Source organism: Tsukamurella sp. 8F (assembly GCF_029167375.1).
In the GTDB taxonomy this organism is placed as follows: Bacteria; Actinomycetota; Actinomycetes; order Mycobacteriales; family Mycobacteriaceae; genus Tsukamurella.
In genome coordinates this window covers 1-113823 of sequence record NZ_JARFTP010000011.1, presented here as the reverse complement: position 1 = coordinate 113823, position 113823 = coordinate 1, and the positions used below count along the sequence as shown (strand labels likewise).

The window sequence follows — 113823 nt, the reverse complement described above, 5'->3', positions numbered from 1 at the left end:
GCACTCCGCGCGAAGGCGAAGGCGAGCTTCAAGGCGAACGAGGGCGTCAACCTGACGTACCTGCCGTTCATCGCGAAGGCCGTTGTCGAGGCGCTGAAGCTGCACCCCAACGTGAACGCATCGATCGACGAGGCGGCCAAGGAGATCACCTACCACGGCGTCGTCAACCTCGGCATCGCAGTCGACACGGAGCAGGGCCTGTTGTCGCCGGTTATCAAGAATGCCGAGGATCTGAGCCTGGCCGGGCTGGCCCGCGCCATCTCCGACCTCGCCGACCGCACGCGCAACAACGGCCTCAAGCCCGACGAGTTGTCGGGCGGCACGTTCACCATCACCAACATCGGCAGCCAGGGTGCGCTGTTCGACACCCCGATCCTGGTCCCGCCGCAGGCCGCGATGCTGGGCACCGGCGCGATCGTCAAGCGCCCGGTCGTGGTGACCGACTCGGCCGGCACCGAGTCCATCGGTATCCACTCGATGTCGTTCCTGCCGCTGACCTACGATCACCGCCTGGTCGACGGCGCCGACGCCGGCAGGTTCCTCACCACGATCAAGCATCGTCTCGAAGAGGGCGCGTTCGAGGCCGATCTGGGCCTGTAAGTGGCTGATCGGTCGATCGCGATCGCGGGCTCGTCGGGGCTCATCGGCACTGCTGTGTCGGAGGCCCTGACGGCCCGCGGCGATGCGGTGGTCCGGCTCGTCCGGTACGACTCACCGTCGGGCACGGGGAAGAGCATCCGATGGGACCCCGAGGGTCCCGAGCGCCCGGACCTGACGGGCTTCGATGCCGTGATCGACTTCTGCGGCGCGCCCATCGCCGGTCAGCGGTGGACGGGCGCGGTCAAGCAGGAGCTGCGGGATTCGCGACTCGCGCCCACGCTGGCACTCGCGGACGCCGTCGCCGCCGCCCGCGTCCCGGTATTCCTGAACGCCAGCGCGGTCGGCTTCTACGGGGACGCCGGCGAGGGCGTGTGTATCGATTCGGGTGTCGACGCGACGCCCAACGGTGACGGCTTCCTCGCCGAGCTCTGCCTGGACTGGGAAGAGGCCACTGCCGCCGCATCAGATGCCGGCACACGCGTCGCGAAGCTGCGCTTCGGCCACGTGCTCTCCGCGAGCGGCGGCCTGCTCCCCCCGATGCGCAGACTCCATAGGTTCGCGCTCGGCGGCCGCATCGGCAGCGGTCACCAGTACCTGCCGTGGATCGCGATCGACGACGCGGCACGCGCGGTCCTGCACGTCCTGGACGGGAACCTGTCCGGCCCCATCAACGTCACCGGGCCCGACCCCGTGCGGCAGGCGGCGTTCAGCGACGCGCTGGCACGCTTCGTCGGGCGGCCGGCACCGTGGGTCGTGCCCCGAACCGTCGTGCGGCTGGCCGCCGGTGAGATAGCCGACGAAGGCCTGCTCGCCTCACAGCGCGCCGTGCCGAAAGCATTGCGCGACGACGGTTTCCACTTCGCGTACCCGCGACTCGACGCCGCCCTCGCCGCCGCGTTCGACGCGCCGTACGGCCGGGCGTAACGTCGCTACCATGACTCGCTCCGCCCGCGCCGACTCCCGCCCACTCGAGGTGCGCGACCTCGGCACCGTCGACTATCGGGAGACCTGGGACCTGCAGCACCGGCTTGCGGGCCGTCGTGCCGACCAAGAGATCGGTGACACGCTGCTCCTGCTCGAGCACCCGTCCACGTTCACGGCGGGACGGCGCACCGAGCCCGCCGACCTCCCCTCCGACGGCAGTCCCGTCGTCGAGGTGGATCGCGGCGGCAAGATCACGTGGCACGGTCCGGGGCAACTGGTCGGCTATCCCATCGTGCAACTCGCGTCGCCGATCGACGTCGTCGACTACGTGCGCCGCATCGAGCAGGCCCTCATCGAAGTGTGCCGGGGATACGGGCTGGAAGCGGGCCGAGTCGAGGGGCGGTCCGGCGTGTGGCTGCCCGCGGGCGGTGGTCGCCCCGAGCGGAAGGTCGCGGCGATCGGTATCCGCGTCACGCGCGGCGTGACCATGCACGGGTTCTCCCTCAACTGCGACAACAGCTTCGCGGGATTCGACGCGATCATCCCATGCGGCCTACGCGACGTGGGCGTCGCCTCCATCTCGGAGGAATCAGGTCGGGAGGTCACCGTCGCGGATGTGCGCGACGCAGTGATCGACGCCGTCCAAAGGTCTCTCGACGGCGACCTCCCCGTCACCGAGGCCGACATCCGGACCGCGCCGCCCACGATCCCGTCCGGGATCTTCACACCGGTGGCGCCATGACCGAGCGCATCTCGTCCTACGACCGCCACGGACTGACCTTCGACGTCCGGGACAGCGGACCACTCGACGGGCCCGTCGCCGTTCTGCTGCACGGCTTTCCACAGACATCGACATCGTGGGCCGCTGTATCGGCGCACCTGAACGAGCGCGGGGTCCGCACCATCGCCCCGGATCAGCGCGGCTACTCCCCCGGCGCGCGTCCGAAAGGCCGGTACAGCTACCGCGGCAGCGAACTCGCCGCCGACGTCGTCGCGCTGCTGCGGCAACTCGGCCGCCCCGTGCACCTCGTGGGCCACGACTGGGGTTCGGCGGTCGCCTGGTCGGTCGCGGGTGGGAACCCCGACCTCCTCGCGTCGCTGACCGCCGTCTCGGTGCCACACCCCGCGGCGTTCCTGCGCTCGATGCTGCGCTCGAGCCAGGCGCTGCACTCGTGGTACATGGCGGCCTTTCAGATACCGCTGTTGCCCGAACTCTCGGCCCGCCGGCGCCCTGAGGTCTTCGACGCCATGCTCCGCCACTCGCGGATGACCGACGAGCACATCGCGACCACCCGGCGGGAGATCGTCGACTCGGGTGCGCTCCCCTTCGCGATCAACTGGTACCGCGGCATGCCGTTCGCAGGACCGGCCTCGCTCGCGAACCGCATCCAGGTACCGACCACGATGGTGTGGAGCGATGGCGACGAGTTCATAACCCGCCGGAGCATCGAGCTGACCGCGGACTACGTATCCGGTCCGTACAAGCTGGATGTGCTTCCAGGCGTTAGCCATTGGATTCCCGAGGAGAAGCCGGCGGAGCTCGCCGACGCCGTCTGCAATCGGATCGAACGCGGCGCCTAAGGCACTCCTCACCTCGCTGTGCGGTACCGCCGGATGATCTGATCATGCATCAGCCGGCGCATTTGCGGCCGGCCCGTGCTCGTCACTCGCCCGCGGCGAAGGCCCACGTATGCGCCCATAGCTCCAAGGGCCCCAGAGCCAACAACAGCGACTTCCCGTGCACCGTGAGGCGGTAGACCCCATCGTCGGTCTGGGTGACGATATGCGCCTCCGAGAGTTCGCTGAGCCGCTGCGACAGCGTGCTCGACGAGATGCCCTCGATCGCGGACCTCAGATTCGAGAATCGAACCGACCCGAAGCGCATCTCCCAGATGATCCGCAAGGTCCACCGCCGCCCGAGCAGGTCGAAGGCGGCCATCAGCGGCCGGCCCGTCTCCGACCCGCGTACGCGCCGACCGGGCAGCGGGATCCGGCCCTCATCGGAATCATCCATGTGACTTACACCACCTCGCAGCCTCTGGTCGGACAACATCACGCACCCTACGGTGTTGTGCCGCCGAGCGTCGCGCACTAGCGTCCGATCAAACCGATTCTAGTTCGAATTCTGGACCGAGGGCGCAACAGCAGCGCCGCTCACGGGCGTTCCGGGCTTCGATCGATGTACGACCGGAGGCCCACATGACCGAACGCCACTCGACCACTTCCGACGCATGAGGTCCGCCTGGAGCCGGTTCAGGCACTGGACCGTCCGATACGCGGCCTGGGTCCTGCTGTTCTGGGTCGCCGTCGCCGGAGTGCTGAACGTCGCTGTGCCGCAATTGGAGCAGACCGTGCACAAGCACTCGGCTCCCTTCATCCCCGGCGATCTACCGGGCGTGGCCGGACTGAGAGCGATGGCCACGGAATTCGGCACCGCACCGTCGACCGCCCAGGGCAACGTCGTGCTGGCCTCGGACAGCGGGATCGGTCCACAGCAGCAGCGCTACTACGCCGAACTGGTGAAGCGACTGCAGGCGGACACCGACCACGTCGCGTACCTGCTCGACGCGTACGGCCGCCCGGCCGCCCGGGACGTCGCGCTCAGCCCCGACGGCAAGGCCGTGAACCTGGTAGTCGCCGAGGTGGGCGACGTCGGGTCGACCCGCGCACAGGAGAGCACGGACGCGATCCGGGAGACGATCGCCGATATCCGTCCTCCGGCCGGAACCACCGTCCAATTCACCGGTGTCGCACCGACTCTCTCCGACCTCTTCACCGCGATGGATTCGTCGCTCCTGGTGATCACCGCGGTGTCGGTCGTGCTGATCTCCGCCCTGCTGCTCCTCACCTACCGGTCGATCGGCGCCGCGCTCGTGCCGCTGCTGACCATCGGCATCTCCCTCGGGGTCTCACGGCCCATCGTGTCGCTGCTGGGCGAGCATCAGATGATCCCCGTGTCCAACTTCTCCATTGCGATCATGACGGCGATGGTGCTCGGCGCCTCGACCGACTACGCGATCTTCGCGGTCGCAGGGTTCCACGAGGGCCGCCGTCGCGGCCTGCCGGCCGACGAGTCGGCTGTGGCCGCGTCGCAACGCGTCACCCGCATCATCGTGGCGTCCGCGCTCACCATCGCCGCAGCCAGCGGCGCGATGATCTTCTGCAAGGTCGGGATCTTCGTCACTGCGGGCATGCCTACGGCCATCTCGATCGCGGTCTCCTGCCTCGTCGCCCTGACGGTGCCCACCGCGCTTCTGCGGCTGCTCGGCGCGCGGGGGTGGGTCGAACCGCACCGCAGCACCGAGCGACGGTGGCGGCGGACCGGCGCGTGGGTGATGCGGCGCGCCGCGCCGCTGTCGGCGGTCGCACTCGTACTCCTCGTCGCATCCGCGGCGATCCTGCCCACAATGGTCGTCGGCTTCGATGAGAACCGTATGCAGTTGCGCGCCACAGACTCTCGCAACGGATACGAGACCGTCACGAGGCACTGGGGCGTGAACGAGGCCGCGCCGGAGTTCCTGCTGGTCCGCGCCGACCACGACATGCGCAACACCCGCGACCTCGCCGCGCTCGAGGCCGTTGCGATCGGCGTGAACAACCTGGACGAGGTGGCGTACGTCCGGTCCATCACCCGCCCCGAGGGGAAGCCGATCGCGGAGTCCGCCGTGGGCTACCAGACCCGCCGCGTCGCCGACGGACTCGGCGATGCGCACAAGCAGGTCGCCGAAGCATCGCCCCAGCTGAAGGCGCTCGCCGCGGGTGTCGACCGGCTCGACGCCGGTGCTGCCGATGCCGCGCAGCGCGTCCCCGCTCTCGTCGACGGGACCCAGCGGGTCGTGGGTCTCGCTACCGGCGTTCTCGACACCCTCGAGTCGGCGCAGCGGGCGCTCGCCACCGCGAGCGACGGCACCGTCACCATCGATCAGGCGACGACGATGTTGCGCACCGCGGTCTCGTCGCTCACCACGGCCGCCGACGCCGTACGTGCCGCGCAGGAGCGTCAGGCCTCGTCGGTGGCCGGATTGACGACGGTGTTCGGGCCGCTCCTGCGCGGCGGGACGTGCGCAGCCGGCATCGATTGCGCAGCTGCCCGCAGAGCGTTCGCCGACCTCGACCGAGCCACCGGCGGGACTGCTGCGCAGGCGATCCGCGCCGCCACGGAGGCCGGCGTACTGCCCGCCGGAACGGGGGCGCGGGCATCGTCGGCACTCACCCAGGCGGACGACGCGCTGACCCGCATGCAGACCCTGCTCGCCGGACTCGACGGCCTGTCTCCCGCGCAGACCAAGAGCCGGCTGGCGCAACTCACGTCCGGCGTCTCCGAGCTCTCCACCGGACTGCAGGCGCTGTCGGGCGGGCTGGGCCAGGTCAAGACCGGCACCGACCAGGTCGTAGCCATGACGGCCCGACTGCAGGCAGGCCTCGGCACCGCGACCGACTACCTGGATGGGATGTCGAAGGCCACCACCGACGGGCCCGGACGCGGCTTCTACCTGCCGGAGCAGGGACTGCGTTCGGACCGCTTCGTCGACGGGGCGCGGGTGCTGATGTCGCCCGATGGACGGACGGCGCGGATGCTCGTGGTGTGGGCCGTGAATCCGTACTCGGCGCAGGCCCTGGACGCCTCGTCGAAGATCCCCGCGGCGGCGCGCGCTGCGGCGCAGGGCACCGTGCTCTCGAATGCGAGGTTCGACGGCTTCGGCCTCGCGTCGATATCCGCCCAGATGCGGGCCCAGGTTCTACGCGACTTCCGGCTCTTCGGTCTCGTCGCGGTGATCGGCGTGTTCCTGGTGTTGGTGGTGCTACTGCGCTCGCTGGTGGCGCCAGCCCTCATGGTCGCCACCGTGGTGCTGTCGTTCGCGGCGGCGGCCGGAGCCAGTGTCCTGCTGTGGCAGCACATCCTGGGTATCGACGTCGACTGGTCGGTGCTGCCGATCTCCTTCATGGCCCTGGTGGCAGTGGGAGCGGATTACTCGATGCTGTTCGCGGACCGGATACGCGAGGAGGCGGCGGGTAATTCGACGGTGCGCGGGGTGCTGCGCGCCTTCGGGTCGACCGGCAGCGTGATCACCACAGCGGGAATCGTGTTCGCGATAACCATGTTCGCTCTCATGTCCGGCAGCGTGATCAACCTGCTGCAGATCGGCTCCACGATCGGAATCGGTCTGCTGCTGGACATCGCCGTCGTGCGCACGATCTTCGTCCCCGCCGCGATGACCATGCTCGGCGAGCGCATGTGGTGGCCGTCGCGCGCAGAGTGACACCGATGCGGGGCGGAGTGACGGATTCGGGGCAAAGCGTAGGATCGAGCGGGTGAGTACCCCTCCAGTCTCGTCCGGCAACACCCCGTCCGGATCCCCCTCGGAGCACCCCCGCAAGCTGCTGCGGCTCGAGGTCCGCAACGCGCAGACTCCGATCGAGCGCAAGCCGAGTTGGATCCGCACCCGCGCCAAGATGGGCCCCGAGTTCACCGAACTCAAGGGGCTGGTGAAGCGTGAGGGCCTGCACACCGTGTGCGAGGAGGCCGGTTGTCCCAACATCTACGAGTGCTGGGAGGACCGGGAAGCCACGTTCCTGATCGGCGGCGAGCAGTGCACACGACGCTGCGATTTCTGCCAGATCGATACGGGCAAGCCCGCGCCGCTGGACCGTGACGAGCCGCGCCGCGTCGCCGAGAGCGTCCAGGCGATGGGGCTGCGCTACTCCACCATCACCGGCGTCGCCCGCGACGACCTACCCGACGAGGGCGCCTGGTTGTACGCGGAGACCGTGCGCCAGATCCACAAGCTGAATCCGAATACGGGCGTCGAGAACCTGATCCCGGACTTCCACGCGAAGCCCGACCTGCTGGACGAGGTCTTCGACGCACGCCCGGAGGTGTTGGCGCACAACCTGGAGACCGTTCCCCGCATCTTCAAGCGGATCCGGCCGGCGTTCCGGTACGACCGGTCGCTCGACGTGATCCGACAGGCCCGTGCGTTCGGGCTGGTCACCAAGTCAAACCTGATACTCGGGATGGGCGAGACCCCTGACGAGGTGACCGCGGCTATGCGCGACCTGCACGACGCGGGCTGCGACATCATCACCATCACGCAGTACCTGCGGCCGTCGCCACGGCACCACCCTGTCGAGCGCTGGGTCAAGCCCGAGGAATTCGTCGAGCACACCGCCGCCGCCGAGGAGATCGGATTCGCAGGCGTCATGGCCGGTCCCCTGGTCCGCTCCTCCTACCGCGCGGGCCGCCTGTACGCCAAGGCGATGGCGCATCACGGCCGTGAACTGCCCGAGGCGATGCTCCACCTGACCGAAGAGGGCAGCGCCGCACAGGAGGCCACGTCGGTCCTCCAACGGATGGCGTGACGGCACACCCGGGGCGAGGCACTGGCGGAGCCGATTAGTCTGTAGGAATGGCACGGAGCAACGATCCCGCCGCCGATCGGGCCAAGGCGGCCAAGGCGGAGGCGAAGAAGGCGCGCAAGACCGCGTCCCGCGAGCGCTGGAAGCAGATGTGGCAGGCCTTCCAGATGCAGCGCAAGGAGGACAAGGCTCTCCTCCCGCTGATGGCAGCGGTGTTCGTCGGCACCATCGTCGTTGCGATCCTGATCGGGCTGCTGATCAGCAAGTGGTGGCTGTTCCTCATCGTGGGCGTACTGCTGGGTGCGCTTCTGGCGTTCATCCTGTTCACTCGCCGGCTCGAGCGCAGCGTCTACACGAAGAACGAGGATCAGCTCGGCGCAGCCGGATGGGCTCTGGACAACATGCGCGGCTCGTGGCGAGTCACCCAGGGTGTCGCGACCACGACCCATGCCGATGCGGTGCACCGCGTGATCGGCCGACCGGGCATCATCCTGGTCGCCGAGGGCGACGCCGGTCGCGTCAGAGGCCTTCTCGCGCAGGAGAAGAAGCGCGTCGCCCGGCTGGTCGGCGACACGCCGATCTACGAGTTCACGGTCGGCAAGGGCGAGGGCCAGGTCCCGCTGCGCAAGCTGCAGCGGACCCTGCAGAAGCTGCCCTCGAACATCTCGGGCGACCGGATGGACTCGCTCGAGGGCCGGTTGTCGGCGCTCGGTTCCCGCTCCGGTGCGCAGCTGCCCCGCGGCCCGCTGCCCCAGGGCGCCAAGATGCGGTCGATGCAGCGCACCGTCCGCCGCCGCTCCGGAAGGTAGCGACCGACGCGAAACCCGCGGGCGCGCCGACCTCGCCCCTAGCGTGCGCGGATCAAGACCGTGCCCGTAGCGCGGTCGTGCATGCCGCGGCCGTCGCCGTCCTGCAGCAGCGGCGGTACCAAGAACACGATGAACAGGCCCCGAGCCAGTGCTCGGATCAGCCCGACCCGCAACCCGGCGCCCTCTACCCGTGCCACGCGGATGCCGGTGAAGTACTGCCCGGGGCTGAAGCCGAAGAGGGTCACCGACACCACCCCGACCACGTACCAGAGCGCGAGCGTGGCCAGGCTGAACGAATTCGAGCCGTACCCCACGACCGCGGCTGCGATGAGGCCGCACGGCACCCAATCGACGAACAGCGCTAGCACGCGCTGGCCGGCCGATGCCACGGAACCCACCCCACGCTCCGGCAGACCGACCCCCGCGCCCTTGTAGGCCCCGTGCGCATCGGGGGGCAGCGCCGCCGAGGCGCCGGACAGCCAGGAACCGGTAGTGCGACCCATACCAGACAGGGTACGTCCACCCGCACTTCGCGGGTGTTCCGGTGCAGGTCGGGGCCCATGTCCGGACGCGTAACACCGATGAAACATTGCGTTAGTTCTCGGGCAACACCATGTCCATAACGTCTCCGACGTAATCTCGGGGGCGAGCCGAGCGCTCGCTGCACCGAACGAAGAAGGAGCGAATCCCAAGGTGTTCACCACAAAAGAAGAACTGCTCGATTACCTCGCGAAGGAGAACGTCGAGTACGTCGATATCCGCTTCTGCGACCTGCCCGGGGTCATGCAGCACTTCTCGATCCCGGCCGAAGCGTTCGACGAGAGCGTCTTCGAGGACGGCCTCGCGTTCGACGGTTCCTCGGTCCGCGGCTTCCAGTCGATCGACGAGTCGGACATGATGCTCCTCCCGGACATCACCACCGCGCGCATCGACCCGTTCCGCGCCGCCAAGACGCTGAACGTCTCCTTCTTCGTCCACGACCCGTTCACGCGTGAGGCCTACAGCCGCGACCCGCGTAACATCGCGCGCAAGGCCGAGGAGTACCTGAAGAGCACCGGCATCGCCGACACCTGCTTCTTCGGCGCAGAGGCCGAGTTCTACATCTTCGACTCCATCTCCTACGACTCGCGGATCAACGGCTCGTTCTACGAGATCGACTCGATCTCCGGCTCGTGGAACACGGGCCGTGCGGTCGAGGAGGACGGCTCCCCCAACCTCGGCTACAAGGTCCGCAACAAGGGCGGCTACTTCCCCGTCGCGCCCTACGACCACTACGTCGACCTGCGCGACAAGATCTCGACCAACCTGCAGAACGCCGGCTTCACGCTCGAGCGCGGCCACCACGAGGTCGGCACCGCCGGCCAGGCCGAGATCAACTACAAGTTCGACACGCTGCTGCACGCGGCCGACGACGTCCAGCTCTTCAAGTACATCGTCAAGAACACCGCGTGGCAGGAAGGCAAGACCGTCACGTTCATGCCGAAGCCGCTGTTCGGTGACAACGGCTCGGGCATGCACGCGCACCAGTCGCTCTGGAAGGACGGCAAGCCGCTGTTCTACGACGAGGCCGGCTACGGCGGACTGTCGGACGTGGCGCGCCACTACATCGGCGGCATCCTGCACCACGCCCCTTCGCTACTCGCGTTCACCAACCCCACGATCAACTCGTACAAGCGGCTCGTGCCGGGCTATGAGGCACCGATCAACCTGGTGTACAGCCAGCGCAACCGCTCCGCATGCGTGCGCATCCCGATCACGGGCAACAACCCGAAGGCCAAGCGCATCGAATTCCGCTGCCCCGACTCCTCGGGCAACCCGTACCTGGCGTTCGCGGCGATGATGATGGCCGGCCTGGACGGCGTGAAGAACAAGATCGAGCCGCACGCCCCCGTCGACAAGGACCTCTACGAGCTCCCGCCGGAAGAGGCCAAGGGGATCCCGCAGGCGCCCACCTCCCTGCCTGCCGTCATCGACCGGCTCGAAGAGGATCACGAATACCTCACGGCGGGCGGCGTCTTCACCGAGGACCTCATCGAGACCTGGATCAACCTCAAGCGCGACAACGAGATCGCTCCGGTCAACCTGCGGCCGCACCCCTACGAGTTCGAGCTGTACTACGACGTGTGAGTCGTAGCCGCTGACGAGCCCGGCCCGCGCAGTGATCTTCGGATCGCTGCGCGGGTCGTTCGCCGTCTCAGGGGTGACCGTGCCGTGCAACCTCGGCGCGGAATGCCGCCGCGCCCGTGCCGGCGGTGCCCAGCACCACTCGGCGGACGAACGCTCCTACGTCCGCACCGGTGGTCCCCTCGGGCAGCGCCCCGGCGATCTCGTCGATCTCCGCTGGGGTCAAACCGAGCCCCACCGTGCGCCGCGCCAGTATCGCTGCAAGCGCGGCAGTAGATGGGTGACCGACATCGATGACGCTGTCGAACCTCGCCGCCCGGGTAGCGGCGCGGTCGAGCGACTTCGCATCGTTGGTGGTCGCGAGCGTGAGCACCTCGGCCGCCTGGTCCATGCCGTCGAGCACGGACAGCAGGTCGGAGAGGGCACCGTCGCCCCCGGCCCCCCGCCGCCCGACGACGAGGTCCACGTCGTCGAGCACCACGACGCACGGTCCCAGCTCGGCAGCCGCGGCATAGACGGGACCGAGCCCGCAGGCGATGCCGTCGGCACTCGCCACGATCACGGTGAAGTCTCCCACCAGCTCGTTCGCGACCGCCCGTGTGACCGCGGTCTTCCCCACGCCGGGCGGACCGCACAGCAGGACGCCACGGGAAACGCGGAATCCGAGTCGCCGCAGCTCCGCGGCGCCGCTCGTCACCGCGCGGACCGAGAGATCGATCTCGTCCCACACCGCGTCCTCGACGACGACGTCGGATCGCACGCCTCGGAGTTCGAACGGCTCCAACGCTAGACCGCGACGAACCATCTGAAGCGCCTTGCCGCGCAACGGGTTGAGCTCGCGCGCAGCGACGACGATGTCACGACGCACATGCACCGTCGATTCGAGATCTTCTGTGCGGGTTACGATCCCGACGATAATGTCCCCACACCCGTCGGTTGTGCACCGCAACACGACGGGTGCACCAGAGAGTGTGTGGGCAGGGAAGGCGAACGACGCAGTCTGCGGGATGCGGGCGTCGCCGGCCACCGCCCACGACGGTGGCGCGTCCCCGGTGCCCGGGCCCACCTCCGGGTCGTAGCGGTCTAGAAAGCTCATGACGGCGAGTGCGGTCGCCGTCGAGGTGGCCGCCGTGGTGATGAGTTGGACGACGGTGTGGCATTCCTGCGGCTCGCCCAGTGCGACCTCGGCGAACGTCCGTGCTGTGCGGCGGGTGGGCGTCGTGATCGTGTCGCCGAGCAGCGTGCGGACGACCTCGACCGCTCGCATCACATCCTGGCTCTCTCCTGTCATATCGATGGGCACCGGCCGACCGTACGCGCGCCGCATCGCCGGTCTCCACCGAATTTCGGGCACAACGGTAGGTTGGCCGGGTGAACAAGAGACTGGCACTGATCCCCGTCACCGTCGCCGCAGCGGCGGCACTGGCCGCGTGCGGCTCGTCATCGACGAAAGCAGCACCGTCCGACACCGATGCCGCGGCCGGCTCGTCGGGCTGCCCGACCGCGGCCCCGGCCGCCGATGTGAAGCCCGAGTGGACGGTGACCGGGAAGACGGGGTCTGCCGAGGTCACCGGCTCCACCGACACCGCCGCACCCAAGGTCACCGTGAAGGGCCCCTTCACCGTTGCCGAGACCCAGGTGCATACGCTGAAGACGGGTACGGGTGCGGTCGTGGGCGCGAACGCATCGGTGTCGGTCTGCTACATGGGCGTCAACGGCCGCGACGGCAACGTATTCGATAGCGCCTACCAGCGTGGCGCGCCCGCCGACTTCTCGCTGAACGGCGTGGTGCCCGGTTTCAGCAAGGCGATCGCCGGCCAGAAGGTGGGCTCCACGGTAGCGGTGGCGATGGTTCCCGCCGACGGCTACCCGCAGGGCCAGCCCGACGCCGGCATCCAGCCCACCGACACCCTGATCTTCGCCATCAAGATCCTCTCCGCGAACAGCTGACCCGATGGCCGCGTCGGGATAGAGACGCTGCGGCGCCTCAACGAGCGGCACCCTTGGAGCCACAACGACCACTTCCAGGGGTGGATCCTGCGTCGTCTCCCCGGGCGCCGCGCTCGCGCGCTCGACGTCGGCTGCGGGCGTGGCGGGCTTGCTGCGCGACTCGCACGTGAGTTCTCCAGCGTCGACGCCGCCGACAGCGATGCGTCGATGCGCGCCGCCACAGCCGAGCGCTGTGCGGGCCTCGACGTCCGGGTCATCGACGGATTCGATGCCGCCGCAGGATCTTACGATGTGATCACGATGATCGCGTCGCTACACCATCTCGACCTCGACGCCACCCTTCGGCGCTGCCACGAGTTGCTGGCCCCCGGCGGACGGTTGCTGGTCGCGGGTCTCGTGCGCCCCGAGTCGGCGCGCGATTACGCGTGGTTTGCGATCTGCGCGGCGACCAATCCCGTCATCGGCTTCGCAAAGCACCCACGTCCGTGTCGAGGACCGGCGCCCGCCGTACTTTTCCCGGTGCGCGATCCCGACGAGTCGTATGCGCAGATCCGACAGACCGCTCGGGGGTTGCTCCCGGGCGCTCGCATGCACCGCCGCCTCGGTTTCCGGTACACGCTTGAGTGGCACAGGCCGTGAGCTAGAGCAGCCGCCGACGGGGGTACAGCTCGGCGGCGAGCGCGGCCTTCGCGGCGACGTTGCGCTCCCGGTCCACGGCGGAGAAGCCGCCCGCCGTCGGGCGCGGAGGCACCGCCGGCTCCCCGTCCCCGCCGACGACGGTCCACTTCGAGCCCGCCGCAGTGAGTGACGCGTGCTTGGTGGCGTAGTAGTCGGGCTTCGGAACGATCGCGACACCCGAATCGCCTGCGGCCGCGGCCACGAGGTGCGGGTGGAAGCGCGTGCCGAGCCACGTCCGGCCCGCGCCTACCGGCATACCGAGTCTCCACACGTCGAGGAACGGCACCACGGTCGCACCAGCGAGACGATCTCCCAGCAGCTCGGGCACCTCGTAGTCCCGCCCAGGAATACCCTCCACGACGGTCACCTGATCGCCTGGCACCTCCCACGCATCCAGGGTGTCCCGGACGAATCCGGCCAGGGCGGCGACACCGTCGGCCCCTGCATAACGGAAATCGCCCACCAGGTCGGCCTGAACGCACAACGCGACGCCATCGAGCGGGCCCGCGTGGCGTTCCTGGCACGGCACGGCGACATCGGGCACGGCGAGCCACACGTCATCGCCCGTACAGCGGGCACCGGGCACACCCGCGAGCACCTCGAGTGACGCGGCGTCACGTACGTCGAAGAGCTCGAAAGCAGATGCCGCCGTGAGGAATGCGTCGCCGCGCGCCCCCAGAAAAACGGGTGTTAGCCCGTGACCGGTAGCGACCACGCGCGCCCCGGTGGAACGCGCGACCGCCGCAGCCCCGGTGACCAGCGAGACCTGCCCGGGCCACAGTGCGTTGAGGTATCCCCCGCCCACGAGGTGCACCGTCGAAGCCCGCCGCAGCAGGTCGACGCCCTCGGCCAGCCGGGGCGCCCCGCCCAGGCGGGACGCGGAGTCCGCTACCCACTCCCACGGGGGGACCCCGACATCGTCGGGTAGGTCCCGGTCGGCGTAGATCGTCAGCTGCCACAATGTGTCCACGAAGAGGACTCGCGGGTGGTCGTCCTGGAAGTACAGGCACGCCTGGCCGGGTGAGTGGCAGTCCACGACGACGGTGGCGTGCGGCCGCACCTGTGCCAGGTATCTCAGCCAGGTGCGGACGATGAGCTCGTCGCCGTAGTTGGGGTGCCCCGCAGGCGCGACGAGGTAGATGATCTCGTCTCGTCCCGTCCTCTCGCGCCAGCGCTGAGTCGCGTCGTGCGCCATCCGCTGCCCCGCGCCGCGGGCACGCTGCCCAGCCACGCGGGCCCGGCCCGCCACGTCTGCCTTCTGCACCCGGTCAGGCTACCGGGTGGACCTGACGGGTCAGCCCAGCGAGACCCGCGCGATCAGAGCCCGATGGTCGGAACCGGGCATCGAGTACGAGCGCAGCGACGCGACGTTCGCCGACCGTACGAGCACGTGGTCGAGCGCCAGCACAGGCGGGAACCAGCGATCGGTGGGGTACGTAGGAAGCCAGCGTCCGCCGATGGCCTCGGCAGCGTCTGTATAGCCGGCTGCGCCGCCCTGGCCGGGCTCGCCGGCGCTGAGGAACCGACGGAACTGCTTGTTGTCCCAGGTCGAGTTGAAGTCACCCATCGCGATGGTTGCCCGGCCGGCCGGGACCTGCGCCAGAGTATCGCGCGCACGGGCGATCTCGGCGTTCCAGTCCTTCGCGTGTGGGTACGGGGGTACGAGGTGGAGTCCGTACAGCTGCACGGGGCCGCCTCCCGGCACGATGGTCACCGCTGACAGGTTCGCGAGGGTGTATCCCTGCATAGCGACCGTCGACTCGACGGGGAAGCGGCTGTAGACGCCTGTGCCGTCCGCGTCCTTGGCGGGTTGGGTGAACGAATACGAGAGAGTCCCGCGGATAGCGGAGTCGCCGATCTGCGTCTCCGCCGAGTCCGTGAGCTCCGACACGGTGAGGACGTCGACGTGGTTGTCCTCCACCAACTTCGCGAGTGCCGAGATGTCCGCGCGCCCCCGGTCGATGTTCGCCTGCATCACAGTCAGTACGACACCGCGGTCCGCCGCCGGCGCGCCGAGGATCATCGGCAGCTGGATCAGTACACAACACGCCGTGGTGAGCACACCGACGAAGATCCCGAACCACCTGCGCAGGAACACACAGACGATCACGCCGAGCAGAGGTGCCACGACCAGCGGCTGCGCGAACGCGGTAAGCGCGATCAGGTACTGCGAGGTGGATGGCACGAAATGCAACACGGCCGTCGCAACGCCGATCAGGATCAGCAGCGCCGCAAGCAGGGTGAGCAATATCCGTACAGCCGTCCGCATGGGCGTCATTGTGCCCGCGGCCCGGGCACGTACGGCTCCGCGACGCGCGCCGCCGGCCGGACCGCTACCGAACCGATACCTACCGGCACCCGACCGGTTCGCGGGCGCTGACTCACTCGCCCCAGAACACGCGGTCCACGACTCCGCGAGCACGGCGGGTCGTCCGCAGGTAGTCCTCTAGGAAGTCGAGCGCGCTGCCCTCGCGCACACCGGCCACATAGGCGATGTTCGACAGCACCGCACCGGGCCCCGGAAGCTGATCGACGCGCTTGCCGCGCACCAGGAACAGCGCATTGCGGGCCCTCGTCGCGGTGAGCCACGCGTCCCGCAGCAAGGCCACATCCGACTCGCCCAGCACCTCGTTGGCGCCGATCGCCTCGAGCGATTCGAGCGTCGACGTGTTCTGCAGTGCAGGAACAGCACCCGCGTGCAGTAGCTGTAGCAACTGCACGGTCCACTCGACGTCGGAGAGGCCGCCTCGCCCCAGCTTCGTATGGGTCGCCGGGTCGGCACCGCGCGGTAGCCGCTCGGAGTCGACGCGCGCTTTGATGCGGCGCAGCTCCCGCACCGTGTCCTTCGAGACACCGCCCTCCGGGTAACGGATCGGGTCGACTGCGTGCAGGAATTCGAGCCCGAGGTCCTCGTCGCCGGCCACCGTCGTCGCCCGCAGCAGCGCCTGAACCTCCCACGGCTGCGCCCACTTGTCGTAGTAACGCTTGTAGCCGGCGAGCGTGCGGACCACGGGACCGTTGCGGCCCTCGGGCCGCAGACCGGTATCGACCTCCAGCCCGGGATCCACCGAAGGTGCCCCGAGCCGCTTGCGTACCGCGTCCGCGATCTGGTTGGCCCACTTCGACGCCGCGGGCTCGTCGTCGGGGTCATCGGACAGCGGGTCGCACACGAACAGCACGTCGGCGTCGGAGCCGTACCCGATCTCGTTGCCGCCGAGCCGCCCCATACCGATGACGGCGATCCGGGCAGGCGCCGCGTCGCCCTTGCCCGCCGCGGCGCGTTCGGATACCGAATGCGAGATCTCCGCTACCAGAGCGGCGTTCAGAGCAGCCGACCACACCGAGGAGAGCGCCGTGCAGACCTCGGGCACGTCCAGCATCCCCAGCACGTCGGCCGAGGCGATGCGCGCGATCTCAGCACGGCGCATGGCACGCGCGACAGCGATCGCCTTGTCCGGGTTGGCAGCTCGACTCACAGCCGCGAGCATGCCGTTGTACACCTCGCGCGGCGAGGCCTCGATGAGTTTGGGTCCGCTAGCACCGTCGGCGTACAGACGTATGACGTCCGGGGAGCGCTGCAGCAGCTCTGCGACGAACGTGGACGAGCCCAGCACCGTCATCAGCCGCTGCGCGACCACGGACTCGTCGCGCAGCACACGCAGGTACCATTCGACGTTCTCGAGGGCTTCGGACAGCTTTCGATAGTTGAGCAGCCCCGCATCAGGGCTTGGTGTCTCGCTGAGCCATTCGAGGAGCGTCGGCAGGAGGATGGTCTGGATCCGGCCCTTGCGGGACGAGTCCGCCATCGACTTCAGATGCTGCAGAGCATGGTCCGCCTGATCGAAGCCCAGGGCCTTGAGCCGCATCACGATCGACTGGTCGGACAGCCGCACCTCGTCGGCGTCGAGCTGGGCTATGGACTCGAGCAGCGGACGGTAGAACAGCTTGGTATGCAGGCGCCGCACGCGTGTCGACTGACGCCGCAGCTCGCCACGCAACACGCCCGCGGCGTCACGCTCACCGTCCGGGCGGACGTGCGCCGCACGGGCCAGACGGCGCCAGGCCTCGTCATCGTCGAACGGCGGTAGCGTGTGCGTTCGCTTGAGCCGCTCGAGCTGCAGGCGGTGCTCGAGCAGTCGCAGGAACTTATACGAGGCAGTGAAATTAGCGCCGTCGTCACGGCCCACGTACCCGCCGTCGGTGAGCGCGGCCAGTGCGGCGACGGTGCTGCGCACCCGCAGCTTCTCGTCCGTGCGCCCGTGCACCAATTGCAGCAACTGCACCGCGAACTCGACGTCGCGCAGGCTGCCGCGGCCCAGCTTGAGCTCGCGCTCGCGCAGCTCGGCCGGTACGTTCTCCTCGACCCGGCGGCGCATCTGCTGCACCTCGGGAACGAAGTCGTCGCGCTCGGCCGCCTCCCACACCATGGGATCGAGCGCATCGAGATACTCGGCTCCGAGCGCCATGTCGCCCGTGCACGGGCGAGCCTTGAGGAGTGCCTGGAACTCCCACGTCTTGGCCCACCTCTTGTAATAGGCGACATGGGACTCCAGGGTCCGCGTGAGGCTGCCGTTCTTGCCCTCCGGACGCAATGCGGCGTCCACGTCGAAGAACGCCATCGAGCCCAGCCGCATCATCTCGCCGGCCAGTCGCGCACTCGGCCCGTCGGCGGGCTCCGCCACGAATACCACGTCGACGTCGGATACGTAGTTCAGCTCGCGCGCACCGCATTTCCCCATAGCGATCACAGCGAGCCGCCCGGGAACGTCCCCCTCGGGGTAGAGCGTCGCGACGGCGACGGCGAGTGCCGCGGTGAGGGCCGCGTCGGCCAGGTCGGCCAGGTACTCGCCCACCTCGACGAACGGCACGTACGGCTCGTTCTCGACGGTGTCCGCGAGGTCGCGTGCGGCGAGGACCATCACCAGGTTCCGATAGGCACTGCGCAGAGCGGGCACCGCGGACGGGCCCGGGGTCGCGGCCCGGTACAGCAGATCGTCATCGGTCCGACCCGGAACTTTCTCTGCACCAACAGATTCCAGCATCTTCGCGATCAACTCGTCGCGCCTGGCGAGAGGTCCACGCGCGGCGAGCAGTCGCCAGTTCCCGGGCTCCGCTACGAGGTGGTCGCCGAGCGCCTCGGAACCTCCGAGCATGCCGAAGAGCCTGCCACGCAACGTCGTATCGCTGCGGATGGCGGAGTCGAGCTCGGCCCAGTCCGCGCCGAGCGCCTCACGGAGCCGTACGAGGGTCTTGAGCGTCACATCGGCGTCGGCTGCGCGCGAGAGCGCCCACAGCACGTCGACCGTGTCCGGGGACGCCCAGCCCAGAGACTCGAGGTTCGCCTGTGCGGAGTCGTCGAAGAGGCCGAGCCGCCCGACGCCGGGGACGCGGGAACGTTGGGTGTCTGGGTTCACTGCGAGTCCCCGGTCAGACCGTGAGGTAGCGCTTCAGCTCGAACGGGGTCACCACCGACTGGTAGTCGTTCCACTCGGACCACTTGTTGCGCAAGAAGTATTCGAATACGTGCTCCCCCAGGGCCTCAGCAACGAGCTCGCTCTTCTCCATGAGGCGCAGCGCGTCGTCGAGACTGGACGGCAGATCGCGGTAGCCGAGGGAACGGCGCTCTCGGGCCGTCATCCGCCAGACGTTGTCCTCAGCGGCGTCGGGCAGGTCGTAACCGCCGGAGATACCGGCGAGGCCGGCGGCGGCGAGTACCGCGAACGCGAGGTACGGGTTGCATGCGGAGTCCGGCGAACGCACCTCGATACGCCGCGACGACGCCTTGTTCGGCGTGTACAGGGGCACACGCACCATCGCCGAGCGGTTGGCGGCGCCCCACGTGGCGGCGGTCGGCGCCTCGTCACCCGCGACGAGCCGCTTGTACGAGTTGACCCACTGGTTCGTGACGGCCGAGATCTCGGGCGCGTGGTGCAGGATGCCGGCGATGAAGGCCTTACCCGTCACGGACAGCTGCAACTCGTCGTCCGGGTCGTGGAAGGCGTTGTGGTCGCCCTCGAACAGGCTCATGTGCGTGTGCATCGCGGACCCGGCGTGACCCGTGAACGGCTTGGGCATGAACGAGGCGCGCACGCCCTGCGCCATCGCGACCTCCTTGACGAGGTAGCGGAACGTCATCACGTTGTCCGCCATCGACAGGGCATCCGCGTAGCGCAGGTCGATCTCCTGCTGGCCGGGCGCCGCCTCGTGGTGGCTGAACTCGACCGAGATGCCCATCGACTCGAGCGCGTCGATCGCGTCCCGGCGGAAGGTCGGCGCCGTGTCGTGCACGGCTTGGTCGAAGTAGCCGCCGTGGTCCGCGGGCACCGGCTCACTACCGTCGGTCGGCAGGTCTTTCAACAGGAAGAACTCGATCTCGGGGTGCACGTAGCAGCTGAAACCGAGGTCGGCTGCCTTGTTCAGCTGTCGCCGCAGAACATGCCGCGAATCGGCCCACGACGGCGTGCCGTCCGGCATCGCGATGTCACAGAACATCCGGCACGAATAGGGCTCGTGCGCGGAGCCGAGCCATGGCAGCACCTGGAATGTGGACGGGTCCGGCTTGGCGACCGTGTCCGCCTCGTAGACCCGGGAGAAGCCTTCGATGGACGATCCGTCGAAGCCGATCCCCTCGGCGAACGCGCCTTCGAGCTCGGCGGGCGCGATCGCCACAGACTTGAGGAAGCCGAGGACGTCGGTGAACCAGAGCCGCACGAAGCGGATGTCCCGTTCCTCGATCGTGCGAAGGACGAACTCCTGCTGCCGATCCATGCCGATGACCCTATTCTCCGCGCTGTTACTTCCGTGTTAACGCCGCGTCCCGGACGGTCAGCCCCCGCACTTCAACCCCTCTGCAGGCACAGTCAGCGAGGTCAGGTAGCGGGTCACCGCACCGTCCAGGCAGGCGTTGCCCTCGAAGGTAGCAGTGTGCTGGCTGCCGTCGAATGTGATCAGCTCGGCGCCCAGCTGCTTCGCCAGACTCACCCCGTTGGCGTACGGGGTGGCCGGGTCGTGCGTTGTGGACACGACCACCGTCTTAGGCAGGCTGGGCGCCGCCTTCACCACGTGCCGTGACAGCGTGTTCTTAACGGGCCAGTAGGCGCAGGCGGTCTTGGCCGCGTGGCCGGTCCCGCGGCCGTCGTCGTTGAACGGCGCCGCCTTCCGGATGTCGGTGTCCTTCCGGCCGAGCTTCGCCGGATCGGTATCGGCTGTGTTGTCCATGCAACTGATCGCGGTGAACGCGTCCATCATGCCGCTGTAGTGGCCCGAGTCGTCCCGACTCATGTACAGGTCGGCGAGCTTCTGCATGAGCGCGCCGTTGCCGGCCTTGATATTCAGCAGCGCGCGGGAGAGCGCGTTCCACAGCTTGGGCGAGTACATCGCCTGGATCGTTCCCGTCGACGCGTCCGAGTAGCTCAGCGGTCGTCCCTGCGATGCCGGTACCTGCTTGTCGATCAGCGGCCGCACGATCTTGTGGTACTCGTCGACGGCCTTGGACGGGTCGGTGCCCAGCGGGCACTCCGAGTGCTTCGCGCAGTCCTTGGCGTAATCGTCGAACACGGTCTGGAAACCCGCCATCTGGCGGATGTCGGACACGTCCGGGTCCTCGGACGGGTCCACGGCACCGTCGAGCACCATGGCGCGCACGCGGCCCGGGAACCGCTCGGCGTACATCGCGCCGATGAAGGTGCCGTAGCTGAACCCCGCGTAGCTGAGCTTGCTGTCGCCGAGCACCGAGCGGAGGACGTCGAGGTCACGGACCGTGTCGGCCGTGCCGACATGAGCCAGGAACTCCTTGCCCATCTTCTTCTCGCACAGCTCCGCCTCGGCCTTGTTGAAGGCCTCCTGCTTGGAGATGCCGGCCGGGGTGTTGTCCTGGGTCAGGTTCGATTCGCGGTTCTTGTCGACCTGAGCGTCGCTGTAGCACCGGATGGTCGGAGTGGACGCCCCGACGCCCCTCGGGTCCCAGCCGACCATGTCGAAGGTCTTGTTGACTGCGAGGTTCGAGTAGTCGCCCGACTGGCCGAGCACCATCTGGACGCCGGAGCCACCGGGCCCGCCCGGATTCATCAGCAGGGAGCCCTGCTTCTCGCCGCTCGCGAGGAGCTTGACGACGGCGAGCTTCGCATCGCCCGCCGCGGGATCGTCGTAGTCGATCGGCACGGTCACCGACCCGCACTCGACACTCCCCGGGTCGAACTTGGAGACGTCGTCGGTCTTCGCGAACGACGCACACGACCCCCACTCCACCTTCTGGGTGTAATACCGCTCGAGCGCCGGCGACGGCGCCCCGCCGCCCGGCTTCGGTGCGGGCGTGCTCGATTTCGTGGGGCCGGCGAGCTTGTCGTCCGACCGGGACGGCGAGCCCGGGATCGTGGTCGCGCATGCGGCGGTGAGCGCGACGACGGTGACGGCCACCGCGAGCCGCATGGGCCGACCGGCCGGACGGGGGACGCTGGTTCGCATTGCGCCGATGATGCCACGCTCTCCTGACAGCACAGGTGAGGCGCGCTGCGGGCGGGCCGGTGAGGCGCGCTACGGCGGATCCCGAGGAGCGACCTCCCGGGCTGTTCACATAGGGTTGTCGGCATGACGCCACTACGTGTCGCGGCGTGCCAGATCAACCCCGTCGTGGGCGATCTGGACGCCAACGTCCGCCGGATCACGGCCGCTGCACGCGATGCCGCACAGCGCGGTGCACAGGTAGCCGTGTTCGGCGAGATGGCGCTCACCGGTTACCCCGTGGAAGACCTGTTGCTACGTCGCTCGTTCGCGATCGACTCGCGCGACGCGGTGCGCAGCCTGGCCGAATCCCTCGACGCAGCGGGCTGCGGCGATCTCATCGTGGTGGTCGGTTACCTGGACCGCGACTCCGACTTCCCGCCGGCGGACGGCGTGTACGACCCGCGTCCGGGGGCGCGCAACAGCGCCGGGGTATTGCACGGCGGCCGGCTCGTCGCGCGGTACGACAAGCACTTCCTGCCCAACTACGGCGTGTTCGACGAGGACCGCTGGTTCGTCCCTGGGGAGCGGCTCGTCGCCCTCGACGTCGATGGTGTGCGGCTCGGCATCGTCATCTGCGAGGACCTGTGGTGGCCGGACGGTCCCGTCGCAGGTCTTGGCGCCCTCGGCGTCGACGCCGTGCTGTGCCTGAACGCCAGCCCGTTCCAGGTCGGCAAACCCGCCGAGCGTCGCCGCGTGACCGGGCACCGCGTCGCGGAGGGCGGGGCGCCCGTCGTGTACGTGAACCTCGTGGGCGGACAGGACGAACTGGTCTTCGACGGTGACTCCTTCACGCTCGACGCCGGCGGCCAGACCGGCGCAGCGCCGCAGTTCCTCGAGGCCACCTACTTCACCGATGTGCCGCCGCTGGGACGCCGGCGGTCGGACAGCGCGGCGGGCTGGCTGGTCGAGACGCACGCGCTGCCCGCGCGGCCGGCCCCGTCGTCGGCGGCACCCCAGGTCGACCCCACGAAGCTGGACGAGGAGGCCCAGGTGTGGGCCGCGCTCGTGACCGGCACGCGGGACTACGTGCACAAGGTCGGGGCGCGGTCGGTGGCGCTGGGGCTGTCCGGGGGCATCGACTCCGCGCTGGTCGCGGCCATCGCCGCGGATGCGCTCGGTGCGGACAACGTGTACTGCGTGTCGATGCCGTCGAAGTACTCGAGCGAGCACTCCAAGGGCGACGCGGCGGAGCTCGCGCAGCGCGTCGGCCTGCACTACCGTGTCGAGCCGATCGAGGACATGGTGCGCGTGTTCGTGGACCAGCTGCACTTGACGGGCCTGGCAGAGGAGAACATCCAGGCCCGCTGCCGCGGCATGACGCTGATGGCGATCTCCAATGCCGAGGGCCACCTCGTACTCGCGACAGGCAACAAAAGCGAGCTGGCCGTGGGCTACTCGACGATCTACGGCGATGCCGTGGGTGCGTTCGCCCCGATTCGAGACGTCGAGAAGTCCCGTGTCTGGGCGCTGTCGCGTTGGCGCAACAAGGTGGCGCTCGAGCGCGGCGAGACCCCGCCCATCCCCGAGAACTCCATCAGCAAGGAGCCCTCAGCGGAGCTGCGCCCCGGACAGAAGGACAGCGACTCGCTCCCCGACTACGAGGTCCTCGACGACGTCCTGCGGCGCTACGTCGAACAGGATCAGGGCGTGGCCGAGATCAGCGAGGCCGGCTACGAGCCGGATCTGATCCGCAAGGTCGCGCGCCTCGTGGACCGAGCCGAGTACAAGCGTCGGCAGTATCCCCTCGGGCCCAAGGTCACACCGAAGGCCTTCGGGCGCGACCGACGGATGCCCGTCACCAACCGCTGGCACGACCAGACCTGAGCCCGACGAGGGAGTGGAGAGATGACCGAGAGCCCGGTGTACGGCGGAGGCGATCAGGCCGAGGCACCCCGCCGAAAGAAGGTCCGCATCCACCACTTGGCCGAGATGCGCGGCCGCGGTGAGCGTTTCGCGATGCTGACCAGCTACGACTACCTGACGGCGCAGACCTTCGACGCCGCCGGGGTGCCGGTGCTTCTGATCGGCGACAGCGCCGCGAACGTGGTGTTCGGCCACGACTCGACGCTGCCCGTCGGCGTCGACGTGCTGGCGCCGCTCGTGTCGGCCGTCCGGCGCGGCGCAGCGCATGCGCTCGTGGTCGCGGACCTGCCGTTCGGCTCGTACGAGAAATCGCCGGAGCAGGCATTCGATGCCGCTTCGACGATGATGAAGGCGGGAGCCGAGGCGGTGAAGATCGAAGGTGGCGTGCACATGGCACCGACCATCGAATTCCTCACGGCACGCGGCATTCCCGTCATGGCGCACATCGGTTTCACACCGCAGTCGGTGAACACGCTCGGTGGCAACCGCGTGCAGGGCAGAGGCGACTCCGCGCAACGGATCCTCGCGGACGCGCGGGCCGTCGACGACGCGGGCGCGTTCTCCGTCGTCCTCGAGATGGTCCCGGCCGACGTCGCCAAGCGGGTGACCGAGTCCGGCTCGATCCCCACCATCGGGATCGGCGCGGGCCTCGACTGCGACGGCCAGGTGCTGGTCTGGCAGGACATGGCGGGCCTATCCCGCGGACGCGTCGCAAGATTCGTCAAACGGTACGCCGACGTCGGCGATCAGCTGGAGCGTGCCGCAGCCCAGTACGTCGCCGACGTCGCGTCGGGCGCGTTTCCCGGAGAGGAGCACTCGTTCTGATGGCCGAGATCCGCGAGTTCTATCCCGAGATCGAGCCGTACTCCAGCGAACTGCTGGACGTGGGCGGCGGCCAACTACTCCACGTCGAGTGCAGCGGCAATCCAGACGGTAAGCCCGCCGTCTTCGTGCACGGAGGGCCGGGCGGCGGCACGTCCCCCGCGGTGCGACGCTTCTTCGACCCCGCCGCATATCGCATCGTCGTCTTCGACCAGCGCGGGTGTGGGCAGTCGCAGCCGCACATCGCCGACGCCGAAGGCGGCCCAGAGGACACTATCGAGGCTCGCCTGCGCGTCAACACGACGCAGCACCTGATCGCGGACATGGAGCGGATCCGCGAGTACCTGGGCATCGAGCGCTGGCTCGTGTTCGGCGGCTCGTGGGGGTCGACGCTCTCGCTCGCGTACGCCGAGGCCTATCCCGAGCGGGTGACCGAGCTCGTGTTGCGCGGCATATTCCTATTGCGGCGCAGCGAGATCGACTGGTACTACAACGACGGGGCGTCGCACGTCTATCCCGACGAGTGGGAGAACTACCTCGCCCCGCTGGCCCCGGCCGATCGCGTCCCGGGGGCCGACAAGGTCGCTGCGTACGACCGGCTGCTGCGTTCGGCGGACCCCGATGTCGCGACGGCCGCAGCGATCGCGTGGACCACGTGGGAGAAGTCGACCAGCTACCTGATCAACACCCCCGACAAGGCTGCCGGCTCAGACGACGCGCGCTACGCGCTGGCGTTCGCGCGGATCGAGAACCACTACTTCATGAATCACGGCTTCCTGCATGAGGCACAGCTGCTGCGAGACGTCGACCGGATACGGCACATCCCGGGCGTGATCGTGCAGGGCCGCTACGACGTGGTGTGTCCCGCGCGCAGCGCATGGGACCTGCACCGGGCCTGGCCGGAGGCGGACCTGCACATCATCCCGGACGCCGGCCACGCGTCGTTCGAGCCCGGAATCCGCTCCGCGCTCATCGAGGCCACCGACCGCTTCCGGACTACCTGAGGGCCCGCCGTGGGTGAGCAGCTCGAGATCGAGACGAAATACGAGGTCGACGATGCAGTCGCGGCGCCCGACCTCACGAACGTGCCCGGGGTGGCCTCGACATCGACCGACGAGGTCTTCCACCTCAACGCGACCTACTTCGACACCGAGGCCCTGGACCTCGCCAGCCGTCGGATCACGTTGCGGCGCAGGCTCGGCGGCAAGGACGACGGCTGGCACCTGAAGCTACCCGCGGGAGACGAACGCCGCGAGGTCACCGTCCCCCTCCTCGCAGAGGACGGCTCCTTGCTGGGCGCAGACGACGTGCCCGCGGAGCTCGCGACCCGGGTTCTCGTGTACACCCGCCTGCGTCCCCTCGTGCCGATCGCGATCGTCGAGAACGAGCGGCACACGACATACGCGCACGCACCCGACGGCGAGGCGCTCGGCGAGCTCGCCGACGACCACGTGCACACCATCTCGCTGCTGCCCGGCGGGGACGAGAAGACGTGGCGGGAGTGGGAGTTCGAAGTACCCGACACCGACGGTGGCCGCGCCACCGCCGTCGCGGTCGGCAGGGCTTTGAAGGCTGCAGGGGCGCATGAGGCGCACAGCGCCTCGAAGCTGGCTCGGGCGATCGACTCCGAACCGGAGGCGCCGGCACCGTCGCTTCCTCGGAAGGCCAAGGCGAGCAGAGCACCCGCGTCCCGGCTGCTGGTCGCGGCGCTCGCGCGGTCGCGAGACCGTCTGCTCACGCACGACCCGCTGGTGCGCGCCCGCGCCGACGACGCCGTCCACCAGATGCGAGTCGCGACCCGACAGCTACGTAGCATCCTCAGCGAGTACGGCGCGTACTTCGCCGGTCCCTCCCCCGCCGCCCTGTCGACCGAGCTGCGTTCACTCGCAGTCGTATTGGGCGGGGTACGGGACGCCGAGGTACTCGTGCAGCGGTTCACCGGGCTGGCGCAGGTCGAGCCTTCCCTGTCGGGCGCTGCCACGCTGCTGGCCGACCGGCAGGCCGCCCAGGAGGTGGCCGCATGGGATCGTGTCGACGCCTATCTGACGAGCGACCGGTATTTCGCGCTGCTCGACGCGGTGGACGCCACCATCGACGACCCGCCCACGACGAAGCGTGCGGCGAAGGCGGCGGAGGACACCGTTGTGCCGCTGCTGCGCAAGCGCATCCGCACCTTCGCGAAGGACGCGACACACGTGCTCACCGCGCCTGGCGCCACCGACCGCGACGTGCACGCGGTACGCAAGCGCGCCAAGAAGCTTCGCTACGCGGCTGCCGTACCCGAGCCGGCCCTGGACAAGCAGGCGCGGCAGTCGCTCACCGGACTCGCCGCCGTGCAGCAGCGGCTCGGCGAATTCCAGGACGCGCACATCGCGCGGGATGCCATCGCGGCCGTCGACATCGCATCGCTGGACGCCGCGACGGCTTTCGAACTCGGACGCCTCGACGCGATCGAGGAGCGACGCACCGTCGACGCCCGCGCCGCACTACCCGGGCTGCTGCGTCGGCTGCGCTGACTCCACCATCTCGTGTTACGAGAGTTCTCAGAGATCGAGAACACCCTGGGCGATCGCCGTGGTCACGGCGGCCGTTCGGTCCGTGACCTCGAGTTTGGCGAAGATCCGGAGCAGGTGGGTCTTGACGGTGGCGTGACTGATGTAGAGTCGGCGCCCGATCTCAGGATTCGAGCATCCCTGGGCGACCAGACGGAGGACCTCGACCTCCCTGTCAGACAGGCGTGGTCGCGCCGAGCGCCCGATCCTTCCGACCACGTGGCGAGCGATAGCCGGAGACAGGATGGTCTCGCCGCGGGCCGCGGCACGCACGGCGTCGATCAGCTCCGTACGGGTCGCGTCCTTGAGGAGGTATCCGGCAGCGCCGGCCTCGACGGCACGGAGTATGTCGGCGTCGCGATCGTACGTCGTGACGACGATGATTCTCGGCCGTCGTCGACCGGCGAGGATCCGCGCGATGGCCCCGACGCCGTCGAGCGCGCCAGGCATCCGCAGATCCATCAGCACCACATCAGGCTCGAGCGACTCGGCCTGCGCAACCGCCTCCTCCCCGGAGCCCGCCTCGCCGACTGCCGCGAGGTCTGGTTCGACCTCGATCATTCCGCGGAGCCCCTCACGGACCATAGGGTGATCGTCGACGAGTAGCACCGTGATCACGACGGCACCCGTACGTCCACCGTCGTACCCGCGCCGGGGCCGCTGCTCACGGCGAGACCTCCGCCCACGCCCTCGATCCTGGCGCGCATGTTCCCCAGACCGAATCCAAGATCGTCCGCTGCGCAGTCGAACCCGACACCGTCATCGGCGACGGACATGCACACCTGGCCGTCTTCCGACGACAGCGTGACCGTGACAGACGATGCGTGGGCGTGCTTGCGGATGTTCGCGAACGCCTCCTGCGCGACGCGGAGGAGAACCACCTCGTGGGCCGTCGTCGACTCCGCCGCTTGCGGCGGGCGGACCACCGTCACCGACACACCCGTCTCGTCGGCGAGTCGCGTCGCCAGCCTCTCGACGGCGTCGGAGACGGACGCGGTGGTAAGCGCTGCCGGAGTCAGGACAGTGACCATCGCTCGCGCCTCCGCCAGATTCTCCCGAGCCGTGTCACCGATCAGGTCGACGTGCCGGCGCGCCTTGTCGGGCGCGGCGTCCATCTCGGCAGAAATCGCCTGGGCGAGAGCGACGATACTCGTGAACCCCTGCGCCAGCGTGTCGTGGATCTCGCGCGCGAGGCGCTCGCGCTCGGCCGCGGCTCCGGCGGCCCGGGACATGCGAGCGGCGTCCGCCCGGCTGGTCTCGAGTTCAGCGAGTAGCGCCGCCTGCTCGTCGTTGTGCCGGTTGACGGTGACGACCGCGATGCCGATGATGGGCGAGCTCACCAGCGCGAGAACGGTGATCGTCGCAGCGATGACGAACTTCTCCGAGTGGACTCCCGCCCAGAAGAGAGCGATCGCGGTGGGGATTACATTGACGACGGTGGTAGCCGCCACCGCCGGGCGCACCGGCAGGGCGCGGAACAGCACCGGATACATGACGAGCATGGCCGCAACCGACGGGCCCGCAAAGAACACGGCGATGCCGAACAGCACCACGATCACCGCGGCATACCCGCCGCGCACGACAGCCGCCTGGGAACGGCCGTCGCGGAACACCGTCGCGCACACCGCGATCGCCGTGATCGCACCCGTGGCAGCCCACGGCGTGCCGGGGAACCTGTCGTCCAGCATCCACACGCCCGCCACGGCCGCAGCACAGCCCCCGAGCACGTACGCGTCCCAGAGCGAGAGGGAGACGCGGTCGGCCATGTCGCGATCCTAACTCTGCTCGGACGAGATCCAGTTGCCGTGGAACCCGTTGGGTACCCGGGCGGGAAGGTGAACGGTGGCGACCTGATCGAGTGTCTGGGCATCGACGATCTGGAGAGAACTGCGGTCTTCGGCACGGTCGTACACGAAGCCCATCAGCACGCCGTCGTCCTCACCGGAGTCGGGAGCGTTCGGGACGAACACGAACTCGCCCGGCTCGCGGTCGCTGCCGAAATGCTTCACCTGCGTCGCACCGTCGCCGTCGTGTTTGACCAGCACCTCGGGCGCGCCGAGTGCGTCCTCACGGCGACCGTACCCGATCGTATAACCGTACCGGTGGGCGCGACCGACCGTGCGCTCGTCGACGCGTGGGAAGTCCTGCGGACGGTCGTCTAGCCCCTCGCGCCTGACGGTGCCAGCGCTCAGGTCCACGATCCATCGCTCGAAGGCGGGCAGGCCGACCATCGGATTCGAGTCTCCGTCGTACGCCTTCGGGAAGCGCGACAGCTCGAGGGTTATCCGTACGCCGTCGTCGTGAGCATTGAGCGTGTGGTAGATGAAGCAGGGATCGATATCGAACTCGCGAACGTCGGTGGGCCCGCCGTCCCGCGGCATCACCAGCAGCTTCGCCTGATGCGTGGGATCCCACCGATACGGCAGCCCGATGTCCGGCTGCATCATGCCCGATGCTCGGCCCACTGCAGAGATGATAGGGCCGGGGGCCGGATGGCGGGAGACCCAGTCGGTCAGCTCGTAGCCGAGGCGACGGGCCAACCGGGAGCGGCCTGCCACCGCCAGATCCATCACGACCGGTAGGTCATAGATCACTACGTACCGTTCCGTCAACGAGAAGTCGTGGATCATCACGTTGCGCCGCAGGGGGATGTCGACGCGCCGGCACACTCGTCCGTCCACTCCGGTCACGGTGTACCGCACCAGGTTTCCCCACATCGGGCTGTACGAGACCGCGTGCAGCTCGCCGGTCTCCGGGTCGCGCTTGGGATGACCGCTATAGCCGCCGCGCAGCGTCCCGCCGAAGTCGCACGGACCCACGGTGTCGAGGTCCTCCGTCAGCTCATAGGGACTAACGCCGAATTCCGCGATCGCCAGCGTCCTGCCAGCCTGCGCGAGGACGTTGGTGTTGGACGCGAAATCGATCCCAGCGCCCGCCGGCCCGCGCCGCCGAGGCTCCCCCAGCCGTCGGCAAACGTCCGCGGACCGTACCCACCGGTTGCGGTACCACTGCGCACGGCCATCGCTGATCCGGATACCATGCACCATTCCAGACCCCATGAACCATTCGTAGCGCGCGGGGTCGGCAGTACCCACGGGATTAGGACCGATCCGCAGGTACCGCCCGTCTAGATGTGGCGGGATCGCACCTGCCACCGACAGGTCGGTAGCCGTGACCTCCTCCTGCACCGGGGCGTAATTGCCTTGCAGGAAAGGGTGTCCGGTTGGTTCGTTGGATGCCTCGATCGTCCTCATGCATGGATCGTCGCGCTGCCGGCACCGATGTCGCGACGTACGTACGGTCGACTGCTCTGTCCACCGATCGATGGACAGAGCTGCGGGTTACAGGCCCGCGAGCGGTGCCAGGCCCGCCGCAATCGGGGCGGCGGTGTAGGAGGTGTGGACGGACGACTTGGCGTCGTCCATCGAGCCGGTCCAGTCACAGATGCCGTCGCCGGCGTTGCACCAGCTCAGAGTGTGGGCGCCGATCGGCACCGGAAGTGCCTGCGGCAGCGCGCCTCCGATCGGGACGGCGCGAGCGAGTCCCTGGCCCCCGCTCGCCGATCCTCCCGAACGCGCGGTGTCGCCGGGCCGGCGATCCGGGTCGGCGATGAGGGCGGCGGCGGCTATCTGCTTGCCGTTGGCGGTGCGCTGCAGCGCCCGATGCGCGGCTGCGGCGCCCTGCGAGTACCCGACCACCACGATCTTGGTGGACGGGCAGCCGCGCGCGACGATCCCTATGTCGCCCTGCGTGTTCCGCGCCCCGGTCTCCATCGACTGCAAGAACGGGCCGACCGTCTCCACGGTCTGCGGCACGGGCAGCGCCGGGTAGCGCACGGCCCGGGTAGCGACGGTCTTGCCCTTGGCCCTGGCGCGCTGTGCCAGGTCGGACACGACGTTCGACACGAGCGTTCCCATTCCACCCGCCTCGGCCCCCTCGCCGGAGCCGGCGACGCCGATGAACGTGTAATCGGCGCATGACGGGGCCGCGACTGCGGCTCCGACCCCGGTCAGCCCGGATCCGACCAGCACGGGCACTGCAACGAGAGCGGTCAGAGCTGAGGCACGGTTCATGAGCGCCAACCTACCGTGAATGCGCGGGGCCCGTGCGACGCTTCGGACCACCTCAGGCCGGGTACGCGAACGACACCTTGCGCGTGTCCGGATCGGCGGTTGCGAGGCGCACCTGCACCGCCTGGCCCTCCGGCGGGTCGCCCTCGCACTTGGCGATCACGGCGGGATCCTCGACGAACACCTGCTCGCCGCGCATCACCACGGCGTCGAACGTCTCCCCCACGCGCGCCGCGAGTACGACCGCCTCGGTGAGGTCGATGCAGGCGCGCTCCACCTTGCCGCTCAGCGCGTCCGTCGCCTTCATGACCTCCGCCATGTCCGACAGCGCGGACCGCGCCCAGTCCGGGACCTTCGCGCCGGAGCACAGTGCGAGGCACACCTCCGTCGAGAAGCGGTCTGCGAGTCTGCGCAAGGGCGCCGTCACATGCGCGTAGGGGGCGCCGACCCCCGCGTGCAGAGGCTGCTCGGGCGCCGCGCCATCGAACGGGGCGTACCCGGCGCCCCTCAGCAGGGTGACTGCGTCCGCCATCGCCGCCAGGCCGTGTGGTGTGGTCACGTCGAGGCCGTCCAGGAAGTCGCCGACACCGACGGTGGCCGGCCACTCCAAGCCGAGCGCCGCCGCGCCGCGCCGGAGATCCGCCACGGCATCGTCGGGCGCGGGCGGGAGCGTACGCAGCAGGCCGACCCCACCATCGAGCATGATGTGCGCCGCGCACATGCCCGTGAGCAGGGATATCTGCGCATTCCAGCCGTCCGCCTGGGTCCGCGGCTCCACCCGCAGCCGCCACCCGTCGTCGGACCGCACCGCCTCTTGCGCGGGCAGGCGCAGATCGATGGCGCCGCGTGACCGACCCCACGCCGCACGCAGTCGGCCGACATCGGGCAGCGCCGCGATGGACGGGTGCAACCGCCCGGCGTCGGCGTCCGCCTGCACACCCGCGTAGTCGAGCCTTGCCGTCGAGCGGACGAACGCACGATCGACACGCGCCGACGTCACCTCACCGTCCGCATCCAGCCGGATCTGCCACAGCGCGGCGGGCCGGCGTTGGTCAGGAAGGAGCGAGCCCGCGCCCTCGGACAGCGACCGCGGGTGCAGCGGCACGGAACCGTCCGGCAGGTAGACGGTCTGGCCGCGCCTCCGAGTCTCGGTGTCGAGCTGCCCGCCAGGAGTGACGAGAGCGGCGACATCGGCGATCGCGTAATGCACGAGGTAGCCGTCACCCTCGCGGGCGAGGTGCATGGCCTGATCGAGGTCCATGGATCCGGGAGGGTCGATCGTGACCAGCGGGATGTCGGTGCGGTCGGCGCGGCCCTCGGCACACCGATCGACGGCCCGGTCGGCCTCGGCCTGAGCCTCCGCGCCGAATGCCTCGGTCAGCTCGAACTCGGAGCGCACGGCCTGGAAGTCGACGTCAGTCATGTCCGCATCCTGGCATGTCAGGCCTCGTTGAGCGGCACGACGCACATGGGCGCCGCGGTGCGGACTCCGTCCGGGTCGTCCTGTACCAGCCAGACGTCGAGTCGGTCGCCGTCGCGTCGACGCAACAGGCGGGGCGCGTCCTCGAGCGTCAGCGGCGAATCGTGTTCGACGATGCCCCGCAGCGGCAGACGTGCACGCAGGTCCGGATGCCCGTCGAGCGCGTGCTCGAGCGCCGTCCAGTACACGGCGTTGTTGACGTGCTCGAAGAAGTCGATGTCCGTGCTGCGCAGGGTGAACGGCACCTCCTCGGCATCCGGATGCGGCGTCGGGTCGAGCAGTCGCTTCCATCGCAGGACACCCGGGGCGGCCGCGGCGCCGAAACGTTCGAGGAACTCGTCGGACATGCGCGACGGCGTACCGGTCTCGGTGTTGAAGTTGATCCAGAACGCCTCGGTCTCGACGTGGGTCCCGGTCTCGCCGCGCAGATCGATACGCACATCGCTCCAGCGAGTACCGATCCGGGACGCCCACCGCTCGAGTGTGATGGTCTCCGGCCACGCCCCATGCGCGTGGATATCGATGATGGTGCGGCGCGCTATCCACGTCTTGTGCGATTCGTGGAAGCCGGCGGCGATGAGGTGGTCCATCCCGGTGTCCTGCAGGAATCGGGCGACGCCGTCGAACTTGATGCCTTGGTCCGGGCGTACCGCGTCGGCCCGCACTGTGCGGGTCGTGCGGAACACTGCGCGGTTCTCGCGCAGCGCGGGGTCGGCGGGCGGCGGGTCCAGTGGCTGTCCGATCACGTCAGCCATACAAGCACACGCAGGCGTCGCACCGGATCGTCCGCCACGGGTCGCGCCATCGCGTATCGCACTATGCCCCGCATGGGAGAGCGTTCCGGTCGCTATGCGGGCATACCCGCTGCCGCTGAGACGGCGTCCAGCTCCGCGTGTTCGTCCCGGTAGGCGCGTCCGCCCCCGTTGAGGCCGAACAGGCGTTTGCTCCACAGCAGCCACACCACGGCGGCGATGTTGATCGCAAGAGCGACCAGCTTGAACACGGTGACCTTCTCCGTCAGCTCGTAGATCTCCAGCGGAAGGAAGACGCTCGTCGCGACCACCGCGAAGTATTCACCCCACCGGTGTCCCAGCCACAGACCAACGGCCTCGATCAGTTCGATCAGCGCATACGCGGCGAGCCCCAACGCCACCCACGTCAGCGCCGTGGAGGACAGCGAGAACGCCTTGTCGATCTCGTGCACCAACTTGCTGCTGTCCGGGTTCCAGCCGAACTGATCCGCGAGCGGTCGCAGCAGCGGCAGGTCCTTCTCGAATGCGGCCTGGAGGTGCACACGCGCATCACGCACCCGGAACACGCCGAACGCGAGCAGCGCGAACAGGACAGTGCGGACGATCCGCTCCAGCGCCAGCAGACGGGTGATGAAACGGTCGCGAATGGCCTTGCCGCGCAGCACTGTCGGTGGAGGCCCCGTGTGCGTCGGCTGGCCTACGACGAAGCCGTCACAGCGCAGACACCGCCACGCCTCACCGTGGGCGGTATCGGTGTGCAGCCGCTTCCGCACTTCCGGGTCGTCCGGCGCGTAGGTGACATGGCCGTGAAGTCCGCACGCACGCAGCGCAATATCCATCCGGCGACGGTAGCGGGCCCCGGCTTGGGACTCGCTGAGCGCAGGTCAGTCGGACGTGCGCCGAGTGTAGGCACGCAGCGCGAAGGGAGCGAACACGAGTGTGAGGATGATCGCCCAGATCACCGTGGCGAGCACCGGGTGATGCAGCGGAAGCTGCGCACCGGCCGCCGCATGCGGACCATTCCCCCACAGCTGGCGCAGCGACTGAACCAACGCCGACAGCGGATTCCACTCGGCTATGACACGCAGCCACGACGGCATCGGCCCGGTCGGCACGAACGAGTTGGCGACGAACGTGATCGGGAAGAGGAGCGCGAACATGAACCCGTTGACCGCTTCCACCGAGCGCAGCCAGGAGCCGATCAGGATGCCGAACCAGATCATCCCGAATCCGAACAGCAGGATCAGCGCGAACGCGAGGATCGCCTCTGGCACCGATGTGCGGATGCGCCAGCCGATCGCCAGCCCCGTCACCGCCATGACGACGATACCGATGGACGAGTGCAGCAGGCTTGCGATGGAGCGCCCGATGAGCACCGACGACCGCTTGATCGGCAGCGACCGGAATCTGTCGATGATGCCCTTGTCGAGATCGTTGTTGATGCCGGTCGCGACGATGAACGCTGTGAACACGATCGTCTGCCCCATGATGCCGGGCAGCAGGAACTCCTTGTAGTTCGCGCCGCCCGTATTGGTGATCGACGCGCCGAACACGAACGCGAACAGCACCACGAACATGATCGGCTGGATCGTGACGTCCGACAGCATCTCGGGCATCCGCTTCGTGTGGATGAGATTGCGCCGAACCATGATCCAGGACTGCTGCAGCAGCGACGTCGGATGGGTGTCCACCTGTGTCATCCCTGTACCTCCTCTTTCTCGGGCTCCGCCTCGGCCCGGCGGCCGGTCAGGGAGAGGAACACGTCGTCGAGGCTGGGCCGCGCGAGCCCGAGATCGTCGATCTCGATGCCGGTCTCGTCGAGCAGCCCCGCCACGCGGTTCAGGTCCGCAAGCCCGCCGGCCGGCATGGTGAGCTGTCGGGCGCCGGGCTCGACGAAGACCTCGGCGCCTCCGGACCGCAGCAGCTCCTCCGCACGTCCGAGATCCATGGCGTGCGAGACGGTGAGCACCAGGCTCGCCGCACCCGCACGCTCCTTGAGCTGCAGCGGCGTGCCGTGCTCGATCACGCGTCCGTGGTCGACGACCACGATGTCGTCGGCGAGCTGGTCCGCCTCTTCCAGGTATTGCGTGGTGAGCAGCAGAGTCGTGCCGCCGCGGACCAGATCCCGCAGGACGTCCCAGAGTTCGTTACGACTGCGCGGGTCGAGACCCGTGGTGGGCTCGTCCAGGAACAGGACAGGCGGCGCCGTGAGCAGGCTGACGGCCAGGTCGAGGCGCCGGCGCATGCCGCCCGAGTACGCCTTCACCTGCTTATCGGCCGCATCGGTCAGGGCGAACTGCTCGAGCAGTTCGTCGCTGCGCCGAGCCAACTGCTTGCGCCGGATGCCGTACAGGCCGCCGATCATCGCGAGATTCTCACGGCCCGTGAGGATCTCGTCCACAGTGGCCGCCTGCCCAGTGAGCCCCATGCTACGCCGCACCTGCTCCGGTGACTCCCGCACGTCATATCCCGCGATGCGCGCCGTACCGGACGTAGGCAGCGAGAGCGTCGTCATCATGCGCACCGTCGTGGTCTTGCCCGCACCATTGGGACCGAGCAGGCCCAGTACAGTCCCGCGGGGCACGGTGAAGCTGACGTCGTCCACTGCCGTGAAGTCACCGAATCGCTTCACCAGACCGATCGCTTCGATCGCCGAATCACTATGGGCATCAGCAGCTTCCACCTGATGAACACCGGCTGAGGAATTCATGTCGCCGACACTAGACCCACCCACCGACACCTTTCCACGCGATTTACCGAACACGCGCTCCCCGCCCTGCGGCACGCGCATACGCCTCGGTCACCAGCGGCGCGATCACGCCTTCTGTCGGGCACGTGACCGACACCCATGCGGCATTCGCGTACACCGGGTGCGGAACGACGGAATCGTCTGCCGCGTAATCCCATTCGCCGTCGTGTTCAGAGTGCTCGACGGGTGGATACCCGACGATCTCGGCGAACCGCGCCCTTCCTACATCGACGTTCACCCGGAAGCGTCCCGCGCCGAGACGCGACGAGGCGTCGCCCGGGTAGTCCTTCGTCACCACTGTCGCGAAAGGCATCCGCCCACCGCCGACGAACGCGAAGGCATCGCCCTGGGCGATCTCCGGCGCATCTGATCCCGGACCGGGGATCTGAACGTCCACGCCCGGCAACGCCCGCAGCAACTCCACCACGTCGTCGAATACCATCTACACCCCGTCTCGTACAGTGTTCGAGTCTGTCTCTCGAACACTGTACGACACCGGCCGGGCGCGCCGCTAGACTCCCGCCATGGCCAGGGACCACCTCACGCGCGGCCAGATCATCGCCGCGACCATCGAGCTGCTCGACTCCCACGGCGTCGAGGCGTTCAGCATCCGGCGCCTGGGAGCACGACTGGGCGCCGGGGCGACCAGCATCTACTGGCACGTCCCGAGTCGTGACGAACTCCTGCAGCTCGCAGGCGACGAGATCTTCTCCGAGGTGGACCTCGTCCCCGCCGTCGACGGCGACTGGCGCACTCCGCTCGAGGCATACGCCAGATCCCTGCGCGAGACGATGCTGCGGCACCCCTGGATGCCCGCCGAACTGGCGTCCTCCCCCACGTACGGGCCGCGGATCGCGTCGGTCACCGTGCACCTGCGCACAGTGTGCACCCAGGCCGGGCTGGACGCGGACCAGTGGGCGGAGACCACGACCCTCATCCACTCGTACGTCCACGGATTCGCCGGCGCCGAGGCCGCGTGGGCGACCACCGTGGTCAAGTCGGGCCGCACCGAAGAGGAGCTCATGGCGGAGTGGATGAACACCGTCCGCGGCCGGAACGAAGGCGCGCTCGACGCGGTCCCCGAGCTCGAGGGCGCGGCCGCCATGGGCCTCGACGAGCGTCGGAGCCGGCTCGAGAAGAGCTTCGAGTTCGGGCTGCAGACCATCCTCGACGGCCTGGCTGCGAGGCTGCCGGAGGTGGGCGGACGAGCTGACGTGTAAGCCGGATCCTGTCCCGGCCGGAGCCGGGGGCGGCCATCCATCTGGACACACCGTCGCCGGGTGCCTCGAGCGGTCCACCCGCACGCTCGGGCGAGCAGCCCTCGTGCACGTGCGCAGCGGCACCGTCGGCCCGCAAGCCGCTGGTGCCGCATTCGACCTTGCTCCGGGTGGGGTTTACCGAGCCGCGCCGGTCACCCGGCGCGCTGGTGCGCTCTTACCGCACCGTTTCACCCTTACCGGCTCGCGCCGGCGGTCTGTTCTCTGTGGCACTTTCCCGCGGGTCGCCCCGGGTTGCCGTTAGCAACCACCCTGCCCTGTGGAGTCCGGACTTTCCTCGACGCGGGCTGCGCTGGTGAGCCAGCCGTTCCCGATCGCCGCGGCCGCCCGGTCAGCTCGTCCGCGCGCTACAGACTAGTCGAGCGCGCGCCGAGCATCTCAATCCCGCAGCTCGGGGGTCCGGTTCACCAGCCGGACCGAGGCCACCCCGTCCGGGTAGAACTCGGCGATCGACACCGATGCAAGATCCAGGTGCATCCGGTAGAGCACCTCGGGCCTACCGCCCAAGGCGATCCGCAGGATGGTCTTGATGGGAGTGACGTGGGAGACCACCAGAACGGTGCGGCCGGCATGATCCGCCAGCAGTTCGTCGCGCGCCCGCGCCACGCGCATCAGCACGTCGTCGAAGCTCTCTCCGCCCGGAGCCGGCACCGACGGATCCGAGAGCCACCGCGAGTGCAGTTCGGGGTCGCGCTCCCGTGCCTCGGAGAAGCTCAGCCCCTCCCACTCGCCGAAGTCGGTCTCGATGAGTTCGTCGGCCACGGCGACGTCGAGACCGCGCGGATCCGCGACCGCTGCGGCCGTCTCCCGGGCACGGGCGAGCGGCGACGTCACGACCACGTCGATGTTCACGCCCGCCAGGTCTGCGGCGGCCGCAGCCGCCTGGGCGCGACCGGTCTCGGTGAGGACCGGATCACCGTGCCCCGTGTACAGGCGGCCGACGGAAGCCTCGGTCTGCCCGTGCCGGAGCAGGATCAGCCGCGTGGGAGCGTGCGCGGAGACCGTCCAGCCGCCGCGCTGATCCCCCGGCGTCACAGGCCGGACTCGTTGGTACGCACCAGGATCGCGCCGCACTCGTCGCAATGGATCACAGACTCCGGCGCAGCCTTGCCGACGCGGTCGAGGAAGCCGCGGTCGAGCTCGAGGCGACAGGCACCGCATCGTCGAGCACGAAGCAGGCCCGCGCCCACGCCCGAGGCACTGCGACGCCGCTCGTACTCCGAGTAGAGATCGCCCGGCAGCTGCCCGACCAGGTCCTCACGCTGACCGGCGGTGCGGCGGCGCGCGACCTCGACGTCTTTGAGCGACTCCTCGCGTCGACGCTGAACCGTCTCGATCTTCTCGCGCGTCGCGTTGACCGCCGCCTCCGCACGCTGCTGGTCCAGCTGTACCGCCTCGCGCTTCTCCATGAGCTCGAGCAGGTCGTCCTCGAGCGCGGTCTGGCGGCGCTCCAGGCTGCCCAGTTCGTGTTCGAGCTCCCGTAGCTGCTTCGCCCCCACCGTGCCCGCCTGCAGCAGCGCGCGGTCCTTCTCCTCGCGCAGCCGGGTCTGGTCGACCTCATGCTCCAACTTCTTGATGTCTCGGTCGAAGTCCTCCACGACGATCGACACCTTCACGGACTCGTCGTGCTCCGCGGCCGCGGCCTTCTCGAGCTCAGCGATCTCGACGTCCTCGGGGAGGTGGCGGAGCCGGTGTGCCAGCCGGGCGATCTCGGCGTCCACGTCTGCGAGGTCGAGGAGCTGGCGCTGCGCGGCGGGGTCGGCGTTCATTCGGCCAACCTTACCGACGCGCCGCCCGGTGGCCACCTCCCATCCGTATACCCCTCCGCGGAAGGCCGCGCCGCCGGGGCAGCTACCGGGGCCGTACCCCGAACGGGTCGGTCGATTCGACGTACACGTCCACGGCCGGCTCGGGGCCGAGCAGCTCTGCGACCGCCGCGCACCACGGGAACTCTGTACCCCAGTGCCCGGCGTCGACGACGGGGCACCCGCCGGCGCGCAGATGCTCGTCGGCGGGATGGTGCCTCAGGTCGCCGGTCACGTACGCGTCGACAGGCAGGCGGCGGACCGCCCCCAGCAGCGAGTCGCCCGCTCCTCCACAGACTGCCACCGTCCGCACCTGCGCATCCGCGGGACCGGCAGCCCGCGCGGCGACGCCCAAGGTCTTCCCCACCGCTGCGGTGAACTCGGTGAGGGACAGGGGCGATTCCAGCGTCCCGATCCTCCCCAACCCCCATTCACGCTCCCGCGCGGCCAGTTCCACCACGTCGAACGCCGGCTCCTCGTACGGATGCGCCTCCCACAGCGCGGCGACGACCGATTCCCGCAACGAACGCGACGCGACGAACTCGAGACGCTGCTCAGCGACGGTCTCCGGTACACCGACCTCGCCGATCGCGGGGCGGGCGCCCGCGCCCGGCAGGAACTGGCCGGTGCCGTCGACCCGCCATGCGCATTCCGAATAGTCGCCGACACGGCCGGCGCCCGCGGCGAACACGGCCGCCAGGACCGCATCCGCCGAGCCCACGGGGACCTTGACATTCCACCCGTCGAGCGGCTCGGCGTCACCGAGGTATTCGATCGGCCCGGTGATGTTGAGGCCCAGCGCCGAGGCGAGGGCGTCGTTGACGCCGCCACGCGCGCGGTCGGCGTTGGTGTGCGCCGTGAAGAGGGCGCAGCCGCCCGCTATCAGCCGATGGATGAGCGCCCCCTTCGGCGTCGAGGCGGCCACCGTATCGACGCCGCGCAGCAGCAGCGGGTGGTGCGCGACGATGAGCTGGGCGCCGGAGCGCAGCGCCTCGTCGACGACACCGGCCGTGACGTCCACGCAGACGAGCACCCGTGTGACCTCGACGGCCGGGTCCCCGCAGACCAGGCCCACGCTGTCCCAGTCCTCCGCCAGACGGGGCGGATAGGCAGCGTCCAACACGGCGATGACGTCCTTCAGCAACACGTGGTAGAGGATAGATACGTGAGTGACGGTGATCTGGACCTGCATGTGACATTCGTCTGCACGGGCAACATCTGCCGGTCGCCCATCGCGCGCATCGTGTACGAGCGCGCGCTGGACGACGCCGGCCTCGCGGACCGCGTTCGGGTGACGAGCGCGGGAACGGGCGGGTGGCACGCCGGCGATCCCGCCGACTCGCGTGCCCGCGAGGTGCTGGCCCGGCACGGCTACCCCACCGCGCACACCGCCGCCGAGGTCGGCGACAGCCACCTGTCCGCAGACCTCGTCGTGGCCCTGAGCTCGTCGCATCTAGCCGATCTCACGGCGTTGGGGGTACCGCAGGACCGGCTGGTCCTACTACGCTCCTTCGACCCCGCCGCCCCCGTGCACGACACTCCCGATCCGTACTACGGCGACCTCGACGACTTCGAGACCACCCTGCGGCAGGTAGAGGGCTCCATGCCCGGGCTCGTCGAATGGACGAGGAACCGCCTTGGCTGACCGGACCCTGGGACAGTGGGTGCGGGTGATCCTGCAGCCACGCTGGATCGCGCTGGCGGTCTTCGTCGTGCTCTTCTCGGCGCTCTGCTGGTCGGTCCTCGCACCCTGGCAACTGGGCAAGAACACCACCACGAGCGCCCGTAACCAGCGGATCGCCAACTCCGTCAACGCCGATCCCGTGCCCGCCGCGCAACTGCTGAACGGCAAGACCACACTTCCGACCGACCTCGAATGGCACAAGGTCACCGTGTCCGGTACCTATCAGAACGACAAACAGGTACTGGCCCGGCTACGCAACTGGGACGGCGACCCCGCCTACGAGGTCCTCACCCCGTTCGTCGCGTCCGACGGCCACAGTTATCTGGTGGACCGCGGCTTCGTGAAGACGGCGTCGGGCGGTTCCGTGCCCACGTTCGATCCGGCGCCGTCGGGCAACGTCACGCTGGTGGCGCGCCTGCGGCAGGCCGAGACCACCACCCGCCAGCCGATCGAGGACGGCGGGTACCGGCAGGTCTTCGCGATCGATCCCGCCGCCGTCGGCCGAACCGTGGGGACGACGTTCGCGCCGGGCTACCTCGGGCTCACCGACAAGCAACCGGGCGGGCTCGGTACCGTGCCGCTACCCCAACTCGACGCTGGGCCGTACCTGTCGTACGGGCTGCAGTGGCTCGCGTTCGGCGTCATGGCGCCGATCGCCCTGGGCTACTTCGTATTCAGCGAGGTGCGTCGTCGCCGCGAGGAGCGCGCGGTGCTCGCGGCCGCCACCCCGACGGAGCCGGAGAAGGTGGTCACGCCCGAGGAGGCACGCGCCGCCCGGCTCGCCGACCGCTACGGGCGAAAGGGCTGACCACCGCGAGCGCTGCCAGCGCTGCCAGTTCTGTGGCGAGCGACAGCCGCGCCGCCCGCCGCAGATCCGACGGTGCCGGGGCGCGCCCTTCGCCGAGCTCCGGACGCATCTCGACGCCGTGCCGATACTGCGTACGCCCCCCGAGCCGCAGCCCGAGCGCGCCGGCCGCGCTCGCCTCGGCGACGCCCGCGTTCGGACTGGGGTGTTTGCGCGCATCCCGCCGCCACGCGCGCCACGCCGACGACGGTGCCCCGCCCACCACCGGCGCCACGGCGACCGTGAGGAACCCGGCCAGACGCGCGGGCACGTAATTGGCGAGATCATCCAGACGAGCTGACGCCCAACCGAATTCGCGGTAACGGTCGTTGCGATAGCCGACCATCGCGTCGAGTGTGTTGATCGCCCGGTACACAAGCAGCCCGGGTAGGCCGAGCACCGCGCCCCAGAAGAGGGGCGCCACCGCCGCATCGGAGGTGTTCTCGGCGACCGACTCGAGCGCCGCACGAGCGAGGCCGGCCTCATCGAGCACCGACGGGTCGCGGCCGCACAGGGAAGGCAGGAGATCCCGGGCACCGTCGACGTCGCCGTTTGAAAGCCGACTGCCCAGGTCGGCTCCCACGGCGCGCAGGCCCGCGCCGCCCAGGGCCACCCAGGCACCGGCCGCCGTCGCACCGGGAACCCTGCGGAAGGCGTACCCCACCGCCGCGACCCCTCCGATCAGAGCCGCCGTGTACACGACGCCTGCGGCTTTCGAATCCCGGTACAGCACGGTCTCGAGGCGGGCGGCGATCGCCCCGAATCCCGCGACGGGGTGGTACCTGCGTGGGTCGCCGAACATCTCGTCGGCCGCCACGCCGGCCGCCAGCTCCAGCACCTTCATCGAGCCCACGTTAGCGATCGATCAGGCAGGCTCGCTCGGTCGACCGCCACCGTGGCGCCCGGCCGTCGCCGATCGGAGCCGAAAGGCCGCTGCTTGCGAGAACGTGACCGCCCGCGGGCGTAACATCCACGCAAGGGGGACTTCGATGGCTATTTCACACGCTCTGCTCATTGCCGGCGGAGCACTCGTGGGCGCCACGCTGTACCTGCTGGTCTTGCCGTGGTCGCGACGCATATCCTTCGGGCGACCGTTACGCGGAACGGCGCAGATCGGCCTGGTGACGGCGACCGCAACGTTGGTTCTGGCGAACATCGTCGGGCCGAGTGTCGTGCCGGAGTATGGCTGGGTTGACCCCATCGCGATCGCACTGGCCGCCACGGTCGCCCTCGCGATCCCCCTGCATGTCGGGATAGCGCGCTCGGAGCGGCGGAATTCACCGCCGCCGTGGCGTGCGTTCGTCGTCATCGGCCTCACCCTCCTCACCGGCTGGGTAGTGCTCGGTCTGCTGGACAAGACCATCCGGGTGATCAGGGGATACGGCGTGGTAGACGATCGGGGGCAGCTCCGCGTAGAGGTGTCGGGCACGAGTCTGACGACTACGGTGCTCGACGACGAAACCATCCCGCTCCTCGCGATCCTCCTCGCTCTGCTCGCTGTCGTCGCCGGGATCGCGGTCGTGCGAGCAGCGACACTCGCTCCCGACGCACATGGCTTCCGGGGCTATGCGATGCTCGTGTGCGCTGGTGCCGGTGCTCACATAATCGGCGCAGTGGCTTTCGACGCGTATCGCCCCGTGGGCGTTGTCCGACTGATCTCCGCCGCGCAGCGGACAGGCGACGCGGATCTCGCCCGCCTCGCGGTCCCCCTCAGTCAGATCCTCGCGTTCGGCGTGCTCGGCTTCCTCGGCACCACCGCACTGCTCGTCGCAGTGTCTATCGGCTCGTCCGACGGTGCCGATGGCCGCAGACCACCTCGATCCCTGGTTCGCAGGGCACCCGCATGACGGTCTTCCTCGCCCTCGCGCGCCTATTCGTCCCGGTGATCGCCGTGGTGGAGCTCGCGTGTGTCTCTCTGCCGCGCTCCCGCAGGATGACGTTCGGACAGCCGCTTCGAGGCCTCGCGCAGGGGAGCCTGATACTCGGTGTCGCGGTGCTGCTCGTCGGATGGCTCATCGGGCTGGCTATCGAGCACTGGGTCCTACAGGGCTTCTCATCGAGCGGGGCGGTAGCCCTCGCGCTCGCTGTCGCGGTGGCGGTCGGCATCCCGGTCCTCTCTTCGACCGCCGACAAGGAGAGGAACGGTCTCGCGCGGACGATGCGAGCCCAGTATTCGTTACGGAACTGGATATTCGCCTCGACCATGTTGGCAGTGTTGGTTCTGGTGTTCACCTCAGCCGTAATGCTTATCGAGCCGATCACGGAGCACAGCACGCGCGACGCACGCGGACTGCTGCACATCGACTCGCTCGGCCCGGAGTCGGCGCTACCCATGCCGGGCATGACAGACGTCTACGTGGTGGTATGGGCGCTGATAGTCGTCCTCTGTCTCGCCTGGGCCGTCGCCTCGCGGACGGCGATCGTCGGCCGCGACTTCCGCTTCTACGCGTTGCTGATGTGCGGGGCCGCCGCCGCTCTGCTGATCGGCGAGTTGGCACATCACGCAGATCGCGTTGCCGACGTCCGGCGGATCGCCGCGGCTGGTCAGGCCACGACGGACCAGCGCGATCTGGGCAGTCTCATCACCGCGTACCAATTCATCGCGGCCCTCACCCCACTGGTGTGGATCGGATCCGCTGGCCTGCTCATCGGCGCGGTGATCTGCCTGACCCGCGGTGCAGACGGGCCGACTACCAATCCTGTGGTGCGCGCGGAGGGACTCGAACCCCCGACAACCGGTGTGTAAGACCGGGACTCTAACCAACTGAGCTACACGCGCGGACCGGATGAGGTTAGCGCAGCCAACGCGTCTTCCCAAAGCTGCTGGTCTCTGGGTAGCCCCGGCTCGTTCATCTCCGAAAATCGCACGACGCCCTCACGGTCGATGACGAAGGTGCCGCGGTTGGGGTACCCCTTCTTGTCGTTGAGCACGCCGTACCTCCGGGCCACCTCACCGTGCGGCCAGAAATCGGAGAGCACAGGGAACAGATAGCCCTGCGAGCCGGACCACACCTTGTGGGTGGGCGGCGGTCCTACCGATACGGCCAGGATCGCGGACGACTCGTTCTCGAACGCCGGCAGGTTGTCGCGGACCTGCCCGAGTTCGTTCTCGCAGGTCCCCGTGAACGCGAGCGGGAAGAAGACCAGCAGCACGTTCTTCCGGCCGCGGTAGTCCGCGAGTCGTACGGGCTGGTTGTTCTGATTGCGCAGCGTGAAATCGGGCGCGACCACGCCTAGCGGCAGCGGCCCCGCCTCATCCGAGGTCACTATCGCCGGGGTCCCGACTTCGGCTGCACCAGGCGCGAGCCGATCCAGGGACCCAAGTTGGTGGACGAGGTCTGCATGAGCCCCGCAGTGGGCGCGGCCTCGGCGATATCGCTCGGCTGGACGTGACCGGGACGCCCGGTCTTGGGGCTGAGGACCCACACGCAGCCGTCCTCGGACAGGGGGCCGATGACGTCCATCAGCGTGTCGACGAGGTCCCCGTCGTCGTCGCGCCACCAAAGCAGCACGACGTCCACCACCTCGTCGGTGTCCTCGTCGAGCATCTCCGCGTCGATGAGATCCTCGATCTCGGCCCGCAAGTCGTCGTCGGTGTCCTCATCCCAGCCGATCTCCTGCACCACATCACCCGGGCGCAGGCCCATCTTCTGGGCGTTGGACCCATTCGTGGACACCGGTTGCTGCCTCCTTATAACGGCGCTTTCTTACGTGTCGGACGGTGCTGACGATACAGACCGCCGGGCTATAGCAGACCCCGGCCACGCGATCCACGCAACTCTTAGGCGACGTCATGTTCCGATCCCAACCCGCGAACTTCCTCGCGAGTAGCAACAGACGTGGGGCAGGATGGGACCGGGATCACCCTTCCCGCACGCAGTCGTGCCCAAACAACCTTATGAGGAGCACTGTCCGTGACCGAGTCACCCAGCGCCACACCCGGCGCCGCAACACCGAAGGACTCAAGCGAGCGCGTCCGCGTCATCCGCGAAGGTGTCGCCTCGTATCTGCCGGACATCGATCCCGAGGAGACCGGCGAGTGGCTCGAGTCGTTCGATGACCTCCTCGAGAGGTCCGGGCCTGCTCGCGCGCGCTACCTCATGCTGCGCATGCTCGAGAGGGCCAGCGACAAGCGGGTCTCCCTTCCGTCGTTGACGTCGACGGACTACGTCAACACCATCCCCACCGATCTCGAACCGTGGTTCCCCGGCGACGAGGAGGTCGAACGCCGCTACCGCGCCTGGATCCGCTGGAACGCGGCCGTCATGGTCACCCGGGCGCAGCGTCCCGGCGTCGGCGTCGGCGGCCATATCTCCACGTACGCGTCGTCCGCCTCGCTGTACGAGGTCGGCTTCAACCATTTCTTCCGCGGCAAGGACCACCCGGGCGGGGGCGACCAGGTCTACATCCAGGGCCACGCCTCCCCCGGCATCTACGCGCGTGCCTTCCTCGAGGGCCGCATCTCCGAAGAGCGCATGGACGGCTTCCGGCAGGAGCAGTCGCACCTCGCCGACGGCGGCGGGCTCCCGTCGTACCCGCACCCCCGGCTCATGAAGGACTTCTGGGAGTTCCCGACCGTATCCATGGGTCTGGGCCCGATGGGCGCGATCTTCCAGGCCCGGTTCAACCACTACCTGCATGACCGCGGTATCAAGGACACATCCGACCAGCACGTCTGGGCCTTCCTCGGCGACGGCGAGATGGACGAGCCGGAGTCGCGCGGCCAGATCCAGATCGCAGCCACCGAGGGCCTCGACAACCTCACGTTCGTGGTCAACTGCAACCTGCAGCGGCTGGACGGCCCGGTCCGGGGCAACGGCAAGATCATCCAGGAGCTCGAGTCGTTCTTCCGGGGCGCCGGCTGGAACGTCATCAAGGTCATCTGGAGCCGGGACTGGGACGACCTGCTGCACAAGGACCGCGACGGCGCGCTGGTCAACATCATGAACAGCACGCCCGACGGCGACTACCAGACCTTCAAGGCCAACGACGGCGCGTTCGTCCGCGAGCACTTCTTCGGCCGCGACCCGCGGACCAAGGAACTCGTCAAGGACATGACCGACGAGCAGATCTGGGGTCTGCGGCGTGGCGGCCACGACTACCGCAAGATCTACGCGGCGTACAAGGCGGCCATGGAGCACAAGGGCCAGCCGACGGTCATCCTGGCGTTCACCATCAAGGGCTACAGCCTCGGCTCGCATTTCGAGGGTCGCAACGCCACCCACCAGATGAAGAAGCTGACGCTCGACGACCTGAAAAGCTTCCGCGACCACCTGCGCATCCCGATCTCCGACGCCGAGCTCGAGAAGGATCCATATCTTCCCCCGTACTACAACCCGGGGGCGGAGTCCAAGGAGATCCAGTACCTGCAGGACCGCCGCAAGCAACTCGGCGGCTTCGTACCGTCCCGCCGCACCAAGGCCAAGGCTTTGCCGACCCCCGACATCTCGACCCTGGACGTCATGCGCAAGGGCTCGGGCAAGCAGCAGGTGGCGACGACGATGGCGCTCGTCCGCATCTTCAAGGAACTGCTGCGCGACGAGACCATCGGCCCGCGCATCGTGCCCGTCATCCCCGACGAGGCCCGCACGTTCGGCATGGACTCGTGGTTCCCGTCGCTGAAGATCTACAACCGCCTCGGCCAGCTGTACACGGCGGTCGACGCGCAGCTCATGCTCGCGTACAAGGAGAGTCCCGTCGGACAGATCCTGCACGAGGGCATCAACGAGGCCGGCTCGACCGCCTCGTTCACCGCGGTCGGCACGTCGTACGCCACACACGACGAACCGATGATCCCGCTGTACATCTTCTACTCGATGTTCGGCTATCAGCGCACGGGCGACGGCCTGTGGGCTGCGGGCGACCAGATGGCGCGCGGCTTCGTCATCGGCGCGACCGCCGGCCGCACCACGCTGACCGGCGAGGGCCTGCAGCACGCCGACGGCCACAGCCACGTGCTCGCCTCGACCAACCCCGCGACGGTCGCCTACGACCCGGCCTTCGCCTACGAGCTGGCGTACATCATCATCGACGGCCTGCGGCGGATGTACGGAGAGGCACCAGAGGACGTCTATTACTACATCACCGTCTACAACGAGCCCATCCATCAGCCGGCCGAGCCGGAGGGTCTCGACGTCGAGGCTCTTCTCAAGGGCCTCTACCTGTTCCGCAAGGGCACCGACCAGCACGAGCGCAAAGCCAACATCCTGGTATCGGGCGTCACGATGCCCGACGCGCTCGTAGCGCAGGAACTGCTCGCCGACGAATGGGGCGTATCCGCCTCGGTTTACTCGGCGACCAGTTGGGTGGAGTTGCAGCGTGACGGCATCGCCGCGGAGCGCGACGCCCTACGGGACCCGTCCGCCCCGGCGCGCGTGCCGCACGTGACCAAGGTGCTCGCCGACGCCCAGGGCCCGACGGTGGCGGTATCGGACTTCATGCGCGGGACACAGGACCTGATCCGCGCATGGGTCCCGGGCACGTATGTCACGCTCGGCACCGACGGGTTCGGGTTCTCGGACACCCGCCCGGCCGCACGGCGCTTCTTCAACGTCGACGCCCAGTCGATCGTGGTCGCGGTCCTGCTCGGCCTCGCTCGTGACGGAGAACTGGACTTCTCGGTCGCGGCCGAGGCGGCGAAGAAATACCGGATCGACGACGTGCTCGCCGCTCCGGAGCAGACGTCGGACCCCGGCGTAGCGTAGGGGGCTATGACCGACACCGGCTCGTTTCCGAGGCCCGGGAAGACGGACCGCGCCTTCGCGCGGAACCGGCCCGAGCCGCGGGAGGTGCTGCCCGAGTCACTGCTGAACCGTATTCGGCAGTACTCGGGCAGGGTCTCCACCGATGCGGTCCACTCGATGGCGGAGCAACTGCCGTACTTCGAGACACTGGAGGCGAGCCAGCGCGCGTCGATCCAGCTGGTCGTGCAGACCGCGGTCGTCAACTTCGTCGAGTGGATTCAGGACCCTGAGGGCAGCGTCGGCTTCACCGTGGAGGCGTTCCAGTCCGTCCCGCAGGACCTGGCGCGACGGGTGTCGCTGTTGCAGACCGTCGAGATGGTCCGTGTGGCCATGGAGTTCTTCGAGAAATGGCTGCCGCTACTCGCTCGCAACGAGGAGCAGCTGGTCGCGCTGACCGAGGCCGTCCTGCGCTACGGGCGGGAGATCGGGTTCGCGGCGGCCTCTATATACGCGTCGGCGGCCGAGGCTCGCGGCGCGTGGGACTCTCGGATGGAGGCCCTCGTCGTCGACGCGGTGGTGCGCGGTGACACCGGCGCGAACCTGCTGTCCCGAGCGGCCGCCCTGAACTGGGACCCCCAGGCGCGGGCCACCGTCATCGTCGGGAATCCCCCGCCGGACCAGAACGTGTCGGTCGCCGGGTCGATCCACGACACGGCCCGCTCGCATCAGCGGGCGGCTCTGGCGGTCGTGCAGGGGACGAAGCTGGTGGTCATCGTGTCCGGCCCCGTGTCCACGCACGACGTCTTCGCCGAGGCCCTCATGGGGCATTTCTCCGACGGCCCCGTCGTCATCGGGCACACCACCCCCACCCTCGAGGACGCGCACGCCTCGGCGGTCGAGGCGATCGCCGGCGTCAATGCGGTCGCGGGGTGGCCGGGGGCGCCGCGGCCCGTGCACAGCTGGGAGCTCCTGCCCGAGCGCGCGCTCATCGGGGACCGGCACGCGAGCCGCACCCTGTACGAGTTCCTCGTGAAGCCACTGCAGGACGCGGGCTCGGCCCTGTCCGACACCCTCGACGCCTATCTCGACTCCGGCGGCGCGGTCGAGTCCTGCGCCCGGGAGCTGTACGTCCACCCGAACACCGTTCGGTACCGCCTTAAGAAGATCGCAGAGATCACTGGGAGAGACCCTCAGAACCCTCGCGACGCCTTCGTCCTACGGGTCGCGGCGACGATCGGGCGACTGTCGGACGCGAACCCGGAGCGCTTCACTCAGATAACACCTCCACCCTCAGTCACAAATTCGCTGACAGACGTCGATGTTCTGTAAGCAGATTGCAGTACGGTAAAGGCACGGACACGAACCGGGGCGGTTTTGTGGGAACCCCACAAAATGCCGTTGCAAGGTTCTCAGCCTGCGACACCACCGCCATCCGCCGGAAGCGTGTTTCCTTGTAGTCGTGATTGCATTGCTTGCTCCCGGACAGGGATCCCAGAAGCCCGGCATGCTGACCGCGTGGCTGGATCAGCCGGCGGCCGCCGAGCGTCTGCGCGCCTGGTCGGACATCGCGGACCTCGACCTCGTGCGTCTCGGCACGACCGCCGAGGCCGACGAGATCACCGACACGGCCGTCACCCAGCCCCTGGTCGTCGCTGCTGCGCTGCTCGCCTTCGAGGCGATGGGCGACACCGCGTCGCATCCCTCGGACACCGTGGTCGCGGGCCACTCCGTCGGCGAGCTGGCCGCAGCCGCCGTCGCGGGAGTCATCTCCGCCGATGACGCCGTGCGCCTCGCCGCGATCCGCGGCCGCGCCATGGCCGAGGCCTGCCGCCTGGTCCCGACCTCGATGACCGCCGTCCTCGGCGGCGACGAGGCCGATGTGCTCGCCACGCTCGAGTCCTTCGATCTGGTTCCCGCGAACCGCAACGCCAAGGGCCAGATCGTCGCCGCCGGCGCCGTCGAGAACCTCGCGAAGCTCGCCGACAACGCGCCCGAGAAGGCGCGCCTGCGCCCGCTCGCCGTGGCCGGTGCGTTCCACACCGAGTTCATGGACCCCGCTCGGGAGGCCGTCGCGGCAGCAGCCGCGTCGATCACCCCGCGCGACCCGCAACTCACGCTGCTGTCGAACCGCGACGGTCTGCCCGTCTCGACGGGCGAGGCCGCACTGAAGCAGATCGTCGACCAGGTCACCCGGCCTGTCCGCTGGGACCTGTGCACCGATACGATGCGCGAGTCCGGCGTGTCGATGATCGTCGAGCTGCCGCCGGCCGGCACCCTCGTGGGCATCGCGAAGCGCGAGCTCAAGGGCGTCCCGCAGACCGCGATCAAGCAGCCCGGTGACATCGCCGAGCTCATGGCCGTCCCGGCCAACTAGACCAGAACCGCTCGACCCGGCCGATACACCGTCGGCCGGGACACGCAAGACTCCCGGGCCTCAAGCGAGTCGCGGGCAAACCAATGAGAAGGGAACCACAGCAGTGGCAACCAGCCAGGAAGAGATCGTCGCCGCCATCGCCGAGATCATCGAAGAGGTCACCGGTATCGAGCCCTCCGAGGTGACCCCCGACAAGGCGTTCATCGACGACCTCGACATCGACTCGCTCTCCATGGTCGAGATCGCTGTGCAGCTCGAGGACAAGTACGGCGTCAAGGTGCCGGACGAGGACCTCGCGGGCCTGAAGACCGTCGGCGACGCCGTCGCTTACATCCAGAAGCTCGAGGCGGAGAACTCCGAGGTCGCCGCCGAGCTCAAGGCCAAGTACGAGGCCGAGAAGGGCAAGTAGACCATGGTGGCAGACCTGAGGAACTTCTCGACGCTCGGCGGGCAATTCCCCAGCGTCGTCGTTACCGCGGTCGAACTCACCACGTCGATCGGTGTCGACACCGACTCCACCTGGGAGGCCCTGCTCGCCGGCAAGAGCGGCATCCGGCCGCTCGAAGGTGAGTTCATCGGCGTCGACATCCCCGATCTGCCGGTCCGCTTCGGCGGACAGCTGCTGGAGGATCCTTCGAGCGAGGTTCCCGAACGCCCCGACCGTCAGTACGCGGGGGACATCGCCAAGCAGCACGTATCCAAGCGCCGTATGTCCTACGTCGAGCAGGTCTCGCACGTGATGACGAAGCGGATCTGGGACAAGGCCGGTCGGCCCGACGTGGACGCGACCCGCCTCGCGGCGGTCGTCGGCACCGGACTCGGCGGTGGCGAGACGATGGTCCAGGCCGTCGACGCGTTGCGCGACCACGGGGTCCGTAAGGTGTCGCCGTTCGCGGTCCAGATGTCCATGCCGAACGGCCCGGCCGCCGTCGCAGCCCTGGAGATCGGTGCCCGCGGCGGAGCCATCGCTCCCGTCTCCGCGTGCTCGACCGGCAACGAGGCGATCGCCCACGCGTGGCGGCAGATCGTGCTCGGCGACGCCGATATCGCGGTGTGCGGCGGCATCGAGGGCCGGATCGACAGCCCGGTCATCGCACCGTTCGCCATGATGCGAGCGCTGTCGACGCGCAACGACGATCCCCAGGCCGCCTCGCGTCCGTTCGACAAGGACCGAGACGGTTTCGTCTTCGGCGAGGCCGAGGCCCTGATGATCATCGAGACCGAGGAGCACGCCCTGGCACGCGGCGCCAAGCCGCTGGCCCGGCTGCTGGGCGCCGGCATCACGTCGGACGCGTTCCATATGGTCCAGACCGACGTCGAGGGTCGGGGAGCGGCGCGCGCGATGAATCGTGCCGTTCAGCTCGCCGGGCTCACCGCCAAGGACATCGACCTCATCAACGCCCACGCCACCGCGACGCCGATCGGCGACGTCGCCGAGGCCAAGGCCATCAATGCGGTGGTCGGGACCGACGCAGCGATCTACGCGCCCAAGGGCGCGCTGGGTCACTCGATCGGTGCCGTGGGTGCGCTCGAGGCCGCGCTGACAGTGCTGGCCGTCCGCGACGGCGTCATCCCGCCGACTCTGAACCTGGAGAACCAGGATCCGGAGATCGACCTCGACGTCGTGCACGGGGAACCGCGCAAGGCCGACATCCAGTACGCGCTGAACAACTCGTTCGGCTTCGGCGGCCACAACGTGGCCCTCGCGTTCGGTCGCTACTGACCGTCGGTTCGAAGCCCTCGAAGAGACCGCCCTCGGAGAACACTCCGGGGGCGGTTTCATTTATCCGCATCAACTCGCGAGTCGAGTAGCCGTCTACTCGTGCCGTCTCTCCCCCGCACCCGCAGACTCGTCCGTGACGAAACCGACGGGAAGGGGCTCCGTAGTGAAGCTCGACTGGACGTCCTTCGTCGCGAGCGCGATCGCCACGGCCGCGGTGGTACCTCTCGCGACGGTCATCGTCAGCAACACGGCGGCCGCACGGGACGACGAGCCCCAGAGCGCTACACCGACGTTCGCTATCACGACCTCGAGCAGCCGCACGGGGACGCGCGGCACCGCCCATGCCGTAGCAACCCACCGCATGTCCACGGACGACGAGCCCGCCTCGCGCACTGATGCTGCGGGACGCACCGTCTGGGGCCCCTGACGTGCGCGGGTCGCCCCTAGCCCGCGGCCCGCGCACTTCCCCCGCTAGGCGGATACGGCGAAGGGGCCGTCCCGGGTGTATCCGGGACGGCCCCTTCGCCGTACGTCCTCGCCGCGCCGCGGTCGGTGTCAGCCCACCGCCTGCGACAGCCAGGTCACCTCGGCGCCCTGGCCACCGCGCCGGAAGGGTTCCAGCGCCTCGTCCCAGGCGGTGCCGAGTACCGAGTCGAGGGCCGACTGCAGCCCCTCGCCGCCGTACTCCTGCATGAGCGCCCGCAGCTGCGTCTCGCCGATCACGGTGTCTCCGGACGCCGACATCGAGCCCCGCCACAGCCCCAGACCGGGGGCGTAACAGAACCGCTCACCGTCGACCCCCTCAGAGGGGTCCTCGGTGACCTCGAACCGCAGCGAGGTCCACTCGCGCAGTGTGTTCGCCATGCGTGCGCCGGAACCGACCGGACCAACCCAATCGACTACGGCACGCTGCATGCCGGTGACGGCCTCTTGCGCCGTCCACTTCAGGTTCGCTCGGGCGTCAAGGGTCGTCGACAGTGCCCACTCAACGTGCGGGCACAGTGCAGAAGGTGACGCGTGGATCCAGACGACTCCCGTCGTCACCTCTGCGAACTGACTCAGCTGTTGCATGAGTTGCCACCTTCTCTGTTTCGACGAGGACGTCTTCCCCAAGCGCCTCTTCGAAACCAGCGATGACCTGCAACGGCCTTATCACATCTATGTAGTTATGAAGCCATTGTGCACCATGGTGCGCGTGTTGCGCTAGTTGTGCGTCGCCGTGTCCCCAATCGGTTCGAGATCGGCCCGGGTCAGCGGCCTTGGATGAGGCCGCCGTTGAAGTCGCTCCACAGCGGCTTGGCCCATGCTCCGAACGGCCTATCGGTCAACACGACGGCGCTCATGGACAGCCCCGGATCCATCCACAGGAACGTTCCCGCCTGCCCGAAGTGCCCGACGGTGCCGGGCGAGTTGGCGACCGCCGTCCAGTGCGGCCGCTTGCTCCCCTTGACCTCGAAACCGAGCCCCCATGTGTTGTCTCTGAACTTTCCGTAGCCCGGGACGAACCCGGGGATACCCGGGAACTCGACCTCGCAAGCCCCGTCGACGGTGGATGAGGCGAGCAGGCGCGGCGCAGCCACCTCGCGCGCGAAGGCGACCAGGTCGCGCACCGTGGAGCGCGCACCGTGCCCGGCCGGCCCGGCGAGCTCGGTGCCCCGCATGGCCAGCGGTTCGAAGACGGCCTCGCGCAGGTAGTCCGGGAACGGGATCGACGTCTCGGCGGCGACGAGCTCCGCAAGCAGCTCATAGCCCCGGGAGCTGTAGATACGCTGCGAACCGGGAGGCGCCTCCACGTGGTCGCTGTCGAAGGCCAGCCCGGACGCGTGTGCCAGCAGATGGCGGACGGTAGCCCCCGGCGGCCCGGCATGCTGATCGAGCGCGATCGCCTCCTCCTCGACGGCCACGAGCACGCCGTACGCCACGAGAAGCTTTGTCACGGAGGCGAGCTCGTAGACGCGGTCGACGTCTCCGACCGTCTCGACGGTGTCGGCCGCGAGATCGAGCAGTGCGCCCGCGGCGTTGTCGACGGGCCACTCCGTCAGGTCCTGAAGAGCCATCATCCCTCCGTTCCGATGCGCATCGAAGCCTACCGACGGTGCCCGACAGCTTTCACATCACTGCCTTGCAGAAGACTTCGTTCCCCTCAGTTCATTGATGTTCGCCTAGACACGTACCGGCACAACGGATTTCCGATCATGCAAACACATTGATTCTTCAACAGAACGCACGGGATCGGCATACGCTCAGAGTTTCAAGCGGCGCTTCTGCGCCGCAGGGACCTCCATCGCTTAAGGAGCAGGTCATGAGTGGTACCCACAAGCGCGCCTCCATGCAGATCACTCGCCGACGGGCAGCCACAGCGGCGGGTGCCATCGCCGCAACCGCCGCCATCGGGGTCGCGACGCCCGGTACCGCGCAAGCCGCGGGACCCGACTACACGCAGGTGATCACAGACCTGCACACCGCGCTGGACAACTCGATGCAGGCGTCGAACAACGTCAGCACTGCCTTCAACAGCTTCTGGAATCCCGTCGCGAGCCAGACCGGCGGCGTACTGCCCACCTTCGGTTCGGGGTACACGGAGGCCGACCTGCTGGATATCCAGAGTCTCGGCACCACCCTGAACCAGATCGCGAACATCCTTGATGTACCGAGCGGAATAAGCACCGTCCCTGGAATTCCCGCGAATGCTGTGACCGACACGCTGGGTGGCTTGACCGGGAACCTCGACACCGTGAGTGATGCGTTGGGCGGTGTCGCAGACGTCTTGAACGTGCTGTCGCCTGTAAGCGATGCGATCGGCGATCTGAACGCCGTCATCGACAACGTCGACACACTGACGGGTGGTCTGGTCTCCCTGCCTGCACTCCCCGGCCTGGCGGACCTGCTCGGCGACCTCGGCATCGTCGCAACCAACAGCCAGCTGACCCAGTCGGTGGACTGGGGCCTGCTGGGCATCAGCGGTAAGTCCCTGATCGACAACCTGTTCATCCAGGTTCAGAGCATCAGCGCGAGCGGGCTCGTCGGTGCGTTGGGCGACACTCTGACCGACGAACTCAACAACATCGACATCGCGGGGGTCCCAGTCACAGGTATCGGCGGAATCATCAGTGGTGCGCTCGGCGACGTCTCCGACGTGGTCGGCGACAGCGGTCTCGATTTCTCGACGCCGACGCTCACTGCCTGGGCCCCGACGGCTACCGGTCATTACACACTTCCGCTGGGTGGCACCCTGGGTTGGCTCGCCACGATGCCCGTCCTCGACGTCGGCCCGATCACGACGCCGATCCCCGGCGTCGCACTCTCCACGTCCGACACCGTCGTCGCACTGCCGGTGTGGGCCTACGGGATCACCGCACCGGCAAACCTGTTCACGTACGGGACCATTGGCACCAGCGGCCTCGTCCTGCCGACCGCCACGGGCGTCTCCACCGTCGGCGGGACATCGATCACGAATTTCGGCCTCCCGCTCGCGGGCTTCAATCTCCTGACGGCGACCACCGGTCAGACGTCGTACTACGGCACCAACGGCTTCCAGTCCAATAGCGGCGCATCGGTCGCGACGATCACTGCGGGAGGTCTGACGATCCCGGTCGAGTACTCGATGGGCTCGATCAACGCGGGCACTACCGGTTTCGGGTTCACGTTGCCGTCGCTGTTCGGCGTCGGGCTCATCCCGTCTATCCAGATCGGCACCGCTCCCGGGCAGACATCCGACGACGGTCTCGTGCAGGCATCGATCATCAACTCCCTCGTCAGTGTCGGGACCGTCACCTCCTCCCCCGCGACAAATCTCGCGCAGATCCTCGGTCTGGACGGCGGTTTCGGCACCGCCGAGCAGGCCCTCGGGAGCGTCTACACACCCGTCGCGTCGGCGGTCGGCGGGCCGATCACCAACTACCTCGACGACAACGTCGGCACCTGGGTCGACACCGCGGCCGGCACGGCGGCGTCGGCGAGCGGCACTGTCGCGGATCAGACCGCGAATCTCCCGACGGCCTCGCAGTCGGCCGCGGCGGCCGTCGCCCCGGCGGGTGCCCACACGTCCGCGAAGGCGATCACGCCTACCGCCACAGGCTCAGGCGCCGATGAGTCCGGCAGTTCGATCTCCTCCGTCAACGGACAGGCGAGCGCCGCCGGCGATTCCGGCGGCCAGGGCACGAGTAGCAGCGGCAGCGGAACCAGCGATGGAGCCACCGGCAACACAGGTGGCGGTAGGGCGACGTCGCCCGCGAAGTCCGCCGGAGAAGCGGTGCAGAACGCGACCAAGGAGGTCGGTTCGGCGGTGAAGGGCGCCGTCGACGGTGTGTCCTCGGCTGTGGGCTCGGCATCGCACGCGACCGGCGATGCCGCGGGCGCGGCGGGTGCGAGCGGTTCGTCGAACGCGGAAGGTTCGGCGGGCTCGGCGAATTCACATGCCGCAGAGGCAGGATCAAGCGCAGGCGCAGGCGGCACCATCCACTAGCACCGCGGCGGTGTCAGACCCGCGGCGCGGTGCGGCGGGTCCACTTCCGCCCGTTCCACCACCGGACTGCCGCGTCGTTATCGGGGTCCGGGTACCAGCCCGCCGGTGCGATGGGTGGCGGCGCCGAGGTCGGAGCCGACAGGGTCGTGCCCTTCAGCCTCGCGCCCGCGACTCGGGCCGCCTTCGCCGTCGGCGCGACTGCCGCAGCGATGCGACCACCCTCGTCGTCGCCGGAGCGCCGGCGCTGAGCACCCGACCGGATCGTGGGCGCGACCGTGACCCGCACGAGCCCCACCTGCTTGGAGGTCCGCAACCGCTTCATAGTTTCAGTCTGCGACGGGGCCGACAGTCGCGGGCAGTGATCGGCGAATCCGCGTCAGGCACGGCCGCGGTGCCGCGCTTTCGCCTTGGCACGGGCGAGCTCTCGCCGACGGGCACCGTCGGCCTCCCGTCGGATCTTGGACTCGCGCTTCCGCGCGGTGGCACCGGACTCGATCGCGAGCCGCATCGCCTCCTGCGCCGCGGTGCTGACGGGAGGCCGGCCCGTCTCCTTTGCCACCTGCCTCGCCAGCCGCTTGGGATTCGGTCTGCGTGGACGCTCGGCGCCACCCGCATCTACGGGTGGGGAACAGTGCGCGACGGCAGACAGGCGACCGTACTCATGCAGGGCGAATTCGTACAGTTCGGGAGCGGTCGGCTCGGAACCGAAGACGTGGCGGGCGGTTCGTAACTCGCCGTCGTGGGTCACCTCGAGCAGCCCCACCCAGAACTGGCCGTCGAAGTACACAGTGAACGTGTCGGAATCCATCTCTACCTCCAGGTATGCGTGAGCAACCCGGCAGCATCTGGACTCTTCGACGGCGAAGTGACGAGCGCGCCCGAGCCTGGATCCGCGAATGGATCATCGGGTCACGCCATCCGGACTTCCTCCGGACCGTGCAGTTCGTGCAACCAGTGAACTCTCCGAACGTAAGCCCGCACGCACAGTCGGGACAACCTCTTTCGACGAACGCGCCGCCGCGCAGCCCGTACCCCCGCCCCGTACGTGGCCCGATGGTGCGGCCAGCGGACGTGGTCATGTACTCTCACCTGCGGTGATCATCGTTGCCCGGCAACCGGGGACGGTGATTCGGGGCAGTAGCTCAGTCGGTTAGAGCCGCGGACTCATAATCCGCTGGTCGCGGGTTCGAGCCCCGCCTGCCCCACAGACTTGCGTGGTCGGAAGCTGATCTCCAATGTGCCGGACGACTTCCGCACCCGCACGTCGAAGCCGCACGGCGGGAGTAGGTTCCATACATGTCTTGGCGGGGACGCGCGTGGTTGGGATCGGGTGTGCTCGTGTACGCCGGTCGCGTCGGCGTGACCACTGAACACGTACATGCAGCCCACCAGCTCGCCTTCACCGTGGGCGAGGTGTCGACGCTTCGCGCCGAGGTCGGAGGGGCATCTGTCGGGCCCGCCTGCCATCTCGTCGTACCCGGCGGCGTGCGTCACAAACTTCTTCCTACCGATTCGGCAACCGCAGCGGTGAGCATCTACGTGGATGTGGACACGACGATAGGCATCGAGATCCGCGAACGCGTGCGCGCTCATCCTCCACTCCGTTGGTGGGATGCATGCCGGGACATCACCGCATCGTGGCCGCTGGGCACGCACTCGGATGCGGCAGTGCTCGAGTTGGTCAAGCATCTGCAGGAATGGCAACGCAGTTCGACCGACCTGCACCTCTACGTCCGTCAGGCACTCGATGCCGTCTCACGCGACTTGGGCGGCAAGGTCACCCTCGGGCATGTATCCGATCAGATAGGCGTTTCCAGCTCGCACTTGAGCCGACTGTGGCGCGCTGACCTCGGACTGTCCTTCACTAGCTGGGTGCGTTGGGAACGCCTACGTGAAGCTGGCCGGGCCGTCCGAGACGGCGCAACGATCACCGATGCAGCGCACCGTGCCGGGTTCGCGGACGGCGCACACGCCTCCCGAGTCTGTCGTCAGATGTTCGGCCTGTCGCCATTGGAGCTGACCGCCGGCATCACTGTGATCTGATCGATCCGTTCAAGCCCTCGAGGCGTGTCGCCACGAACGATCGAAGCATGATCAAGACAACGCTCAGATATTCCTACGCACCTCTGATGCTCCTCGGTATCAACGGTCTGGCGATCTGGCTGGCCTCCGCTGGTGTTCACAAGATCGCCTTGCTCGGGGTCGTACTGGTAGCCGTCGCAATCTCCTTCGCGGTCGAGCGGGCCATCCCGTATCGGCCGGAGTGGAACCACTCCCACGAGGACTCGCTACGTGACGCGATACATGTCTTCGTGAACGAGTCACTGATTCTCCTCAGCGTGGCGGCCATTCCCGTCCTCGCGGCGCTGCGCGGCCGGCACACGTGGTGGCCGGCGGATCAGCCGTTCTGGGTGCAGGTACTGATTTCGGTCCTGGCCGCGGACATGGGTATCACCCTGGTACACATGGCCAGCCATCGTTTCGCGTGGATGTGGCGACTGCATGCGGTCCACCACAGCGTGACCCGTTGTTACGGGCTCAACGGCCTGATGAAACACCCCGTGCACCAGACCCTCGAGATGCTCGGCGGAGTCGCGCCTCTGATCGTCGTGGGCATACCCGTCCCTGTCGCGTCCGCGCTCGCGGTCTGTGTCGCGGTGCAATTACTGATGCAGCACTCGAACGCCGACTATCGAGTGGGCCTGCTCGGACGCGTCCTCGCACTCAACGCGGGGCATCGCTTCCACCACATCAAGTTCGCTGGGGCAGGGGATGTGAACTTCGGCCTGTTCACCCTGATCTGGGACCACCTCGCGGGAACCTACGACTTCGACCCCGACCGCAGATTCACCACCGGCGACTTGGGAATGGCTGCGAAGCCCGACTACCCCACCGGGTATATCGCGCAGATGAAGACTCCCTTCACCGCGCGCGGCGCGTGCGGCCCTATCCAACAGCTGCCCCGGCGGCGGCTCGGTGAGCGATCAGTACGACGCGAACGCCCCGGTCCCACCGTCGGGTGAGCCACGCAGGCTCAGCGTTCGGCTTCTGTGCGGACCCTGGAGAGCCAATCGGCGATCAATGCCTCGGTGACGGCGGGGTTTTCGAGATGGACGTTGTGTCCCGCGGAGTCGAGCACGACGAAGGTCGCCCGGGGATAGTGCTCGACCGTGGACCACGTGTCCCGGTAGCCGACGGTCGCGTCCTGGCGCCCGGTGACGAACAGCGTGGGAATAGCAAGGGGTTCAGCGTCTTCCGGCTCCGAACCGAGGGCGTACCGCGATCGGATCCTCTCCACCGCGTGCTCGTCGGCGGCCTCCAGGCCGGGCCACACGTGCTCGACGAACGCCCGGGCTCCGTCGGGTGACTGCACCACCGCCATCTCGACGTAGTCTTGTGCGGCGCCGTTCTCAGCAGCGATCGCTACGGCGTCGTCGTCGCGGCGCAGCACCGTGTGATCCGGCAGCGTGCGCCGAGCGTGGTCGGCCACGACGGCACCCGCGATCGTCGCCAACCCGAGAACCTGATCCCGCAGACGCTCAGCGACGGCGCGGGCGACCATTCCGCCGAAAGAATTGCCCACCAGGGCGAACGGCGCTGCCCCCAGTCGGGCGTCGATCTCGACGACGACCGCGTCGACGATGTCGTCGGTACTCGCGACGTCGTCGACGGGAGTCCTGCCCATCCCTGGAAGGTCGAGGTAGAGGCGACGCCAGCCACCCGCCCGCTCGAATACGCCGTCGAGCGGCAGCAGTATTCGGTGATCGACGGGGAAGCCGTGCAGGAACACGACCGGCGTCCCGGTCCCTCGCTCTACGACATACACGTTCACCGACGATATGCCCCTCGCCGGCGCCCGGCCAGTCGACGAACAGCGGCCTCGGTCAGACGAGATCGAGGCGCTTCGCCATGTCAGAGACGAAGACGCCTGCGGGGTCGACCGACCGACGGACCGCGATCCACTCGTCCACGCGCGGATACATGAGTCGGAACGAGTGTGCCGACAAGCACGAGTCCTTCGCCGTGTACAACCGACCGCCCATGTCGAGTACGCGGCGGTCGAGGTCGGCGATGAGGCGGTCCAGGCCACGGCGGATCGCGAAGTCGAAGGTCGCGGTCATCCCTGGCATCGGGAAGGACAGCGGCGCCCGATTGCCCTCACCGAACATCTTGAGCACGTTGACGAAGCTGGCGTGCGGCGACGCCGCCACCGCCTCGAGCAGAGGCGCGAAATCGTCGAGTTGCGAAGGCGGGACCACGAACTGGTACTGCAGGAAGCCTCTGCGACCGTAGAAGCGATTCCACTCCCCCATGAAGTCCAGGGGATGGAGGAAGTCGGTGATGTTGAGGACCTTGCCGGTGAAATCCGAGCCGGTCCGCGCGTAACCGGCGCTCATCAGCCCGAAGGTCAGGCGGTTACCGAGGCCACTCGGGAAGATGTCCGGCACGGTGAACAACCTGGGCGCGTCGAATGCGAGCGGACTCCGGCGCAACTTCGCGGGCAGCTCGTCGAGGGTTGCGAGCCTCCCGCGGGTGAAGTAGCCGCGGCCGAGCCCACGGCCGCGCGACACCGCGTCGAACCATCCGGCACTGTAATCGGCGGCCTCGCCCCAGCCGTCGCGATGCAGGGAGACCGTCTCGTCGACATCGCCCGTCACCACCCCGTCCGCGAGGAAGTACGCGGTCTCGGTCCGCTGCAGGCGAAGTCGCGCGCGAAGCACTATGCCCGTGAGTCCGAGTCCGGCCACGGTAGCCCAGTAGAGTTCCCCACCGGGATCGTCGGGCGTCCCACCGGGAGCCAGCGTGCGCACGCTGCCGTCCGCCAGCAGGAGATCGAGGTCGACGACCTGGTCGCCGAAGCTACCCGTGCTGTGGTGACTCTTACCGTGGATGTCATGCGCTATCGCCCCGCCGACGGTCACCTGCCGCGTACCGGGCAGCACCGGCAGCCACAGCCCCAAAGGCAGCGCGGCCCGCATCAGCGCGTCGAGGCTCACGCCCGCGTCGACGTCCGCGACCAGCTCATCGCCATCGATGCGGTGGATCCGGTTCAACGGCGTCATGTCCACTGTGAGGCCCGCACGGTTCTGCCCGGACTCGTTGTAGGAGCGCCCGAGGCCACGCGCGATCACTCCCCCGCCGCGGCCGTCTGCGGCGTCGTCGGCCGCTCGCGACACCGCACGTGCGATCACCTCGACGTCCGGGGTCGAGAGCACTTCGCCGCGTACTCGATTCGTGCGCGACCATCCGCTCAACACACGCGTGTCTGTAGCCACATCATCGACAGCCATGGCGGCGACGGTACGTAGCAAGGCTGAGAATTCCCGTCACAGGAATCTCGTAATCGGCGGTACTCTTCGACCATGAAGACCGGGACCGCCTGCGGGCACTCATGGAGGGAACGCCCGGCGGCCGCGTGACCCGCGGCCCCCCGCGTCGATGAGCCGACGTCACATCTCATCGACCGAAAGGACCTTCATGCCGGCACGTTTCAATCACACGATCATCGCCGCGACAGACCGCGAGGAGTCGGCGCGCTTCTACATCGATCTGCTCGAAGCGAGCCCCGCACCCTCGTGGGGCGTATTCACCAACATCACCCTCGCCGACGGCGTGCTCCTCCAGTTCGCCGAGCCGCCGACGGACATACAGATGCAGCACTACGCGTTCCTGGTGGATGACGGCCTCTTCGACCGCGCCCACGCGCTCGTTACCGAACGTGGTCTCGACTACGCCGCGGACCCGTTCTGGCAGCGACCGGGAACGATCAACAACGAGCACGGCGGACGCGGGTTCTACCTGTACGACCCAGCCGGCCACGGGATCGAACTGCTCACCAGCCCCTACCTCTAGGCGTGCGCCCGCGTGCTTCTAGGTGTGCGCCTCCGCGGGCCGGCGGGTAGGCCGCGCCGCGCTGTAGTGCCCAGGCACCCGACAGTGCACGTGAGGTGTCTGCCAGATGCGATTGCCGTCCTCCTCGATGTAGGGGCGGCGCATGATCAGCAGCTGGCCGCACACCGGGCAGGGATCCGTGGTCTGCGTCTCTACGTACATACCCTGACCGTACGCCGAATTCCGACACGTTGTGATCCCCGTCACCTAATCGCGATGCGATGTGTGTAGCGTGAATCACGTCAACGCGGGAACCCGATGAAACGGACAGCCGCATAGGCGAGCGGAGGCGACATGCTGGACCACTACGACGTCCACGGCAAGAATTTCACCTTCGGGATCAGGCCCACCGAACAGCGGGAACCGCAACGGCGCCTGCGCGCGTTCGGGATGGCGCTACTCAACGCGGCAGCGGACCTCGACGCAATGGTGTGCGGTGCGCGTTACGCGGCTGAGGCCTCGGACGCCGAGCACGCACGCGACGCCTGCGGCTGAGGCGTCTGCAATGATCGGGGCGTGACGGACGAGATCGAGCCGACCGCCCCCGATGGGGTCACGGCCCCGCCAGGCGCGGGCCAGTCCCCCGGACCGGTGCGGTCCGCAATCACCGGAGGCCTGCGCGGCATCCGGGCCCTCAACCACAGCCAGTCCGCAGTCGGGTTCGTGCGCTCCGCGCGAGAGCACCTGCCCGGCGGCCCCAAGAAGGACCTGTTCCGTCCCGAGTCGGAGTCGACTGCTCGCCTCAACGCGCTCCTCGACCGCATCGCCGGGGACGAGGCGACGGTGACCCGGGAGCTCGGCGACATCGCCACCTCGACCTGGCAGGCCCTACTGTCTCGGCGCGACCGGGACTACCTGCCGCCGCAGCCGGTAACGATCCTGTTCACCGACCTGGTGAGCTTCTCGTCATGGGCACTGCACCGTAGCGACGACGAGATCGTGCAACTGTTGGGAGCGGTGAACCGTACGACGCGCGATGTCATCGGCCGACACGGCGGCGTCGTGGTGAAGACGATGGGAGACGGGGCGATGGCCGCCTTCGACGGCGACACCGCCATCGAGGCGACGTTCGAGACCATCGAGGCGGTCGGGCAGATCGCCGTAGCGGAGGGCTACCAACCGATTCTGCGCGCAGGGCTCCACACCGGCACCCCGCGACGCGTGAAGGGCGATCTGATCGGCGTCGACGTCAACATCGCAGCGCGTGTGGCCGAGACCGCGAACGGCGGCCAGGTACTTGCGTCCGAGACGGTGTTCAACATCGCCGATCGCGAGCGCTACCAGCTACGGCCGCGCCGGTTCAAGGCGAAAGGCGCGCCGCGCCACCTGCACGTCTACCAGGTGAAGCCTCGGTATTAGTCGATCTGGATGCCGCGTATGACCGTCGCAGTGGCCCGCTGGAACGAGGGATCGCTTGCGTCGGTGGTCTGCAGCGTCACTACGACGGCGTAAGCATCCGCGCCGCGCGGCACCGCCACGACCAGAGCCTTCGCGGGACGCGCGGGGTCGCTACCGCGCGCCGCCGCGGTGTAGGAGACCACCGCGCTGGGAAAGCCGCACGTGGTGCCGCGACTGATGGAAGGCTCGGCCGTCGCGATCGGGCGGACCGCCGCCACCTCGTCGGAGATCACCGTGCGAAGGGCGTTCGACTTGCCCGCGCGCCCGACGGTCACGACGGCGTTCGGCGCAAACGTGCCGCGCTGAGCGGGCTTCGCGACGGCGAGCCGCACATCCTTCGAGTCGAGGTTGCGGACGCGGTGCCAGCCCTTGGGCACAGGGAGCTTGACCTCGGGTTCGGCGGGATTCAGCCTGTTGGCGGTCTCCACGGTCGGCGCCGGCGCGCACGGTGCGGCGGCAGCCTGCGGCAACACAGTGGGCCCGGCGATCGTTGCGCTCGCGGTCGCTGCGACGGTGACCGCAGCGACGAGCGAGGCGAGCATGGCGGGGTTTGCCGGGTAGCGGCAGGCTGCTGCTAGGTGCATGGACGCAAGCGTAATTTGCAGATAGCAAAGATTCAATATTTGCAATTCGCGATGCGAGTCACAATCCGACAACGGATCCGCTGCGGTCGGTCAGGTCGTACGCCAGCGCGCGATCCTCTCGTGGTGTTCGGGCGCCTGATGCGCGAGCGGCTGCATCGACGCCGCGAGAGCGAGGACCGAGTCCAGCGGCGCGAGACGGGACTCCGCGAGCAGTCGCTTGGCCATGCGCAACGTGTGCCCCGGGTTCTTCGCGATCCGGTCTGCGAGGCCGTGCGCCTCGGCGAGCAGATCCTCGTGTGGAACCACGCGGCCGACCATCCCCCATTCATGCGCGGTCCGTGCGTCGACGCGGTCACCCGTGAAAGTCATCTCGGCCGCCCGCTCGTACCCGACGGCGCGTGGTAGGAACCAGGTGCCACCATCACCGGGAATGAGGCCGATCTGCACGAAACTCTCTGCGAAGTAGGCCTTCTCGGACGCCACCCGCATGTCGCACATCATTGCCAGGTCGCACCCCGCTCCGATCGCGGCCCCGTTCACCGCGGCGATCGCCGGCACCTCGAGCCGCAGCATGGCACGCGGAATCCGCTGGATCCCAGCGGAGTACGCGTGCCGCTGGTCTACACCTTCGAGGCCGAACATCCCTGCACGGTCCGCCATCTCGCGCACGTTCCCGCCCGAGGAGAAGATCTTTCCTACACCCGTGAGGATCACCGCGCAGATCATCGGGTCCGCATTGGCGGCCTCGACCGCGCGTTCGAACGCCTCGATCACGTCGAGACCGGTGATCGCGTTCCCCACCTCGGGCAGGTTCAGTGTCCACGTCTGGACGGCGCCGTCGGTGCTGATATCGAGCGGGCCGCTGAGGTCGGGCGAGGCGTCCATTGCTCGGACACTACAGGCGCGCGATCACCGCGAATGCGCGATTCTCCGCCTCGACCCCCGTGTCACCTATGAATGCCGCGAGCCTATCCCGGACCGCCACACGCGATTCGGGCGGGAGCGTCAGGTGCACTGAGTAGGTCGACGCCATGTCCACCCACTCGGCCGCGGTGTAGCGGAGCGGCACGACCTCCTCTCGCACCTCGTACGCGAAACCCTCGCGTCGGAGCAGATCGAACACCTCACGCGCGGCTGACGCCCTTCCCGGAGTGGGCGCCCTCCGCGGGCGGTCGGAGTGGGCGTTGGCCGCATCGTCGAGGGCCGTCTGCGACGGTGCCGTAGGCACGATCCGGTTCCACACCAGTGCCAGCCGACCACGCGGAGCGAGGAGCCCGTGCACCTTCCGGATCGCGCCCCGCGGCTCGAGAGCCGTCGAGCAATCGCACCGGGTAGGTGGGGCGTGTCCGATCGTATTCCGTTGCCGCAGAGCCGAACGACTCCGCGGGGTCGCGATCGGTCCAGGGTCCGGATTCTCCGACATATGTCCAGGGTGCCAGGTCGGGCCCGAGCGGAGTTCTGCCTCGGCAGGCCTGTGAGCTGTTGCCGGGCAAGGGCGCTCACGCCACAGGCGACCGGTCCGAACGGGCGCGCCCCGACAGGACCAGGACACACTGGAAGAGGCTCTCGCCCGACGCGCTGCCATCGTCGTCGTGGACGATGCCTCGAAGGACCCGCTCGGCGACGGCGCGGTCGGGGCGGTACTCGAATCCGAGCGTGTGCGCGACGTCCCAGGTGTGCACGACCGTGTCGCGCAGCAGCCGCTCGTAGCGTGCCTCCGCGTCCGGCCCGGCGGCGTCGAAGATGCGGACGACCCGGCGCACCGCGTCGCGATACGCGCCGTCGAGCCCGAGCCAGGCGCACGAGGCGAACGGTGCGCCGCGTGCCGCCCGGAGAGCTCTAGCACGCTCATCTTCTGTCGACTCTTCTTCTCCCACAACCGCTTCGAGCACACCATCGACCGCGGTGAGGTACAGCTCGGCCAGGGTGCCGCCGGTACCGGCGACCGGGCGACCCAGGTCGCCCGGAGTGGCCTCGGAGAGGTAGGCGGCGAGGTCCTCGGCAAGTAGGTGCAGAGTGGATGCGTCCATGTTCGCGACCTCCGGGGAGACGATTCGGTGTAATCGTCTACCACGGTAGATGATCTAGGAGGGGTTGTCCATGTCCGACGACGGTCCGGCCGGCGAAAGGGACCTCGCCGCACTGCTCGCCGACGTGTTCCCGAGTCTGATCGGGATGGAGGAGCCGATCCTCGCGGACGCCGGTCTGTCGATGTGGGAGTACGCGATCATGACGGTGCTCGACCAGGACGACGCCGTCTCGCAGGTCGAGCTCTCACGCCGCTCACACCGAGATCCCACCCGCCTGGGTCGTCACCTCGACGACCTCGGCGCCCGCGGGCTCGTCACGCGCACACGCGCGCAGGACGGGCGGCAGCGCACCGTCGGACTCACCGACGAGGGCAGAGTCCTGCACCGCGACACCAAACGCCGGATCCGGGCGGCCGAGGACGAATACCTGGGCGACAGGCTCTCCGCGGCCGACGGTGCCTTGCTCCGCGATCTGCTTCGGCGCCTGGCGGAGAGCTAGGCGTCCATCGACGGCTGTGCCCTGCGCCATGTCACCGCGTCGCGAGACAGGCGCTCGCGGGCCGTGCCGGGAACCGCAGGACGACCTGCACGCGCGGCGACGCCGAACGCCGTCATGGACGTCACCTCCCACTCGCGCGGCACCTCGAACTCCCGCGTGATCGCGTCCCGGTCGAAAGCGCGGAACTGGTGCGCGCCCAACCCCATCCACAACCCCTGGACCGTCATATGCGCCACCGCCTGGCCGAGGTCGTAGTGGGAGAACTCCGAGTACTCCCAGTCGGTGCCCTCCACCCGCAGTCGCGCTATGTTCACCACGATCAGCGACGCATCCGCGGCCCACCCGGCGGAGCTACCCGCAAGATGGCGAACGATCCGGCGATGAACGGCGTCCCCGCGCCTGCCGACCACGAACATCCAAGGCTGCGAATTGCCCGCCGACGGCGCGAACCGCGCGGCGTCCAGCAACACGTCCACCTGGGCGTCCGTCAGCTCGTGTCCCGGTTCGAAAGCGGTGGGACTGAATCGCCGCAGCAGGGCCGCGTGCACCGCGGGGGCGCCCGGCACGTCACAGGTGGTCACTCGACCATTGTGTCGCAACGGGATCCGCCGTGGCAGACGCCCCTACTCTCCGACCCTGCCATCGACGGCTTCGCGGAGCAGGTCGGCGTGACCGTTGTGCCGCGCGTACTCCTCGATCATGTGCAGGAGGACATACCGCACGGAGTAGCGCTCGCCGCCGTACTCGACGGTGTGGTCGAGTTCGGGAAGGCGCGTGAGAACGTCGCGGGAGGCGTCGCATGCGGCGCCCCACCGACCGAACGCCTCGACCACGTCAGCAGACTCCACCCGGAAGTCCTCATCTACGTCCCCCTCCCACACGGCGCGGGCATCCGCACCGTCGAGGGCGACGACGAACCAACTCGACTCCACGGCGGCCATGTGACGAACCAGCCCCAGGAGTGTCAACCCGGAGGTCGGCACGGCACGCTGCTTCAGCTGATCCTCGGCGAGCCCTCCGCACTTCATGGCGAGTGTCGCGCGCTGGTAGTCGAGGAATGCGAGCAGTGACGCACGCTCACCTGCGTCCTGTGGCGGATGGATCCGCGAGTCCTCGGCCATGTGCGCCATACTCGCAGACCGCCAGTCGAAACAGGCGAACGTATGCCGCGTGGATACGGCGGTCGGGTTGCGCGGAACTCAATCCAGGTCGGTGCGGGGTGAGTACACCGTGGTGTCCGCGTCGATCTCGCGGAGGGTCCGCATCTTGTCATCGGGGCTGAGCGACTCGGAGAGCTTACGTCGGCTGACCTCGATGGCCTTCTTCGTGGCCGGGCTGGTCGCGATCGCGCGCGCAGTGCGGTTGATCTGCTCGTAGCGACGGCGTCCGGCCTTGGTTCCCAGGACGTAACCGGCGCCTGCGGCCAGAACGAGACGAATCATGGCGCCGATCCTACCCGGACCGCACCGTGCCACTACGAGCGTGGTTTTCGACGATCCCGTGGACTTGTAACGAATTCCGGGGGTCCGCGATAACACCTCCGAACCACGTCCCCTTGGAAGATTAGGAACGTCCATGAACACCAAGAAGTTCGGCGCCGCGGCGCTGGCGACCGTGGCCATCGCCGCAACCGTCGCCGGCTGTGGCAAGTCGTCGACCGACGAGAAGCCTGTCTCCTTCTCGCCTGTGGTCGGCGACAACTTCACAGGCAACGTCAGCGCACCGCAGACCGGCGGTGTCCCGGTGCCGCCTTCGGGTGTCACGATGATCGGCGACGCAGTCGCCGCGCAGGCGGTCGCCAACAACGGCCTCCAGCAGGGCACGATCACCTCCACCTCGAACAACACGACCGTCTACTACCCGGCCGGTCCGAGCGTTCCGGGTCTCGCGATCCCCGCGGCCCAGAGGCAGGCTCCCCCGGCGCCGATGCAGCGCCCCGGGAACCAGCGCCCGTGGGGCTACACCGACGACGTCGTGAGCGTCTACCGCCAGATCTGCACCACCGGCACGTGGCGCACCTACCATGCGCCCGTCGAGATCCAGGCACAGAGCTGCTGGACCGTCTACGGCCGCCAGCTCGGCGTCAGGCCCTGGTACCCCGGCGACCGCGACCGCCCCTGGGAGCACGCCAACTACCCACGCCCCTGGTGGGACCGCGGCTGGCACCCCGACACCCCCGTCATGTGGGTCTACCCGCCCGACTGGCACCGCCCCAAGCCCCAGCCCATCATCAACGTCTCCATCACCATCAACATAAACGGCAACCCACAGGCCAAGCCCGACCCCCGCGACCGCGTGCCCTACTACCCGATCTGGGGCGTCACCCCGGGCGCCGCAGTCGAGGTCAAGGGCCAGGCATACGTCGCCCCGCCGCTACTGCCCTACTTCACGGTGTCGGCCTCGGCCGGCGTCTACACCCCGCCGGTCTTCCCGGGCGTGGTCCTGCCGCCGATGAACCCGCATGCTCGTGACGGTGGCTCGACCGCCCTGCCGGGCCAGCAGGTGGTCGGCAACGTGAACACCAACGCGAATATCACCACGCCGATCTTCGTGACCGGGCTGGGTTCGGGCGCCAAGCTGGGCACCAGCGCCAACCCGACAGCAGTCGAGATGGCCGGCGGCGCGAACGCGTCCGGTGTCGCAGGCCTGCCCGGCGTCAACGCCGGCAGTGGCCTATCCGCGAGCGCCACCGCCGGTCGCGGCGGTGTGGGAGGCGGCGCCGGTGCATCCGGCGGCGCGAAGGCTCCGGGTGCAGGCGCCGAGGCCGGCGCCGGTGCGTCGGCGGGTGCCGGCCACGGCGGTGTCGGTGGCGGCGCAGGCGGCGCGGGCGAAGCGACTGTGCCGGGCGGCTCCGCCGGTGGCGGTGCAGGCGGCGGCGCGACCGCGACGCAACCGACTCGCGAGCGTCCGACCGCGCCCCAGGCCCCGGAGACGACGCAGGCCCCCAAGACCACCCAGGCGCCTGAGACCACTCAGGCCCCGGTGACCACGACCACCAAGGCCTCCGGTGGCGCGGTCGGTGGCGGTGCCGAGGCGAACGGCGGCGCTCAGGCCGGTTCGGGCGGCGCCGGCGGCCACGTCAGCGGCTCGGGCGGCGGCAAGGTCTGCCTACCGACTCAGCCGAACTGCCACCAGTAGCGTAGCCGCGTAGATCCCCTCGGGGAGGCCCGTTCGGCTCCGGTCCGCCAGGTCCTGAAATGACCTCTGACCAGCCGATTGGTCTCCCCGAGAGGGGATACGCTAGAGTCTTCTCTCGGTTGATCCCCCATAGCTCAATTGGCAGAGCATTCGACTGTTAATCGAAGGGTTGCTGGTTCGAGTCCAGCTGGGGGAGCCACGGAAACCGCCTGGCGACAGGCGGTTTCGCTGTTTCCAACCCTGTTCCGCCTAGAACTCCGCCTCCCCGTTGGCCTGCTCGTTGAGGCTGCGGTAGTACGCCTCCAGGGCTACCAGATCGCCGAAGAGCCGGTTGTAGTCCTGGTCCGAGTTGGGCGACATCCGTCGCAGCTTGGATTTCAGGTCCGCGATCTGGACCCCCACCCAAGCGGCCTGCACACGCGCGAGGGTGCCCTGCACGAACCGGGGCATGGCATCCTCGCCCACCGGGAGTGCCTCGACCGCGAGCTCCGACACGAGGCGCTCGAGTACACCGCCATCGACGTGCCTCCCCACGGTGTCCACCCATTCCGCGCCGCCGAGACCCGCGGCCGTGCCGCCCGCGTTCTCGATAGCGATGCGGACGGCGACGTAGGCCGGGTGCGTGAAGCAATCGGTCGTGAGCGCGTCGAACACCGGCCCGGCCATGGCCGGGACCTGCAACGCGGACTTGAGCGCCTCGCGCTGCGCCCACAAGGCCGGATCGTGCGGGTCCGGCCGCGGGGGGCCCGACGGTGCCTGATTCCCCGCCGACGCGAGCCCACCCACGCCCGACGGTGGCGCGCCGGGCACCTCGGTGGGCCCCCAGGCGCCCGCCGAGCCCCGGTCGTCGCGACGCTGGGAGATCGGCCGCCCGCCGACGTCGCGCCCCGGGCCACGCGAGTCGACCCGCGCCGACGGCGCGCCACCCGACCGCCTGTTCCGGGCCGCCTCCTCACGGACGCGCCGCAGTACCTGCGGCACCTCCTCCCAGCCGACCCACCCGGCCAACTGGCGGGCGTACTCGTCCCTCAGCGCGACATCCTTGATCCTGGCGACCACGGGCACCGTCCGACGCAGGGCATGCACGCGCCCCTCGGCGGTGTCCAGGTCGAACTCGCCCAGCAGTGCCTTGACCGCGAACTCGAACATGGGGATCCGGCGGGCGATCAGGTCCCGTACCGCGCCCTCGCCGCGCTGCTGTCGCAACTCGCATGGATCCATGCCGTCGGGGGCCACGGCGACGAACGTCTGCCCCGCGACCTTCTGCTCACCGTCGAACGCCTTCAGGGCGGCGGCCTTACCGGCCTCGTCGCCGTCGAAGGTATAGATGATCTCGCCGCGGAAGTAGCTGTCGTCCATCATGAGTCGGCGCACCAGAGCTAGATGGTCGTCACCGAAGGCCGTACCGCACGACGCGACCGCCGTCTCGACACCTGACGCGTGCATCGCCATGACATCGGTATAGCCCTCCACGACCACCACCTGGTGCCCGCGCGCGATGTGCTTCTTCGCCTGGTCGACGCCGAACAAGACCTGAGACTTCTTGTACAGCATGGTCTCCGGCGTGTTCATGTACTTGCCGAGGTTGTCGTCGTCGTACAGCTTGCGCGCGCCGAACCCGATCACCTCGCCGGCCAGGTTGCGGATGGGCCACAACAGCCGGCGGTGGAAGCGGTCGATCGGCCCGCGCTGTCCCATCCGGGACAGGCCTGCGGCCTCCAACTCCTTGAATTCGAAACCTTGGCGCAGCAGGGCTTTCGTCATCGTGTCCCAGCCCGACGGCGCGTACCCGCACCCGTACAGCTGGGCGGCCGCCGCGTCGAAGTCCCTGTCCGCGAGGTACTTCCGCGCCGCCTCCGCGTCCGGGGACTGGAGCTGTTCAGCGTAGAAGCGCTGCGCGGCCGCGTTCGCGGCGACCAGCCGCATGCGGGTGCCGCGATCGACGTGCGGACCGGGGGCACCGCCCTCGAAGTTGATGGTGTAGCCCACCCGGTCGGCCAGCTGCTGCACGGCCTCCACGAACGGGATGTGCTCGTACTTCTGCAGGAACGAGATGACGTCGCCACCCTCGCCACACCCGAAGCAGTGGAAGTAGCCGTGGCTCGGCCGGACATGGAACGACGGCGTGTTCTCACTGTGGAACGGGCAGAGCCCCTTCATCGATCCCGGGCCCGCGGGGCGCAGTGTGACGTAGTCGCCGACGATCTCCTCGATGCGCGCGCGGTCGCGGATCTCCGCGATGTCACGCTCCGGGATTCTGCCGACCACGGGTTGGAGTCTACTGACGGATGGTGGGAGCACCCGCGGAGCCCGCGACAGCAGCGTCGAGGCGCTCCAGGCGTGACTCGGTCATGGAAGCGATCTGGTCGATGATCACCCGCAGCCGGGCGTCGTCGTCTGGTGCAGCCTCGAACTGCGGCGCGAAGAGCCGGTCCAGAGCCCCCGGGGCGCCCGCGAGCAGCGCGTCGGCGACGCGATGGATACGCTCGCGCTGGCGGACCTGAGTCTCCCGATGCGCGTCGCTCGTGTAGATGTAGTGCAGTGCCACGGTCTTCAGGAGCACGACCTCTGCCTTCACGCGCGGCGGCACCACCAGGTCGGCCTGGTATCGATTGACGGGCCGCTCCCCCACCTCCGCGCGCGTACCCTCCGTGGCTGCCGAAGCGAACCGGCCGACCAGCTCGCTGGTCATCCGCTTGAGCGCGACGGAGCCCGCGAGCCCGCCGTCGTACTTGGATGCCTCCACCACGATCTCGAGGCCCGCGATGCGCTCGGCTGCAGCCTCCAGCTCGGCGGCCTCGACGCCCCTGAACTCCCGCGCGCCGAAGCCCGCCAGATCCTGCGCCTCGCCGCGCGCCGACAAGGCCCGAAGGTCGATACGCCCCGCGATGACGCCGTCCTCCACGTCGTGGACCGAGTACGCCACATCGTCGGACCAGTCCATGACCTGGGATTCGAGGCACTGCCGGGCACCATGCGGGCCGTGCTCACCGCCCCGCACCCAGTCGAGGACGGCAGCATCGTCGTCGTACACGCCGAACTTGCCGCCGGGACTCCGGCGCAGCCACGGATACTTCGTGGTCGCGTCGAGCGCGGCCCGCGTCAGGTTGAGACCGACGGAGCGCCCCTCCGTGTCCAGTACCTTGGGCTCGAGCCGGGTGAGGATACGCAGATTCTGGGCATTACCCTCGAATCCGCCTATGTGGGTGCAGATCTCGTCGAGAGCGCGCTCACCGTTGTGACCGTACGGCGGGTGGCCTATGTCATGCGCGAGGCCCGCCAGATCAACGAGATCGGGGTCGGCGCCCAGGCCGATCGCGATGCCTCGGCCGATCTGGCTGACCTCCAACGAATGGGTCAGGCGGGTCCGCGGGGTGTCACCCTCGCGCGGGCCCACGACCTGTGTCTTGTCGGCCAGACGGCGCAACGCGGCGCTGTGCAGCACGCGCGCGCGGTCGCGCGCGAACTGAGAGCTGTGTCCCTCCCAGCGAGGCGCGACCCAGCGCGGATCGTCGAACAGGCCCCACTCCGGCTCACCCACCAGGGCGGCCGTCTTCGGCGACTCGACCACGCGCCGCTCGACGTCGGCGGGGCCGTACGCCGCGACGAAGTCCGACACCCCGCGGCTACTCCGTCACCCAGCCGCGGCCGTATGCGAAATCGGTGAAGCGCTGCCGAACAGCGATGATCTGGCCCGCGGTCAGGTCGTCCGACGAGTCCAACAGCAGCTCGGTGATCTCATCGAGGAATGCCTGCATGTCCATCGCGCCCTCGCCGCCGCGCGGACGGTGTTCGCGGCGGCCGTGGTCCCGGCCGCCTCGGTCGCCGTGGTCACGGCCGCCGCGATCGTGCCGCTCCCGCTTCGGCGCGCCCCCGGCGGGCGCGCCCTCGACCGCCACGTTGACCGCCTTCTTGCCCTTCTCCGCGTCGATCACGTCGAAGGTGACCGCCACATCGGGCCGCAGCAACGCCTCGTCGAAGTCGATGTCGTTGACGTGCAGGAACACGTCGTCGCCGCCGGCCTCCGGGGAGAGGAAACCGAAGCCGCGCTGCGAGTCGAAGTAGACCACCTTGCCGTTCACCATGGTTCGTAGTATCCCACGCCCGCCCAGCACCGCGGGACCAAGCACCGTCGCGCACCGCGGAACCGTAGACCGCTCGGGTATTTTGCAGGCATGACCATCAGCCGGATCGCTCTCGCCGCGCTCGCCGCGTGCGGGCTCGTGGCCGCCACGGCGGCCTGCTCCACGCCGAACACCGACTCGTCGACCGTCGTCCAGGTCGAGGGGAAGAAGCTCGACGGTGCCGAGTTCCAGAACGCGGGCTGCAACCGTGCGGGGAACAACGTGACCGTGGGCTCGGGCAGCGTCCAGCACTTCAAGGGCGTGTTCGCGAACATCACCGACGGCAACCCGCCCACCGTCAACACGCTCGGGATCATGGTCGGCGGCAACCCGGTCACCGTGACGAACGCGCTCGGAGTGAAGCTCGGATCCGCGAAGGTGACCAAGAGCGGCGACCGCTACAGCATCTCCGGAACCGCGCAGGGAGTCACGGGCAGCAAGTCGTTCTCCATAGAGATCACCTGCAAGTAGAGCCCACGCTCAGCAGCCGACGAGGCGTGCGGCGAGGTACTCGTGCACCGTCGTCAGCGGGACGCGCTCCTGCGCCATCGTGTCCCGCTCACGCACGGTCACGGCGTCGTCGTCCAGCGTGTCGAAGTCCACGGTGATGCAGAACGGCGTGCCGATCTCGTCCTGGCGGCGGTAGCGCTTGCCGATGCCCTGCGCATCGTCGAATTCGACGTTCCAGTACTGCCGCAGCTTCGCCGCGAGTTCACGTGCCTTGGGCGAGAGCTTCTCGTCGCGGGACAGTGGAAGCACCGCGACCTTGACCGGCGCCAGGCGCCGGTCGAGCTTGAGCACGACGCGAGTGTCGGTGCCGCCGTTCGCCTTCGGGACCTCCTCCTCGGTGTAGGCGTCGACGAGGAAGGCCATGAACGAACGGGTCAGGCCGGCCGCGGGCTCGATCACGTACGGTGTGTACCGCTCACCCGACTGCTGGTCGAAGTACTCGAGCGCTTCTCCCGAATGCTCGGTGTGCGTGCCGAGGTCGAAGTCCGTGCGGTTGGCGACGCCCTCGAGCTCACCGAACTCGCTGCCGGTGAACCCGAAGCGGTACTCGATGTCGACGGTGCGCTTGCTGTAGTGACTGAGCTTCTCGGCCGGATGCTCGTACAAACGCAGGTTCTCGGGGTCGATGCCCAGGTCGACGTACCACTGGAAGCGGGTGTCGATCCAGTACTGATGCCACTCCTCGTCGTCGCCCGGCTTGACGAAGAACTCCATCTCCATCTGCTCGAATTCGCGCGTGCGGAAGATGAAGTTGCCAGGCGTGATCTCGTTGCGGAAGCTCTTACCGATCTGGCCGATGCCGAAGGGCGGCTTCTTGCGCGCCGTGGTCATCACGTTCTTGAAGTTGACGAAGATGCCCTGCGCGGTCTCGGGGCGCAGATAGTGCAGGCCGTCCTCGGACTCGATGGGACCGAGGTACGTCTTCAGCATCATGTTGAAGTCGCGGGGCTCCGTCCACCGCCCCTTGGTGCCGCAGTCGGGACAGACGATCTCCGTCATCGGGACGTCGTCGGGCTCGATCGTCTCGCCCTTGGCCGCCTTCTTCTCGGCGTACGCCTCCTGCAGGTGGTCCTGGCGGTGCCGCTTGTGGCAGTTCAGGCATTCGACGAGCGGGTCGTTGAACACGGCCACGTGGCCGGACGCGACCCACACCTGGCGCGGCAGGATCACGGAGCTGTCGAGACCCACGACGTCGTCGCGGCCGGTGACCATGCTGCGCCACCACTGGCGCTTGATGTTGTCCTTCAACTCCGCACCGAGGGGGCCGTAGTCCCAGGCGGACTTCGTACCTCCGTAGATCTCACCGCTCGGGTAGACGAGCCCCCTGCGCTTGCACAGGTTGGCGACGGTCTCCACTCTTGTTGCTTTGGCCACGGCGAGATTCTTCTTCTCTTCTTCGGGGGGCTTGGGACGGCCCTGACTCTACAGACCGCCCGACCGCCGAACTCCGTCGCGGCTTGACATAGCGATAGGTGCATATGAAAATCGTTACCGACAGATGGAGGTTTCCCATTCCCACCGAACTCGCACCGATCCCCGTCGCCGAGTGCCCCGTCGACCCCGACTGCACCGTCCCGGTCGGCTCCGAATGCGCCGCCGACGCCGCGACGCGCGATGTCCCCGATCCCACCGGCGACGAGCTGATCGCCGCTGGCGACCTGCTGCGTGCACTCGCAGCGCCGGTCCGTATCTCGATCGTGTTGGCGCTCATGCGATCCGAACAGTGCGTGCACCAGCTCGTAAGCGAGCTGGGCGTCACGCAGCCGCTGGTGTCCCAGCACCTGCGGGTGCTCAAGACCGCGGGAGTCGTGAAAGGCGAGCGCAACGGACGCGAGATCACCTATCGCCTCGTCGACGCGCACCTGGCCCACATCGTCCTCGACGCTGTGGCGCACGCGAGCGAGCACTCGTGACGGGCACCGAGCGCGCGAAGTCGACCGGCGTCCGCGCGACCAAGCAGCGCGGCGCGATCGAGCAGGTCCTGGCGTCGGTCGCGGAGTTCAAGTCCGCCCAAGAGTTGCATGAGCAGCTACGCGCATCGGGTGAGTCGATCGGCCTCACGACGGTGTATCGGAACCTGCAGGCCATGGCCGACGCCGGCGCCGTGGACACACTCCGCACCGACACCGGCGAGGCCCTGTTCCGCCGCTGCTCCGGCGAGCACCACCATCATCTGGTGTGCCGCGAGTGCGGGCTCACCGTCGAGGTCACCGACCGCGATGTCGAGACATGGTCCGCGAAGACCGCTGCGGCGCACGGCTTCACGGACGTCACGCACACCCTGGAGATCTTCGGTCGTTGCACCGCCTGCGCGCGCGGCTAGCCCTGTTCGAGCTGGCGCCGCAGCGTGGTGTCGATGTATTTCACGGCCTGCACCGCGAACGGCTCGAGCAGCTTACCGAGCATCTTGCCCGCGATACCGCCGGGCAGGTCGTACGTGAAGTCCACCGACAAACGCGTCTGACCGTCATCGGTGGGCGCGAACTCCCATCGCGAGTTGGTCGAGAAGCCCTCGATCGAGGTCAGGGTCACGAGCTCGTCCTGCTCGAACTCGGTGACCTTCACGACCGAGTCGAGCGTCTTCGGACCAACCTTGACCGCCGAATCGTAGACCGCCCCGAGACCGTGATCCAGCTCACCTTTGGGGACGAATCGAGTGATGCCGAAGAACCAGTTCGGGACCGTGCGGTAGTCCGAGACGTACTCGAACGCGTCGTGGACCGACGTGCGGGCGACGGCGGTGTGGGAAACAGTCGGCATGTCAGTCGGCCTCGATCTCGTGCAGCTGCTTGCGGATGAGCTTTCCGGTGGGGTTGCGGGGCAACTCGTCGACGAAGACCACGTCGCGTGGCACCTTGTACCGAGCGAGGTTCTCGCGCACGTGCTCCCGGACGGCGTCCCGGTCCAGCCCGGATCCGTCCGTGCGTACGACGAGCGCCCGCAGCCGGGCCCCGAACTCGGGATCCTCGACGCCGATCACCGCGACATCGAGCACCTCCGGGTGCGCCGCCAACAGGTTCTCGACCTCGAGCGGGTAGACGTTCTCACCGCCCGAGACGATCATGTCGTCGTCGCGCCCGTCGATGAACAGCAGCCCCTCGGCGTCGAAGTGGCCCATGTCGCCACTGGACATGTAACCGTCGAGCACCTCTTTGGTACGGCCGTCGGTGTACCCCTCGAACGCCGCGCCGGCCCGCACGAACACACGCCCCTTGGTCTCGGGCTCGGTGATGCGGTGGCCGTCGGCGTCGAACAGCGCCACGTGACTCGTGATCGGAGGGCGGCCGACGGTGCCGGGGGCCCGGCGCAGCTCGTCGGGCTTGGCGACAGCGGCGACCGCGACCTCCGTCGACCCGTACAGGTTGTAGAGCACGTCGCCGAAGGTGTCCTGCACGCGTTCGGCCAGCTCGGGAGCGAGTGCCGAACCGGCGACGACGATGCCGTTCAGCGACGACGTGTCGTACCGGCCGATGGTCTCGGGCCCGAGCGCCAGGATCCGCGACAGCATCGTCGGCACTGCGACCAGCAGCTCCACGCGGTGCTCGTCGATCAACCGAAGGGTGTTCTCCGGGTCGAAGCGACGCATCGTGACGGTCTCGTTGCCCATCGATGTCGCGACGGTCCACAGGGCGAAGCCCGTGGCGTGGAACAGCGGGGACGCGACGGCCACGGTGCTGTGCGTCGGGATGGGCAGCCGGTCCAGGAACACCGCGCTCGTCGTCGGGTCCACCTTGGTGCGCGGGGCTCCCTTGGGCAGCCCCGTCGTCCCGGACGTGAGGATGATGAAGCCACCGGCCTTCGCCGGTGTCGGGGGCGGGGTCGCCGCGCCGCGCTCGATCAGCTCCTCGATGGTGACGCTGCCCTCGGGCAGCTCGTCGCCCTCGTCGACCCACGTCAGGAAACGCGGCATATCGGCAGGCAAGGCATCGAGCAGGCCTACGAACTCGCTGTCGTGCAGCATCGCCTGCACGCGCTCGCGCTTCGCGACCTCGCCGAACTGAGGCTTGGCGAAGCCTGTGTTCATCATCGCCAGGCGCAGGCCCGCCTTGCCCGCGGCGGCGATCGTGAGCACCAGGCCGCGGTGGTCGCGCGCCAGCATGCCGACGACGTCGCCCTCCTTCAGTCCACTCGCGAGAAGCGCGTTCGCGAGGCGGTCGGAGGCATCGTCGAGCTCCCGGAAGGTGAAGGTGCCGCGCTCGTCGGTGACGGCGGGCGAGTCCGGCCACTGCTCGGCCGACTTCTTGATCATCGTCGTGGCCGGCCCGATCGTCCGGTTCCCCTTCACCGCGCGCAGCACCCGCGCGGGGTTGCGCAGGTCGATGAAGCCACTGGTCTGTAGAAGGAGGTAGGCCCGTGCCGTCTCGACGGCGTCGCCCACGGTGCGGGACACCCGGGCGGGCAGAAGATCCGTGATCTCCAACGTGTAGTCCTCGTCTCTAGTACCGACGCGGCCCGGGCGGGCGGCGTCGGTTGGGTCGGGCAGCAGCAACCGGAGGGTGAGCGGGCACTGCTTTACGTACCGGTGGCTCGGATGCTACTTGACGGTAAGAAGACGTGGACTCCAGGCTGCGCGTTGGGATCAGCGCCGAACGACTCGGGAAACGGACCGGCGCTCGGGAACTCAGCCCCGTACTGCGCGCTCTAGGAACGGGCCGATCGCCAGCACGATCTCGCGTGCCGAGTCCGCCGGCTCGCCCAGCTGCAGCGTGAGGTGACTGAACACGAGCCGGACCAGTGTCGACGCAGCAACCGCGGCCTCGGCGCGCTCCGGCATCGCCCAGCTGTTCACCAGGACATCGGCGAGTTCCACTGCGGCGTGGTGCAGTGCGGGCGTGCCGTCGACAGTGACTGTTGCCAGCAGGTCGCGGTGCGGGTTGGGCCCGACGATCCCCCGCACCAGCGGATCCTCGAAGCCGATCGTGAAGACGTCCGCGAGTGCCGCCTGCATCGCGCCGGCGATATCGCCCGGATGCTCATCGAGCCGATGCTCGACCACCAGCAGTAGCCCATCGATGAACCGGGTGACGTACGCGATCGCGAGGCCCTGCCGGTTACCGAACTCGTTGTACAGCGTCTGCCGGCTCACGCCCGCCTGCCGGGCCACGGCCGCCATCGTCACCTGCGACCATTCGTGGTCGGCAAGGAACAGCGCGACCGCATCCAGGGCGGCGTCTGCGGTACCGGAGCGCGTCTGCCGCGTGGGTCGCGGCCGGCGCTCCGGCGCGATACTCATGACTGCGGCGCGGGCACGACCCGCGCTCCGAGCTCCTGCCGGGCGGCGGTGAGGCCGCGGGCGTCATCGAGGGCGACGGCACCGACCAGTTCTCCCCCGCGCATGCAGCGCGCCACGAACTTCCCCTCGTCGACCGATCCGGCGATGTCGATCTCGCAGTCCGACGACGGCCAGCCGGCGAACTGGACGAGCACCCCGAACTGCTTGGACCAACCCCACGGGACCGTCGGCGCCGGAAGGCCGCCGAGGATCGCCTTCGCGGCCGCGCCTCCCTGATCCTGCGCTGCGGTCCAGTTCTCGGCGCGGTACTGGCCGCCGAACAGCGGATGCGGTAGCGAGGCGGCGTCGCCCGCCGCGTACACGTCGGGTAGGTCGGTGCGGAACCGGTCGTCGACGACGATACCGTTATCCGTTGCGGCGCCGAGCTTCTCGGCCAGCACGGTATCGGGCACGGTGCCCACGGCGACTACTAGGAGGTCCGAGCGCAGTGAGCGGTCCCCGACGGTGACTGTCACACCGTCGGTGTCCACGACCACATCGTCGGGCGCCCGACCGAGCAGGAGATCGACGCCGTGGTCGCGCTGCAGCTTGGCGAGACGTTCCCCGAGGACGGGCGGGACGACGCGGGCCAGCGGCAGTGCGGCTGCTTCGACGATAGTTGCCTGTACACCCAGAGCCTCTGCGGCTGAGGCGATCTCGGATCCGATCAGTCCGGATCCGAGGATCGTGACGGCATCCGACCCCGCGAGCCGGTCGCGAAGCGCAACGGCGTCTTCGTGGTCGCGGAGATAGGCGACCCGGTCACCGGGTGGAAGGTCTGGAAGATGCCGTGAGCGACTGCCTGTGGTGAGCAGGAGGGTGTCGTACTCGAGTGTCGTGCCGTCCGAGAGGGCGACGGTGTGCGCCGCCGGATCGCCGCCGTCGACGGTGACCCCGGTGCGGAGCGTCACGTCCTGCTCGGCCCAGTGGGCGTCGGGCTTGATCAGCGCCTTCTCGATCGGCATTGCGGCCGTGAGAATCTCCTTGGACAGGACCGGACGGCGGTATGGCAGGAGCGGTTCGCGCCCGACGACGGTGATGCCGCCGCGGTAGCCCTCCTTGCGGAGCGCCAGAGCGGCGCCAGCACCCGCGACTCCGGTCCCGACGATCACGACACCCGCGGTCATCCCCGATCCACCTCTACCATCTCGAAGTCCGATTTGGCCGCCCCACAGTCGGGGCAGGACCAGTCGTCGGGGATGTCGTCCCAGCGGGTGCCAGGCTCGATACCGTCCTCCGGCCAGCCCTCGGCCTCGTCGTACTCGAAGCCGCACTGCATGCAACGATACAGCTTGTACGCGGTGGTGGTGCTGTTGGACATGATGCCTCCCTTGAGGATTCGTGGTCTGTGATTCAGGTTGGTTCAGGCGGTCCTCAGACCGGCTCGAAGTCGATCTTGTCGCGGACCCCGCAGTCCGGGCAGTTCCACTCGTCCGGGATCTGCGACCATGCGGTACCGGCGGGCCATCCCTCCCGGGGAGCTCCCTGGTCCTCGTCGTAGACGAAGTCGCAGACCGGGCATTTGAATGCGCTCATGCGGCCTTCTCTCCTGTCACTCCGTACTTCGCGAACACCTTGTCGCGGACGCGGGGCTGGATGTTCACCTTCGTGATGTCACCGTTGTAGTGCTCCAGCACACGGTGGTCCATGATCTTGCGCCACAGGGGCGGGAAGTAGGTCACGCCGATCAAGGTCGCGTAGCCCTGGGGCAGCGACGGCGCCTCCTCGAACGACCTCAGGGTCTGGTACCGGCGCGTGGGGTTCGCATGGTGGTCACTGTGGCGCTGCAGGTGGTACAGGAAGACGTTGGTGATGATGCGGTCCGAGTTCCACGAATGGCGCGGTGCGCAGCGCTCGTAGCGGCCCGAAGCGGTCTTCTGGCGCAGCAGGCCGTAGTGCTCCAGGTAGTTCACGGACTCCAGCAGGCTGAATCCGTAGATGCCCTGGATGATGAGGAACGGCAGGACCTCCCAGCCGAAGCCGATGGTGAGCGCGCCGAACAGGACGACGGTCATGAGCCAGGCGTTGAGCACGTCGTTCTTCAGGGTCCACGGGCTCTTGCCGAGGCGGTGCAGACGGGTCTTCTCGAGCTGCCACGAGGACTTGAGGCTGCCCCAGACGCTGCGCGGCAGGAACTCCCAGAAGGTCTCGCCGAAGCGGCCGCTCGCCGGATCCTCGGGGGTGGCGACACGGACGTGGTGACCGCGGTTGTGCTCGATGAAGAAGTGGCCGTACATGGCGGGCGCCAAGGTGAGCTTGGCGATCCAGCGCTCGTTCTCGGGCTTCTTATGCCCGAGCTCGTGGCCGGTGTTGATGCCGATGCCGGCGACGACGCCCAGGCTCAAGGTCAGGCCGATCTTGCTGATCAGGCTGAGTCCGCCGCCGTGGGAGTAGATCCCGCCCAGCCAGGTGAGGTCATCCGCGGTGAGGAAGTAGCACATGGCCACCAGCGAGGCGAGCTGGAAGGGCAGGAAGATGTAGGTCAGCCAGCGGTAGTACATCGACTCCTCCAGCGCCTCCATCACCTCTTCGGGCGGATTCTCACCGTCGTCGCCCGCCCTGATGTCGACGATCGGGAGGATCACGTAGAGGAGTAGCGGGCCGATCCACCACAACACCGGAGCGAGGTACATCAGCGGCGTGTGCCCGAGACCGAGCAGCCACATCAGCGCCACTGCGTAGAACAGCGCGGTGGGGACGAACAGGCCCCACAACCACATCCGCTTCTTGTGATCGACCCAGACGGCAGGATTGCCGTCCGCATCGATGTACTGCAGTCCCTTCACGGTGAACTCCTTTGTCTTCCGAGGGCTGACCGGCTAGCCGGCTTGTGACAGGCGCCACGTTGATGAGACCAGTATTGGACAGATTGATGCCAAGTGTCAAGAGGAAATTTGACATTGTTCGTTGATCTGTAAATACGCGCCGCGTAATCATGCTGCGGAGCGCCATGCCGCCGGCGTCGCAGGCGAGCCGCATCGATCGGGCGTAACCTCGACGGACCGGACGGATACCCCGGAACGCCCGCCGTCGCGCCGGCGGCCCGAGCCTCGGCAAGGAGGTTCCCCATGTCCTCACACGACGTTCACGTCATCGAGTCGGTCATCGGCGAGCCCGAGGTCGTCGAGGACTCGCGGGCCTGGCAGGACATCAAGGAGGCTGCCACGGCGATCCAGGCATGGCAGGCCCCCGACGGTTCGGTCCCCGACCCAGCGGAGCACGCCGACGCCCGCGCCCAGATCCGGCGCATGGTGCGTGCCGTGCAGGTCCTGACACCGTCGTTCCCCCACGACGACGACTACCTCGCCGCCCTCGTGGACGACCTCGAACGCTGGTCGGCGGAAGCCTTCGGTGTGCCGGACTTCTCCGCCTCGCTCGCCGCTTTCGCGCCGCAGCACCAGCGCGTGGACCGGCTGCGCCATCTCGTCGTATTCCCGATGTACACGCAGAACGGTTCGCCGGACAGGCGGCTGGAGGCACTGATAGTGGAGGTGATCTGGCCGGACTTCGTGGCCCGGCTCGAGGCGGCGGCCTACGCGAATCCTCAGTTCGTGAGCCTGCGGCTGATCGACTTCACGGCGGGTTACGACAGCAACTCGGCGGTGCTGTTCCCGGAGACGGTGTCGGCGGCGGCCGCTCCGCCAGCGACCTGGGGGGCGATCTTCTCGGACCGGGAGGCGGCGCGGTACCGCCGTGTGGTGCGGGCGGCAGCGGAATCCACCAGGCTCGAACTTCCCGATGCCGCGGCGCGGATGCTCGACGATCAGGGGCTCACCGAGCGGACCTTCGCGATGTGGGACATCATCCACGATCGCACCCACATGCGCGGGGACCTGCCGTTCGATCCGTTCATGATCCGGCAGCGCATGCCCTACTTCCTCTACGCGCTGGAGGAGCTGCGATGTGATCTCACCGCGTTCCGCGAGGCGGCGGCCGTACGCCGTCGGCTCGCGGCGTTGCCGGTTCCGGACGCGGTCGATCTCGCGACCGTCGAGCACGCGCGGATGGTGCAGTATGCCGTGGTCTTCGACCGGATCTTCCGGTTCGCCATCACGGGGACGCGCGTGCGCAACTACGACGCGCTCGGTGGCCAGCTGGTGTTCGCGTGGCTGCACCAGCACGGCGTCCTGCATTGGACCGACACCGCGCTGCGATTCGACTGGTCGGGTGTTCCTGGAGCGATGGCGGCGCTCGGCGAAGCGATCGACGGGCTCTACTGGCGCTCGATCGACCGGCCCAAGGCGGCGCACTGGCTCGACGCGTACGACCTGCTCCGATCGGTTCTCACGCCGCACCCGGCATCGCGCTGGGCGCGTGGCCTTCCGGACGAAGTGCTGTCGGGGCCCCCGCGGGGCTTCACCGACGCCGTGCTGGACGACGAGTTCCCGCTGTCGATGTTCTACGAGGCGCTCGAACGCCGGATGCGACCGGTTATCGCGTCCACGGCAGGTATCCGAGGGACGGCCGCATGACCAGGGTCGTCGATCTCGGCACGGGACTGCACGATCCCGCGCTACGCGGATTCGCCTCCGACAACTACGCCGGCGTGCACCCCGAGGTACTGGCGGCGATCGCCACTGCGAACGGCGGCCACGAGGTCGCATACGGCGAGGACGCGTACACAGCGCGCCTGAACGAGGTGCTCGCCGCCCGGTTCGGGGGCCCGGTGTCCGTGTTCCCGGTCTTCAACGGCACAGGAGCGAACGTCACTGCGCTGCAGTCGATGCTGCCGCGGTGGGGCGCGGTCGTCGCCGCGGAATCGGCGCATATCAACGTCGACGAGCAGGGCGCTCCGGAACGCGTCGGCGGGATCAAGCTGCTGACCGTCCCCTGCCCCGACGGCAAGCTGACACCCGAACTCATCGACCGCCAGGCGTGGGGCTGGGGCGACCAGCACCGGGCCCAGCCGCTCGCGATCTCCCTCGCGCAGTCGACGGAGGTCGGCACCGTCTACTCCCGCGACGAGCTCGCCGCCGTCTGCGCGCACGCCCATGCACTCGGCATGCGTGTCCACGTCGACGGGGCCCGGATCGCGAACGCGGCTGCAGCCCTTGGAGTCTCACTTCAAGCGATGACCAGGGACGTGGGCGTCGACGTGCTGAGCCTGGGCGGGACGAAGAACGGTGCTCTGGCCGCCGAGGCGATAGTGGTCCTCGACCCCGCAGCCTCCGAGGGACTCACGTATCTGCGGAAGGCGAACATGCAGCTGGCATCGAAGATGCGATTCGTGTCGGCGCAGTTACTCGCCCTCTACGGAGGCGACCTGTTCCTGCGCAACGCCGCTCACGCCAACGCCATGGCAGCACGCCTACGCGCCGGGATCGAGCAGCGGCAGGCGGACGGGTCCATCACGGGCGTCTCGTTCAGCCAGGCGACCGACGTGAACGCGGTCTTCGCGACGCTACCCCCCGGCGTCGCCGACCGCCTCAGGGGGTCGTTCCGCTTCTACGACTGGGACGCTGCGCGCGGCGAGGTCCGCTGGATGTGCGGTTTCGACACGACGGAGGAGGACGTCGACGCCTTCGTCGAGGCGATCGCCCGCGAGACCCCCTGACCCCTGATCGTGGGCCCGCGCCTCCGGCGAGCACGCGAGCAGAGACTCAACCGGCAGCGGCGGCGAGCAGCTGCCAACGGCGGTGCCGATGCCGGAACATCAGCTCGATGAACAGCCGCACCGGCCAGCCGCGCGCGCCGTCCTCGATCTCGATCTCGTCCGTGTACTTACAGCGCCCGCCCGGCAGTGGTGCGAAAGTGAGGCGGTGGTTCCAGGTGTGCACGGGGCCGCCCCGCTCGTTGGTGTAGATCTCGTCCGGCGCGAGTCGCACGACGCGGATGGTGTGGCGCCAGGCCGGGATGCCGAACAGTGATATCCGTGCCGAGGCCTCGGTACCCTCCTCGATGACCTCCGGTTCGTCCACCTCCTCGGCGAGGCCCACGACCGGAGCCAGGACGAAGCGCATCGTCGCGGGACGCAACGCGAGCTCCCGCGCACGCTCGACCGGGAGCGGAAGCACCGTGGTTAGGGTCACCTTAGTCACGGGCCGACGGTACGCCCGCAACGCCGTCGCGGCAAGAGGGGCGGAGCCTCATGCGGCAATCCGGTCAGCCGACCAACCTGTTGCGTGCATCGAATCCCTGTGCCAGGACGAACAATACGAATTCGCGCAGCGGCTCGCCGTCGAGCGTGCCCGCGGGAAAGGAGTAGTGCAGTACCAGGTCCGCCGACACGTCGCGCTCGATCAGCTTGAGCGTCCCGAACTGCACGCGCTCCCGCGAGGACTCGACGTCGCCGCGCAGTTCGTCGGTGAGCGGCAGGTCCCACGCGATCACCTGGGTCAGGGAGTACACCTCGAGACCGGGTGCGAGTTCGAAGGCCTGCACAGACCCCGGCGTGTCGCCGAACTCGATCATCACCGCCGACTGTGCGTCGCGGCGCACCGTCATCGTCGCAGCGAGTGCATCCTCCAGTCGCGTGCGATGCTGCTCGAGCACGTCCCCCGCGGTCACGACTTCACCCCGCCGAAACGGCGGTCCCGCCGGGCGAATTCGAGGCAGGCGGCCCACAGGTCGCGGCGGTCGAAGTCCGGAAAGAGGGTCTTCTGGAAGACGAACTCCGCGTAGGCGCTCTGCCAGATCAGGAAGTTGGAGCTGCGCAGTTCCCCCGACGGCCGCAGGAACATGTCGACATCCGGCATGTCGGGCTCATCGAGGTAGCGCGCGAACGTCTTCTCGCTCACCTTCTCGGGGTCCAGCTGTCCAGCAGCGGCGAGCCGCGCGATCTCCCTTGCGGCGTCGGCGATCTCGGCGCGCCCCCCGTAGTTGACACACATGGTCAGGGTCATGACGGTGTTGTCCCGGGTCAATTCCTCGGCGACCTCGAGCTCCTTGATCACGCTGCGCCACAGGCGCGGTCGGCGTCCGGCCCAGCGGACACGGACACCCATCTCGTTCATCTCGTCGCGGCGGCGGCGGATCACGTCGCGGTTGAATCCCATGAGGAAGCGCACCTCCTCGGGACTCCGCGCCCAGTTCTCCGTCGAGAAGGCATACGCCGAGAGGTGACTCACGCCCATCTCTATGCAGCCGCATACGGTGTCCATCAGCACCGCCTCGCCACGCTCGTGCCCCGCGGTCCGTGGCAACCCGCGCTCCTGCGCCCAGCGGCCGTTGCCGTCCATCACCAGCGCGATGTGCTTCGGCACCAGTTCGGCGGGGATCTCGGGAGGCGTCGCACCCGACGGGTGCGGATCGGGCGGGCGGATCGTCTTCTGCTGGGCCGCGGCGCCTCGTCCCACTCGCTGTGCTCCCGGCGCCGGCGCCGTGCTCCTACCCCGCCGCAGACCCGGCACCGTCGACCTCCCTCGTGCGCTCGCGGAGCGCGCTGTGCGGCGCGTGCCGCTCGATCATCGGCAGCGACCTCAGCTGCCGTCCCACGTGCCACTGTAGGTGGGCCGCAGCGAGGCCACTCGCCTGCCCGCGCACCCGGCTCGTGGTGGTCTCTGCGAACACCCAGTCACCACGGGCGAGCGCCGTCATCAGGTCCAGCACCCCCGGCGCGGGGACCGCCGCACCAGGCGGGCGGCAGTGCACGCACACCGCCCCTCCGACCGCGACGTGGAACGCCCGGAGCACACCCTCGCCGCCGCAGCGTGCGCACAGTGTCAGCGACGGGGCCCATCCGGCGACGTCCATCGCGCGCAGTAGATAAGAGATCAGGACCAGCTCGCGATCGCGGCCGCCGGACGCGATCGCCCGCAGTGCTCCGACGGTGAGCCGGTGCAGCTCAGGCACGGGCACCCGCTCCTCGCCCGCCAGCCGCTCGGCGGTCTCGATGACCGCGCAGGCCGTGGTGTACTTCCCGTAATCGCGAGCCAGGTCACCCGAGTACGCCGCGATGGAGTGCACCTGCGTGATGGTGTCCAGATTGCGCCCCGGGTACAGCTGCAGGTCGACGTGCGCGAACAACTCGAGACTCGCGCCGAACTTCGACCGCGTGCGGCGCACACCCTTCGCGACCGCCCGGACCAGGCCGTTCTCGCGGGTCAACAGCGTGAGGATGTAGTCGGCCTCGCCCAGCTTGTGTTGGCGCAGCACGACAGCGCTGTCCCGGTACGACCTCATGAGGATCTATTCTCCCACTCCGCCGGCACTCCGCCTCACCGCCGCGCCGCACAGGTCGGGCCGGTCGCCTAGAACCCCAGGCGGCCGAGTTGCTTGGGGTCGCGCTGCCAGTCCTTCGCGACCTTGACGTGCAGGGAGAGGAAGATCTTGCGGCCCAACAGCTTCTCGATCTCCTGGCGTGCGTTGGTGCCGACCTCCTTGAGACGGCCGCCGCCCTTGCCGATGACGATCGCCTTCTGCGAAGGCCGCTCCACATAGAGCAGGGCATGCACCTCGAGCGTCGGCGGCCGGCCCGCCTTCTCCTGGGCGTCCGTCCGATCCCGTTCGATGACCTCTTCGATGACGACGGCGAGCGAGTGCGGCAGCTCGTCGCGCACGCCCTCCAGCGCGGCCTCGCGGATGAGCTCGGCCATCATCGTGTCGTCGTCGGTGTCGGTGATCTCGTCGTCGGGATAGAACGCCGGGCCGGGCTGCATGCGGCTGCCGAGCAGTTGGACGAGGTCCTCGACCTGCGCGCCGGACCGAGCAGACACGGGGATCACGTCGGCGTCGGACCCGAGGAACTCGGACACCGCGAGCAGTTGCTCGGCGACCTGCTGCTTGCCGACCTTGTCGATCTTGGTCACGACCCCGAGCAGCGGCGTCTTGGGCGCCATGTGCCGCACCTGCTCGAGGATGTACCGGTCACCGGGGCCGATCCGCTCGTCGGCGGGGATCGTCAGACAGATCACGTCGACCTCGGAATACGTGTCGCGCACGAGATCGTTGAGCCGCTGGCCCAGCAGGGTCCGCGGGCGGTGCAGTCCGGGGGTGTCGACGAGCACGAGCTGCAGGTCCGGGCGGTTGACCATGCCCCGAATAGTCGACCGCGTGGTCTGCGGGCGGGAACTCGTGATCGCCACCTTCGTGCCGACCATCGCGTTGGTGAGCGTCGACTTCCCGGTATTCGGGCGGCCGACGAAACACACGAAGCCCGAACGGAACTCGGTCATGAGGTCGACTCCGTGCCGCTCCGGTCCAGCAGGTGCACGACGACGCCCGCGCTCACCTCGCGGGCCGCATCGACACCCGGATCGGCGGCACCGTCGGCGCCCACCACGACGGCCGCTTCGAACCCCTCCGCGCCGGACCCGACCGCGGTCGCCACCGCCACCTGCAGGCCCGTCAGCTTCAGGGCTGCGAGAGCGACGGGGGCACCGGCGTAGGTGCGGCCGTCGAGATCCCGCACAGCGGCACCGTGCGCCGTGCCCGCCCGACCCATCGCACCGCGCGCCAGCGTCACCAGCTTGGCGTCCTCGTCGGACAGCTCCACACTCATCTGGACTCCTCCTCCTGCCGGGCCGTGGCCGTGGCCTCGCGGTCGGCCACCGATGCCGGGTCCTCGTCGCCGGGCTCGGCCTCGCGCCGCACGACCACCGTACTGATGCGCATCCGCCCCCGGCGGTCGGTGCCGCCCTCGGCTGTGAGGTGCAGGCCGTGTGTCGTCACCTCGGCACCGGGTAGCGGCACGCGGCCGAGCGCCAGACCCAGCAACCCACCGACGGTGTCCACCTCGTCCTCCTCGATCTCGAGACCGAACAGCTCACCCAGGTCGCCCAGGTCGAGGCGCGCGGAAACGCGGTAGTCGCCGTCGCCGATATCCTCGACCGGTGCGATCTCACCGGCGTCGTACTCGTCGGTGATCTCTCCCACGATCTCCTCGAGCACATCCTCGATGGTGACCAGCCCCGCGATCGAGCCGTACTCGTTGACCAGGACGGCCATGTGGTTGTTGGTGCGCTGCATGTCCCGCAGAAGCGCGTCGACGGGTTTGGAGTCGGGGACGAAGCGCGCCTGCCGCGCCATGCTGCCGACCGTGATCGTCCCGACCTCCGCGGACTCGGGCAGTGCCACGAGGTCCTTCAGGTACACGACACCGACGACGTCGTCAGCGTTCTCCCCGATCACGGGCATACGAGAGTGTCCGGACCGGACAGCGAGCCGGATCGCCTGCCGCACGGACTTGTCGGCCTCGATCCACACCATCTCCGGGCGCGGCACCATGACCTCACGCGCAGCGGTATCGCCGAGCTCGAACACGGACTGGATCATGCGGCGCTCGCCCGCGTCGACGACGCCCGTGCCCTGCGCCAGGTCGACCAGCTCGCGCAGCTCGACCTCGGACGCGAACGGGCCGTTGCGGAATCCGCGCCCCGGCGTCACGGCATTGCCGAGCAGGATGAGCAGCCGCGTGACGGGCCCCATCAGCACCGAGACGCCCTGCATCAGAAGCGCCGTCGCACAGCCCAGGGTGTACGCGTGCTGCCGCCCCAGAGTGCGTGGGCCGACGCCGATGAACACGTAGCTGATGACGATCATCGCCGCTGCAGTGACCGCGACGGTCGCGGGCATCGGCAGGTGCGGCTCGAGACCCGCGAACACCGCCACGGTTGCGACGATCTCGCAGAACGTGCGCAGGAGAACCGCGAGGTTGACGAACAGCGGCCGGTTCACGAGCAGGCGGCGCAGGCGCTTCGCGCCCGGGCGTCCCTGCTCGACCAGGTCGTCGACTCGCGCGATCGAGACGGTGACGAGGGCGGCGTCGACCGCCGCGAACAGACCGCCGAACAGGACGAGGAACAGCACGGCCGCGATCGCCAGCACGGGGCCGAGGAGTGTGGAGCTCACCGGCGCGTCAGTCCCGCCGTCCCAGGAAACCCGTGCGGCCGAGCAACTTCTCGTCCCGCGCGGCCATCCGCTGCTTACGGGCCCTGTCCTGGCGGGTCGCGTAGAAGTCGGCGACGATGCGGTCCTGCAATGCGAACATCTCGCGCTCCTCGTCGGGTTCGGCGTGATCGAATCCGAGGAGGTGCAGCACGCCGTGCACGGTGAGGACGTTGAGCTCGTGCTCCGTCGCATGACCGGCGGACTCGGCCTGATCCGCCGCGAACTGCGGGCACAACACGATGTCGCCGAGCGTCGCAGGGCCGGGGTCGACGGCATCCGGGCGCCCGCCGGGCGTCAGTTCGTCCATCGGGAAGCTCATCACGTCGGTCGGACCGGGCAGGTCCATCCACTTCACGTGCAGGTCGGCCATCGTGTCGAGGTCGACGGCGAGCATGTTCAACTCGGCCGCCGGGTGCACGTCCATCGCGTCGATGGCGAACGCCGCCACGGCGACGAGCTGCGCCTCGTCGATATCCATGCCGGACTCGTTGGCGAACTCGATACTCATCGGCGGCCTCGTCGGTCGGAGAGCGGATGCGGCCGGTTGCGACTGAGCCGGGCCTCGAACTCGGCGTACGCGTCGACGATCTCGGCGACCAGGCGGTGCCGGACGACATCGACACTGGTCAGCTCGGCGACGTGGATGTCGTCGATGCCGCCCAGGATGCCGGTGGCGGCTCGCAGCCCGCTGGTCGCGCCGCCGGGTAGGTCGACCTGCGACATGTCGCCCGTGACCACGATCTTGGAGCCGAAGCCGAGCCTGGTGAGGAACATCTTCATCTGCTCGGCGGTGGTGTTCTGGGCCTCGTCGAGGATGATGAAGGCATCATTGAGGCTCCTGCCGCGCATGTACGCGAGCGGCGCGACCTCGATCACGCCGGCTGCCATGAGCTTCGGGATCGCCTCGGGATCCATCATGTCGTGCAGCGCGTCGTGCAGCGGACGCAGGTACGGGTCGATCTTGTCGCTCAGGGTGCCGGGCAGGAAGCCCAGCCGCTCCCCCGCCTCCACCGCGGGGCGCGTGAGAATGATGCGGCTGACCTGCTTCGTCTGCAGCGCCTGTACGGCCTTGGCCATCGCGAGGTACGTCTTGCCGGTGCCGGCCGGCCCCACGCCGAACACGATGGTGTGCTCGTCGATCGCATCGACGTACTTCTTCTGGTTGACGGTCTTGGGCCGCACCGTCTTCCCACGTCGCGAGATGATATCCAGCGTGAGGACGTCCGCGGGGGACTCCCCCGAACCGTCGGTCATCATCGCGACGGAGCGCCGGACCTCCTCCGGACTCACGGAGACGCCGCTGCGCACGGCGGCGAGAAGCTCGGCGACCACACGTTCGGCGAGCGCGACATCCGCCGGCGGACCGGACAGCGTGAGTACGTTGCCACGGGCATGGATGTCCGCGTCCAGGGCCGCTTCGAGGGCGCGGAGATTGGCGTCCGCAGCTCCCAGAAGAGCGAAACTCAACTCGATCGGGATCTCGAGGGTGGAACGGGCCTGTTCGGGTTCACTCAAGGGGTGGTCGGATCCTTCGCTCGCCGTGCCGCGGCCGGCGGCCGCAGGTTGTCGACGCCCAGTTTAGTCCGACGTGCGAGTGGAAAGCTCGTCGATAGCCGCGACCGTGGCCGCATGCGATCTCGACGTCGGCTCCAGGAAGTCGTCGTGCCCCTCGTTCTCGATGATCTGCATGGTCACGTCCATGTGGTTCTTCTGCGCGTTGTCGCAGAACCACTGGGCGAGCTGCCATGGCACCGTCTCGTCCTTGCGCCCGTGCAGCACCCGTACCGGGGTCTTGAACGGCATCCGCCCCACCGGGCTGGCCTCGGCGAAGGTGCGCTTGACCAGGCGCAGGTTGGCGTTCGGCGCGAGATCGAAGAGGAGTCTCATCGACTGGTCGCCGTCGCCGCGCTCGATCAGGTCGAGGACACCGGCTCGAGAGACCGCACCGAGTAGGTTCTCGCGCTGCGCGGCGGCCCACACACCGAGCGTCGAGCCGGCGCTGTGCGACACCACGATCTGGCCCGCCTTCGCGAGCTTGGCGTCGGCGTAGTCGATCGCCGCGAGTACGTCCTCGCCCAGGATCGGCCACCGCACACCCGGCTCGCCGACGCGCCGGTACTCGATGTTCCACACCGGATAGCCGCGCTGGTTGAGGTCCTTGGCGACCGCCGTCTCCATGGACATCGTGTAGAGGTTCCGCCAGTAGCCGCCGTGGACGAGCGTCACGACGGGCTTGTCCGCGTCGCCCGGGTACCAGTGCCCGTGCTGCGAGTCCTCGTTGCCGTAGAACATCCGTCGCGGCATGTGCTCCTCCTCAAGAAGGGGGCGACCCCTCCCACCTATGCGTCAAGACACCCAGGGCGCCCAGGGCGACCGCTGCCGCGGTCGAGGTCCGCAATACTGTGGGCCCCAGCAACGCGGGCTGCGCACCGATCGCGACCAGGGCGTCTAGCTCCTCGGGGCTGATTCCGCCCTCCGGCCCCACAACGATAACCACGTCGGAAGCTACTGCGAAGTCACCATCTCTCAGTGAGAGGTTCGAACCCTCGTGAAGGACAACCACTTTCGCATGCATACTGGTGAGTAGCGCGAGAAGGCCCGCTGTGGAGTGCAGGCCGTACACCTCGGGAACCCATGCTCTGCGCGCCTGCTTGGCCGCCGATCTTGCGACCGCGCGCCATCGCGCTACGGCCTTGTCCGCCTTGCCATCCCATCTGGCAATGCAGCGCGCGGCCTGCCACGGAACGATGGCGTCCGCGCCTGCCTCCGTCGCGAGTTCCACGGCCAGTTCGGCGCGGTCCGACTTCGGGATCGCCTGCACGACGGTCACCCACGGACGGGGCCGCGGTACGTCCCAGGCACGCTCGCAGACGACGGTGACGTCCTGCTTCGTCGTCGCCGTCACCGCGCAGGCGGCCATCCGCCCCGCACCATCGGAGAGCACGAGTCGCTCGCCGACGCGCATTCGCCGAACGGCCGCCGCATGCCGGCCCTCATCGCCGCCCAGGACGTAGGTGGCGCCGGGCTCCGGCACGTCCGGCGCCAGGAAGACCGTCGCCGCCACGCGCCTACCGGCCGACGAAGCTGTTACGCAGCCGGGAGAAGACGCTCTCGTGGTGATCGGAACCACGCCGTGCCACCGTCGGCTCCGCCTCGGGGAACAGCGCCTTGAACGCGCGCAGCTTCTCCGTCTGCTTCCTGTCCAGCTTGTTGGGCACGCGCACGTCGAAGTGGACGACGAGGTTGCCCCGGACACCGGTGTTGACCTGCGGCATACCGTGACCGCGCACCGTCTTGGTGTCAGCGGGCTGCGTGCCCGCGGGGATCTCGACGTCCAGTTCGCCGTCGAGCACGGTGGGGACCGAGACCGAGCCGCCGAGCGCGGCATCGAACATCGGGACCTCGACGGTGACGTGCAGCGTGGTGCCGTCCCGGACGAGGACCTCGTGCTCCCGCTCGGCGACCTCGACGTACAGGTCGCCCGCCGGGCCGCCGCCGGGACCGACCTCGCCCTGGCCCGACAGGCGGACACGCATACCGTCGCCGACGCCCGCCGGGATCTTGACAGTCATGGTCCGGCGCTTCTGGACACGACCGTCGCCGCCGCACCGGGTGCACGGGTCCGGGATGACCTCGCCCACGCCGCCGCACGTGGGGCACGGGCGGGAGGTCATGACCTGACCCAGGAACGAACGCTGTACCGACTGCACCTCGCCTGCACCGCGGCAGGTGGCGCACGTCTCCGGCTTGGAATCTCCGTTGGTGCCCGAACCGTGGCAGAGATCGCAGAGCACGGCGGTATCGACGGTGATCTCCTTGCTGACCCCCGAGGCACACTCTTCGAGGTCGAGTTGCATACGGATCAGCGCGTCGTTGCCTGGGCGCACGCGGCCGCGCGGGCCCCGGCCGCCGCCGCCCGCCGCGCCGCCGAAGAACGCCTCGAACACGTCGCCCAGGCCGCCCGAGAAGCCGGCGCCGCCGCCGAACCCCCCGCCGAAGCCGCCGGGCGAGCTGTCGAGCGGATCCCCGCCCATGTCGACGACGCGGCGCTTATCCGGGTCGCTCAGCACCTCGTACGCGTCGGACACGTCGCGGAACCGCTCCTGTGCCGCCTCGTCCGGGTTGATGTCGGGGTGCAGCTCACGCGCCAGCTTGCGGTACGCGCGCTTGATCTCCTGGTCGGTCGCCTTGGAGTCGACCCCGAGGATCCGGTAGTAGTCACGAGCCACGATGAACGCTCATCCTTCAAGTCTGCGTACAAATTCTCCGCCCGGCCGAATACCCGGGCGGATCTCCAATAGCCCATTATGGCGCGCGATCCGGGCGTACCCGAAATCCGTGCCCTCAGCGGCCGCCGAGCACCTCGCCCACGTAGCGCGCCACGGCCGCGACGGCGGCGATGGTCCCGGGGTAGTCCATGCGCGTCGGCCCCAGCACCCCGACGCCTCCGAACACCGCTCCCGCGGTGCCGTATCCGGTCGAGACGACCGATGCGCCGCGCAGGTTCTCCTCCTGTGTCTCGGATCCGATCGCGACGGATACCGTGCCCGGATCCTGCGTCGATGCGAGCAGCTTGAGCACCACGACCTGCTCCTCCAGGGTCTCCAGTACGCTGCGCAGCGACCCGGAGAATCCCTCGAAGTCGGCGGCGTTGCGGGTGAGGTTGGCGGTGCCGCCGAGGACGAGGCGGTCGTCCTGCCGCTCTACCAACGTCTCCACCAGGACCGTCGAGCACCTGATCACTGCGTCGCGTAGGTCCGCAGGCGCCAACGGTGCGAGGTCCGCGACCGCGACCGACGCATCCGGGATGCGCTGCCCGTTGACCGCCGCGGAGAACAGGTCTCGTAGGCGCGACACCTCGTCGTCGGACAGCGCCCCACCCAGCTCGATGAGCCGCTGCTCCACGCGCCCGTTGTCCACGATCAGGACCAGCAGCAGCCGCAGGGGGGCGAGAGCGACGACCTCGAGGTGGCGGATGCGTGCCGACGTGAGGACCGGGTACTGGATCACCGCGACCTGGCGGGTGAGCTGCGCCAGCAGGCGGACCGAACGTTGCAGGACGTCGTCGAGGTCGACACCCGAGTCGAGGAACTGGACGATCGCCCGGCGCTCCGCGGCCGACAGGGGCTTCACCGCCGCGATGCGGTCGACGAACTGCCGGTACCCCTTGTCCGTGGGAATGCGGCCGGAGCTCGTATGCGGCTGGGCGATGTAGCCCTCGGCCTCCAGGACCGCCATGTCGTTGCGCACGGTGGCCGATGAGACGCCCAGCCGATGCCGGTCCACGAGGGCCTTCGAACCCACCGGCTCATGGGTCGCGACGTAATCCGCGACGATCGCGCGAAGCACCTCGAAGCGGCGGTCGTCGGTGCTCGACATCGTGGCTGTCCACCTCCATATCCGCGCTCTACTCGAACGTCCAGCTTACGCGGGTTAGAGTCGGCGGGTGATCTTCAAGGGCGTGTTGGACGGCAAGCCGTACCCGGAGCACGGCCTCAGCCCGCGAGACTGGTCGCGCATCCCGCCGCGGCAGGTGCGGCTGTCCGAGCTGGTCACGACGACCACTGTCCTGGCGCTCGATCGGCTGCTGTCCGAGGACTCGACGTTCTTCGGAGACCTGTTCCCGCACGCCGTGTCGTGGCGTGGCGACATGTACCTCGAGGACGGACTGCACCGCGCCGTCCGCTCCGCACTGCGTAACCGGACCATCCTGCACTGCCGTGTGTACGAATACGACACGCCGCTGCCGCCCGCTCCCGGGCCCGGCGAGGCCCCGCCGCGATCACCCCTCGCGACTCTCTCCGTTCCGCCTTCCGGGCCGATCCCCGCGGGACCTGTGCCGCTCGGCCCCAGGTCCGGACGCACGCCCGCGGGGCCCACATCGGGAGCGATGACTTCCGGACCGGCCTCGGGCCCGACGCACGCCGGGCCACCGTCCGGCCCCACCCCCGGGCCGGACGCCGAGAACTACGGCAGGCACGCCGCGCGGCCGCGGCGCGGCCATTGAGCCGCGCACCGAAACCAGCGTTTCCTGTATTGAGGTTTGCGCACGATCTGTGTCGATCACTGGCACGATGGGGAAATGCGCCGATTCCGGACTTCTGCCCTGGCTGCATTGGTGGCCACTCCGCTGCTCGTAGCCGGGTGCTCGTCGGACCGGCACTCCAACGACGACGCAGCCGCGCGTGAGGTGACATCGGTCGGTGTCGGCGACGTCGAGGGGACTCCCACCGCACTCACCGCGAAGCTGGGCGTGCAGGTGCAGGCGGCTGACGTCAGCGGCGCGCTCGACCAGGCCGGCGACCTGTCGCAGAAGGTGATCGACGCCGTCGTCGCCGCGGGTGTCACGCGGGCCGACGTCACCACGGCGAACCTACAGGTCAGCCCGCGGTACGGCGACTCCGTGAGCGGCGGTTCCAGCAGCATCATCGGGTATCAGGCGACGCAGTCGCTCACGGTCCGGGTCAAGGATCTGACCAAGGCGTCGAAGGTGATCGGCGATGCGGCCGCCGCGGGTGGGGACGCGACTCGTGTGACGTCCGTCGGCTTCGACCCGATCGACGATGCCCGACTGCAGTCCTCCGCACGCGCCAAGGCCTTCGCCGACGCGAAGTCGCAGGCCGATCAGTACGCCAAGCTCGCCGGGGCGTCATTGGGCGAGGTGATATCGGTGAGCGAGTCCACCGATCAGTCCGCTCCGACCCCGACCGCCTACGCCGCCCCCCGTGCCGCCTCCGTCCCGATCGAACCGGGGCAGCAGACCGTCCGCGTATCCGTCACGGTGAAGTGGCGCCTGAAGTAGTCGCCGGCTCGTTTCTCGGCCGCACAGCGCGGGCATCGTACATGCGAGCCTGCCCCTCCCCACCCGCAGAGAACCGACCCTGTGGATGGATCTGCTCCGTCCACAGCTGGCGCTTCCAACCGCCCGCGCCGGGGGTTGGCGGCGACGACGTGTCCCAGGATCGACTTCATGGGGTATCGCGAAGCGCCGCGGGTGGCGGGCGGGGTCGTGACGAAGCGAGAGTTGGAACGCTGCGGATGGGACGCCGCAACGATCCGCCGCATGGTTCGCAGGGGCCACCTGAAGCGGATCCGTCCGGGTTGGTTCGCCACACCTACTGCCGATCCCGCTCTAGTGGCGGTCGTGAAAGCGTGCGCCGCGGTCACGTGCGTAACAGCTCTGGCACACCATGATATATGGATACCCCTGGGCCAGAAGAAGACTCATCGCCGAGCATCGGAGCATCACAGTCGCGGTAAGCGCAGCGGCGAGTACTGTTCCGCCTATCGGGAGCTCTCCGCACCGCGAGTAGCGGTGGACCCGCTGCTGATCGCGTTCGCCTGCTCCGCCCGATGTACCGCGCCCGACGAGTTCGTCGCGATCTGCGACTCGGTGTTGCACCGCCATCCCGAACTGGCCGTCTCCGACCTGCGAGAAGCGTTGGAAGGCGCGCCACGGCGCGTGCTCCGGCTCCTCGACCAGGTCGACCGACGAGCGGAATCCGGCACCGAATCGCTGGTACGGGTGAGACTGCGACGCCGCAACATCAAGGTCGAGATCCAAGTGATCGTGCCCGGGGTCGGCAGGGTCGACCTCCTGGTCGGCCGGTCTCTGCTGATCGAGGTCGACAGCCGCGCGCACCACGGAGGCGAGAACTACCAGAAGGACCGGACGCGGGACCAGATCGCACGCGCGGCCGGATACGACCCGATCAGGCTGACCTGGGAGGACGTGATGTTCCGGTGGCCGCAGGTCGAGGCCCGGATCCTCGCGATGGTGCGACGCGGCGACCATCTCGGCCGGAGGCTGGCCGAATAGGTGGTCCAGTTCGCGGTGCCTGGGGCCGGGCGCCGCTGTGACAGCGATGCCCGGCCGGATCAGCCGAGAGGCGGACCGTGAGTCAGCCCAGGATGCGGCGCACGACGCCGTCGGCGACCAGACGCCCGGCATCGGTGAGGACATAGGTGCCGGACGTCGACACGAGGTTGCCGGCGGCGACCTCGTACTCGGCGTTCATCTCCTCGACGGACCCCAGCACGCCCGCGGGCAGGCCGGAACGCATCCGGATCCGGAGCATCAAGTCCTCCAGGTGCCGGTCCTCCTCGGTGAGCACCTCGTGCCCCACGACCGGCAGCCGGCCGGCCGCGACGGCGTCGGCGTAGCGCGCAGGGTGCTTGACGTTCCAGAAACGCGTGCCACGGAGGTGGCTGTGCGCCCCAGGTCCTACGCCCCACCAGTCGGCGCCCTCCCAGTACAGCTCGTTGTGCCTACACCGCGCCTCCGCGCCGCGCGCCCAGTTGGACACCTCGTACCAGTCCATCCCCGCGCCCCGCAGCGCGCCGTCGACCATCTCGTACCGGTCGGCGAGAACATCGTCGTCGACCGGCGCGACCTCGCCGCGCCGGATGCGCCGGGCCAGAGCCGTGCCGTCCTCGACGATCAGCGCGTACGCGGACACGTGATCGACGCCCGCGCCCAGCACCGCGTCTAGGGAACGACGCAGGTCGTCGTCGGTCTCCCCCGGCGTGCCGTAGATCAAGTCCAGGTTGACATGCGTGAAACCCGCGGCCAGCGCCTCGCGCGCCGCTGCCACCGCCCGCCCCGGCGTGTGCGTGCGGTCCAGCACGCGCAGCACGTGTTCGGCCGCGGACTGCATCCCCAGCGAGATGCGCGTGAAGCCTGCGCCCAACAGTGTGTCGAAGAACTCCGGCGACACCGATTCGGGATTCGACTCAGTGGTGATCTCAGCCTCGGGCGCGAGCCTGAAGTGCTGCCGCACGCTTCCCAGGAGGGCCGCCAGACCCTCGCCGCCCAGTAGCGACGGAGTCCCGCCGCCGACGAAGATCGTCGAAACCTCGACGTCCCCGGTCACCGCGGCGGCAGCGGCGAGCTCACCGTCGACGGCCCGCGCCCACGCCTGCGGCGACGACGATCCGCCCAGTTCACCGGCCGTGTACGTGTTGAAGTCGCAGTAACCGCAGCGGGTCGCGCAGAAGGGCACGTGTAGGTACAGCCCGAACGGTTCCGCCGCAGGGCCGGCCGCCGACACCGCCGCCGCGCTGTCCGCGCCGGCACCGGGCACGACGATAGGAACGTTCACCGAGGTCACGGCACCAGTGTCTCAGCCCGATTCCTGTCTCGGGCACCACAGGTGGCACAATGGCACCCGATGAACGGACAGGGTGCACTGCTGGCTTCGCGCCGGCACATCGATTTCCTGCGGGTCAACAGCTGCAGCTGTTAGGCGTCCCGCCGACTCAGCGTGCCCGCGCACCTCAGCCCCGCGCCACGCTTTTCCTCACCCCGATTCCAGGAGCACACCCCTATGACGTCCACAGCTGACGCCGTTCCCGCTGACACGGACTCAGCGTCGCCGACGGCTCACGAGAACGGAACCGGCTCGGCCGGGACCGCACGGACTCCGCGCGCTCCCCGCGAGGGCGGGCCCGCCCGCGCCACCGGCGAGGGACGCCCCGCGAGGGAGGGGGCACCCGCCCGCAGAGCGCGCCCGACGCGACGCAAGTCCGAAGGCCAGTGGGCTCTCGGCTACCGCGAACCGCTCAACGCCAACGAACAGTCCAAGAAGGACGACAACCCGCTCAACGTACGTGCCCGCATCGAGAACATCTACAGCAAGGGTGGGTTCGACTCGATCGACAAGGCCGACCTGCGCGGCCGGATGCGCTGGTGGGGTCTGTACACCCAGCGCGCTCAGGGATACGACGGCACATACACGGGGGACGAGAACATCGATCTCCTCGAAGCGCCGTACTTCATGATGCGCGTGCGATGCGACGGCGGGAAGCTCGACGCGGCTCAGGTGCGCACTCTCGGCGAGGTCTCGACACAGTTCGGCCGGGACACGGCCGACCTCTCCGACCGGGAGAACGTGCAGTTCCACTGGATCGAGATCGAGAACGTCCCCGAGATATGGAAGCGTCTAGAGGCCGTCGGCCTGAAGACGACTGAGGCGTGCGGCGACTGCCCCCGCGTGGTCCTCGGTTCGCCGCTGGCCGGGGAGTCGCTCGACGAGGTGCTCGACCCGTCACCCGCGATCGACGAGATCGTCCGCCGGTACATCGGCGACCCGAAGTACTCCAACCTGCCACGCAAGTTCAAGACCGCCATCTCGGGCCAGCAGGACGTGGTCCACGAGATCAACGACGTGGCGTTCGTCGGTGTCGTGCATCCGGAGCACGGCCCGGGGCTCGATCTCTGGGTGGGCGGCGGTCTGTCGACCAATCCGATGCTGGCGCAGCGCGTCGGCGCGTGGGTACCGCTCGACGAGGTGCCCGACGTCTGGGAAGGCGTGGTCTCGGTCTTCCGCGACTACGGTTACCGCCGCCTGCGCAACAAGGCCCGGCTGAAGTTCCTCATCAAGGACTGGGGGATCGAGAAGTTCCGCCAGGTCCTCGAGGACGAGTACCTGGGCCGGAAGCTGATCGACGGCCCCGCACCGGAGCAGCCCGCCCGCCCCATCGATCACATCGGCGTGCAGAAGCTCCGCAACGGGCTCAACGCCGTCGGCTTCACCCCCATCGCAGGCCGGGTCTCGGGCACCGTCCTCAGCGGCGTTGCGGACGCGATGGAGCGCGCTGGTTCGAACCGCGCGTCGTTCACGCCCTACCAGAAGCTCATCGTCCTGGACGTCCCCGACGATCGCGTCGATGCGCTGATCGACGAGCTCGCGACACTCGGCCTGCAGGGCCGCCCCTCGCTGTGGCGTCGGAATCTCATCGCATGCAGCGGCATCGAGTTCTGCAAGCTGTCCTTCGTCGAGACGCGCAAGCGATCTCAGGTGCTGGTCCCCGAGTTGGAGCGGCGCTTGGCCGACCTCAACGCAGAGCTCGACGTTCCGGTCACCGTCAACATCAACGGCTGCCCCAACTCGTGCGGACGCTCGCAGATCGCAGACATCGGCTTCAAGGGCCAGCTCGTGGACGATCACGAGGGGAATCAAGTCGAGGGCTACCAGGTTCATCTTGGTGGAAGCCTCGGGCTCGACAGCGGATTCGGCCGCAAGCTGCGCCAGCACAAGGTGCTGTCCACGGAGCTCGGGGACTACATCGAGCGAGTGGTACGGCGGTTCGCGGCGCAGCGCGAGGAAGGCGAGCGCTTCGCGCAGTGGGCCGTCCGGGCCGCCGAGGAGGACCTGAGATGAGCGCACCGACCCGCACCGCCACCTCCGAGGAACTGCGTGCGATCGCCGACCGCGGGGCGGCCGAGCTGGGCGACGCAGATCCGCTTACGCTCCTGCGCTGGACGGCCGACACCTTCGGCGACGACTACCTGGTCGCATCGAACATGCAGGACGGCGTGCTCGTGCACCTCGCGAAGCAGGTCCAGGAACGCCCCAAGGTGCTGTTCCTCGATACCGGTTACCACTTCCCCGAGACGATCGGCATGCGGGATGCCGCCGAGGCCGTCTACGACGTCGAGATCCTCAACGTGACCCCCGAGCAGACCGTCGCGGAGCAGGACTCGGCTCTCGGCAAGGACCTGTTCGCGCGCGATCCCGGCGAGTGCTGCCGCCTGCGCAAGGTCGTCCCGCTGCGCACCACTCTCGCCCACTACCCCGCGTGGGTGACAGGAATCCGCCGGGTCGAGGCGCCCACCCGCGCGCACGCCCCGGCCATCTCGTTCGACGAGGGCTTCGGACTGGTCAAGATCAACCCGATCGTGGCCTGGTCCGACGAGCAGATGCAGGACTACATCGATGCGCACGGCATCCTGGTGAACCCGCTGGTGGACGAGGGCTACCCCTCGATCGGCTGCGCACCGTGCACCACCAAGCCGGCCCCCGGCTCCGACCCGCGCAGCGGCCGCTGGGCCGGCAACGCCAAGACAGAATGCGGACTCCACACGTCATGACAGAGACCACGACACAGCCGGGCACGGCGTTCTCCACCCTGGACGCCCTGGAATCCGAGGCGATCCACATCTTCCGCGAGGTCGCCGGCGAGTTCGAGCGGCCGGTCATCCTGTTCTCCGGCGGCAAGGACTCGACGGTGCTGCTACACCTCGCAGTGAAGGCGTTCTGGCCCGCGCCGCTGCCGTTCGCGCTGCTGCACGTCGATACCGGCCACAACCTGCCCGAGGTGCTGCGATTCCGCGACGAGGTGGTCGAGCGGCACAACCTGCGCCTGCACGTCGCCTCGGTCGAGGACTACATCGCCGACGGCCGGCTCGCGGAGCGGCCCGACGGCATCCGCAACCCCCTGCAGACGGTGCCGCTACTGGACGCGATCTCCGAGAACCGTTTCGACGCCGTGTTCGGCGGCGGTCGCCGCGATGAGGAGCGCGCACGCGCCAAGGAGCGGATCTTCAGCCTGCGCAACGCGTTCGGGCAGTGGGACCCCAAGCGCCAGCGCCCCGAGCTGTGGAACCTGTACAACGGCCGGCACGCGCCGGGCGAGCACGTGCGCGTGTTCCCGCTGAGCAACTTCACGGAGCTCGACGTGTGGCGGTACATCGCCCGCGAGAACATCCCGCTCGCGTCGATCTACTACGCTCACCAGCGCGACGTCTACCAGCGCGACGGCATGTGGATGACCCCCGGCGTATGGGGCGGTCCGCGCGATGGCGAAGAGCTGCAGCGACTCTCGGTGCGGTACCGCACCGTCGGTGACGGCTCCACCACGGGCGCGATCCTCTCCGAGGCCGCCGACAACGAGGCGATCCTGGCCGAGGTCGCGGCGTCGCGGCTCACCGAGCGCGGCGCGACGCGCGGCGACGACCGCGTGTCCGAGGCGGCCATGGAGGACCGGAAGAAGGAAGGGTACTTCTGATGCGCTCCCCCGAGCTTCTCCGGCTCGCCACTGCGGGCTCCGTCGACGACGGCAAGTCCACCCTCGTCGGTCGCCTGCTGTTCGACACGAAATCCGTTCTCGCGGACCAGATAGACGCGGTCACGCGGGCGTCTGTCGATCGCGGCCTGGACACTCCCGACCTCTCGCTGCTCGTCGACGGCCTGCGCGCCGAGCGCGAGCAGGGCATCACCATCGACGTCGCCTACCGCTACTTCGCAACGCCCAACCGGTCGTTCGTGCTCGCCGACACCCCCGGCCACGTGCAGTACACGCGGAACACCGTCTCCGGCGCCTCCACAGCCCAGGTGGTCGTACTGCTCACCGACGCACGCAAGGGCGTCGTGGAGCAGACCCGGCGACACGCCGCCGTCATCCGACTCCTCGGGGTGCCACGAGTCGTTCTGGCGGTCAACAAGATCGACCTCGTGGACGATCAGGAAGCGGTGTTCGGCCGGATCTCCGGCGAGTTCCACACGCTGATGCGCTCGCTCGGCTGGTCGGACGCCGAGGTCCACGCCATCCCAGTGTCGGCGCTGCACGGCGACAACGTGGCCACCCGCTCCGTGAACACGCCGTATTATGACGGTCCCTCACTGCTCGAGTACCTCGAGAACGTGCCGACCGACCCCGACACCGCGCCCATCGGTTTCCGTTTCCCGGTGCAGTACGTGATCCGTCCCCGGACACCCGAGTACCCGGACTACCGCGGCTACGCGGGCCAGGTCGCGGCGGGCACGATCGCGGTCGGCGACGACGTCGTCGTCCTCCCCGCAGGCACCCGCACCACCGTTGCGCGTATCGACACCGCGGACGGCGAACTGGAGTCTGCGCACACGGGTCGCAGCGTGACGCTGGTGCTCGCCGACGAGGTCGACGCCTCGCGCGGGGACGTGCTGGTGGCAGCACAGGACGCGCCCGAGCCGCGCCAGCAGTTCACCGCGACGGTGTGCTGGCTCGCGGACAAGCCGCTACGCGTCGGCTCGCGGCTGCTGCTCAAGCACGGCACGCGTACCACGCCGGCGATCGTCGGCTCGGTGGACTCCGTCTTCGACGAGCAGGCACTGACCATCGCCGACGGTGAATCACTCGAACTGAACCAGATCGGCTCGATCTCGGTGACCACCGCCGAGCCGATCGTCGCGGACGACTACGACGTGAATCGCGAGATGGGCTCGTTCCTGCTCATCGAGCCGCAGTCCGGCAACACGCTCGCAGCGGGCCTCGTCGGCAACGCGCTCACGCACGTCGTCTGAGACGCCTCCCGCAGCGTCAGAAGCCCTCGACCGCCCACGGGCGGCGCGACTGCTGCAGCATCGCGTCGGCGCGCGCGGCGGCACCCGGGGTCAGCTCACGCACGTCGCCGACGGTGACCCGCCGCCCGAGGGTGTCGTCGGACAGCCAGAGCCGCGGGAGCACGGTGACATCGAGGGCCAGATCGGCCGCGGGTTCGTCGGACGGTACGCAGCGACCGGTGCGGCCGTCGGACTCGAACGCGAAGCGCCCGTGCGCGGGGCCCGGACCGTCTCCCCAGCCGGGATCCGTCACGTCGAGGACGACTCGCCCGGCCGACGCGTAGGTCCGCGCGGCGAACAGCGCCGGCAGATCGAGCGGACGCAGCCAGACGTGATCGGACAGGTCCCGCATCACGACGCCGCGCGGGTTCGACGCCCAGTCCTGCAGGGGATCGTCGACGGGCCGGGGGCCGGTGTGCACGGTCGTGACCCAGTCGACGCTCGCCACGAACCGCCACAGCGTGCGTTCGGCGTCGGCGTCCACGCCGAGCAACTCCTCGACGGTCGCCTCGGCGCGCGGCAGATTGCCCTCCCACTTCTCCTCGGCGCGGTACGCGACCACCCCGGCCGGCCCGTCGCCGCGGTGCAGCACGACGCGGCGACGGGTGTCGGGCCCGTCCCGCAGGGCGAGGCCCGCGAGCCGCTCGCCCCGCCGGGGCGGCCGGGACACCTTGCCGGGTATGCGCACGGCGTCGTGCACCAGTTCTGACGCGGCCAGGTACTCGGCGCCGGAGGCGAACCGGAGGTCGGCGCCGCCCACATCGCCCAGATCAGCCGCACCGACGTCGACGGTGAACCCGGCTGCCCGGGACGCCGGCCCGAAGCCGAACCGGCCGTAGATGCCGTACTCGGCCGCCACCAGCGTCGCCGCCGCACAGCCCGCCTCCGCGGCGTCACGGAGGCAGTCGCGCATGAACCGGGTGAGGATCCCGCGACGGCGGTGCGTGGGGAGCACGACTACGGAGCTGACGCCCCGCGTGGGCACGTCCGCTCCCCCTACCGCCGTCATCGTCTGGTCGAACGCCCAGAAGGTCCCGACGATGTCGCGCCCGTCGACCGCGACGTCGAAGGCGTCCATGTCGATACGGGGGCGGAACGCATCGGCCCATACCTCGGGTGCGATGGTGCCGCCGAGGAAGCCGACGGCGACGGTCTCGCGGAACTCGCGCAGCCGTTCGCCCGTGCGGACCCGCTCGAACCGGATCTCGTTACCATTCTTCACGGTCCGACGCTACCGCGCACCGCAACCGGTTATCACCGTCAATCCTCGTCGGCGCCGCGGTCGACACGGAGGATGCCGTCGACGGCGGAGAGCGCTCCGGCGGCCTCGGCGACCCCGCGCCCCACGAGGGACAGCGAGACGGTCACTTCGGGATCGCCTCCCTTGCTGTGTCCGTCCAGCACGGCGAGCGACGCGACCGTCCAGCCCCGGCGCGAGCACTCCGCGAGCAGGGATCGCAGCACGCCGCGCCCGTCCTCGTAGGTCACGGTGAATCCGCGCTCCGCCGTCCCGCGGGAGCCCAGGAAGCGGCCGAGCGGGGTGAATCCGAGCACCGCCACGAAGTGCAGCACGGTCACCACCACGGCGAGCACCTCGAGGCCCGCCCCGGCAGCCATGCCGATCGCCGCGGTCTCCCATACGGCCGCCGCAGTCGTGAGGCCGCGGATCGCACCTCGCCGGGTGATGATCAGCCCGGCACCGAGGAAGCCGATGCCGGAGACCACCTGGGCCGCCACGCGCGACGGGTCCAGGACCACAGCGCCCGGCGCAAGCACATCGGCGAAGCCGTATTTGCTGACCAACATGAACAACGCCGCGGTCGTCCCGACGATGGCCTGCGTGCGCAGCCCGGCGCTCTTGCCCCGGACCTCGCGCTCCACGCCGACGACCGCAGACAGGCAGAACGCGAGAACCAACTCCTCGATCTGCCGCCAGCCCTGGCCGGCGCTTATCCAGTCCGCAGCGAGAGTCGTCATCGCCCCATGGTGCGCCGCGCCGCAGGGATGCGCACCGTCAGGACGCCGCTATCGCCGGCACGTGGGTCGCGCGCACGTACACATCCTCGCCGTCCGAAAGGTCCAGGGCGGCCGCGTCGCCACGGGTGACCTGTGCGTGGAAGCGCTCGCCGGTCGCGCCGTTGACGAGCTCCACGCGCACCTCGAAGCCCAGGTAGACGATCCGCTCCACCGTGGCGCGCGTGACTCCGGCCTCCTCCGCCGTGACGCTGCCCGCACGCGCCATCTCGGGGGTCCGCCCCACGCGGATGTCGTGGGGGCGCACCAGCACCCCGTTCAGCTTGGCCACGGACCCGAGGAACGACATGACGAACGGCGTCTCGGGCCGGTCGTAGACGTCCTCCGGCGAACCCACCTGCTCGATCCGCCCGCGGTTCAGCACGGCGATCCGATCGGCGATGTCGAGCGCCTCCTCCTGGTCGTGGGTGACGATCACCGTCGTCACGTGGACCTCGTCGTGCAGCCGTCGCAACCATGCGCGAAGTTCCTCACGCACCTTCGCGTCGAGCGCGCCGAAGGGCTCGTCCAGCAGCAGGACCTGGGGGTCGACGGCGAGCGCCCGCGCGAGTGCCATGCGCTGCCGCTGGCCGCCCGACAGCTGAGCCGGATACCTGGTCTGGAAGCCGGTGAGCCCGACGACCTCGAGCAGCTCGTCGACCTTGGACCTGATCTCGGCGGCGGGACGCTTGCGGATCTTCAGCCCGAACGCGACGTTCTCCCGCACCGTCATATGTTTGAACGCGGCGTAGTGCTGGAAGACGAAACCGATGTCGCGCTGCTGTGGGGACGCACCGCTCACGTCTTCGCCGTTGATGAACACGGAGCCGGAGTCGAGGTGGTCGAGGCCCGCGATGGACCGCAGCAGCGTCGACTTACCCGACCCGGACGGGCCGAGCAGCGCGGTGAGGGAGCCGTCGGGGATGTCCAGGGACACGTCGTCCAGGGCGGCGAAGTCGCCATAGTGCTTGTTGGCGCCGCGGACACTGATGGTCACGGCCTGCTCGTTGTCAGTCGTCATCGTTGTTCTTCCGTCGCGTCGCTTCGAGGAGGGTCATGACCACCAGCGCGACGAGCGCCAGCAGCATCAGCAGTGTGGCGGCGGCGTACGCGCCGAAGGTGTTGTAGTCGTCCGTGAAACGGGACGACACGAGCAGCGTCAAGGTCTGCGAGATCCCGGGGAAGCCGGACGACACCATCGTCACCGCGCCGTACTCGCCGAGCGCGCGGGCGATGGTGAGGACAACGCCGTAGGTCAGGCCCCAGCGGATCGCAGGGAGCGTGATCCGCCAGAAGGTCTGCCAGCCGCCCGCGCCGAGCGTCGCTGCCGCCTCCTCCTGCTCGGTGCCGATCTCGTGCAGCACCGGCTCGACCTCGCGCACTACGAACGGCAGCGTCACGAACGTCGTCGCGAGCACCATGCCCGGCAGCCCGAAGATCACCTTGAAGCCCAGCGACTCTATGCCCCCGAACCACCCGCCGACGCCCCATAGCATGATCAGCGCGACGCCCACGACCACCGGGGAGACGGCGAACGGGAGATCGACTGCGGCCTGCAGCAGCCCCTTCCCGCGGAACCGGCCGCGCGCCAGGGCGATCGCGGTCAACACGCCGAAGATCACGTTCAACGGCACCACTATGACGAGGATGATCAGCGATATCTCGAGTGCGGAGATCGCGGCGGGCGTGGTGATCCAGTCCCAGAACCGGCCCAGCCCGTGCTGGAACGATCGGTAGAGGATGATCACGATCGGCAGCACCAGCAGCACGAGCAGATACAGGAGTGCCAGGCCGCGCAGCCCGAGCACGGTGCCCTTCTTCAGCTTCACGAGTTCTCCTCCCGCTTGGCGGCGCGCGACCCGAAGTAGCGCATGACGAACAGCAGCACGAACGCGATGAGCAGCAGAACCACCGACACCACCGACGCCGACGTATTGTCGTCGACCTCGATCTGCTGCTGGATGTACTGCGACGCCACCTGTGTCTTGCCCGGAATGTTGCCGCCGACGAGCACGACCGAGCCGAACTCGCCGATCGCCCTCGTGAACGCGAGACCCGCGCCCGACAGGATCGCGGGCGCCAGCGTGGGCAACACGACCTTGGTCAGGATCAGGCGATTGCTCGCTCCGAGTGACGCAGCCGCCTCCTCGACCTCGTGATCCAGCTCGAGGAGCACCGGCTGGACCTGCCGAACCACGAACGGCAGCGTCACGAAAGCGAGAGCGATGACCAGCGCAGGCTGCGTCGCGTTGAGGTGCAGACCGACCGGGCTGTCCGGGCCGTACAACGACAGCAGCACGATCGACGCGACGATCGTGGGGAGCGCGAACGGCAGGTCGATGATCGCGTTGACCACGCCCTTGCCCGGGAAGTCGTCGCGCACCAGCACCCACGCGATGAGCGTGCCCATCACCACGTTCACGATCGTCACGATGACGGAGACCCACACGGTGACCACGAGGGTGTCCACGGCCCCCTCGGCGGTCAGCGCGTCCCAGAAGCCGCTCAGACCACGGTCGAAGGACTTCGTGACGATCGCCGCGATCGGCAGCAACACGATGACGGAGATCCAGACCCATGCGACACCGATCCGCAGCGGATCGACCGCCAGCCTGCTACGCGTGCTCACCTACTTCCCTCCCGACGTGTAGATCTTCGAGATGGACCCCTTGTCGCCGAACAGCGCGGCGTCGACGGCCGGCCAGCCCTTCAGGTCCTTGGTGAGCTTCTTCCCCGACACCGTCTTGCCGGCGGTGCCCCTACCGAGCTCGGCGCCCAGCTCGTCGGTGGTCCACAGCTTCTGCGGCTGGGCGGTGAACTGTCCCGCCGTCTGCGCCACGACCGCGGGGACGACGGGGCGGAAACCGGCGGTCGGTAGCGCCCGCTGCGCCGCGTCGCTGTACAGGAAGGTCACGAAGTCCTTCGCGGCGGCGGCGTCCGTACTCGTGTTCACCGTGGCCACAGCGAGGTCGATCCGGAAGGACTGCGGCGGAATGAAGTACTCGACGGGCTTCAGGCCTGCGGCCTTGTTCTGCTTCTGCAGCATCACGGCCTCGCTCTCGTAGCTGAGCAGGACGTCGCCCTGCCCGGCCTGGAACGCGGTGGTCGCGTCACGACCCGAGTTCGGGCTGACATGCGTGTGCTGCTTGATCAGCTTCTTCACGAAGTCGACGCCGGCCTGTGGGTTCCGGCCACCGTCGGACGCCCACGCGTACGGCGCCATCAGATTCCACTTGGCCGAGCCCGAGCTCGCTGGATTGGGCGTTACGACGTCGACGCCCGGTTTGAGGAGATCCGACCAGTCGTGGATCCCCTTCGGATTGCCCTGTCGCACCACCATCACGACGGCGGACGTGAACGGCACGCCGTGGTTGGGATGCACGGTGTCCCAGTCGTCGTCGATCAGGCCGGCCTTGACGTCGCGGGTGACGTCCGGCTCGACCGAGAAGTTCACCACGTCGACGGGGACGTGGCGCACGACCTTGCGGGACTGGTCGCCCGACGCGCCGTAGGACTGGGAGAAGCCGATATCCGGGTGCTCCTTGCGGAAGAGCGGGATCAGCTGGTCGAACGCGGGCTTCGCTGCGGAGAACGCCACGAGGTTCAGATGGCGGCTGCCGCTCGAGATGTCGATCCCGCCGGGCTCGTCGGTGGAGCCGCCACATGCGGCGAGGACGGCGGCGAGCAGCAGAGCGAGCACGCTCGCGACACCGCCGCGTCGGTACCGTCTCGCGACGCTACGGCGTCGGGGTCGTCTGGGCATGGGTGTCTTCGGACCGTTCTTCGTGTCGATCGGGCTACCCGGTCGGGCCGGGGTACGCCGGAATCGTAGGCGCCCGGCTAGTGGGTCACCGCCCACGCCACCACGAGCAGCACCAGCAAAGCGATGAGCGCCCAGGTCACCTTCGACTGCGGCAGCCACAGCCGTCGTCCTCCGTCATTACCCGCCACAGTCGTCACTGTTCCTTCCTCAGGACGCTGACCTGCGATTTCTCCGTCCTGTTCGTCCTTTCCGCCGGGCTGCGCGGATTCGCGGAGGCCGGCCAAGCGGTCGATCAGCACCGTGAGGACGCGGACGATGAGTATTGCGGTCAGCGTGAGCACAATCAGCACCAGCGCCACCTGGGGTACGTACGGCAGGCTCGAGATCCACAACTCGAATGTGTCCCACCAGTGGGCTATGGCGTGCATCGCCACCGAGCCTATCGCCAACCGGTGCGCAGTCGAGTCGTCGGTGGTTCATGATGTAACACATGCCATCCAAGAACGCCGCCACCTCCGCGCCCACGGACGCCCCTGACGTCACCACCAACGGATCGGCCAACGGGTCGAAGACCCGACACAAGAACGCCGATGCCAGCGCCGACCCCGCACCGGTGCCCGCGTCCGCACCCTCGTCGGACCCCTACAGCGAGAGCGCGTTCCCACCCATCCACGACTACGCGTTCCTGTCGGACTGCGAGAACACGTGCCTCGTCGCCCGCGACGGCACCGTCGAGTGGATGTGCGTGCCACGCCCCGATTCCCCGAGCATCTTCGGGGCGATCCTGGACCGGGGCGCCGGCTCGTTCCGACTCGCGCCTTACGGGGTGCGAGTCCCGTCGGACCGCCGCTACCTACCCGGCAGCCTGATGCTCGAGACGACGTGGCAGACGTCGACGGGCTGGCTCATCGTCCGTGACGCGTTGGTGATGGGCCCTTGGCACGACACGCAGACGCGGTCGCGGACGCACCGCCGGACGCCCACCGACTGGGATGCCGAGCACATCCTGCTGCGCACCGCGCGCTGCGTTTCGGGCACCGTCGAGTTGCAGATGAACTGCGAGCCGGCGTTCGACTACAACCGCGCGGGTGCGAAGTGGGAGTACTCGGCCGACGGTTACGGCGAGGCCGAGGCCCGGCCGCGAACCGCCGACGCCGACGACTTCCCCACCCTCAAGATCACGACGGACATGCGTCTGGGCCTGGAGGGCCGCGAGGCACGCGCCCACACCCGGCTGAGCGAGGGCGACCAGGTGTTCGTCGCGCTCTCCTGGAGCAAGCACCCCGTGCCGCAGACCTTCGAGGAGGCGGCGCAGAAGATGTGGGCCACCGCGGAGTCGTGGCGGCAATGGATCAACGTCGGCCATTTCCCGGACCACCCGTGGCGCTCTTATCTGCAACGCTCGGCCCTCACCCTGAAGGGTCTGACCTACTCCCCGACCGGCGCCCTGCTCGCCGCGTCGACGACGTCGCTGCCCGAGACGCCCAAGGGTGTCCGCAACTGGGACTACCGATACGCGTGGGTGCGCGACTCCACGTTCGCTCTGTGGGGCCTGTACACGCTGGGCCTGGACCGCGAGGCCGAGGACTTCTTCTCGTTCATCGCCGACGTGTCGGGCGCCAACAACGGCGAGCAGAACCCGCTACAGGTGATGTACGGCGTCGGCGGCGAGCGCACGCTCGTCGAGGAGGAGCTCACCCACCTGTCCGGCTACGACGGCGCCCGCCCCGTGCGTATCGGGAACGGCGCGTACAACCAGCGCCAGCACGACATCTGGGGCACGATGCTGGACTCGGTGTACCTCAACACCAAGTCCAGCGAGCGCATCCCCGAGACCCTGTGGCCGGTGCTCAAGGCGCAGGTCGAGGAGACGCTCAAGCACTGGCGCCAGCCGGACCGCGGCATCTGGGAGGTGCGCGGCGACCCGCAGCACTTCACCTCGTCCAAGGTCATGTGTTGGATCGCCCTGGACCGCGGGTCCAAGCTGGCCGCGCTGCACGGCGAGGACGACTACGCTCAGCAGTGGTCAGACGAGGCCGATGTCATCAAGGCGGACATCCTCGAGCACGGTGTCGACCACCGCGGTGTGTTCACGCAGCGCTACGGCTCCAACGCCCTCGACGCGTCACTGCTCCTCGTTCCGCTGCTGCGGTTCCTGCCGTCCGACGATCCACGGGTCCGGGCGACGGTGCTCGCCATCGCCGACGAACTCACGGAGGACGGCCTCGTACTGAGGTACCGCGTCGAGGAGACCGACGACGGGCTCAGCGGCGAGGAGGGAGCGTTCACGATCTGTTCGTTCTGGCTGGTGTCTGCCCTGGTGGAGATCGGTGAGGTGAACCGTGCGCGTTCCCTGTGCGAGCGCCTGCTGTCGTACTCCAGCCCGCTGAAGCTGTACGCCGAGGAGATCGATCCCAAGAGCGGTAAGCACCTGGGAAACTTCCCACAGGCGTTCACCCATCTGGCGCTGATCAATGCGGTCGTGCACGTCATCCGCGCCGAGGAGTCGCACCACGCATCGACGTTCCTCCCGGCGCATCCCACGCCCTAGCGAAAGCAGAAACCCCCCGGGGGGGGGGGGGGG

Annotated in this window: 113 protein-coding genes, 3 tRNA genes, 1 other RNA gene and 2 pseudogenes (1 of these 119 only partly in view); 45 read left to right on the top strand and 74 right to left on the bottom strand. The window is 68.7% G+C overall.

What is annotated here, in order from left to right; translation table 11 throughout:
- The 4 genes in view from sucB to P0W64_RS11020 are tightly spaced (at most 10 nt apart) and all read left to right on the top strand, a layout consistent with a single transcriptional unit that may run on beyond the window.
- A protein-coding gene (gene sucB, locus P0W64_RS11035; protein ID WP_275480143.1) for a 2-oxoglutarate dehydrogenase, E2 component, dihydrolipoamide succinyltransferase crosses the window boundary here: on the top strand, positions 1-600 show its final stretch. Its footprint begins 1143 nt before the window's first position; 600 of the gene's 1743 nt are visible here — the last part of the coding sequence; its start codon lies beyond the left edge, outside the window; the stop codon is at positions 598-600.
- Positions 601-1524 carry a TIGR01777 family oxidoreductase gene (locus P0W64_RS11030; protein ID WP_275480142.1) on the top strand — a complete coding sequence of 308 codons (924 nt, stop codon included), beginning with the start codon at positions 601-603 and terminating at the stop codon, positions 1522-1524. It abuts the gene before it with no gap.
- Between the two features lie 10 nt (positions 1525-1534).
- Positions 1535-2266 carry a lipoyl(octanoyl) transferase LipB gene (gene lipB, locus P0W64_RS11025; protein WP_275480141.1) on the top strand — a complete coding sequence of 244 codons (732 nt, stop codon included), beginning with the start codon at positions 1535-1537 and terminating at the stop codon, positions 2264-2266.
- Positions 2263-3105 carry an alpha/beta fold hydrolase gene (locus tag P0W64_RS11020; RefSeq protein WP_275480140.1) on the top strand — a complete coding sequence of 281 codons (843 nt, stop codon included), beginning with the start codon at positions 2263-2265 and terminating at the stop codon, positions 3103-3105. The genes lipB and P0W64_RS11020 overlap by 4 nt, the downstream gene beginning before the upstream one ends.
- Positions 3106-3187: 82 nt before the next feature.
- On the opposite strand, the gene P0W64_RS11015 is transcribed toward P0W64_RS11020, so the two are convergent.
- Positions 3188-3538 (bottom strand): helix-turn-helix domain-containing protein, encoded by a 351-nt coding sequence (locus P0W64_RS11015; protein ID WP_275480139.1) that lies wholly within the window; start codon positions 3536-3538, stop codon positions 3188-3190.
- A gap of 217 nt (positions 3539-3755) precedes the next feature.
- Here P0W64_RS11015 and P0W64_RS11010 point away from each other — a divergent pair, with 217 nt between their 5' ends.
- The 3 genes from P0W64_RS11010 to P0W64_RS11000 are packed head-to-tail and all read left to right on the top strand — an operon-like array spanning position 3756 to position 8690.
- Positions 3756-6785: an MMPL family transporter gene (locus P0W64_RS11010; protein WP_275480138.1), complete on the top strand. Its 3030-nt coding sequence runs from the start codon at positions 3756-3758 to the stop codon at positions 6783-6785.
- A gap of 52 nt (positions 6786-6837) precedes the next feature.
- Complete coding sequence (gene lipA, locus P0W64_RS11005) at positions 6838-7884, top strand: lipoyl synthase (RefSeq protein WP_275480137.1); 1047 nt, start codon at positions 6838-6840, stop codon at positions 7882-7884.
- Between the two features lie 47 nt (positions 7885-7931).
- A complete protein-coding gene (locus P0W64_RS11000) occupies positions 7932-8690 on the top strand; it encodes a DUF4191 domain-containing protein (RefSeq protein ID WP_275480136.1) in 759 nt (252 codons plus the stop codon).
- 38 nt (positions 8691-8728) lie between these two features.
- On the opposite strand, the gene P0W64_RS10995 is transcribed toward P0W64_RS11000, so the two are convergent.
- Positions 8729-9193 carry an RDD family protein gene (locus tag P0W64_RS10995; protein WP_275480135.1) on the bottom strand — a complete coding sequence of 155 codons (465 nt, stop codon included), beginning with the start codon at positions 9191-9193 and terminating at the stop codon, positions 8729-8731.
- Between the two features lie 190 nt (positions 9194-9383).
- Here P0W64_RS10995 and glnA (P0W64_RS10990) point away from each other — a divergent pair, with 190 nt between their 5' ends.
- Positions 9384-10817, top strand: a complete 1434-nt coding sequence (gene glnA, locus P0W64_RS10990) for a type I glutamate--ammonia ligase (protein WP_275480134.1) — start codon at positions 9384-9386, stop codon at positions 10815-10817.
- 67 nt (positions 10818-10884) lie between these two features.
- On the opposite strand, the gene P0W64_RS10985 is transcribed toward glnA (P0W64_RS10990), so the two are convergent.
- Positions 10885-12117, bottom strand: a complete 1233-nt coding sequence (locus P0W64_RS10985) for an ATP-binding protein (RefSeq protein ID WP_275480133.1) — start codon at positions 12115-12117, stop codon at positions 10885-10887.
- A gap of 68 nt (positions 12118-12185) precedes the next feature.
- Here P0W64_RS10985 and P0W64_RS10980 point away from each other — a divergent pair, with 68 nt between their 5' ends.
- Complete coding sequence (locus P0W64_RS10980; RefSeq protein ID WP_275480132.1) at positions 12186-12764, top strand: FKBP-type peptidyl-prolyl cis-trans isomerase; 579 nt, start codon at positions 12186-12188, stop codon at positions 12762-12764.
- An 18-nt stretch (positions 12765-12782) separates the two neighbouring features.
- Positions 12783-13403, top strand: a complete 621-nt coding sequence (locus P0W64_RS10975) for a class I SAM-dependent methyltransferase (protein ID WP_343232850.1) — start codon at positions 12783-12785, stop codon at positions 13401-13403.
- Position 13404: 1 nt separating this feature from the next.
- Here P0W64_RS10975 and P0W64_RS10970 read toward each other — a convergent pair whose 3' ends face one another.
- The 5 genes from P0W64_RS10970 to P0W64_RS10950 form a co-directional block, all read right to left on the bottom strand.
- On the bottom strand, positions 13405-14706 hold the full coding sequence (locus P0W64_RS10970) for a polysaccharide pyruvyl transferase family protein (protein WP_275480131.1): 1302 nt from the start codon (positions 14704-14706) through the stop codon (positions 13405-13407).
- Between the two features lie 30 nt (positions 14707-14736).
- Complete coding sequence (locus tag P0W64_RS10965) at positions 14737-15711, bottom strand: endonuclease/exonuclease/phosphatase family protein (protein WP_275480130.1); 975 nt, start codon at positions 15709-15711, stop codon at positions 14737-14739.
- Positions 15712-15823: 112 nt separating this feature from the next.
- Positions 15824-18856 (bottom strand): bifunctional [glutamine synthetase] adenylyltransferase/[glutamine synthetase]-adenylyl-L-tyrosine phosphorylase, encoded by a 3033-nt coding sequence (locus P0W64_RS10960; protein ID WP_275480129.1) that lies wholly within the window; start codon positions 18854-18856, stop codon positions 15824-15826.
- A gap of 13 nt (positions 18857-18869) precedes the next feature.
- Entirely contained in the window at positions 18870-20210 is a 1341-nt protein-coding gene (gene glnA, locus P0W64_RS10955; protein ID WP_275480128.1) for a type I glutamate--ammonia ligase, read from the bottom strand.
- 57 nt (positions 20211-20267) lie between these two features.
- A complete protein-coding gene (locus tag P0W64_RS10950; protein WP_275480127.1) occupies positions 20268-21905 on the bottom strand; it encodes an alpha/beta hydrolase in 1638 nt (545 codons plus the stop codon).
- Between the two features lie 123 nt (positions 21906-22028).
- Here P0W64_RS10950 and P0W64_RS10945 point away from each other — a divergent pair, with 123 nt between their 5' ends.
- Genes P0W64_RS10945 through P0W64_RS10930 form a run of 4 tightly spaced genes read left to right on the top strand, consistent with a single transcriptional unit; the run spans position 22029 to position 27145 of the window.
- Positions 22029-23768 (top strand): NAD+ synthase, encoded by a 1740-nt coding sequence (locus tag P0W64_RS10945; protein WP_275480126.1) that lies wholly within the window; start codon positions 22029-22031, stop codon positions 23766-23768.
- A gap of 21 nt (positions 23769-23789) precedes the next feature.
- A complete protein-coding gene (gene panB / locus P0W64_RS10940; RefSeq protein ID WP_275480125.1) occupies positions 23790-24632 on the top strand; it encodes a 3-methyl-2-oxobutanoate hydroxymethyltransferase in 843 nt (280 codons plus the stop codon).
- Positions 24633-24640: 8 nt separating this feature from the next.
- The gene (gene pip / locus P0W64_RS10935) at positions 24641-25633 is read left to right on the top strand and encodes a prolyl aminopeptidase (protein WP_275480168.1); all 993 of its coding nucleotides are present in this window, start codon (positions 24641-24643) and stop codon (positions 25631-25633) included.
- A 9-nt stretch (positions 25634-25642) separates the two neighbouring features.
- Entirely contained in the window at positions 25643-27145 is a 1503-nt protein-coding gene (locus tag P0W64_RS10930; protein WP_275480124.1) for a CYTH and CHAD domain-containing protein, read from the top strand.
- A gap of 27 nt (positions 27146-27172) precedes the next feature.
- On the opposite strand, the gene P0W64_RS10925 is transcribed toward P0W64_RS10930, so the two are convergent.
- The 15 genes and pseudogenes from P0W64_RS10925 to P0W64_RS10855 form a co-directional block, all read right to left on the bottom strand.
- Positions 27173-27799 (bottom strand): response regulator transcription factor, encoded by a 627-nt coding sequence (locus tag P0W64_RS10925; protein ID WP_275480123.1) that lies wholly within the window; start codon positions 27797-27799, stop codon positions 27173-27175.
- Positions 27796-28947 carry a sensor histidine kinase gene (locus P0W64_RS10920; protein WP_275480122.1) on the bottom strand — a complete coding sequence of 384 codons (1152 nt, stop codon included), beginning with the start codon at positions 28945-28947 and terminating at the stop codon, positions 27796-27798. The genes P0W64_RS10925 and P0W64_RS10920 overlap by 4 nt, the downstream gene beginning before the upstream one ends.
- 9 nt (positions 28948-28956) lie before the next feature.
- Positions 28957-30435, bottom strand: a complete 1479-nt coding sequence (locus P0W64_RS10915; RefSeq protein ID WP_275480121.1) for a carotenoid oxygenase family protein — start codon at positions 30433-30435, stop codon at positions 28957-28959.
- Positions 30436-30522: 87 nt separating this feature from the next.
- Positions 30523-31254, bottom strand: coding sequence for a cutinase family protein (locus tag P0W64_RS10910; RefSeq protein ID WP_275480120.1), 732 nt, complete (start codon positions 31252-31254; stop codon positions 30523-30525).
- Between the two features lie 52 nt (positions 31255-31306).
- On the bottom strand, positions 31307-32674 hold the full coding sequence (locus P0W64_RS10905; protein WP_275480119.1) for an RNB domain-containing ribonuclease: 1368 nt from the start codon (positions 32672-32674) through the stop codon (positions 31307-31309).
- A gap of 17 nt (positions 32675-32691) precedes the next feature.
- Positions 32692-33486: an acyl-ACP thioesterase domain-containing protein gene (locus tag P0W64_RS10900; protein ID WP_275480118.1), complete on the bottom strand. Its 795-nt coding sequence runs from the start codon at positions 33484-33486 to the stop codon at positions 32692-32694.
- Between the two features lie 92 nt (positions 33487-33578).
- Positions 33579-34322 carry a DUF2127 domain-containing protein gene (locus P0W64_RS10895; RefSeq protein WP_275480117.1) on the bottom strand — a complete coding sequence of 248 codons (744 nt, stop codon included), beginning with the start codon at positions 34320-34322 and terminating at the stop codon, positions 33579-33581.
- Positions 34323-34367: 45 nt separating this feature from the next.
- Positions 34368-35183, bottom strand: a complete 816-nt coding sequence (locus tag P0W64_RS10890) for an ABC transporter permease (protein ID WP_275480116.1) — start codon at positions 35181-35183, stop codon at positions 34368-34370.
- On the bottom strand, positions 35180-36193 hold the full coding sequence (locus tag P0W64_RS10885) for an ATP-binding cassette domain-containing protein (protein ID WP_275480115.1): 1014 nt from the start codon (positions 36191-36193) through the stop codon (positions 35180-35182). Before P0W64_RS10885 ends, P0W64_RS10890 begins: the two co-directional genes overlap by 4 nt.
- A 43-nt stretch (positions 36194-36236) precedes the next feature.
- Positions 36237-36674: a DUF6194 family protein gene (locus P0W64_RS10880; RefSeq protein WP_275480114.1), complete on the bottom strand. Its 438-nt coding sequence runs from the start codon at positions 36672-36674 to the stop codon at positions 36237-36239.
- A 210-nt stretch (positions 36675-36884) separates the two neighbouring features.
- Entirely contained in the window at positions 36885-37256 is a 372-nt protein-coding gene (locus tag P0W64_RS10875; RefSeq protein WP_275480113.1) for a hypothetical protein, read from the bottom strand.
- Between the two features lie 177 nt (positions 37257-37433).
- Positions 37434-37848, bottom strand: an RNA gene (gene rnpB, locus P0W64_RS10870) — RNase P RNA component class A.
- Between the two features lie 39 nt (positions 37849-37887).
- A pseudogene (locus P0W64_RS10865) lies at positions 37888-38520 on the bottom strand (histidine phosphatase family protein); the annotation flags it as partial.
- Between the two features lie 20 nt (positions 38521-38540).
- Positions 38541-39278, bottom strand: a complete 738-nt coding sequence (locus P0W64_RS10860) for a C4-type zinc ribbon domain-containing protein (protein WP_275480112.1) — start codon at positions 39276-39278, stop codon at positions 38541-38543.
- A gap of 82 nt (positions 39279-39360) precedes the next feature.
- On the bottom strand, positions 39361-40506 hold the full coding sequence (locus P0W64_RS10855) for a Nif3-like dinuclear metal center hexameric protein (RefSeq protein WP_275480111.1): 1146 nt from the start codon (positions 40504-40506) through the stop codon (positions 39361-39363).
- On the opposite strand from P0W64_RS10855, the gene P0W64_RS10850 reads away from it, so the two are divergent.
- On the top strand, positions 40480-40959 hold the full coding sequence (locus P0W64_RS10850) for a low molecular weight protein-tyrosine-phosphatase (RefSeq protein ID WP_275480110.1): 480 nt from the start codon (positions 40480-40482) through the stop codon (positions 40957-40959). The genes P0W64_RS10855 and P0W64_RS10850 overlap by 27 nt on opposite strands.
- A complete protein-coding gene (locus P0W64_RS10845; RefSeq protein ID WP_275480109.1) occupies positions 40952-41806 on the top strand; it encodes an SURF1 family protein in 855 nt (284 codons plus the stop codon). Before P0W64_RS10850 ends, P0W64_RS10845 begins: the two co-directional genes overlap by 8 nt.
- Here the strand turns inward: P0W64_RS10845 and P0W64_RS10840 are convergent.
- A complete protein-coding gene (locus tag P0W64_RS10840) occupies positions 41748-42686 on the bottom strand; it encodes a cobalamin biosynthesis protein (RefSeq protein ID WP_275480108.1) in 939 nt (312 codons plus the stop codon). The two genes, P0W64_RS10845 and P0W64_RS10840, sit on opposite strands and share 59 nt — an antisense overlap.
- A gap of 145 nt (positions 42687-42831) precedes the next feature.
- Between P0W64_RS10840 and P0W64_RS10835 the strand changes: the two genes are divergently transcribed.
- On the top strand, positions 42832-43689 hold the full coding sequence (locus tag P0W64_RS10835; protein WP_275480107.1) for a hypothetical protein: 858 nt from the start codon (positions 42832-42834) through the stop codon (positions 43687-43689).
- An 855-nt stretch (positions 43690-44544) separates the two neighbouring features.
- Here P0W64_RS10835 and P0W64_RS10830 read toward each other — a convergent pair.
- The 3 genes from P0W64_RS10830 to P0W64_RS10820 form a co-directional block, all read right to left on the bottom strand.
- Positions 44545-44621: transfer RNA gene (locus tag P0W64_RS10830), tRNA-Val, on the bottom strand.
- Positions 44612-45109: a peroxiredoxin gene (locus P0W64_RS10825; protein WP_275480106.1), complete on the bottom strand. Its 498-nt coding sequence runs from the start codon at positions 45107-45109 to the stop codon at positions 44612-44614. The genes P0W64_RS10830 and P0W64_RS10825 overlap by 10 nt, the downstream gene beginning before the upstream one ends.
- Positions 45109-45489, bottom strand: a complete 381-nt coding sequence (locus P0W64_RS10820) for a DUF3052 domain-containing protein (protein ID WP_275480167.1) — start codon at positions 45487-45489, stop codon at positions 45109-45111. Before P0W64_RS10820 ends, P0W64_RS10825 begins: the two co-directional genes overlap by 1 nt.
- Before the next feature lie 267 nt (positions 45490-45756).
- Between P0W64_RS10820 and aceE the strand changes: the two genes are divergently transcribed.
- The 5 genes from aceE (at position 45757) to P0W64_RS10795 (ending at position 52622) form a co-directional block, all read left to right on the top strand.
- A complete protein-coding gene (gene aceE / locus P0W64_RS10815; protein ID WP_275480105.1) occupies positions 45757-48546 on the top strand; it encodes a pyruvate dehydrogenase (acetyl-transferring), homodimeric type in 2790 nt (929 codons plus the stop codon).
- 6 nt (positions 48547-48552) lie between these two features.
- Positions 48553-49854: a helix-turn-helix domain-containing protein gene (locus P0W64_RS10810; RefSeq protein WP_275480104.1), complete on the top strand. Its 1302-nt coding sequence runs from the start codon at positions 48553-48555 to the stop codon at positions 49852-49854.
- A gap of 130 nt (positions 49855-49984) precedes the next feature.
- Positions 49985-50899, top strand: a complete 915-nt coding sequence (locus P0W64_RS10805; RefSeq protein WP_275480103.1) for an ACP S-malonyltransferase — start codon at positions 49985-49987, stop codon at positions 50897-50899.
- Positions 50900-51002: 103 nt separating this feature from the next.
- Complete coding sequence (gene acpM, locus P0W64_RS10800) at positions 51003-51308, top strand: meromycolate extension acyl carrier protein AcpM (RefSeq protein ID WP_275480102.1); 306 nt, start codon at positions 51003-51005, stop codon at positions 51306-51308.
- Between the two features lie 3 nt (positions 51309-51311).
- Positions 51312-52622 (top strand): KasA/KasB family beta-ketoacyl-ACP synthase, encoded by a 1311-nt coding sequence (locus P0W64_RS10795; RefSeq protein WP_275480101.1) that lies wholly within the window; start codon positions 51312-51314, stop codon positions 52620-52622.
- 93 nt (positions 52623-52715) lie between these two features.
- Here P0W64_RS10795 and P0W64_RS10790 read toward each other — a convergent pair whose 3' ends face one another.
- From P0W64_RS10790 to P0W64_RS10780, 3 genes are all read right to left on the bottom strand, one after another.
- Positions 52716-53033: a hypothetical protein gene (locus P0W64_RS10790; protein WP_275480100.1), complete on the bottom strand. Its 318-nt coding sequence runs from the start codon at positions 53031-53033 to the stop codon at positions 52716-52718.
- 144 nt (positions 53034-53177) lie between these two features.
- Positions 53178-53693 (bottom strand): DUF3145 domain-containing protein, encoded by a 516-nt coding sequence (locus tag P0W64_RS10785; protein WP_275480099.1) that lies wholly within the window; start codon positions 53691-53693, stop codon positions 53178-53180.
- Positions 53694-53872: 179 nt separating this feature from the next.
- Complete coding sequence (locus P0W64_RS10780) at positions 53873-54682, bottom strand: serine hydrolase domain-containing protein (protein ID WP_275480098.1); 810 nt, start codon at positions 54680-54682, stop codon at positions 53873-53875.
- Between the two features lie 242 nt (positions 54683-54924).
- Here P0W64_RS10780 and P0W64_RS10775 point away from each other — a divergent pair, with 242 nt between their 5' ends.
- Positions 54925-57087, top strand: coding sequence for a hypothetical protein (locus tag P0W64_RS10775; RefSeq protein ID WP_275480097.1), 2163 nt, complete (start codon positions 54925-54927; stop codon positions 57085-57087).
- 13 nt (positions 57088-57100) lie between these two features.
- Here P0W64_RS10775 and P0W64_RS10770 read toward each other — a convergent pair whose 3' ends face one another.
- Together P0W64_RS10770 and P0W64_RS10765 are read right to left on the bottom strand one after the other, a co-directional pair.
- Positions 57101-57409, bottom strand: coding sequence for a DUF2510 domain-containing protein (locus P0W64_RS10770; protein WP_275480096.1), 309 nt, complete (start codon positions 57407-57409; stop codon positions 57101-57103).
- Between the two features lie 54 nt (positions 57410-57463).
- Positions 57464-57895 carry a YjdF family protein gene (locus tag P0W64_RS10765; RefSeq protein ID WP_275480095.1) on the bottom strand — a complete coding sequence of 144 codons (432 nt, stop codon included), beginning with the start codon at positions 57893-57895 and terminating at the stop codon, positions 57464-57466.
- A 323-nt stretch (positions 57896-58218) separates the two neighbouring features.
- Here P0W64_RS10765 and P0W64_RS10760 point away from each other — a divergent pair.
- The 3 genes from P0W64_RS10760 to P0W64_RS10750 all read left to right on the top strand — a co-directional run bounded on the left by P0W64_RS10760 (position 58219) and on the right by P0W64_RS10750 (position 60110).
- Positions 58219-58292 (top strand) — tRNA-Ile (locus P0W64_RS10760).
- 91 nt (positions 58293-58383) lie between these two features.
- Entirely contained in the window at positions 58384-59130 is a 747-nt protein-coding gene (locus P0W64_RS10755) for a helix-turn-helix transcriptional regulator (protein WP_275480094.1), read from the top strand.
- Between the two features lie 47 nt (positions 59131-59177).
- Positions 59178-60110: a sterol desaturase family protein gene (locus P0W64_RS10750; protein ID WP_275480093.1), complete on the top strand. Its 933-nt coding sequence runs from the start codon at positions 59178-59180 to the stop codon at positions 60108-60110.
- Positions 60111-60121: 11 nt separating this feature from the next.
- Here the strand turns inward: P0W64_RS10750 and P0W64_RS10745 are convergent, their stop codons facing one another.
- Complete coding sequence (locus P0W64_RS10745) at positions 60122-60913, bottom strand: alpha/beta hydrolase (protein ID WP_275480092.1); 792 nt, start codon at positions 60911-60913, stop codon at positions 60122-60124.
- Positions 60914-60971: 58 nt separating this feature from the next.
- The gene (locus tag P0W64_RS10740) at positions 60972-62378 is read right to left on the bottom strand and encodes an FAD-binding oxidoreductase (protein WP_275480091.1); all 1407 of its coding nucleotides are present in this window, start codon (positions 62376-62378) and stop codon (positions 60972-60974) included.
- A 187-nt stretch (positions 62379-62565) separates the two neighbouring features.
- Between P0W64_RS10740 and P0W64_RS10735 the strand changes: the two genes are divergently transcribed.
- Positions 62566-62940, top strand: a complete 375-nt coding sequence (locus P0W64_RS10735) for a VOC family protein (protein WP_275480090.1) — start codon at positions 62566-62568, stop codon at positions 62938-62940.
- 18 nt (positions 62941-62958) lie between these two features.
- Here P0W64_RS10735 and P0W64_RS10730 read toward each other — a convergent pair whose 3' ends face one another.
- Positions 62959-63141, bottom strand: a complete 183-nt coding sequence (locus P0W64_RS10730) for a hypothetical protein (protein ID WP_275480089.1) — start codon at positions 63139-63141, stop codon at positions 62959-62961.
- A 132-nt stretch (positions 63142-63273) separates the two neighbouring features.
- On the opposite strand from P0W64_RS10730, the gene P0W64_RS10725 reads away from it, so the two are divergent.
- Both P0W64_RS10725 and P0W64_RS10720 read left to right on the top strand, forming a co-directional pair.
- Positions 63274-63474, top strand: coding sequence for a hypothetical protein (locus P0W64_RS10725; protein ID WP_275480088.1), 201 nt, complete (start codon positions 63274-63276; stop codon positions 63472-63474).
- Positions 63475-63495: 21 nt separating this feature from the next.
- Complete coding sequence (locus P0W64_RS10720; RefSeq protein ID WP_275480087.1) at positions 63496-64338, top strand: adenylate/guanylate cyclase domain-containing protein; 843 nt, start codon at positions 63496-63498, stop codon at positions 64336-64338.
- Here the strand turns inward: P0W64_RS10720 and P0W64_RS10715 are convergent.
- The 4 genes from P0W64_RS10715 to P0W64_RS10700 all read right to left on the bottom strand — a co-directional run bounded on the left by P0W64_RS10715 (position 64335) and on the right by P0W64_RS10700 (position 66991).
- The gene (locus P0W64_RS10715) at positions 64335-64961 is read right to left on the bottom strand and encodes an LpqN/LpqT family lipoprotein (RefSeq protein ID WP_275480086.1); all 627 of its coding nucleotides are present in this window, start codon (positions 64959-64961) and stop codon (positions 64335-64337) included. The two genes, P0W64_RS10720 and P0W64_RS10715, sit on opposite strands and share 4 nt — an antisense overlap.
- A gap of 90 nt (positions 64962-65051) precedes the next feature.
- Positions 65052-65846, bottom strand: coding sequence for a crotonase/enoyl-CoA hydratase family protein (locus P0W64_RS10710; RefSeq protein WP_275480085.1), 795 nt, complete (start codon positions 65844-65846; stop codon positions 65052-65054).
- Positions 65847-65856: 10 nt separating this feature from the next.
- Positions 65857-66243 (bottom strand): hypothetical protein, encoded by a 387-nt coding sequence (locus P0W64_RS10705; protein ID WP_275480084.1) that lies wholly within the window; start codon positions 66241-66243, stop codon positions 65857-65859.
- A 217-nt stretch (positions 66244-66460) separates the two neighbouring features.
- Positions 66461-66991: a hypothetical protein gene (locus tag P0W64_RS10700; protein WP_275480083.1), complete on the bottom strand. Its 531-nt coding sequence runs from the start codon at positions 66989-66991 to the stop codon at positions 66461-66463.
- Between the two features lie 70 nt (positions 66992-67061).
- Here P0W64_RS10700 and P0W64_RS10695 point away from each other — a divergent pair, with 70 nt between their 5' ends.
- The gene (locus P0W64_RS10695; protein WP_275480082.1) at positions 67062-67490 is read left to right on the top strand and encodes a MarR family transcriptional regulator; all 429 of its coding nucleotides are present in this window, start codon (positions 67062-67064) and stop codon (positions 67488-67490) included.
- Here the strand turns inward: P0W64_RS10695 and P0W64_RS10690 are convergent.
- The 3 genes from P0W64_RS10690 to P0W64_RS10680 all read right to left on the bottom strand — a co-directional run bounded on the left by P0W64_RS10690 (position 67487) and on the right by P0W64_RS10680 (position 68932).
- Entirely contained in the window at positions 67487-68071 is a 585-nt protein-coding gene (locus P0W64_RS10690) for a nitroreductase family protein (protein WP_275480081.1), read from the bottom strand. The two genes, P0W64_RS10695 and P0W64_RS10690, sit on opposite strands and share 4 nt — an antisense overlap.
- A 42-nt stretch (positions 68072-68113) precedes the next feature.
- Positions 68114-68611, bottom strand: a complete 498-nt coding sequence (locus P0W64_RS10685; protein ID WP_275480080.1) for a DinB family protein — start codon at positions 68609-68611, stop codon at positions 68114-68116.
- 78 nt (positions 68612-68689) lie between these two features.
- A complete protein-coding gene (locus P0W64_RS10680; RefSeq protein ID WP_275480079.1) occupies positions 68690-68932 on the bottom strand; it encodes a hypothetical protein in 243 nt (80 codons plus the stop codon).
- Positions 68933-69065: 133 nt separating this feature from the next.
- Here P0W64_RS10680 and P0W64_RS10675 point away from each other — a divergent pair, with 133 nt between their 5' ends.
- Entirely contained in the window at positions 69066-70628 is a 1563-nt protein-coding gene (locus tag P0W64_RS10675; RefSeq protein WP_275480078.1) for a hypothetical protein, read from the top strand.
- 123 nt (positions 70629-70751) lie between these two features.
- Positions 70752-70827, top strand: a tRNA-Asn gene (locus tag P0W64_RS10670).
- Between the two features lie 50 nt (positions 70828-70877).
- Here the strand turns inward: P0W64_RS10670 and dnaG are convergent.
- The 3 genes from dnaG to P0W64_RS10655 are packed head-to-tail and all read right to left on the bottom strand — an operon-like array spanning position 70878 to position 74713.
- Positions 70878-72896, bottom strand: coding sequence for a DNA primase (gene dnaG, locus P0W64_RS10665; RefSeq protein WP_275480077.1), 2019 nt, complete (start codon positions 72894-72896; stop codon positions 70878-70880).
- Between the two features lie 10 nt (positions 72897-72906).
- Positions 72907-74247 carry a deoxyguanosinetriphosphate triphosphohydrolase gene (locus tag P0W64_RS10660; RefSeq protein WP_275480076.1) on the bottom strand — a complete coding sequence of 447 codons (1341 nt, stop codon included), beginning with the start codon at positions 74245-74247 and terminating at the stop codon, positions 72907-72909.
- Between the two features lie 7 nt (positions 74248-74254).
- Positions 74255-74713 carry a cold shock domain-containing protein gene (locus P0W64_RS10655; protein WP_275480075.1) on the bottom strand — a complete coding sequence of 153 codons (459 nt, stop codon included), beginning with the start codon at positions 74711-74713 and terminating at the stop codon, positions 74255-74257.
- A 90-nt stretch (positions 74714-74803) separates the two neighbouring features.
- Between P0W64_RS10655 and P0W64_RS10650 the strand changes: the two genes are divergently transcribed.
- Positions 74804-75223: a lipoprotein LpqH gene (locus P0W64_RS10650; protein WP_275480074.1), complete on the top strand. Its 420-nt coding sequence runs from the start codon at positions 74804-74806 to the stop codon at positions 75221-75223.
- A gap of 9 nt (positions 75224-75232) precedes the next feature.
- Here the strand turns inward: P0W64_RS10650 and P0W64_RS10645 are convergent, their stop codons facing one another.
- Positions 75233-76636 (bottom strand): glycine--tRNA ligase, encoded by a 1404-nt coding sequence (locus tag P0W64_RS10645; RefSeq protein ID WP_275480073.1) that lies wholly within the window; start codon positions 76634-76636, stop codon positions 75233-75235.
- A gap of 104 nt (positions 76637-76740) precedes the next feature.
- On the opposite strand from P0W64_RS10645, the gene P0W64_RS10640 reads away from it, so the two are divergent.
- Both P0W64_RS10640 and P0W64_RS10635 read left to right on the top strand, forming a co-directional pair.
- Entirely contained in the window at positions 76741-77175 is a 435-nt protein-coding gene (locus P0W64_RS10640) for a metalloregulator ArsR/SmtB family transcription factor (RefSeq protein ID WP_275480072.1), read from the top strand.
- Positions 77172-77585, top strand: a complete 414-nt coding sequence (locus P0W64_RS10635) for a Fur family transcriptional regulator (protein ID WP_275480071.1) — start codon at positions 77172-77174, stop codon at positions 77583-77585. Before P0W64_RS10640 ends, P0W64_RS10635 begins: the two co-directional genes overlap by 4 nt.
- Here P0W64_RS10635 and P0W64_RS10630 read toward each other — a convergent pair.
- The 7 genes from P0W64_RS10630 to P0W64_RS10600 all read right to left on the bottom strand — a co-directional run bounded on the left by P0W64_RS10630 (position 77582) and on the right by P0W64_RS10600 (position 83254).
- Positions 77582-78022 carry an SRPBCC family protein gene (locus P0W64_RS10630; protein ID WP_275480070.1) on the bottom strand — a complete coding sequence of 147 codons (441 nt, stop codon included), beginning with the start codon at positions 78020-78022 and terminating at the stop codon, positions 77582-77584. The genes P0W64_RS10635 and P0W64_RS10630 overlap by 4 nt on opposite strands.
- A gap of 1 nt (position 78023) precedes the next feature.
- Positions 78024-79676, bottom strand: a complete 1653-nt coding sequence (locus P0W64_RS10625; protein ID WP_275480166.1) for an acyl-CoA synthetase — start codon at positions 79674-79676, stop codon at positions 78024-78026.
- A gap of 207 nt (positions 79677-79883) precedes the next feature.
- The gene (locus P0W64_RS10620) at positions 79884-80495 is read right to left on the bottom strand and encodes a TetR family transcriptional regulator (protein WP_275480069.1); all 612 of its coding nucleotides are present in this window, start codon (positions 80493-80495) and stop codon (positions 79884-79886) included.
- Entirely contained in the window at positions 80492-81661 is a 1170-nt protein-coding gene (locus P0W64_RS10615) for an FAD-dependent oxidoreductase (protein ID WP_275480068.1), read from the bottom strand. The genes P0W64_RS10620 and P0W64_RS10615 overlap by 4 nt, the downstream gene beginning before the upstream one ends.
- Complete coding sequence (locus tag P0W64_RS10610; protein ID WP_275480067.1) at positions 81658-81855, bottom strand: rubredoxin; 198 nt, start codon at positions 81853-81855, stop codon at positions 81658-81660. The genes P0W64_RS10615 and P0W64_RS10610 overlap by 4 nt, the downstream gene beginning before the upstream one ends.
- Positions 81856-81908: 53 nt before the next feature.
- On the bottom strand, positions 81909-82070 hold the full coding sequence (locus tag P0W64_RS10605) for a rubredoxin (protein WP_275480066.1): 162 nt from the start codon (positions 82068-82070) through the stop codon (positions 81909-81911).
- Positions 82067-83254 (bottom strand): alkane 1-monooxygenase, encoded by a 1188-nt coding sequence (locus P0W64_RS10600; RefSeq protein WP_275480165.1) that lies wholly within the window; start codon positions 83252-83254, stop codon positions 82067-82069. The genes P0W64_RS10605 and P0W64_RS10600 overlap by 4 nt, the downstream gene beginning before the upstream one ends.
- A 348-nt stretch (positions 83255-83602) precedes the next feature.
- Here P0W64_RS10600 and P0W64_RS10595 point away from each other — a divergent pair, with 348 nt between their 5' ends.
- Positions 83603-85006 carry a DUF6421 family protein gene (locus P0W64_RS10595; RefSeq protein ID WP_275480065.1) on the top strand — a complete coding sequence of 468 codons (1404 nt, stop codon included), beginning with the start codon at positions 83603-83605 and terminating at the stop codon, positions 85004-85006.
- Entirely contained in the window at positions 85003-86088 is a 1086-nt protein-coding gene (locus tag P0W64_RS10590; RefSeq protein WP_275480064.1) for a beta-eliminating lyase-related protein, read from the top strand. Before P0W64_RS10595 ends, P0W64_RS10590 begins: the two co-directional genes overlap by 4 nt.
- A 46-nt stretch (positions 86089-86134) precedes the next feature.
- On the opposite strand, the gene P0W64_RS10585 is transcribed toward P0W64_RS10590, so the two are convergent.
- The 13 genes from P0W64_RS10585 to hrcA all read right to left on the bottom strand — a co-directional run bounded on the left by P0W64_RS10585 (position 86135) and on the right by hrcA (position 96740).
- The gene (locus P0W64_RS10585; RefSeq protein ID WP_275480063.1) at positions 86135-86572 is read right to left on the bottom strand and encodes a hypothetical protein; all 438 of its coding nucleotides are present in this window, start codon (positions 86570-86572) and stop codon (positions 86135-86137) included.
- 64 nt (positions 86573-86636) lie between these two features.
- A complete protein-coding gene (locus P0W64_RS10580; protein WP_275480062.1) occupies positions 86637-87041 on the bottom strand; it encodes a hypothetical protein in 405 nt (134 codons plus the stop codon).
- On the bottom strand, positions 87038-87829 hold the full coding sequence (locus P0W64_RS10575; RefSeq protein WP_275480061.1) for an isoprenyl transferase: 792 nt from the start codon (positions 87827-87829) through the stop codon (positions 87038-87040). Before P0W64_RS10575 ends, P0W64_RS10580 begins: the two co-directional genes overlap by 4 nt.
- A gap of 31 nt (positions 87830-87860) precedes the next feature.
- Entirely contained in the window at positions 87861-88655 is a 795-nt protein-coding gene (gene recO, locus P0W64_RS10570) for a DNA repair protein RecO (RefSeq protein ID WP_275480060.1), read from the bottom strand.
- A 68-nt stretch (positions 88656-88723) separates the two neighbouring features.
- Positions 88724-89647 (bottom strand): GTPase Era, encoded by a 924-nt coding sequence (gene era / locus P0W64_RS10565; RefSeq protein WP_275480059.1) that lies wholly within the window; start codon positions 89645-89647, stop codon positions 88724-88726.
- Entirely contained in the window at positions 89644-89973 is a 330-nt protein-coding gene (locus P0W64_RS10560) for a cytidine deaminase (protein ID WP_275480058.1), read from the bottom strand. The genes era and P0W64_RS10560 overlap by 4 nt, the downstream gene beginning before the upstream one ends.
- On the bottom strand, positions 89970-91322 hold the full coding sequence (locus tag P0W64_RS10555) for a hemolysin family protein (RefSeq protein WP_275480057.1): 1353 nt from the start codon (positions 91320-91322) through the stop codon (positions 89970-89972). Before P0W64_RS10555 ends, P0W64_RS10560 begins: the two co-directional genes overlap by 4 nt.
- A 7-nt stretch (positions 91323-91329) precedes the next feature.
- Positions 91330-91869, bottom strand: coding sequence for an rRNA maturation RNase YbeY (gene ybeY, locus P0W64_RS10550; protein WP_275480056.1), 540 nt, complete (start codon positions 91867-91869; stop codon positions 91330-91332).
- A complete protein-coding gene (locus tag P0W64_RS10545; protein ID WP_275480055.1) occupies positions 91866-92876 on the bottom strand; it encodes a PhoH family protein in 1011 nt (336 codons plus the stop codon). The genes ybeY and P0W64_RS10545 overlap by 4 nt, the downstream gene beginning before the upstream one ends.
- A 63-nt stretch (positions 92877-92939) precedes the next feature.
- The gene (locus tag P0W64_RS10540; protein WP_275480054.1) at positions 92940-93665 is read right to left on the bottom strand and encodes a prolyl oligopeptidase family serine peptidase; all 726 of its coding nucleotides are present in this window, start codon (positions 93663-93665) and stop codon (positions 92940-92942) included.
- 10 nt (positions 93666-93675) lie between these two features.
- Positions 93676-94425 carry a 16S rRNA (uracil(1498)-N(3))-methyltransferase gene (locus P0W64_RS10535; protein WP_275480053.1) on the bottom strand — a complete coding sequence of 250 codons (750 nt, stop codon included), beginning with the start codon at positions 94423-94425 and terminating at the stop codon, positions 93676-93678.
- Positions 94426-94429: 4 nt separating this feature from the next.
- Positions 94430-95590 carry a molecular chaperone DnaJ gene (gene dnaJ / locus P0W64_RS10530; RefSeq protein WP_275480052.1) on the bottom strand — a complete coding sequence of 387 codons (1161 nt, stop codon included), beginning with the start codon at positions 95588-95590 and terminating at the stop codon, positions 94430-94432.
- A gap of 115 nt (positions 95591-95705) precedes the next feature.
- On the bottom strand, positions 95706-96740 hold the full coding sequence (gene hrcA, locus P0W64_RS10525) for a heat-inducible transcriptional repressor HrcA (protein WP_275480051.1): 1035 nt from the start codon (positions 96738-96740) through the stop codon (positions 95706-95708).
- A 67-nt stretch (positions 96741-96807) separates the two neighbouring features.
- Between hrcA and P0W64_RS22535 the strand changes: the two are divergent.
- The 3 genes and pseudogenes from P0W64_RS22535 to P0W64_RS10510 form a co-directional block, all read left to right on the top strand.
- A pseudogene (locus tag P0W64_RS22535) lies at positions 96808-97116 on the top strand (type II toxin-antitoxin system VapB family antitoxin); the annotation flags it as partial.
- 327 nt (positions 97117-97443) lie between these two features.
- On the top strand, positions 97444-98163 hold the full coding sequence (locus P0W64_RS10515; RefSeq protein ID WP_275480049.1) for an SIMPL domain-containing protein: 720 nt from the start codon (positions 97444-97446) through the stop codon (positions 98161-98163).
- A 168-nt stretch (positions 98164-98331) separates the two neighbouring features.
- Entirely contained in the window at positions 98332-99180 is an 849-nt protein-coding gene (locus P0W64_RS10510; RefSeq protein WP_275480048.1) for a type IV toxin-antitoxin system AbiEi family antitoxin domain-containing protein, read from the top strand.
- Positions 99181-99262: 82 nt separating this feature from the next.
- Here the strand turns inward: P0W64_RS10510 and hemW are convergent, their stop codons facing one another.
- Positions 99263-100444: a radical SAM family heme chaperone HemW gene (gene hemW, locus P0W64_RS10505; protein ID WP_275480164.1), complete on the bottom strand. Its 1182-nt coding sequence runs from the start codon at positions 100442-100444 to the stop codon at positions 99263-99265.
- 243 nt (positions 100445-100687) lie between these two features.
- On the opposite strand from hemW, the gene P0W64_RS10500 reads away from it, so the two are divergent.
- Genes P0W64_RS10500 through P0W64_RS10485 form a run of 4 tightly spaced genes read left to right on the top strand, consistent with a single transcriptional unit; the run spans position 100688 to position 105424 of the window.
- Positions 100688-102523 (top strand): nitrite/sulfite reductase, encoded by a 1836-nt coding sequence (locus P0W64_RS10500; RefSeq protein ID WP_275480047.1) that lies wholly within the window; start codon positions 100688-100690, stop codon positions 102521-102523.
- Entirely contained in the window at positions 102520-103233 is a 714-nt protein-coding gene (locus tag P0W64_RS10495) for a phosphoadenylyl-sulfate reductase (RefSeq protein WP_275480046.1), read from the top strand. Before P0W64_RS10500 ends, P0W64_RS10495 begins: the two co-directional genes overlap by 4 nt.
- Positions 103212-104150 carry a sulfate adenylyltransferase subunit CysD gene (gene cysD, locus P0W64_RS10490; protein WP_275480045.1) on the top strand — a complete coding sequence of 313 codons (939 nt, stop codon included), beginning with the start codon at positions 103212-103214 and terminating at the stop codon, positions 104148-104150. The genes P0W64_RS10495 and cysD overlap by 22 nt, the downstream gene beginning before the upstream one ends.
- Entirely contained in the window at positions 104147-105424 is a 1278-nt protein-coding gene (locus tag P0W64_RS10485; RefSeq protein ID WP_275480163.1) for a GTP-binding protein, read from the top strand. Before cysD ends, P0W64_RS10485 begins: the two co-directional genes overlap by 4 nt.
- Before the next feature lie 16 nt (positions 105425-105440).
- Here P0W64_RS10485 and P0W64_RS10480 read toward each other — a convergent pair whose 3' ends face one another.
- From P0W64_RS10480 to P0W64_RS10450, 7 genes are all read right to left on the bottom strand, one after another.
- The gene (locus tag P0W64_RS10480) at positions 105441-106685 is read right to left on the bottom strand and encodes a GNAT family N-acetyltransferase (protein WP_275480044.1); all 1245 of its coding nucleotides are present in this window, start codon (positions 106683-106685) and stop codon (positions 105441-105443) included.
- 38 nt (positions 106686-106723) lie between these two features.
- A complete protein-coding gene (locus tag P0W64_RS10475; RefSeq protein ID WP_275480043.1) occupies positions 106724-107440 on the bottom strand; it encodes an MgtC/SapB family protein in 717 nt (238 codons plus the stop codon).
- A 37-nt stretch (positions 107441-107477) separates the two neighbouring features.
- A complete protein-coding gene (locus tag P0W64_RS10470) occupies positions 107478-108497 on the bottom strand; it encodes a sulfate ABC transporter ATP-binding protein (protein WP_275480042.1) in 1020 nt (339 codons plus the stop codon).
- The gene (gene cysW / locus P0W64_RS10465; RefSeq protein WP_275480041.1) at positions 108487-109305 is read right to left on the bottom strand and encodes a sulfate ABC transporter permease subunit CysW; all 819 of its coding nucleotides are present in this window, start codon (positions 109303-109305) and stop codon (positions 108487-108489) included. The genes P0W64_RS10470 and cysW overlap by 11 nt, the downstream gene beginning before the upstream one ends.
- The gene (cysT, locus tag P0W64_RS10460; protein ID WP_275480040.1) at positions 109302-110105 is read right to left on the bottom strand and encodes a sulfate ABC transporter permease subunit CysT; all 804 of its coding nucleotides are present in this window, start codon (positions 110103-110105) and stop codon (positions 109302-109304) included. The genes cysW and cysT overlap by 4 nt, the downstream gene beginning before the upstream one ends.
- Positions 110106-111239: a sulfate ABC transporter substrate-binding protein gene (locus P0W64_RS10455; RefSeq protein WP_275480039.1), complete on the bottom strand. Its 1134-nt coding sequence runs from the start codon at positions 111237-111239 to the stop codon at positions 110106-110108.
- Between the two features lie 77 nt (positions 111240-111316).
- Positions 111317-111667, bottom strand: coding sequence for a hypothetical protein (locus tag P0W64_RS10450; protein ID WP_275480038.1), 351 nt, complete (start codon positions 111665-111667; stop codon positions 111317-111319).
- 62 nt (positions 111668-111729) lie between these two features.
- Between P0W64_RS10450 and P0W64_RS10445 the strand changes: the two genes are divergently transcribed.
- Entirely contained in the window at positions 111730-113790 is a 2061-nt protein-coding gene (locus P0W64_RS10445) for a glycoside hydrolase family 15 protein (RefSeq protein ID WP_275480037.1), read from the top strand.
- The last annotated feature ends 33 nt before the right edge of the window (positions 113791-113823 follow it).

Bases quoted from the DNA above. Each gene is read 5' to 3' on its own strand.
- lipB (WP_275480141.1), top strand. From the start codon at position 1,535: ATGACTCGCTCCGCCCGCGCCGACTCCCGCCCACTCGAGGTGCGCGAC.
- P0W64_RS11020 (WP_275480140.1), top strand. From the start codon at position 2,263: ATGACCGAGCGCATCTCGTCCTACGACCGCCACGGACTGACCTTCGAC.
- P0W64_RS11015 (WP_275480139.1), bottom strand. From the start codon at position 3,538: ATGGATGATTCCGATGAGGGCCGGATCCCGCTGCCCGGTCGGCGCGTA.
- P0W64_RS11010 (WP_275480138.1), top strand. From the start codon at position 3,756: ATGAGGTCCGCCTGGAGCCGGTTCAGGCACTGGACCGTCCGATACGCG.
- P0W64_RS11000 (WP_275480136.1), top strand. From the start codon at position 7,932: ATGGCACGGAGCAACGATCCCGCCGCCGATCGGGCCAAGGCGGCCAAG.
- P0W64_RS10995 (WP_275480135.1), bottom strand. From the start codon at position 9,193: ATGGGTCGCACTACCGGTTCCTGGCTGTCCGGCGCCTCGGCGGCGCTG.
- P0W64_RS10965 (WP_275480130.1), bottom strand. From the start codon at position 15,711: ATGCGGACGGCTGTACGGATATTGCTCACCCTGCTTGCGGCGCTGCTG.
- glnA (WP_275480128.1), bottom strand. From the start codon at position 20,210: ATGGATCGGCAGCAGGAGTTCGTCCTTCGCACGATCGAGGAACGGGAC.
- P0W64_RS10950 (WP_275480127.1), bottom strand. From the start codon at position 21,905: ATGCGAACCAGCGTCCCCCGTCCGGCCGGTCGGCCCATGCGGCTCGCG.
- P0W64_RS10945 (WP_275480126.1), top strand. From the start codon at position 22,029: ATGACGCCACTACGTGTCGCGGCGTGCCAGATCAACCCCGTCGTGGGC.
- panB (WP_275480125.1), top strand. From the start codon at position 23,790: ATGACCGAGAGCCCGGTGTACGGCGGAGGCGATCAGGCCGAGGCACCC.
- P0W64_RS10920 (WP_275480122.1), bottom strand. From the start codon at position 28,947: ATGGCCGACCGCGTCTCCCTCTCGCTCTGGGACGCGTACGTGCTCGGG.
- P0W64_RS10915 (WP_275480121.1), bottom strand. From the start codon at position 30,435: ATGAGGACGATCGAGGCATCCAACGAACCAACCGGACACCCTTTCCTG.
- P0W64_RS10910 (WP_275480120.1), bottom strand. From the start codon at position 31,254: ATGAACCGTGCCTCAGCTCTGACCGCTCTCGTTGCAGTGCCCGTGCTG.
- P0W64_RS10905 (WP_275480119.1), bottom strand. From the start codon at position 32,674: ATGACTGACGTCGACTTCCAGGCCGTGCGCTCCGAGTTCGAGCTGACC.
- P0W64_RS10900 (WP_275480118.1), bottom strand. From the start codon at position 33,486: ATGGCTGACGTGATCGGACAGCCACTGGACCCGCCGCCCGCCGACCCC.
- P0W64_RS10895 (WP_275480117.1), bottom strand. From the start codon at position 34,322: ATGGATATTGCGCTGCGTGCGTGCGGACTTCACGGCCATGTCACCTAC.
- P0W64_RS10890 (WP_275480116.1), bottom strand. From the start codon at position 35,183: ATGACACAGGTGGACACCCATCCGACGTCGCTGCTGCAGCAGTCCTGG.
- P0W64_RS10885 (WP_275480115.1), bottom strand. From the start codon at position 36,193: ATGAATTCCTCAGCCGGTGTTCATCAGGTGGAAGCTGCTGATGCCCAT.
- P0W64_RS10880 (WP_275480114.1), bottom strand. From the start codon at position 36,674: ATGGTATTCGACGACGTGGTGGAGTTGCTGCGGGCGTTGCCGGGCGTG.
- P0W64_RS10875 (WP_275480113.1), bottom strand. From the start codon at position 37,256: ATGAGCTCCTCTTCGGTGCGGCCCGACTTGACCACGGTGGTCGCCCAC.
- P0W64_RS10860 (WP_275480112.1), bottom strand. From the start codon at position 39,278: ATGAACGCCGACCCCGCCGCGCAGCGCCAGCTCCTCGACCTCGCAGAC.
- P0W64_RS10855 (WP_275480111.1), bottom strand. From the start codon at position 40,506: ATGCAGGTCCAGATCACCGTCACTCACGTATCTATCCTCTACCACGTG.
- P0W64_RS10840 (WP_275480108.1), bottom strand. From the start codon at position 42,686: ATGAAGGTGCTGGAGCTGGCGGCCGGCGTGGCGGCCGACGAGATGTTC.
- P0W64_RS10835 (WP_275480107.1), top strand. From the start codon at position 42,832: ATGGCTATTTCACACGCTCTGCTCATTGCCGGCGGAGCACTCGTGGGC.
- P0W64_RS10820 (WP_275480167.1), bottom strand. From the start codon at position 45,489: ATGGGCCTGCGCCCGGGTGATGTGGTGCAGGAGATCGGCTGGGATGAG.
- P0W64_RS10810 (WP_275480104.1), top strand. From the start codon at position 48,553: ATGACCGACACCGGCTCGTTTCCGAGGCCCGGGAAGACGGACCGCGCC.
- P0W64_RS10795 (WP_275480101.1), top strand. From the start codon at position 51,312: ATGGTGGCAGACCTGAGGAACTTCTCGACGCTCGGCGGGCAATTCCCC.
- P0W64_RS10785 (WP_275480099.1), bottom strand. From the start codon at position 53,693: ATGCAACAGCTGAGTCAGTTCGCAGAGGTGACGACGGGAGTCGTCTGG.
- P0W64_RS10780 (WP_275480098.1), bottom strand. From the start codon at position 54,682: ATGATGGCTCTTCAGGACCTGACGGAGTGGCCCGTCGACAACGCCGCG.
- P0W64_RS10775 (WP_275480097.1), top strand. From the start codon at position 54,925: ATGAGTGGTACCCACAAGCGCGCCTCCATGCAGATCACTCGCCGACGG.
- P0W64_RS10770 (WP_275480096.1), bottom strand. From the start codon at position 57,409: ATGAAGCGGTTGCGGACCTCCAAGCAGGTGGGGCTCGTGCGGGTCACG.
- P0W64_RS10765 (WP_275480095.1), bottom strand. From the start codon at position 57,895: ATGGATTCCGACACGTTCACTGTGTACTTCGACGGCCAGTTCTGGGTG.
- P0W64_RS10755 (WP_275480094.1), top strand. From the start codon at position 58,384: ATGTCTTGGCGGGGACGCGCGTGGTTGGGATCGGGTGTGCTCGTGTAC.
- P0W64_RS10750 (WP_275480093.1), top strand. From the start codon at position 59,178: ATGATCAAGACAACGCTCAGATATTCCTACGCACCTCTGATGCTCCTC.
- P0W64_RS10740 (WP_275480091.1), bottom strand. From the start codon at position 62,378: ATGGCTGTCGATGATGTGGCTACAGACACGCGTGTGTTGAGCGGATGG.
- P0W64_RS10735 (WP_275480090.1), top strand. From the start codon at position 62,566: ATGCCGGCACGTTTCAATCACACGATCATCGCCGCGACAGACCGCGAG.
- P0W64_RS10730 (WP_275480089.1), bottom strand. From the start codon at position 63,141: ATGTACGTAGAGACGCAGACCACGGATCCCTGCCCGGTGTGCGGCCAG.
- P0W64_RS10725 (WP_275480088.1), top strand. From the start codon at position 63,274: ATGCTGGACCACTACGACGTCCACGGCAAGAATTTCACCTTCGGGATC.
- P0W64_RS10715 (WP_275480086.1), bottom strand. From the start codon at position 64,961: ATGCACCTAGCAGCAGCCTGCCGCTACCCGGCAAACCCCGCCATGCTC.
- P0W64_RS10710 (WP_275480085.1), bottom strand. From the start codon at position 65,846: ATGGACGCCTCGCCCGACCTCAGCGGCCCGCTCGATATCAGCACCGAC.
- P0W64_RS10700 (WP_275480083.1), bottom strand. From the start codon at position 66,991: ATGGACGCATCCACTCTGCACCTACTTGCCGAGGACCTCGCCGCCTAC.
- P0W64_RS10695 (WP_275480082.1), top strand. From the start codon at position 67,062: ATGTCCGACGACGGTCCGGCCGGCGAAAGGGACCTCGCCGCACTGCTC.
- P0W64_RS10685 (WP_275480080.1), bottom strand. From the start codon at position 68,611: ATGGCCGAGGACTCGCGGATCCATCCGCCACAGGACGCAGGTGAGCGT.
- P0W64_RS10680 (WP_275480079.1), bottom strand. From the start codon at position 68,932: ATGATTCGTCTCGTTCTGGCCGCAGGCGCCGGTTACGTCCTGGGAACC.
- P0W64_RS10675 (WP_275480078.1), top strand. From the start codon at position 69,066: ATGAACACCAAGAAGTTCGGCGCCGCGGCGCTGGCGACCGTGGCCATC.
- P0W64_RS10655 (WP_275480075.1), bottom strand. From the start codon at position 74,713: ATGGTGAACGGCAAGGTGGTCTACTTCGACTCGCAGCGCGGCTTCGGT.
- P0W64_RS10650 (WP_275480074.1), top strand. From the start codon at position 74,804: ATGACCATCAGCCGGATCGCTCTCGCCGCGCTCGCCGCGTGCGGGCTC.
- P0W64_RS10640 (WP_275480072.1), top strand. From the start codon at position 76,741: ATGAAAATCGTTACCGACAGATGGAGGTTTCCCATTCCCACCGAACTC.
- P0W64_RS10630 (WP_275480070.1), bottom strand. From the start codon at position 78,022: ATGCCGACTGTTTCCCACACCGCCGTCGCCCGCACGTCGGTCCACGAC.
- P0W64_RS10620 (WP_275480069.1), bottom strand. From the start codon at position 80,495: ATGAGTATCGCGCCGGAGCGCCGGCCGCGACCCACGCGGCAGACGCGC.
- P0W64_RS10615 (WP_275480068.1), bottom strand. From the start codon at position 81,661: ATGACCGCGGGTGTCGTGATCGTCGGGACCGGAGTCGCGGGTGCTGGC.
- P0W64_RS10610 (WP_275480067.1), bottom strand. From the start codon at position 81,855: ATGTCCAACAGCACCACCACCGCGTACAAGCTGTATCGTTGCATGCAG.
- P0W64_RS10605 (WP_275480066.1), bottom strand. From the start codon at position 82,070: ATGAGCGCATTCAAATGCCCGGTCTGCGACTTCGTCTACGACGAGGAC.
- P0W64_RS10600 (WP_275480165.1), bottom strand. From the start codon at position 83,254: ATGTGGTTGTGGGGCCTGTTCGTCCCCACCGCGCTGTTCTACGCAGTG.
- P0W64_RS10595 (WP_275480065.1), top strand. From the start codon at position 83,603: ATGTCCTCACACGACGTTCACGTCATCGAGTCGGTCATCGGCGAGCCC.
- P0W64_RS10590 (WP_275480064.1), top strand. From the start codon at position 85,003: ATGACCAGGGTCGTCGATCTCGGCACGGGACTGCACGATCCCGCGCTA.
- recO (WP_275480060.1), bottom strand. From the start codon at position 88,655: ATGAGGTCGTACCGGGACAGCGCTGTCGTGCTGCGCCAACACAAGCTG.
- era (WP_275480059.1), bottom strand. From the start codon at position 89,647: ATGACCGAGTTCCGTTCGGGCTTCGTGTGTTTCGTCGGCCGCCCGAAT.
- P0W64_RS10560 (WP_275480058.1), bottom strand. From the start codon at position 89,973: ATGAGTGTGGAGCTGTCCGACGAGGACGCCAAGCTGGTGACGCTGGCG.
- ybeY (WP_275480056.1), bottom strand. From the start codon at position 91,869: ATGAGTATCGAGTTCGCCAACGAGTCCGGCATGGATATCGACGAGGCG.
- P0W64_RS10540 (WP_275480054.1), bottom strand. From the start codon at position 93,665: ATGCCGCGACGGATGTTCTACGGCAACGAGGACTCGCAGCACGGGCAC.
- hrcA (WP_275480051.1), bottom strand. From the start codon at position 96,740: ATGTCGAGCACCGACGACCGCCGCTTCGAGGTGCTTCGCGCGATCGTC.
- P0W64_RS10515 (WP_275480049.1), top strand. From the start codon at position 97,444: ATGCGCCGATTCCGGACTTCTGCCCTGGCTGCATTGGTGGCCACTCCG.
- P0W64_RS10510 (WP_275480048.1), top strand. From the start codon at position 98,332: ATGGGGTATCGCGAAGCGCCGCGGGTGGCGGGCGGGGTCGTGACGAAG.
- P0W64_RS10500 (WP_275480047.1), top strand. From the start codon at position 100,688: ATGACGTCCACAGCTGACGCCGTTCCCGCTGACACGGACTCAGCGTCG.
- P0W64_RS10495 (WP_275480046.1), top strand. From the start codon at position 102,520: ATGAGCGCACCGACCCGCACCGCCACCTCCGAGGAACTGCGTGCGATC.
- cysD (WP_275480045.1), top strand. From the start codon at position 103,212: ATGCGGACTCCACACGTCATGACAGAGACCACGACACAGCCGGGCACG.
- P0W64_RS10475 (WP_275480043.1), bottom strand. From the start codon at position 107,440: ATGACGACTCTCGCTGCGGACTGGATAAGCGCCGGCCAGGGCTGGCGG.
- P0W64_RS10470 (WP_275480042.1), bottom strand. From the start codon at position 108,497: ATGACGACTGACAACGAGCAGGCCGTGACCATCAGTGTCCGCGGCGCC.
- P0W64_RS10455 (WP_275480039.1), bottom strand. From the start codon at position 111,239: ATGCCCAGACGACCCCGACGCCGTAGCGTCGCGAGACGGTACCGACGC.
- P0W64_RS10450 (WP_275480038.1), bottom strand. From the start codon at position 111,667: ATGCACGCCATAGCCCACTGGTGGGACACATTCGAGTTGTGGATCTCG.
- P0W64_RS10445 (WP_275480037.1), top strand. From the start codon at position 111,730: ATGCCATCCAAGAACGCCGCCACCTCCGCGCCCACGGACGCCCCTGAC.